The sequence below is a fragment of the Amycolatopsis sp. TRM77291 genome, assembly GCF_054166285.1.
In genome coordinates, this window is the sequence record NZ_JBSZHF010000001.1 from 8,676,213 (window position 1) to 8,790,794 (window position 114,582).

The 114,582-nt window shown below is 65.2% G+C and carries 104 protein-coding genes and 1 tRNA gene (2 of these 105 running past the window's edge); 48 read left to right on the forward strand and 57 right to left on the reverse strand.

The annotated features are described in order from the left end of the window. The 3 genes in view from ACXIZN_RS40815 to ACXIZN_RS40825 are tightly spaced (each overlapping or abutting the next) and all read right to left on the reverse strand, a layout consistent with a single transcriptional unit that may run on beyond the window. Positions 1 to 6 carry the 5' portion of a hypothetical protein gene (locus ACXIZN_RS40815; RefSeq protein ID WP_457960070.1) on the reverse strand. Its footprint begins 1,185 nt before the window's first position, so the window shows 6 of its 1,191 coding nt (coding positions 1-6); the start codon lies at positions 4 to 6; its stop codon lies beyond the left edge, outside the window. After that, positions 3 to 1,103 (reverse strand): hypothetical protein, encoded by a 1,101-nt coding sequence (locus ACXIZN_RS40820; protein WP_457960071.1) that lies wholly within the window; start codon positions 1,101 to 1,103, stop codon positions 3 to 5. Before ACXIZN_RS40820 ends, ACXIZN_RS40815 begins: the two co-directional genes overlap by 4 nt. Next, positions 1,081 to 2,523: an FAD-dependent oxidoreductase gene (locus ACXIZN_RS40825; protein ID WP_457960072.1), complete on the reverse strand. Its 1,443-nt coding sequence runs from the start codon at positions 2,521 to 2,523 to the stop codon at positions 1,081 to 1,083. Before ACXIZN_RS40825 ends, ACXIZN_RS40820 begins: the two co-directional genes overlap by 23 nt. Positions 2,524 to 3,077: 554 nt before the next feature. Here ACXIZN_RS40825 and ACXIZN_RS40830 point away from each other — a divergent pair. From ACXIZN_RS40830 to ACXIZN_RS40865, 8 genes are all read left to right on the forward strand, one after another. Continuing rightward, a complete protein-coding gene (locus tag ACXIZN_RS40830; protein ID WP_457960073.1) occupies positions 3,078 to 4,079 on the forward strand; it encodes a helix-turn-helix domain-containing protein in 1,002 nt (333 codons plus the stop codon). A gap of 347 nt (positions 4,080 to 4,426) precedes the next feature. Further along, complete coding sequence (locus ACXIZN_RS40835; protein WP_457960074.1) at positions 4,427 to 5,167, forward strand: class I SAM-dependent methyltransferase; 741 nt, start codon at positions 4,427 to 4,429, stop codon at positions 5,165 to 5,167. Continuing rightward, positions 5,148 to 6,242: a FecCD family ABC transporter permease gene (locus ACXIZN_RS40840; RefSeq protein ID WP_457960075.1), complete on the forward strand. Its 1,095-nt coding sequence runs from the start codon at positions 5,148 to 5,150 to the stop codon at positions 6,240 to 6,242. Before ACXIZN_RS40835 ends, ACXIZN_RS40840 begins: the two co-directional genes overlap by 20 nt. Further along, positions 6,242 to 7,030 (forward strand): ABC transporter ATP-binding protein, encoded by a 789-nt coding sequence (locus ACXIZN_RS40845; RefSeq protein ID WP_457960076.1) that lies wholly within the window; start codon positions 6,242 to 6,244, stop codon positions 7,028 to 7,030. The genes ACXIZN_RS40840 and ACXIZN_RS40845 overlap by 1 nt, the downstream gene beginning before the upstream one ends. Next, entirely contained in the window at positions 7,027 to 8,010 is a 984-nt protein-coding gene (locus ACXIZN_RS40850) for an ABC transporter substrate-binding protein (RefSeq protein ID WP_457960077.1), read from the forward strand. Before ACXIZN_RS40845 ends, ACXIZN_RS40850 begins: the two co-directional genes overlap by 4 nt. Then, entirely contained in the window at positions 8,007 to 9,062 is a 1,056-nt protein-coding gene (locus ACXIZN_RS40855; RefSeq protein WP_457960078.1) for a cysteine synthase family protein, read from the forward strand. The genes ACXIZN_RS40850 and ACXIZN_RS40855 overlap by 4 nt, the downstream gene beginning before the upstream one ends. Then, a complete protein-coding gene (locus tag ACXIZN_RS40860) occupies positions 9,059 to 10,249 on the forward strand; it encodes an ATP-grasp domain-containing protein (protein WP_457960079.1) in 1,191 nt (396 codons plus the stop codon). Before ACXIZN_RS40855 ends, ACXIZN_RS40860 begins: the two co-directional genes overlap by 4 nt. A 68-nt stretch (positions 10,250 to 10,317) precedes the next feature. Then, a complete protein-coding gene (locus tag ACXIZN_RS40865; protein ID WP_457960080.1) occupies positions 10,318 to 11,223 on the forward strand; it encodes an SDR family NAD(P)-dependent oxidoreductase in 906 nt (301 codons plus the stop codon). 181 nt (positions 11,224 to 11,404) lie between these two features. On the opposite strand, the gene ACXIZN_RS40870 is transcribed toward ACXIZN_RS40865, so the two are convergent. Then, a complete protein-coding gene (locus ACXIZN_RS40870) occupies positions 11,405 to 11,980 on the reverse strand; it encodes a hypothetical protein (protein WP_457960081.1) in 576 nt (191 codons plus the stop codon). A gap of 50 nt (positions 11,981 to 12,030) precedes the next feature. Further along, the gene (locus ACXIZN_RS40875; RefSeq protein ID WP_457960082.1) at positions 12,031 to 12,648 is read right to left on the reverse strand and encodes a TetR/AcrR family transcriptional regulator; all 618 of its coding nucleotides are present in this window, start codon (positions 12,646 to 12,648) and stop codon (positions 12,031 to 12,033) included. A gap of 81 nt (positions 12,649 to 12,729) precedes the next feature. On the opposite strand from ACXIZN_RS40875, the gene ACXIZN_RS40880 reads away from it, so the two are divergent. Beyond that, positions 12,730 to 13,434: an SDR family NAD(P)-dependent oxidoreductase gene (locus tag ACXIZN_RS40880; protein ID WP_457960083.1), complete on the forward strand. Its 705-nt coding sequence runs from the start codon at positions 12,730 to 12,732 to the stop codon at positions 13,432 to 13,434. Between the two features lie 389 nt (positions 13,435 to 13,823). Here ACXIZN_RS40880 and ACXIZN_RS40885 read toward each other — a convergent pair whose 3' ends face one another. The 9 genes from ACXIZN_RS40885 to ACXIZN_RS40925 all read right to left on the reverse strand — a co-directional run bounded on the left by ACXIZN_RS40885 (position 13,824) and on the right by ACXIZN_RS40925 (position 20,830). Further along, positions 13,824 to 14,201, reverse strand: a complete 378-nt coding sequence (locus tag ACXIZN_RS40885; protein ID WP_034309296.1) for a RidA family protein — start codon at positions 14,199 to 14,201, stop codon at positions 13,824 to 13,826. Between the two features lie 59 nt (positions 14,202 to 14,260). Further along, positions 14,261 to 15,502, reverse strand: coding sequence for a WXG100 family type VII secretion target (locus ACXIZN_RS40890; RefSeq protein WP_457960084.1), 1,242 nt, complete (start codon positions 15,500 to 15,502; stop codon positions 14,261 to 14,263). Then, positions 15,499 to 15,831 carry a type VII secretion target gene (locus ACXIZN_RS40895; protein WP_457960085.1) on the reverse strand — a complete coding sequence of 111 codons (333 nt, stop codon included), beginning with the start codon at positions 15,829 to 15,831 and terminating at the stop codon, positions 15,499 to 15,501. The genes ACXIZN_RS40890 and ACXIZN_RS40895 overlap by 4 nt, the downstream gene beginning before the upstream one ends. Continuing rightward, positions 15,828 to 16,400, reverse strand: coding sequence for a YbaB/EbfC family nucleoid-associated protein (locus ACXIZN_RS40900; protein ID WP_457960086.1), 573 nt, complete (start codon positions 16,398 to 16,400; stop codon positions 15,828 to 15,830). The genes ACXIZN_RS40895 and ACXIZN_RS40900 overlap by 4 nt, the downstream gene beginning before the upstream one ends. 224 nt (positions 16,401 to 16,624) lie before the next feature. Continuing rightward, a complete protein-coding gene (locus tag ACXIZN_RS40905; protein WP_457960087.1) occupies positions 16,625 to 17,221 on the reverse strand; it encodes an adenylate kinase in 597 nt (198 codons plus the stop codon). Positions 17,222 to 17,230: 9 nt separating this feature from the next. After that, positions 17,231 to 17,875: an SRPBCC family protein gene (locus ACXIZN_RS40910; protein WP_457960088.1), complete on the reverse strand. Its 645-nt coding sequence runs from the start codon at positions 17,873 to 17,875 to the stop codon at positions 17,231 to 17,233. A gap of 257 nt (positions 17,876 to 18,132) precedes the next feature. Next, positions 18,133 to 18,199: transfer RNA gene (locus ACXIZN_RS40915), tRNA-Ser, on the reverse strand. A 349-nt stretch (positions 18,200 to 18,548) separates the two neighbouring features. After that, positions 18,549 to 20,408, reverse strand: a complete 1,860-nt coding sequence (locus tag ACXIZN_RS40920; protein WP_457960089.1) for a tetratricopeptide repeat protein — start codon at positions 20,406 to 20,408, stop codon at positions 18,549 to 18,551. 11 nt (positions 20,409 to 20,419) lie between these two features. Beyond that, entirely contained in the window at positions 20,420 to 20,830 is a 411-nt protein-coding gene (locus ACXIZN_RS40925) for a hypothetical protein (protein ID WP_457960090.1), read from the reverse strand. A 416-nt stretch (positions 20,831 to 21,246) separates the two neighbouring features. On the opposite strand from ACXIZN_RS40925, the gene ACXIZN_RS40930 reads away from it, so the two are divergent. Further along, the gene (locus tag ACXIZN_RS40930) at positions 21,247 to 22,551 is read left to right on the forward strand and encodes a pentapeptide repeat-containing protein (protein ID WP_457960091.1); all 1,305 of its coding nucleotides are present in this window, start codon (positions 21,247 to 21,249) and stop codon (positions 22,549 to 22,551) included. Between the two features lie 284 nt (positions 22,552 to 22,835). On the opposite strand, the gene ACXIZN_RS40935 is transcribed toward ACXIZN_RS40930, so the two are convergent. The 6 genes from ACXIZN_RS40935 to ACXIZN_RS40960 form a co-directional block, all read right to left on the reverse strand. After that, positions 22,836 to 24,986, reverse strand: coding sequence for an AAA family ATPase (locus ACXIZN_RS40935; RefSeq protein ID WP_457960092.1), 2,151 nt, complete (start codon positions 24,984 to 24,986; stop codon positions 22,836 to 22,838). A 467-nt stretch (positions 24,987 to 25,453) separates the two neighbouring features. Beyond that, the gene (locus tag ACXIZN_RS40940; protein ID WP_457960093.1) at positions 25,454 to 27,313 is read right to left on the reverse strand and encodes a tetratricopeptide repeat protein; all 1,860 of its coding nucleotides are present in this window, start codon (positions 27,311 to 27,313) and stop codon (positions 25,454 to 25,456) included. A gap of 11 nt (positions 27,314 to 27,324) precedes the next feature. Next, positions 27,325 to 27,735, reverse strand: coding sequence for a hypothetical protein (locus ACXIZN_RS40945; protein WP_457960094.1), 411 nt, complete (start codon positions 27,733 to 27,735; stop codon positions 27,325 to 27,327). Between the two features lie 251 nt (positions 27,736 to 27,986). Then, positions 27,987 to 31,499: a hypothetical protein gene (locus ACXIZN_RS40950; protein WP_457960095.1), complete on the reverse strand. Its 3,513-nt coding sequence runs from the start codon at positions 31,497 to 31,499 to the stop codon at positions 27,987 to 27,989. 398 nt (positions 31,500 to 31,897) lie between these two features. Then, positions 31,898 to 32,248 carry a hypothetical protein gene (locus ACXIZN_RS40955; RefSeq protein ID WP_457960096.1) on the reverse strand — a complete coding sequence of 117 codons (351 nt, stop codon included), beginning with the start codon at positions 32,246 to 32,248 and terminating at the stop codon, positions 31,898 to 31,900. Positions 32,249 to 32,425: 177 nt separating this feature from the next. Continuing rightward, positions 32,426 to 33,034 carry a hypothetical protein gene (locus tag ACXIZN_RS40960; RefSeq protein WP_457960097.1) on the reverse strand — a complete coding sequence of 203 codons (609 nt, stop codon included), beginning with the start codon at positions 33,032 to 33,034 and terminating at the stop codon, positions 32,426 to 32,428. 477 nt (positions 33,035 to 33,511) lie between these two features. On the opposite strand from ACXIZN_RS40960, the gene ACXIZN_RS40965 reads away from it, so the two are divergent. After that, the gene (locus ACXIZN_RS40965) at positions 33,512 to 34,312 is read left to right on the forward strand and encodes a DUF4231 domain-containing protein (RefSeq protein WP_457960098.1); all 801 of its coding nucleotides are present in this window, start codon (positions 33,512 to 33,514) and stop codon (positions 34,310 to 34,312) included. A gap of 453 nt (positions 34,313 to 34,765) precedes the next feature. Here ACXIZN_RS40965 and ACXIZN_RS40970 read toward each other — a convergent pair whose 3' ends face one another. Next, positions 34,766 to 35,284 (reverse strand): hypothetical protein, encoded by a 519-nt coding sequence (locus ACXIZN_RS40970; protein WP_457960099.1) that lies wholly within the window; start codon positions 35,282 to 35,284, stop codon positions 34,766 to 34,768. 589 nt (positions 35,285 to 35,873) lie between these two features. Next, positions 35,874 to 36,536 (reverse strand): hypothetical protein, encoded by a 663-nt coding sequence (locus ACXIZN_RS40975; RefSeq protein WP_457960100.1) that lies wholly within the window; start codon positions 36,534 to 36,536, stop codon positions 35,874 to 35,876. Positions 36,537 to 37,186: 650 nt separating this feature from the next. Here ACXIZN_RS40975 and ACXIZN_RS40980 point away from each other — a divergent pair. The 5 genes from ACXIZN_RS40980 to ACXIZN_RS41000 are packed head-to-tail and all read left to right on the forward strand — an operon-like array spanning position 37,187 to position 39,702. Continuing rightward, positions 37,187 to 37,690, forward strand: coding sequence for a YbaB/EbfC family nucleoid-associated protein (locus ACXIZN_RS40980; RefSeq protein ID WP_457960101.1), 504 nt, complete (start codon positions 37,187 to 37,189; stop codon positions 37,688 to 37,690). Continuing rightward, positions 37,687 to 37,998: a hypothetical protein gene (locus ACXIZN_RS40985; protein WP_457960102.1), complete on the forward strand. Its 312-nt coding sequence runs from the start codon at positions 37,687 to 37,689 to the stop codon at positions 37,996 to 37,998. The genes ACXIZN_RS40980 and ACXIZN_RS40985 overlap by 4 nt, the downstream gene beginning before the upstream one ends. Continuing rightward, complete coding sequence (locus ACXIZN_RS40990) at positions 37,995 to 38,378, forward strand: hypothetical protein (protein ID WP_457960103.1); 384 nt, start codon at positions 37,995 to 37,997, stop codon at positions 38,376 to 38,378. Before ACXIZN_RS40985 ends, ACXIZN_RS40990 begins: the two co-directional genes overlap by 4 nt. Next, the gene (locus tag ACXIZN_RS40995) at positions 38,375 to 39,106 is read left to right on the forward strand and encodes a hypothetical protein (protein WP_457960104.1); all 732 of its coding nucleotides are present in this window, start codon (positions 38,375 to 38,377) and stop codon (positions 39,104 to 39,106) included. Before ACXIZN_RS40990 ends, ACXIZN_RS40995 begins: the two co-directional genes overlap by 4 nt. Further along, positions 39,103 to 39,702: a DUF3558 domain-containing protein gene (locus ACXIZN_RS41000; protein ID WP_457960105.1), complete on the forward strand. Its 600-nt coding sequence runs from the start codon at positions 39,103 to 39,105 to the stop codon at positions 39,700 to 39,702. Before ACXIZN_RS40995 ends, ACXIZN_RS41000 begins: the two co-directional genes overlap by 4 nt. A gap of 195 nt (positions 39,703 to 39,897) precedes the next feature. Here ACXIZN_RS41000 and ACXIZN_RS41005 read toward each other — a convergent pair whose 3' ends face one another. Both ACXIZN_RS41005 and ACXIZN_RS41010 read right to left on the reverse strand, forming a co-directional pair. Next, a complete protein-coding gene (locus ACXIZN_RS41005; RefSeq protein ID WP_457960106.1) occupies positions 39,898 to 40,374 on the reverse strand; it encodes a hypothetical protein in 477 nt (158 codons plus the stop codon). Between the two features lie 61 nt (positions 40,375 to 40,435). Beyond that, the gene (locus ACXIZN_RS41010) at positions 40,436 to 41,788 is read right to left on the reverse strand and encodes a hypothetical protein (RefSeq protein WP_457960107.1); all 1,353 of its coding nucleotides are present in this window, start codon (positions 41,786 to 41,788) and stop codon (positions 40,436 to 40,438) included. A 594-nt stretch (positions 41,789 to 42,382) separates the two neighbouring features. Here ACXIZN_RS41010 and ACXIZN_RS41015 point away from each other — a divergent pair. Next, positions 42,383 to 43,654: a hypothetical protein gene (locus tag ACXIZN_RS41015; RefSeq protein WP_457960108.1), complete on the forward strand. Its 1,272-nt coding sequence runs from the start codon at positions 42,383 to 42,385 to the stop codon at positions 43,652 to 43,654. 228 nt (positions 43,655 to 43,882) lie between these two features. Here the strand turns inward: ACXIZN_RS41015 and ACXIZN_RS41020 are convergent, their stop codons facing one another. The 4 genes from ACXIZN_RS41020 to ACXIZN_RS41035 all read right to left on the reverse strand — a co-directional run bounded on the left by ACXIZN_RS41020 (position 43,883) and on the right by ACXIZN_RS41035 (position 46,768). Next, entirely contained in the window at positions 43,883 to 44,302 is a 420-nt protein-coding gene (locus ACXIZN_RS41020) for a histone-like nucleoid-structuring protein Lsr2 (protein ID WP_457960109.1), read from the reverse strand. A gap of 221 nt (positions 44,303 to 44,523) precedes the next feature. Then, complete coding sequence (locus ACXIZN_RS41025; protein ID WP_457960110.1) at positions 44,524 to 44,814, reverse strand: hypothetical protein; 291 nt, start codon at positions 44,812 to 44,814, stop codon at positions 44,524 to 44,526. 89 nt (positions 44,815 to 44,903) lie between these two features. Beyond that, the gene (locus ACXIZN_RS41030) at positions 44,904 to 46,274 is read right to left on the reverse strand and encodes a hypothetical protein (RefSeq protein WP_457960111.1); all 1,371 of its coding nucleotides are present in this window, start codon (positions 46,272 to 46,274) and stop codon (positions 44,904 to 44,906) included. A 35-nt stretch (positions 46,275 to 46,309) separates the two neighbouring features. Next, on the reverse strand, positions 46,310 to 46,768 hold the full coding sequence (locus tag ACXIZN_RS41035) for a peptidase inhibitor family I36 protein (protein WP_457960112.1): 459 nt from the start codon (positions 46,766 to 46,768) through the stop codon (positions 46,310 to 46,312). A gap of 191 nt (positions 46,769 to 46,959) precedes the next feature. On the opposite strand from ACXIZN_RS41035, the gene ACXIZN_RS41040 reads away from it, so the two are divergent. Next, positions 46,960 to 47,451: a hypothetical protein gene (locus ACXIZN_RS41040; RefSeq protein ID WP_457960113.1), complete on the forward strand. Its 492-nt coding sequence runs from the start codon at positions 46,960 to 46,962 to the stop codon at positions 47,449 to 47,451. Between the two features lie 581 nt (positions 47,452 to 48,032). After that, positions 48,033 to 48,440, forward strand: a complete 408-nt coding sequence (locus ACXIZN_RS41045; protein ID WP_457960114.1) for a hypothetical protein — start codon at positions 48,033 to 48,035, stop codon at positions 48,438 to 48,440. A gap of 337 nt (positions 48,441 to 48,777) precedes the next feature. Here ACXIZN_RS41045 and ACXIZN_RS41050 read toward each other — a convergent pair whose 3' ends face one another. Then, the gene (locus tag ACXIZN_RS41050) at positions 48,778 to 49,335 is read right to left on the reverse strand and encodes a TetR/AcrR family transcriptional regulator (RefSeq protein ID WP_457960115.1); all 558 of its coding nucleotides are present in this window, start codon (positions 49,333 to 49,335) and stop codon (positions 48,778 to 48,780) included. A gap of 191 nt (positions 49,336 to 49,526) precedes the next feature. Between ACXIZN_RS41050 and ACXIZN_RS41055 the strand changes: the two genes are divergently transcribed. Both ACXIZN_RS41055 and ACXIZN_RS41060 read left to right on the forward strand, forming a co-directional pair. Continuing rightward, positions 49,527 to 50,516, forward strand: a complete 990-nt coding sequence (locus ACXIZN_RS41055; protein ID WP_457960116.1) for a helix-turn-helix domain-containing protein — start codon at positions 49,527 to 49,529, stop codon at positions 50,514 to 50,516. A gap of 716 nt (positions 50,517 to 51,232) precedes the next feature. Next, entirely contained in the window at positions 51,233 to 51,544 is a 312-nt protein-coding gene (locus ACXIZN_RS41060) for a hypothetical protein (protein WP_457960117.1), read from the forward strand. 110 nt (positions 51,545 to 51,654) lie between these two features. Here ACXIZN_RS41060 and ACXIZN_RS41065 read toward each other — a convergent pair whose 3' ends face one another. From ACXIZN_RS41065 to ACXIZN_RS41075, 3 genes are all read right to left on the reverse strand, one after another. Beyond that, complete coding sequence (locus ACXIZN_RS41065) at positions 51,655 to 52,062, reverse strand: hypothetical protein (RefSeq protein ID WP_457960118.1); 408 nt, start codon at positions 52,060 to 52,062, stop codon at positions 51,655 to 51,657. An 871-nt stretch (positions 52,063 to 52,933) separates the two neighbouring features. Continuing rightward, positions 52,934 to 53,548 carry an SMI1/KNR4 family protein gene (locus ACXIZN_RS41070; protein ID WP_457960119.1) on the reverse strand — a complete coding sequence of 205 codons (615 nt, stop codon included), beginning with the start codon at positions 53,546 to 53,548 and terminating at the stop codon, positions 52,934 to 52,936. A 105-nt stretch (positions 53,549 to 53,653) separates the two neighbouring features. Beyond that, on the reverse strand, positions 53,654 to 55,117 hold the full coding sequence (locus ACXIZN_RS41075; RefSeq protein ID WP_457960120.1) for a hypothetical protein: 1,464 nt from the start codon (positions 55,115 to 55,117) through the stop codon (positions 53,654 to 53,656). A 1,035-nt stretch (positions 55,118 to 56,152) separates the two neighbouring features. Between ACXIZN_RS41075 and ACXIZN_RS41080 the strand changes: the two genes are divergently transcribed. Then, positions 56,153 to 56,320: a hypothetical protein gene (locus ACXIZN_RS41080; RefSeq protein WP_457960121.1), complete on the forward strand. Its 168-nt coding sequence runs from the start codon at positions 56,153 to 56,155 to the stop codon at positions 56,318 to 56,320. Positions 56,321 to 56,406: 86 nt separating this feature from the next. Then, complete coding sequence (locus tag ACXIZN_RS41085; protein ID WP_457960122.1) at positions 56,407 to 56,739, forward strand: ankyrin repeat domain-containing protein; 333 nt, start codon at positions 56,407 to 56,409, stop codon at positions 56,737 to 56,739. Between the two features lie 367 nt (positions 56,740 to 57,106). On the opposite strand, the gene ACXIZN_RS41090 is transcribed toward ACXIZN_RS41085, so the two are convergent. The 6 genes from ACXIZN_RS41090 to ACXIZN_RS41115 form a co-directional block, all read right to left on the reverse strand. Beyond that, complete coding sequence (locus ACXIZN_RS41090; protein ID WP_457960123.1) at positions 57,107 to 58,297, reverse strand: McrC family protein; 1,191 nt, start codon at positions 58,295 to 58,297, stop codon at positions 57,107 to 57,109. Beyond that, positions 58,275 to 58,772, reverse strand: a complete 498-nt coding sequence (locus tag ACXIZN_RS41095) for a hypothetical protein (RefSeq protein ID WP_457960124.1) — start codon at positions 58,770 to 58,772, stop codon at positions 58,275 to 58,277. The genes ACXIZN_RS41090 and ACXIZN_RS41095 overlap by 23 nt, the downstream gene beginning before the upstream one ends. Beyond that, complete coding sequence (locus tag ACXIZN_RS41100; RefSeq protein WP_457960125.1) at positions 58,735 to 60,816, reverse strand: McrB family protein; 2,082 nt, start codon at positions 60,814 to 60,816, stop codon at positions 58,735 to 58,737. Before ACXIZN_RS41100 ends, ACXIZN_RS41095 begins: the two co-directional genes overlap by 38 nt. Positions 60,817 to 60,894: 78 nt before the next feature. Further along, a complete protein-coding gene (locus tag ACXIZN_RS41105) occupies positions 60,895 to 62,391 on the reverse strand; it encodes an EAL domain-containing protein (RefSeq protein ID WP_457960126.1) in 1,497 nt (498 codons plus the stop codon). Positions 62,392 to 62,417: 26 nt separating this feature from the next. Beyond that, positions 62,418 to 62,975 (reverse strand): RNA polymerase sigma factor, encoded by a 558-nt coding sequence (locus ACXIZN_RS41110; protein WP_457960127.1) that lies wholly within the window; start codon positions 62,973 to 62,975, stop codon positions 62,418 to 62,420. Continuing rightward, complete coding sequence (locus ACXIZN_RS41115; RefSeq protein ID WP_457960128.1) at positions 62,972 to 63,220, reverse strand: hypothetical protein; 249 nt, start codon at positions 63,218 to 63,220, stop codon at positions 62,972 to 62,974. The genes ACXIZN_RS41110 and ACXIZN_RS41115 overlap by 4 nt, the downstream gene beginning before the upstream one ends. Positions 63,221 to 63,727: 507 nt before the next feature. Here ACXIZN_RS41115 and ACXIZN_RS41120 point away from each other — a divergent pair. Both ACXIZN_RS41120 and ACXIZN_RS41125 read left to right on the forward strand, forming a co-directional pair. Next, positions 63,728 to 64,039 carry a DUF6355 family natural product biosynthesis protein gene (locus ACXIZN_RS41120; protein ID WP_457960129.1) on the forward strand — a complete coding sequence of 104 codons (312 nt, stop codon included), beginning with the start codon at positions 63,728 to 63,730 and terminating at the stop codon, positions 64,037 to 64,039. A 260-nt stretch (positions 64,040 to 64,299) separates the two neighbouring features. Continuing rightward, complete coding sequence (locus ACXIZN_RS41125) at positions 64,300 to 64,659, forward strand: DUF6355 family natural product biosynthesis protein (protein WP_457960130.1); 360 nt, start codon at positions 64,300 to 64,302, stop codon at positions 64,657 to 64,659. Between the two features lie 497 nt (positions 64,660 to 65,156). Here ACXIZN_RS41125 and ACXIZN_RS41130 read toward each other — a convergent pair whose 3' ends face one another. Beyond that, a complete protein-coding gene (locus ACXIZN_RS41130; protein WP_457960131.1) occupies positions 65,157 to 66,776 on the reverse strand; it encodes a helix-turn-helix domain-containing protein in 1,620 nt (539 codons plus the stop codon). 2 nt (positions 66,777 to 66,778) lie between these two features. Continuing rightward, positions 66,779 to 66,919 (reverse strand): hypothetical protein, encoded by a 141-nt coding sequence (locus ACXIZN_RS41135; protein ID WP_457960132.1) that lies wholly within the window; start codon positions 66,917 to 66,919, stop codon positions 66,779 to 66,781. A 93-nt stretch (positions 66,920 to 67,012) separates the two neighbouring features. Between ACXIZN_RS41135 and ACXIZN_RS41140 the strand changes: the two genes are divergently transcribed. The 6 genes from ACXIZN_RS41140 (at position 67,013) to ACXIZN_RS41165 (ending at position 73,609) form a co-directional block, all read left to right on the forward strand. Next, the gene (locus ACXIZN_RS41140) at positions 67,013 to 67,744 is read left to right on the forward strand and encodes an NUDIX hydrolase (protein WP_457960133.1); all 732 of its coding nucleotides are present in this window, start codon (positions 67,013 to 67,015) and stop codon (positions 67,742 to 67,744) included. Between the two features lie 3 nt (positions 67,745 to 67,747). Beyond that, on the forward strand, positions 67,748 to 68,524 hold the full coding sequence (locus ACXIZN_RS41145; protein WP_457960134.1) for a 5'-methylthioadenosine/S-adenosylhomocysteine nucleosidase: 777 nt from the start codon (positions 67,748 to 67,750) through the stop codon (positions 68,522 to 68,524). A 17-nt stretch (positions 68,525 to 68,541) separates the two neighbouring features. Next, positions 68,542 to 70,761: a phosphorylase family protein gene (locus ACXIZN_RS41150; protein WP_457960135.1), complete on the forward strand. Its 2,220-nt coding sequence runs from the start codon at positions 68,542 to 68,544 to the stop codon at positions 70,759 to 70,761. Positions 70,762 to 70,777: 16 nt separating this feature from the next. Further along, complete coding sequence (locus ACXIZN_RS41155; RefSeq protein ID WP_457960136.1) at positions 70,778 to 72,019, forward strand: hypothetical protein; 1,242 nt, start codon at positions 70,778 to 70,780, stop codon at positions 72,017 to 72,019. A gap of 793 nt (positions 72,020 to 72,812) precedes the next feature. After that, the gene (locus ACXIZN_RS41160) at positions 72,813 to 73,202 is read left to right on the forward strand and encodes a peptidase inhibitor family I36 protein (protein ID WP_457960137.1); all 390 of its coding nucleotides are present in this window, start codon (positions 72,813 to 72,815) and stop codon (positions 73,200 to 73,202) included. A 56-nt stretch (positions 73,203 to 73,258) separates the two neighbouring features. Next, entirely contained in the window at positions 73,259 to 73,609 is a 351-nt protein-coding gene (locus ACXIZN_RS41165) for a peptidase inhibitor family I36 protein (RefSeq protein WP_457960730.1), read from the forward strand. 918 nt (positions 73,610 to 74,527) lie between these two features. Here ACXIZN_RS41165 and ACXIZN_RS41170 read toward each other — a convergent pair. Further along, positions 74,528 to 75,817: a hypothetical protein gene (locus ACXIZN_RS41170; RefSeq protein ID WP_457960138.1), complete on the reverse strand. Its 1,290-nt coding sequence runs from the start codon at positions 75,815 to 75,817 to the stop codon at positions 74,528 to 74,530. Between the two features lie 95 nt (positions 75,818 to 75,912). Here ACXIZN_RS41170 and ACXIZN_RS41175 point away from each other — a divergent pair, with 95 nt between their 5' ends. The 3 genes from ACXIZN_RS41175 to ACXIZN_RS41185 all read left to right on the forward strand — a co-directional run bounded on the left by ACXIZN_RS41175 (position 75,913) and on the right by ACXIZN_RS41185 (position 79,227). After that, complete coding sequence (locus ACXIZN_RS41175) at positions 75,913 to 76,404, forward strand: hypothetical protein (protein WP_125689709.1); 492 nt, start codon at positions 75,913 to 75,915, stop codon at positions 76,402 to 76,404. Positions 76,405 to 77,438: 1,034 nt separating this feature from the next. Then, entirely contained in the window at positions 77,439 to 78,173 is a 735-nt protein-coding gene (locus ACXIZN_RS41180; protein WP_457960139.1) for a type IV toxin-antitoxin system AbiEi family antitoxin, read from the forward strand. 166 nt (positions 78,174 to 78,339) lie between these two features. Next, complete coding sequence (locus tag ACXIZN_RS41185; protein WP_457960140.1) at positions 78,340 to 79,227, forward strand: hypothetical protein; 888 nt, start codon at positions 78,340 to 78,342, stop codon at positions 79,225 to 79,227. A 164-nt stretch (positions 79,228 to 79,391) separates the two neighbouring features. On the opposite strand, the gene ACXIZN_RS41190 is transcribed toward ACXIZN_RS41185, so the two are convergent. After that, the gene (locus tag ACXIZN_RS41190; protein ID WP_457960141.1) at positions 79,392 to 79,586 is read right to left on the reverse strand and encodes a hypothetical protein; all 195 of its coding nucleotides are present in this window, start codon (positions 79,584 to 79,586) and stop codon (positions 79,392 to 79,394) included. Positions 79,587 to 79,755: 169 nt separating this feature from the next. Between ACXIZN_RS41190 and ACXIZN_RS41195 the strand changes: the two genes are divergently transcribed. Then, complete coding sequence (locus ACXIZN_RS41195; RefSeq protein WP_457960142.1) at positions 79,756 to 80,727, forward strand: hypothetical protein; 972 nt, start codon at positions 79,756 to 79,758, stop codon at positions 80,725 to 80,727. A 243-nt stretch (positions 80,728 to 80,970) separates the two neighbouring features. Here the strand turns inward: ACXIZN_RS41195 and ACXIZN_RS41200 are convergent, their stop codons facing one another. From ACXIZN_RS41200 to ACXIZN_RS41235, 8 genes are all read right to left on the reverse strand, one after another. Continuing rightward, positions 80,971 to 81,198, reverse strand: coding sequence for a helix-turn-helix domain-containing protein (locus tag ACXIZN_RS41200; protein ID WP_457960143.1), 228 nt, complete (start codon positions 81,196 to 81,198; stop codon positions 80,971 to 80,973). A 1,796-nt stretch (positions 81,199 to 82,994) separates the two neighbouring features. Beyond that, positions 82,995 to 83,981, reverse strand: coding sequence for a 3-oxoacyl-[acyl-carrier-protein] synthase III C-terminal domain-containing protein (locus ACXIZN_RS41205; protein ID WP_457960144.1), 987 nt, complete (start codon positions 83,979 to 83,981; stop codon positions 82,995 to 82,997). A 133-nt stretch (positions 83,982 to 84,114) separates the two neighbouring features. After that, a complete protein-coding gene (locus tag ACXIZN_RS41210) occupies positions 84,115 to 84,324 on the reverse strand; it encodes a hypothetical protein (protein ID WP_457960145.1) in 210 nt (69 codons plus the stop codon). A 35-nt stretch (positions 84,325 to 84,359) separates the two neighbouring features. Then, positions 84,360 to 84,848 (reverse strand): hypothetical protein, encoded by a 489-nt coding sequence (locus ACXIZN_RS41215; RefSeq protein WP_457960146.1) that lies wholly within the window; start codon positions 84,846 to 84,848, stop codon positions 84,360 to 84,362. Positions 84,849 to 84,870: 22 nt separating this feature from the next. Beyond that, positions 84,871 to 85,968, reverse strand: a complete 1,098-nt coding sequence (locus ACXIZN_RS41220; RefSeq protein WP_457960147.1) for a hypothetical protein — start codon at positions 85,966 to 85,968, stop codon at positions 84,871 to 84,873. A gap of 162 nt (positions 85,969 to 86,130) precedes the next feature. Then, complete coding sequence (locus tag ACXIZN_RS41225) at positions 86,131 to 86,820, reverse strand: hypothetical protein (protein ID WP_457960148.1); 690 nt, start codon at positions 86,818 to 86,820, stop codon at positions 86,131 to 86,133. A 70-nt stretch (positions 86,821 to 86,890) separates the two neighbouring features. Continuing rightward, complete coding sequence (locus ACXIZN_RS41230; RefSeq protein WP_457960149.1) at positions 86,891 to 87,796, reverse strand: L,D-transpeptidase family protein; 906 nt, start codon at positions 87,794 to 87,796, stop codon at positions 86,891 to 86,893. A 73-nt stretch (positions 87,797 to 87,869) separates the two neighbouring features. After that, complete coding sequence (locus ACXIZN_RS41235; protein WP_457960150.1) at positions 87,870 to 89,792, reverse strand: S53 family peptidase; 1,923 nt, start codon at positions 89,790 to 89,792, stop codon at positions 87,870 to 87,872. A gap of 569 nt (positions 89,793 to 90,361) precedes the next feature. Between ACXIZN_RS41235 and ACXIZN_RS41240 the strand changes: the two genes are divergently transcribed. Further along, a complete protein-coding gene (locus ACXIZN_RS41240; RefSeq protein WP_457960731.1) occupies positions 90,362 to 92,662 on the forward strand; it encodes an NB-ARC domain-containing protein in 2,301 nt (766 codons plus the stop codon). After that, a complete protein-coding gene (locus ACXIZN_RS41245) occupies positions 92,659 to 95,049 on the forward strand; it encodes an NB-ARC domain-containing protein (protein WP_457960151.1) in 2,391 nt (796 codons plus the stop codon). The genes ACXIZN_RS41240 and ACXIZN_RS41245 overlap by 4 nt, the downstream gene beginning before the upstream one ends. An 8-nt stretch (positions 95,050 to 95,057) precedes the next feature. On the opposite strand, the gene ACXIZN_RS41250 is transcribed toward ACXIZN_RS41245, so the two are convergent. Genes ACXIZN_RS41250 through ACXIZN_RS41275 form a run of 6 tightly spaced genes read right to left on the reverse strand, consistent with a single transcriptional unit; the run spans position 95,058 to position 102,061 of the window. Next, positions 95,058 to 96,416, reverse strand: a complete 1,359-nt coding sequence (locus ACXIZN_RS41250; RefSeq protein ID WP_457960152.1) for an NtaA/DmoA family FMN-dependent monooxygenase — start codon at positions 96,414 to 96,416, stop codon at positions 95,058 to 95,060. After that, complete coding sequence (locus ACXIZN_RS41255; RefSeq protein WP_457960153.1) at positions 96,409 to 97,548, reverse strand: acyl-CoA dehydrogenase family protein; 1,140 nt, start codon at positions 97,546 to 97,548, stop codon at positions 96,409 to 96,411. The genes ACXIZN_RS41250 and ACXIZN_RS41255 overlap by 8 nt, the downstream gene beginning before the upstream one ends. Further along, positions 97,545 to 98,465, reverse strand: coding sequence for an ABC transporter permease (locus ACXIZN_RS41260; RefSeq protein ID WP_457960154.1), 921 nt, complete (start codon positions 98,463 to 98,465; stop codon positions 97,545 to 97,547). The genes ACXIZN_RS41255 and ACXIZN_RS41260 overlap by 4 nt, the downstream gene beginning before the upstream one ends. Beyond that, a complete protein-coding gene (locus ACXIZN_RS41265) occupies positions 98,458 to 99,534 on the reverse strand; it encodes an ABC transporter permease (RefSeq protein ID WP_457960155.1) in 1,077 nt (358 codons plus the stop codon). Before ACXIZN_RS41265 ends, ACXIZN_RS41260 begins: the two co-directional genes overlap by 8 nt. Further along, complete coding sequence (locus ACXIZN_RS41270; RefSeq protein ID WP_457960156.1) at positions 99,531 to 101,036, reverse strand: ABC transporter ATP-binding protein; 1,506 nt, start codon at positions 101,034 to 101,036, stop codon at positions 99,531 to 99,533. The genes ACXIZN_RS41265 and ACXIZN_RS41270 overlap by 4 nt, the downstream gene beginning before the upstream one ends. Continuing rightward, a complete protein-coding gene (locus tag ACXIZN_RS41275) occupies positions 101,033 to 102,061 on the reverse strand; it encodes a BMP family ABC transporter substrate-binding protein (protein WP_457960157.1) in 1,029 nt (342 codons plus the stop codon). Before ACXIZN_RS41275 ends, ACXIZN_RS41270 begins: the two co-directional genes overlap by 4 nt. 381 nt (positions 102,062 to 102,442) lie before the next feature. On the opposite strand from ACXIZN_RS41275, the gene ACXIZN_RS41280 reads away from it, so the two are divergent. Beyond that, positions 102,443 to 102,835 (forward strand): ImmA/IrrE family metallo-endopeptidase, encoded by a 393-nt coding sequence (locus ACXIZN_RS41280; protein ID WP_457960158.1) that lies wholly within the window; start codon positions 102,443 to 102,445, stop codon positions 102,833 to 102,835. A 10-nt stretch (positions 102,836 to 102,845) separates the two neighbouring features. After that, positions 102,846 to 104,078: a DUF6545 domain-containing protein gene (locus ACXIZN_RS41285; protein ID WP_457960159.1), complete on the forward strand. Its 1,233-nt coding sequence runs from the start codon at positions 102,846 to 102,848 to the stop codon at positions 104,076 to 104,078. Here ACXIZN_RS41285 and ACXIZN_RS41290 read toward each other — a convergent pair. Further along, positions 104,046 to 104,696: a hypothetical protein gene (locus ACXIZN_RS41290; RefSeq protein ID WP_457960160.1), complete on the reverse strand. Its 651-nt coding sequence runs from the start codon at positions 104,694 to 104,696 to the stop codon at positions 104,046 to 104,048. The two genes, ACXIZN_RS41285 and ACXIZN_RS41290, sit on opposite strands and share 33 nt — an antisense overlap. A 425-nt stretch (positions 104,697 to 105,121) precedes the next feature. Between ACXIZN_RS41290 and ACXIZN_RS41295 the strand changes: the two genes are divergently transcribed. From ACXIZN_RS41295 to ACXIZN_RS41335, 9 genes are all read left to right on the forward strand, one after another. Continuing rightward, positions 105,122 to 106,150: a hypothetical protein gene (locus ACXIZN_RS41295; RefSeq protein ID WP_457960161.1), complete on the forward strand. Its 1,029-nt coding sequence runs from the start codon at positions 105,122 to 105,124 to the stop codon at positions 106,148 to 106,150. Beyond that, positions 106,092 to 106,412 (forward strand): hypothetical protein, encoded by a 321-nt coding sequence (locus ACXIZN_RS41300; protein WP_076153611.1) that lies wholly within the window; start codon positions 106,092 to 106,094, stop codon positions 106,410 to 106,412. Before ACXIZN_RS41295 ends, ACXIZN_RS41300 begins: the two co-directional genes overlap by 59 nt. 5 nt (positions 106,413 to 106,417) lie before the next feature. Further along, positions 106,418 to 107,269: a hypothetical protein gene (locus ACXIZN_RS41305; RefSeq protein WP_457960162.1), complete on the forward strand. Its 852-nt coding sequence runs from the start codon at positions 106,418 to 106,420 to the stop codon at positions 107,267 to 107,269. Continuing rightward, positions 107,266 to 108,633 (forward strand): hypothetical protein, encoded by a 1,368-nt coding sequence (locus ACXIZN_RS41310; RefSeq protein ID WP_457960163.1) that lies wholly within the window; start codon positions 107,266 to 107,268, stop codon positions 108,631 to 108,633. Before ACXIZN_RS41305 ends, ACXIZN_RS41310 begins: the two co-directional genes overlap by 4 nt. A 65-nt stretch (positions 108,634 to 108,698) precedes the next feature. Further along, positions 108,699 to 110,132, forward strand: coding sequence for an SCO6880 family protein (locus tag ACXIZN_RS41315; RefSeq protein ID WP_457960164.1), 1,434 nt, complete (start codon positions 108,699 to 108,701; stop codon positions 110,130 to 110,132). A gap of 188 nt (positions 110,133 to 110,320) precedes the next feature. Continuing rightward, positions 110,321 to 111,724 (forward strand): ATP-binding protein, encoded by a 1,404-nt coding sequence (locus ACXIZN_RS41320; protein WP_457960165.1) that lies wholly within the window; start codon positions 110,321 to 110,323, stop codon positions 111,722 to 111,724. An 11-nt stretch (positions 111,725 to 111,735) separates the two neighbouring features. After that, positions 111,736 to 112,494 (forward strand): hypothetical protein, encoded by a 759-nt coding sequence (locus ACXIZN_RS41325; protein ID WP_457960166.1) that lies wholly within the window; start codon positions 111,736 to 111,738, stop codon positions 112,492 to 112,494. After that, a complete protein-coding gene (locus ACXIZN_RS41330; RefSeq protein WP_457960167.1) occupies positions 112,494 to 113,756 on the forward strand; it encodes a C40 family peptidase in 1,263 nt (420 codons plus the stop codon). Before ACXIZN_RS41325 ends, ACXIZN_RS41330 begins: the two co-directional genes overlap by 1 nt. Next, positions 113,665 to 114,582, forward strand: partial view of a type IV secretory system conjugative DNA transfer family protein gene (locus ACXIZN_RS41335; protein ID WP_457960732.1) — the 5' portion only. The gene runs 912 nt beyond the window's last position; only the first 918 of its 1,830 coding nucleotides appear in the window; it begins with the start codon at positions 113,665 to 113,667; its stop codon lies off the right edge, out of view. Before ACXIZN_RS41330 ends, ACXIZN_RS41335 begins: the two co-directional genes overlap by 92 nt.

The window sequence follows — 114,582 nt, forward strand, 5'->3', positions numbered from 1 at the left end:
CGTCATGCTTCGCTCCCAATCCGTGCGAACTTCTCGTTTTCCGTTGTCTGCGGGAAGATTCCGGTGTACATCGCCGAACCCAGGGCGGCGAGGAACCGGTGCTCGGCGGGGCGGACCACCGTGGTGCCCTCGTCGAGGTGCTGCAAAAGGTCCAGCTGGGTCAGAAGTGCCTCCTTGAAATGGTTGACGGCGATGCGGAAATGGCGCGCCGGAGCGGCGTTGTCCCTGATGTGGACGGTGTGGACGTTCTTGTGGTCGGGATCCGCGCCGAAGAACGGTTCGAAGACCAAGGTGACATGCTTCCCGGAGCGGAGCTCGACATCCGCGAACCGGTACCGGAACTCGGACCCGTACGGGATCACAGACGGGGCGATGAACTCCCTCGAAACCCCTTCCGGGAAAGCGAATCCGGCCAGCTCGGGGAAGGCGATGACGCCGTTCGACGACGTGTAGAGCTCGACGTCCGGCAAACCGGGAACCGTGGTCCGCACCCGCATCTCCGGCGTCACCGAAGACGGCACCGTGCGCAGATACGTCCGGTACTCCGCGGGCGGGAGGATCGCGCGCAGGATGCTCAGCATGTGGAAGCCCTCGTAACCTGCTTCGCCGTACTGGGTGTCGACGAACCTGCCGTTCGCGACGTCGAGCTCGCGGTTCTTGGTGAATTCGACGGTGATCTTCCTGATCGGATCGGAACCGGCGGATTCCCGCACCGACGCCGCGAAGCGCTGCACGGCTTCGCTGTGCGAATACACGTCGTTGACGATGATCCGGGCACGGGGATGGCGCCGGACCGTGCGGCCGAGATCGGCCAGGTCGTCCGGGTAGCAGGCCGGTTTCTCCAGCAGCACACGGGCATCGGGCCGACGCCGCAGGATCTCGCCGACGATCGCGAGATGGGACGCCGTCGGGGTGGCGACCACCCAGGCGTCGACCGCCGCGGGATCCGGCACCTGCGCCACCCGCTCCCAGTCGGCGCCGTGACCGATGTCCACGGTGCGGATCAGGTGGCCCGCCTGCCCGTAACACGCGGCGTACAGCGAGCCGATCTTGCCGAGCCCGACGATCACGATCGTCTTCTCAGCCAGCGCTGGTGCCGACACGGGCTTCCCCTCCCCGCGACCGGATCGCGTGCCGGGCGGCGGACGTTCCCGCCGCCCGTCCCAGCACGGCGCCCGCCATCAGGCCGGTGCCGCCCGGATAGCCCTGGTCGTAAAGGCCGCCGACGATCACACCCGCCGCGTACAGGCCGCTGATCGGCTCGCCGCCGCCGCGCACCTCGGCGTCCGGGGTCACGGACAGCCCGCCGTAGGTGAAGGTCAGGCCGCAGACCACCGGGACGAACAGGAACGGAGGTGTGTCGAGGCGTTTCCCCGCCTGGCCGGAGTGCAGCCGCTGGACTTCGGCGGCCAGGTTCGCCGCGTCGATGCCGAGCCGCCGGGCGCCTTCTTCGAGCGAGGAGACGGACACCGACGCCGGGTCGCCGACGTAGCCCTTCGGGAGCGCGCCCGCCGAGATGACCTTGTCGTCGAAGATCTGGAAGGCGATCCTTCCGGGCTGTTCCTGGATCTTCTGGCCCAGCGTGACGTAGGTGAGGTTGCTGTAGCCGCCGGATTCGTCGAAGAACCGGCGCCCCTCCCGGTTGACCACGACGCCCAGCGGATAGGCGTAGCGGGCGAGGCCATGCGATTTGTGCATCTGCCCCGGCAGCATGTGGTCGGGCAGGTTGATGCCCTGCGGCGTCGTGTGGCACTTTTCCCAGTTGCCAGCCGTGTCGGCGCCGAGGTCGACGGCCGCCGCCAGCGGGGCGCCTTCGTTGAACGGAACGCCGCGCAGCTTCACGTCCCGCCACTCCTCGCCGAGGTGGCGTTCGCGCAGCCGGTCGTTCGCCTCGAAACCGGCCGAGGCCAGCACGAGCGCGTCGGCGAGCATCGGGAACGCGGGGCCGGAACCGTGGAGCAGATACCGGTCGCCGGCCGTCCTCTCGAATCCGGTGACCGCGCTGCCGTAGAAGACCGTTCCACCGAGCTGTTCGAACCGGGCGAAGTTCCGGTCCTGCAGGCTCTGGCCGCCCCCGTCGAGGACGATCGGCACGTCACCGGGCAGCGGGGTCGGTCGTGGGGCCCAGCGCTGACCGAAGTCGCGCATCCAGGTGATCGTTTCCGTCGAACGGCCGATGATCGATTCGATGAGGGCGACGTCCACCTGATCGCCGGACACCGCCAGCCAATCGCCGAGGTACTGCTCGTCGGTGTATCCCGGCCTGCCCGCCAGGATCTCGTCGACCCGGCCTTTGTCCGCCTCCCGCAACAGGGAAGCGATGAATGAGCTTCCCTGCCACGAGAAACGCATGGTCCTGGTCAGGGAACTGTTCCCGCCGCGTAATTGTTTCGGCGCGGTTTCCAGGACGCTAACATTTTTCGCGCCGGCCTGTAGTGCGGCTATCCCCGCGCAGAGACCCGCATTGCCGGCGCCTACGACGACTACCTGCCTTTCGGCGACGGCATTTTTCCCGTTATCCATCAACAACGCTCCACAAATCCGATGTTCGCCATTCAGGGACGACCGAGTTCGAACGAGACCGAGGCATACCGCCGGAAGGCATGAAGAAGGCTTATGCCCTCGAACGGGTGTCGAATAGTCGGTTCACTGCGGAAATCGCAGCGTTCACTCCTCGTGTGTGCTCAGATGTGCGGCGCACGAGGGTTTTTCCTCGGAATCAGCGCATCGGCCGCCCCATACGGGCGATGCCGGCGTCATCCGGTCTTCAGGGCAGAGGTTTCAGTGGACGCCTTCCGAGATGAACCAGGAGTTTCCGCCGGGTTCACCGTCGCCCTTGACGATGATCATGCGGGAGTCTCTGGTTTGCTCATTTTCTTCGGCCCGGCTTTCCCGAGCCTCCCCAGGTTCGGTCGGCGGTGAGGCCGACTGGGATCAGCCTGACTTCCTGACCAGCGCAGGGGCAACCTTCGGCTAGTTCGGCCTTGTTCGAAATCGTTCGAGTAGCCCGAACGGCGGTTTTCGACGCCACTGAATGGCGGTATCGCGGCTGAGATCGGCTCAGTCAATCTAGAGCGATGATCGTTGATGAGGGGGGCGACGACGGGGAGTCGCCGGCGACGGTTCACCCGCCGGACTCGACGGCTTCACCGGCTGAGTTCACAGCAGCACTGCGTGTATTGAGAACGTGGTCCGGATTGACTTATCGGCAATTGGCCGGGCGGGCGAAAGAACTCGGGGGAACACTTCCGGCGAGCACGGTCGCGACCACTCTCGGCCGCACCACACTGCCTCGCGAATCGTTCGTCGAGACGTTCACGCGCGCGTGCGGGCTGAACGACGAAGAGGTACGGCGGTGGCTCGACTCCCGGACCCGGATCGCGATGGGGGCACCGCCGCGACCCCCCGACGAGACGAAGGGCGAAACCGTCCCGCCGCCGGAGCCCGAGCCGGAACCGCGACCCCGTCGGCGCTGGCGCGCGCCGATGATCGTCGCCGCGATCGTGAGCCTCGTCCTCGTCGGGACCTTGGGATATCTGACGCGGTCGTTCGGCGCGTCCTCGAAGGCCAAGGAGACCGCGGCCGTGGTGCCGGGGCTGGACGTGCGGGAAGTGGGCAGCTGGGCGCAGATCCGCCCGGCCCGGTCGCCCCAGTTCTGTCTCGCCGAAGGGCAGGACCGGACCCGGCTGTATTCCGGTGCCGTCGTCGCGCAGCAGCCCTGCGGCGGTGAGGCGGCGCCGCGCCTGTTCATCGATCCCGTGGGCGAAGAGAACGCCGTGCAGTTCCAGTGGCACCATCCGGAGACCGGGGTCGGCTGCCTCACGGTGGTGAACGAAGGGCTCGGGCACGACCTGATCGAGTCACGCGACGACTGCGACGACGATGGTATGGACCAGTTGTTCACCATCGGCTCGGCGGGTCCGGACGAGCCGGGACGGTTCGTCATCCGGCCCGTCGGCACCAGCCAGTGCCTCGGCCTGCGCGACCTGGACACCGTCGCGGGGACGGAGGTCGTGCGGGAGCGTTGTTCCGGAGCGCCCGACCAGACGTTCCTCGTCGATCTGATCCCGCCGCCGTGAGCGCTTGGCCGGGGGGCAGGTAGGCCTTCACCACCTCAGGATCGGGTGCTCTCGTCCCTGGTGCACCGGCTGCCACAGGAGGCACAGCGGCCGCGCGTGAAGGACCCCCCTCGGCTCAGCCGAGGAAACTCGACCTTCACGCCTTGCCCGGTACATGAAGGCCCCTTCCTTGCGCCAGGCGCAAGGAAGGGGGCCTTCATGTACTTCGGGCTGGCTCGGGCGCCCGTGACTGTTCCGAACACGCCATCCCGTGATCACTCCACGAGAAAGGTGACGGAGCCGGGAACCGAAGACGACCTTTCGGCGACTTGTGGGGCTGAATCGTGCGGCCCGGCGAGCGGAGAGAGATGCACTGGTACGAGGACGACGACCTGTGGGTCGGCTTCGCGGACGTCATGTTCCCGCCCAGCCGGGCCGAAGAGGCCGAACGCCTGACGGCCACGTCACCGCTGCTCGCGGTCGCCGAAGGCACGAAGGTGCTGGACCTGGCGTGCGGCCCGGCGATCCACGTCGTGCCGCTGGCGAAGCGGGGCGCCGACGTGACCGGCGTCGATCTCAGCCCGGCGATGCTCGAACGCGCGCGCGAAGCCTGCGAAAACGCGGGAGTCGCCGCGAAGCTGATCCAGGCCGACATGCTCGAGTACACCGAACCCGCCGCGTACGACCTGATCATCAACATGTACACGTCGTTCGGCTACTTCACCGAACCCGGCGACAACCTCGCGGTGCTGCGAAACGCCTGCACCAGTCTCGCGCCCGGCGGCAGGCTGCTCATCGACGTCCTCGGCAAGGAGGTGCTGGCCGGCTGGGTCGGCCGCCCGAAGGCGGTCGACGTCGACGGCGGGACGGTGTTCATGCGCGACACCATCCTCGACGACTGGACCCGGCTCAGGACCGAGTGGACCCTGGTGCGCGACGGCGAGGCGAAGCAGGCGTCGATCCTGTCCTTCCTCTACAGCGCCGCGGAACTGAAGGCGCTGTTCGAGACGGCGGGCTTCACCGGTGTGGAGTGCTTCGGTGACTTCGACGGTTCGCCGTACGACAACCACGCGCGCCGCCTGATCGTGCGTGGTGAACGTGCCGGCTGAATCTCTCCGCCTCTTCGCGGAACCGGATGACGAGACGGCGCGTCCGCTGCGGCTCACCGGCCCGGTGATCCTGCTGTCGGTCGCGCTCCTGATCTCGCTGATCGCGGGCATCGCGCTCGGCCCGTCCACCGTCGCGCTCACGGATGTCCTGCGCTACCTGGGAAAGGCGATCACCGGCGGCACCATCACCGGCGACGAGGTCACCGGCTACTCGATCGTCTGGCAGGTCCGCGCCCCGCGGGTGCTGCTGGCGGCCGTGGTCGGCGCGGGGCTCGCGGTGGTCGGTGTCGCGGTGCAGGCCCTGGTCCGCAACGCCCTCGCCGATCCGTTCGTGCTCGGGATCTCGTCGGGCGCCTCGGTCGGCGCCGCCGCCGTCGTGGTGTTCGGCCTGTTCGCCGGGCTCGGTGTGCTGGCGTTGTCGACGGCCGCCTTCCTCGGCGCGCTCGGCGCGACCGCGATCGTCTATCTCGCCGCCCGCAGCAAATTCGGTCTGACGCCGTTGCGTCTGGTGCTCACCGGGGTCGCGCTCACGTATGCCTTCCAGGCGGTGATGAGCGTGCTCGTCTATCTGTCGCCGAACGGCCAGGCCGCGCAGACCGTGCTGTTCTGGCTGCTCGGCAGCCTCGGCGCGGCGACGTGGGCGTCCCTGCCGCTGGCCGCGCTCGGGGTGGCCGTCGCGGTCGTGGTCCTGCTGCGGTACGGCACCGCGCTCGACGTCCTGTCCATGGGCGACGAGACCGCGATGAGCCTCGGTACCGACGCGGCCGCGTTGCGCCGGTGGCTCTTCCTGCTCACCGCGGTCGTCACCGGCCTGCTGGTGGCGGTCAGCGGCTCGATCGGGTTCGTCGGGCTGGTCCTGCCGCATGTGGTGCGGATGATCGCCGGTTCGGGGCATCGCCGGGTGCTGGCACTCGCACCTTTGGTGGGCGCGGTCTTCCTGGTGTGGGTCGATCTGCTCGCCCGCACGCTCGTCGCGCCCGAGGAACTGCCGCTCGGCGTGATCACCGCGCTGATCGGCGTTCCGGTGTTCCTCGTCGTGATGCGGCGCCGCGGCTACGCGTTCGGAGGCCGCTGATGCTGTCACTGCGCGAACTTTCCGTCGAGGTGGCCGGAACGGCACTGATCCGCGAGCTGTGCTTGGACGTCGGCGAGGGCGAGGTCGTCGGCCTGCTCGGCCCCAACGGCAGCGGCAAGTCGACGGCGTTGCGCTGTGTCTACCGGGCGCTGTCGCCGTCCGGCGGCGCGGTCCTGCTCGACGGGACCGACCTCGCCGGGCAGGGGCTGCGCGACACCGCCCGCCGGATCGCCGCGCTCACCCAGGACAGCCGGGCCGATCTGGACTTCACGGTCGAGGAGGTCGTCGCGCTCGGGCGGTCGCCGCATCAGCGCGGCAATCTCCGGCTGTCGGCCCGCGAACGCGCGCTGTGCAGGGAAGCGTTGCGGCGGATGGACATCACCCATCTCGCCCAGCGCAGCGTCCTGACGCTCTCGGGTGGCGAACGGCAGCGGGTGCTGATGGCGAGGGCGCTCGTCCAGGAGCCGGAGGTGCTGGTCCTCGACGAGCCGACGAACCATCTCGACGTCCGCCACCAGGTGGAACTGCTGAAGTTCCTGCGCGACTGCGGGCTCACCGTGCTCGTCGCGCTGCACGACCTCAACCTCGCCGCCGCCGTCTGTCACCGGATCGCGTTGCTGCGCGCCGGATCGCTCGCCGCCTGCGGCACCCCGGCCGAAGTGCTCACGCCGGAAACGGTCCGCGCCGTGTTCGGCGTCGAGGTCACCCAGGTGACCCATCCCGTGACCGGGGCGCTCCAACTGCTCTACGACCTTCCCGCCGATGAAACCGAGGGGATCACACGATGAAGCCGTCCAGGGTGACCGCGCTCTTCGCCGCGGCACTGCTCCTGAGCGCCTGCGGTGCCCAGGTCGAGGCCGGGCCGACCGCGCCGGCACAGGCCACGGTGACCAATTGCGGCGCCCAGGTCACCTTCCCCGCGCCGCAACGTCCCGTCGCCTACGACGTTTCGGGGGCCGAGAAGATGTTCGCGCTCGGGCTCGCCGGCCGGATGCGCGGCTACGTGATGAATTCGCTCGGCGACCCGTCGATCGCCGGTTCGCCGTGGAAGGACGACTACGCCAAGGTCGAACGGCTCGGCACCTCGCGGGTCACGCGCGAAATCCTGGTCAACGCCAAGGCGGACTGGGTGATCGCGGGCTGGAACTCCGGGTTCAGCGAGGAACGGGGGATCACGCCGAAACTGCTGGAGCAGGTCGGCATCCGGAGCTATCTGCACACCGAGACCTGCTGGGAGTATCCCACCGCGAAGCAGGAAGTGACGCCGCTCGAAGCGCTCTACACCGACCTGCGCAATCTCGGCGACATCTTCGGCGTGCGCCAGCGGGCCGACGAGCTGGTCACGGAACTCAAGGGGCGCTTCGACAAGGTCCGCGCCGGAGCGCCGAAGACACCGCCCGCCAAGGTGTTCGTCTACGACTCAGGCACCGACCAGCCGTTCACGTCCGGGAAACACGCCGCTCCCAACGAGATCATCGACGCCGCCGGCGGGACGAACGTCTTCCGCGATCTGCAGGACGGCTGGGGGAGTGTGGGCTGGGAAGCCGTGGTCAAGACCGAACCCGAGGTGATCGTCGTGGTGGACTACGCCGATCAGCCGGCGCAGGAGAAGATCGCGTTCATCAAATCAGCGCCACAGCTCAAGAACACGCCGGCCGTGCGCGACAACCGGTTCCACGTCATCTCCTACGGGGACCTCGTGAGCGGCCCGCGCAACGCGGCGGGCGCCGAGTCGCTGGCCGCGTATCTGCGTTCGATCGGCCGGTGACCGCGATGTCCGCGCTGGTCCACGACCATGTCACCGACGCGATCAAGACGCCGGCGCTGATCCGGCTGGAACCGAACATCGTGCTGATCCGCTTCGAGACCTTGAAGGTCTACGCGGCACTCGGCGCGGTGCGGTCGCTGCTCGCCGACGGAACCGTCCGAAAAGGACAGACGCTGATCGACAGCTCCAGCGGGATCTACGCGCTCGCGCTGGCGATGGCCTGTCACCGCTACGGCCTGCGCTGCCATATCGTCGCGTCCACCACCGTCGACCTCACCATGCGCTCGCAGCTGGAGATCCTTGGCGCGACGGTGGACCAGATGCCGCCGTCGGACGACCTCCGCCTCGACCAGCGGCGCCGGGTCGCCCGCGTGCACGAACTGCTGGAACGTCATCCGGACATGCACTGGATGCGCCAGTACCACGACCCCGTGCATTACGTGGGATACGCCGAGGTCGCCGATCTCGTCGCCCGCGCGCTGCCGTCCGGGCCGCTCACCGTCGTCGGCAGTGTGGGCACCGGCGCGTCGACCGGCGGGATCGCACGCTCGCTGCGCGAACGCGATCCCGATGTCCGCCTGACCGGGGTCCAGCCGTTCGGCAGTGTCACCTTCGGCAGTGAACGGTTCACCGATCCGGACGCGATCATCGCGGGGATCGGCTCCGCCATCCCGTTCGGCAACGTGGATCACGAACTGTACGACCGGATCCACTGGCTGGACTTCGTGCACGCCATGGCCGCGACCGTCGGCCTGATGCGTGACCATGCCGTGTTCGCCGGGCTTTCCACCGGCGCGGCGTACCTCGTCGCGGGCTGGGAGGCGGCGCGGAATCCGGACCGGACCCACGTCGTGATCGGCGCGGACACCGGGCACCGTTACACCGCAAGGGTTTTCGCCCGGCACCGGGAAGCCGTCGACCCGGCGGGCCTCGCGCCCCGCGAGATCGCTTCACTGGACGAACTCGCCCTGCCGTGGGCGGCGATGGACTGGCGGCGCCGCCGGTTCGGGATACCCGTGCAGCCGTCGTACCGGAAGGAGCGGGTGTCGTGACCGTCGTCCTGCTGGAAGCGCTCACCTTCGGCCTGGGCAGGATCGCCGACGCGGCGGCGGAGGCCGGGCGGAAGCTGGTGCTGTTCACCGGAAACCGCGACATCTACCGCTACGAACTCGGCACGCTCGGGCCGGACCGGGTCGAGGTCGTCGACATCGACACCACCGATATCGCGGCCTGCGAAACCGCGTTGCGCGCCATCCCGGACCTCGCCGGGATCATCAACTCGACCGACACGTGGGCGCTGCCCGGCGCGGAACTCACCGCCCGGCTCGGCCTGCCCGGCCCGGACGCGGCCGCCGTGCGGGTGCTGCGGGACAAGGGCGCGGTGCGCGACCGGCTGTACGAACACGGGCTCACCCGCGGCAGGCCGGTGCCGGTCATGGTCGCCGAAGAACTCGGGTTTCCCTTGGTGGTGAAGGATTCTTCGGGAACGTCGTCGCGGGGCGTGTGGCTCGTCCGCGATCAGGCCGAACTCGAGCGAGCCAGGCTGGAGGCGAAGACGACGCCGCTGAAGGGGCATCTGATCGCCGAACCGTATTTCGCCGGCCCGCTCTACAGCGCGGAAACCGTGACCTGGCAGGGAAGGACCCGGCTGCTCGGGATCCTCTCCCGCCAGTTGTCGCCCGAGCCGGTGCGGCGCGAGGAGGCCGCCGCGTTCCCGGTGGCCTTCCCCGCGGCCGAGTACGCGGGCTTGGCGGACTGGATCGGCCGGGTGCTCAAGGCCGCCGGACACGAGCAGGGCTTCGCGCACACCGAATTCGTGCTCACCGCCGACGGCCCCGAGGTCGTCGAGATCAACATCCGGATCGGCGGGGCGATGCTCGGCGAGGCGTTGTGCCGGTCGTTGGGCGCCAACGTCTATTCCGCGATGATCGCCATGGCGCTGGGCGAGGAACCCGCCTTGCTCACCCAGGAGGTGGGTGGGGGCCCGGGTGTCGCGTTCGTCCTGGCGTACCCGGCCACGGAAGGGGTGCTGAGGGGCTGGTCGGGGCTCGACAGGCTGCCCGGCCTGCCCGGCTCGCCGGAGTGGTATCCGACGGCGGGCCCCGGCGACGAGATCCGGCATCTCGCGGACCAGCGGTCGTGCACGGGCATCGTCCTGGCCGAAGGGCCGACGGCGGAGCTGGCGCTGCATCGCGCGCTGGCCGCGGCGGGCGGGATCACGCCGGAGATCGATTCTTGAGAGTTCCCTCAGATGGATAGCCCTACTGTCTGTTTCGGGAAGCAGGGTTATCCATCTGGAGGGAAATCATGGGCGGGACAGTGGGCAGGCGCGCGGCGCTCGGGGGCGCGATGGCGGCCGGTGTCACGATGATGGCGGCGAACCCGGCCACGGCCGGGGAAGACCGGCGACGGTTCGCGGGCAAGGTCGTCATCGTCACGGGGGCGACGTCGGGGATCGGCCGCGCGGCGGCCATCGCCTTCGCCGCGGCCGGCGCGAAGGTCGGATTCTGTGGCAGGCGGGAAGAACTCGGGCGCGAGGTCGAGCGGGAGATCCGCCGCGCGGGCGGGGAAGCGACCTATCTCCGGGCGGACGTCCGGGTGCCCGAGCAGGTCCAGTCCTTTGTGGATGGTGTCGTCCGCCGGTACGGCAGGCTCGACATCGCGTTCAACAACGCCGGGATCCACCTCGGCAAGCCGCTGCACGAGATCTCCCTGGACGAATGGGAGGACGTGCAGCGCACCAACGCGCGCGGCGTGTTCCTCTCGATCAAGTACGAGGTACCGCATCTGCTGAAGGCGGGCGGCGGGGTGATCGTCTGCACCGCGTCGGCGCAGGCCGACCAGACCAGGCCGGGGCACGCCGCCTACACCTCGAGCAAACGCGCCGTGCAGGGCCTCGTGCGCGCGGCCGCGCTGGATTACGGCGCGAAGGGGATCCGGGTGTTTTCGATCGATCCGGGGACGATCGATACCAAGCTGGTCCGCCCGCCGGGTATCCCGGACGACCTGTGGGCGCGCTTCAAGGCCGCTTGGGGGCCGCTGAACGTCCACGGCCTGCCGAGGATGGGGGAGGCCGCGGAGATCGCTTCGGCCGTCCTCGGTCTGGCGTCACCGGATTTCGCTTACCTGACCGGGACTTCCGTTCTCGTCGACGGCGGTTTGAACACCGGGCGGCCGATGGTCATGCCGCCCGGTTTCACGCCGCCGGCCTGAGCCCTGGCCCGTGTTCTCTCGGGCCTTGTGCGCACGTCGCGAAAGCCACTTTCGGGACATCAGAGGTCGCGAAAGTGGCTTTCGCGACCTCTCCCGGCATCACCGGACCCGCGTCGCGATCTACTCCTGCGGGCGCGTTGCGAAAGTGGCTTTCGCAACACGCCGCCTCACCGCGCGCGAGTCAAGCGGGCACGCACTTCTTGGCCGCTGCGGCGGCGGCCATCAGCTCCGGCGTCTCGATTTTGAGGGCGGGCAGGAGATCGGGAGTCCCCGTGATCGGCTTCTGCGTGGCGTCCATCGCCTTGATGGCCGCGTCCATGGCGGCTTCGTTCCCGGACTTCTCCAACCGCTGCTTGCCCGCGGTCGCCGCGTCCCTCGCGGCGGTGTACTGGTCCACAAGGGACTTCCGCACCGTGTCGCCGCCGGGAATCGGCGACGGCGGCAGCGCGGCAAGGTCGTCGACGGCCTTGCCCGCGAATCCCGCGCGGATCCCGAGTTCCTCCTTCAGCGCGCCGCGGGTCACCTCGGTTCCCGATCGCTGCTTGGTCGCGTAATCGCTGGAAGCCTTCATGAAGCCGTACACCGCGCCGCACAGCCCGTCGAGCCAGGCGACGGTCTTGGCGTCCGGTCCGGCGGGTGGCTTCGGCACCGAGGACGACGGGGTGACGGTGACCGTCGCGGGGGCAGCTGGTGGCTCTCCGGAACAGGCCGTCGTCGCGAACAGCGTCAGAGCGATGAGCAGAAGTTTCGTTTTCATGGGATCCCCTCTCCGGGGTGGACACGCACCGGAGGGGCCGAGGGTTGCCCTCAGCCGCAACCGCCCATGATCCGGGCCAGTTCCCCAGGCGCCAGCGGGGGCTCCGGCAACGGATTCGCGGCGGGCGCCCGCATCCCGTCGAACAGCAGCGCGAGATGGCGGCGCCATGCCTCCGGCCGGACGGGCGCGGTCGCCTCCACGGTGCGCGCGATCCCCCAGGTCACGAAGGCCATGTCCTCGAGGGTGAAGTCCGCGCGCAGGGCGCCGCTCTCCTTGGCGCGGTCGACGATCCGGGTCATGAGCTCGTAACCGCGTTCGAGGTCTTCGGCCTGCGGTGGCCGGGTCGAGGCGAGTTCGTTGTAGCCGCGGTCGGCGGCCTGCAATTCGCAGACCCGTTCGACGAAAGAGGTCAAGCCGATCCACGCGTCGTCGAGGGAGAGCGCGTGCTCGGCCAGTTTCGCGACGGTCTCGGTCCGGTCGGCGAACACGGCGTCCACCAGGTCCGCGCGCTGAGGGAAGTGGTTGTACAGCGTGCCGATGCTGACGCCCGCGGTCTTGGCGATCTCTTCGAGCGCGACGTCGAGGCCGCGTTCCGCGTAGAGCCCCCTGGCGGCCTCGACCAGCAGGTCGCGGTTGCGCCGGGCGTCCTTCCGCAGGGGTTTGGTCATGACGCCATCGTAGTCAAGTTGAAGGTTGCCTCAAGTTATGGGTATAAGTTGAGGGGGACCTCAACTTAATCTGGAGGACGCATGACCAAGACACTCGCCATCTTCGGCGCCGGACCGGTGCTGGGACTTTCGCTCGCGCGCCGCTTCGGCCGCGAGGGCTTCCGGATCGCCCTCGTCGCGCGCACCACCCAGAACCTCGACGCGCTCGTCGCCGAACTCGACCGCGACGGAATCGAAGCGAACGGTTTCGTCGCCGACGTCTACGAGCCGGCGCGGATCGCGTCCGCCGTCAGCGCGATCGGCCGGATCGACGCGGTCGCGTTCAACCCCGGCGGCGGGACCATGGGAGAGGGCATCGTGCCGGTGCTCGACGTGGATCCGGAGAACCTGCGGCTCATCCTGGACCGCTTCCTGGTGTCCGCAGTGGCGCTGGTGCGGGCCGTCCTGCCGGAGATGGCCGAGCGCGGCGACGGCGCGATCCTGTTCACCGCCGGGCAATCCGGCCTGTACCCGGCGCCCTTCCTCGGCAACGTCGGCATGGCGCAGGCCGCGCTGCGGAACTACTTCCACAATCTGAACGCCGTGCTCGCGGAGAAGGGGATCTATGCCGGAGCCGTCAACGTCGGCGCGCTGATCGAGGGCAGCGTGCCCCATCGGGCGCTCACCGCGAGCCCCATGGACTTCGAGCCCGAGGTGATCCACCCGGACGTCTTCGCCGACGCCTTCTGGAAGCTCTATGAGACCCGCGAAGCACCGGAGGCGCTGGTCGGTTCCTTCGGGAGGTGACCGTAACCAGGCGGACGTGTGCCGTCGTGGTGGGGACGCGCCGTTCGGCACCGCGGGACAGCGGCTCGCCGCGTGGAGCATGGAGGATCCGGGCGCCGCCGACGAGGCGGCGGCGCCCGGGGGATGTTCGAGAACACCGGCGCGTTCGTCACCGGCGTCGAAACGGCGCTCCGGCAGGCGAGGGAAACGGCGGCCGGGCGTGGCCAGGCACTGTCCGGTANAGCGGGGCGCCGCCGCCGCGGCGGCGGCGCCCGGGTGATGTTCGAGAACACCGGCGCGTTCGTCACCGGCGTCGAAACGGCGCTCCGGCAGGCGAGGGAAACGGCGGCCGGGCGTGGCCAGGCACTGTCCGGTAAGTCTGTTCGCGGGCCACGACCACGGCGGTCGAGCTACTTCTCGACGGCGTAGGCCTCGATCTCGACCTTCATCTTCGGGTCGAGCAACGCCGAGACCTCGACCATGGTGGCCGCGGGCAGCACGTCGGCGAAGGCTTCGCGGTGCGCCCGCGCCACCAGATCGGCGTCCTTGATGTCGGTCACGTAGGTGACTGTGCGCACCACGGCGGACAGGCTGGACCCGGCCTCGCGCAACGCGGTCTCGATGAGCGAAAGCACGGCCGAGGCCTGCTCGTACGCGTCACCCGAGCGGGCGGGTTCCCGCGCCGTGGTCCCGGAAACGTGGATGTGCTCGCCGACGCGCACCGCCCGGCTGTAGCCGAACACCGGCTCGTAGTCGCCGCCGGAGGAGATGTTCACCCGTTCAGTCATGACCCGAACGAAAGCACAGGCGGCCCCTCACCGGAACACCGGTACGGGGCCGTCTGTCCTCACTGCTCTTCCTTGTCCTCCGGCGGTTTCTCGTTCGCGGCGGGCGGGATGGCCTTCGTCAGCTCGACGATGGTCTTCCCGGCCATGCCCGACGCGCCGTAGGTCGGGTCGCTGAGGATCTTGGTCGTCTTCTCGATCGCGTCCGCCACCTTGGGGAACCGCTTGTGCAGGTCGCCGATCGGGAAGCTGTTCCAGTAGTCGAACCGCTTCAGGATGTCCGCCGCCCCGTCCACCCCTTCCAGTTCCTTCGCGAGCTTCTCGCGCACGATCCGGAGGGGCATGTCGCTGAGCTTTTCGCGAGGGGGTTTGGGTGGAGTGTCCGGAGTGGTGTCGCCCGGCTTCGGCGGCGGGCCCTCGATCGGCTTCTTGCCGCCAGGCATCGGTGTCCCGCCACCGGGTTTGGGCTTGGGCAGGGTGATCTTGCCGCCGTTGAGGGTCAGCTTGACGACCTCGTCGGCCGCGCCGCGCGTCTTGGCCAGGATCTTGATCATCTCGGCGAGCTTCTTGGCGACGTCGGCGATCTGCTTGGCGATCTTGGCGATCGCCACGGCCACCGTGGTCATGATGGAGCCGATCGCCGCGATGATCGAACCGCCGAAGGTGACCGGCGCCAGCGCCACCGCCACGATCGCGGCCTTGAGGATGCCCGCCAGCGTCATGGCGATGATGTCGCGGACGATGCCGCGGACAGCGCCGATGACCGCGCCGGCGATCCCCATCTGCTTGCCCGCGAACTCGATGTACCCGGCGAGCGCCTCGATCTGGGCGGCGACGCCCTCCATGTCGGCCCGGAAGGCGTCGGCGGCCTCGCCCTCCCACTTCTCCATGAACTTCTTGGTCGCGGCGGCGTGGTCATTCGCCCACTCCCGCACCTCCGCGCCCTCTTTGTAGATCGCCGTCTTGGCCTCCTCGATGCCCTTCGGGTCGCCCAGCAGGAAGTCCAACGGCCAGCGGAAGATGACGATGTGCTCGATCAGCCAGCCGATCCCGGCGGTCAGCAGCGACCCGATCGGGTCGACGACCATACCGAGGATCTCGATCGCCATCCCCGCCGAGGCCAGCCCGATGCTGAGGCTGTCCCCGTCGTCGACGGCCTTCTTCAGCGAGAACGCGGAATCGAAGAAACCCGCGCCCGCGGTGTCCCCGCTGCCCGCGAGGAAGCTGCGGTTCTCGTCCTTGAAGTCGTCGGCCTTGGTGCCGGTGGCGTTCCCGAAATCGTTGCGGTGGTACTCGTCGCTCACTTGACCTTCACCTCGTCGATACCCTTGCCGGCGTCGGTGATCAGCTTCTCGGTCTCCTGCTCGTTGGCGTTGTACGTCTTCGCGGCCTCGCGCAGCCTGTCCGAGAACTCCTGCACGTTCTCCGAGTACTTGTTGAGGTGGTCCCGCGCCTTCCCGCAGTGCATGCTCGCGCCGGCGCCGTAGATCTGGCCGCCGAAAACGCCGAAGATGCCGGGATCCGCCACGCAACTGCCCACCATGTCCGCGCTCTTCCGCAGCGCGTCCTCGAGTCTGTCGAGGTGACCGGCGAACTCGGTCATGGCTTCCGTCTTGACACCGAATCCGGTCACCAGGGGCTCATCTCGTCGTCGTCGGGGGAGGCCGGTCGCCGGGGTCGCGGCGCCGGGGGGTTCGGCTGCCGCACGGGGCGGCCGGGCTGCGGCGGCATCGGGGGACCGGCCTGCGGTGGCGGCGGCCGGTATCCCGCCTGAGGACGCGGCGGCTCGTTGTGCGCCTCCGGCGCCCACTTGTCCTGTTCCGGGTCGCCCGGCGCGGTCTCCTCGTCCTCCACCTTCGGCAGGAAGGTGCGGACCAGCTGGGCGGCCTCGTCTTCGCCGTTGATCTCGGTGTAGGACTCCGTGACCTTCTCGACGGTCCTGCGCTGGGCCGTGCGCACCGTCTGCATGACCAGGGAGGAGAGCCGGGCCGGTCCCAGCGAGGTGGCCCGGTTGCCGAACTCGATGGCGCTCAGTGAGCCGTTGGCCTCGACCGTCACCGTCACCGAGCCGTCGGGAGAGGTCACCGTGGACGCCGAGGCGGTGAACGCGGCCGTCAGGGCTTGGGCTTTTTCCTCGAGTTTCTTGGCCTCTCGCTCCAAAAGGAGTGCGAAGTCCTCACCTGCGTCGAAATTGGGTTGCATGCGTCGCCTTGGCCTGGTTGGGATGGGATCACGATCGGCGGAAATACAGGTCGACGAGGCGGAACACCCCTGGCTTCCCAGCGCGGAGGGTGGACCGGCCGTCCCGGCCCGCCCGTATCGTTACCACCGGGCACGTACCGGGACAACCCCGGCGATCAAGGACTGCCCGAAAGGTCCGCGGGGGTGGCGGACCGGGGCAGCCGCCCGGTGTCCTCATCGGACAGTCATCCGCCGTCGCCGTAGCGGAGGTTGCGGGCGAACGGCCCGTCGAGCCAGCGATCGACCTGGCGCTGACCACGCAGCCGGACGACGACGAGGTCCGGATACCGGTTCTCGGCGATGACCTTGCGCACGCGGGCCCGGATCATCGGGTGGTAGCGCCAGGCGAGTTTGACGATGTGATCGCGATCGGTGAAGAACGTGTGCAGCGGGCCCTCGACGTTGCCGCCGGCGATCTTCGAGCCACGCCCCACGCGGCGCTTCAGTGTCCGCACGACCGTGCGCGCCACGGTCATGACACGCGGATGATCGAGCCAGACCAGGACGTCCAGCCGCGCGGTCATCCGTTCCCGGACCTCTTCGCCCTGCCATTCGATGGCCCATTCGTCGCCGGCCACGAATTCCAGGACGTCGGCCTGCCAGGTCTCCCGCACCGTCCAGCCCGGCGCGTGGAAGAAGGACTCGAATTCGACGAACGGGATCCCCATGCGTTCACACAGGGTTCGCGCCAGCGTCGATTTGCCGGATCCCGCGGGGCCCGCCACCGCGACCCGCCGGATCCGGTGTCCGGGAAGCGCGTCGGCGGGCCCGATGATCTCCATACGACGAGCTTATTGGTCCCGGCTTTCGGCGGCCTTTTTCAGGTCCTTCAGCCAGATTTCGAGGCCCTGCCCGAGCATCGCGGTGGAGCCGGGCACGTCCTTGTCGACCTGCGGGCCGGTGTGGCTCTCCTCGGTGCGGACGACGACGCCGCCGGGGACCTTGACGAAGTTCCAGACGTGGACGCCGTCGATGTGCATGCCGCCGGGACCGTCGAGGGGCCCGGTCCAGCGGATGCATTTGCCGGGCTGGAGTTGCCGGACGGTGGAAACGATGGTCACGTCACCGGGCGGGTAGGGCATGCCGGGCGGGACGGGAATGGTCCACTGGAAGCGGGAATGCTTGCGCAGCGGGCCGTCGTCCAGACGTTTCATGGTGACGGGGATGGCGGGGTTCTGCCAGGACGGCCATGCCTCCACGTCGGTCTGCAGGTTCCAGATGGTGCGCATCGGTGCCTTGATGAAGGCCTCGGTCCGGTAGTGCACCTTGGCGGACCGGTCGATGCCTTTTCCTTGGCAGGTAAGCGAAGCCGGCTTGGTGTGGTGGACGGGAGCCGCCTGGGCGGGCGCCGTGGCGCCGAGGACTCCGGCGAGGGCCAGCGGGACCGTGAGCAGGGCGGCGCGGGTGGTGATCCGGCGGCGTGCGGTGCGGAACATGACTCTTCCCCTTCGATGTCTTAGCGCTTATCGCTATAGTTAGAACCTATAACGATCGCGCAGTGAACGTCAAGAGGAAAAGTGAGAGGCTCTAACGAGCTTGGCCTGCCTGAAGAAAGCCGCGCCCGATTCCGGGCGTCGGATGAGGGATTGACGTGCCCGAACAAGGAACACACGTGATCGAAGACGGCGCTGCGTCTTCCGGAATGGTCGGCGCGGCCGACCTCGAAGAGGCGCTGAAAGGCCTCGGACTTGTGTGCCCTCGGCAGGATTCGAACCTGCGACACCTGCCTCCGGAGGGCCGTTAAGTACTTTAACTACGGCCTCTACCAGCGACTATAGCATCACGCAGGGCCGCAGAGACCTCAGAAATCCCACCAGATCACTCTGGTTCATGTCACGAACCATGTCATGAAAACTCGGCTGGCCTAGCTCGCGGGAATCACTCAAGCGGGGGAGACGTCGGGCTTCACTTGGCAGCCGGACGCTCAGCTGTTTCGGAAGTTGGTGGCATGGCGCTGCCTGGAGGTAAACCCCGCGTTGGACAGTCGGACGTGCGGCCATCCGGCTAACTCCCTGTCTGGTGGCGACTATCGGTCACGCGCTCTCGTGCCGATGAGCGGACGTTCGGTGTCGAGGTCCGCCGGGTTTGTGACGGCCGCACGGTGGCGGTTCAGGTCGTTCGCGCTCTGTCGAGGTTTGAGCGGATGATCAAGGTCGTAGGGTGGTTAAGCCCCAGGAGCCGCTCGCTGTCGGTGAGGGCGGTCTCGTACAGCGGGATCGCTCGGCCCAGATCACCCGCAGCCTCGTAGGCGTAGGCCAGGTTGTTGCGTGAGTTCAGTGTGTCGGGATGGCCGGGTCCTAGTACCCGCTTCCGGTCGGCGAGAGTTGCCTCGTGCAGCGGGATCGCCCGGCCGAGGTCGCCCACCGACTCATAGGCGAGGGCCAGGTTGTTGCGCGAGGTCAGTGTGTCGGGGTGGTCGGGTCCTAGTACCCGCTTCCGATCGGCGAGAGTTGCCTCGTGCAGCGGGATCGCCCGGCCGAGGTCGCCCACCGACTCATAGGCGAGGGCCAGGTTGTTGCGCGAGGTCAGCGTGTAGGGGTGGTCGGGTCCGTTGAGGCGTTGGTAGCTGTCGCGGGCGCGTGTGTAGTAGCTAATGGCGGTGCCGACGTCGCCCTGTCCTTTGAGGTAGCGGCCCAGCTCGTTGAGCAGGAGGCTGGTCTGCGTGGTGTCGGTGTCGGGGCTGGCGTGTTCCAGCAGAGTCCGCGCATGGGGCAGGGCCTTCCGATAGACAGGCCAGCCCGCGGGAGTCAGTGGGTCCAGCGTGGAGAGAGCGGTCGCCAGAATGGTCGCGGTGCTGTTGCGGGCAGTGGCGATGTCGGCGGGCTGCCGGTGCGGGTCGGCCAGGTCGGGGGTGCGGGTGACCGCTTGAACCAGGCGGTGCACGGCGACGGTGTTTCCGGTGAGGGTGATCATGCTGTAGGCGGCCAGGCGGCCCAGCGCCTCGGACAGCTCCGGTTCCCCCACTGCACCGGCCAGCAGGTCGCGGGGGATTCCGTCTGGGGCGTACCAGGCCAGCTGCCTCAGTACCTGGCCCGCGGCCGGGGTGCCGGCCAGGTGGTCGAGGGTGACGTGCCAGACCCTGGCCATTGTCCGTTGTGCGTCACCGCTCTCCGCCGTCGCGGTGAACGCCCGCGCCGGAAACCGTGCCAGCAACTCGAGATAGGCGGTAGGGCTGGTGCGGGTCTGCGCGAGATAGGCGCCTGCCTGCTCGACCGCGAGCGGCAGCCACCCCAGCTCCCTGCACAACCGGTCCGCGCCGGTCAGGTCCGCGTCGTGCCAGTCCGAGCGCACGATCCGGGTCAGCAACCGCTCTGCCTCGTCGTCGGCGAGCACGTCCAGTGGCACCGTCTCCGCCGCCCGCCACCCCGAACGCTGACGACTGGTGATCACCACCGTGCCCGTCCGCACCCTCCCCAGCAACCCCGCCACATCCCGTGGACTGGTCACATTGTCCAGTACCAGCAGCCAGTCGTCATGCGTCGCCAGCCACCGCACCCCCAGCGCACTGCGCTGCTCCACGGGAAGCTCTCCGGTGGCAGGCTGGAGGGCTTCGGCAAGCTCAGCGAGACCGGTGTCGATCGCGGCCGGAGATTCCGCGGTGATCCACCACCGGAACCCGAACCGGCCTGCGTACAGGTGTGCGAATCGGGCCGCGAGCGTGCTTTTGCCCACCCCGCCCAGACCGTGCACCGCGACCACCGTCGCCCGCCCGGACTCGCTCAGCACCTCGTCGAGCCGGTCCAGCTCATCAGTACGGCCCACGAACAATGCCGTGTCGAAAGGAATCCGGGACAGCCCCGGCACCGCAAGCACCGACTCGATCGCGGGCAACGGAGCCTGCGTAACGGTGTAGATGTGCTGGGTGTTGTTGTCGCCGACCTGCACACCCCGGCTGTTGTTCACCGCGTGCACGGGCGGCGCCACGCCGACGGGGTCGGGAGGATCCGGGGACGGCGGGCTTGTGGGCATCGGGAGCCGTGTCAGTGGAAGGTGTTGGTTTGGGTGTTGTGGTCACCCACCTGCACGCCCTTGTTGCCATGCAACAGGACCCGGTACTTGCCCGCCTGGGCCCCCTCAGGGTCGGTCAGCTCCAGCACCTTCAGCGCCGCGGCCACCAGTTCTTGGTCGTCCCCGGCGCCGACTGCGGTCAGCGCAGCGGTGAGCTCACGCCGCCCCACGGTGTCGCTTTCGTTCTCGGTCAGCGTGACCGCATCGGCTTCCACCAGTTCCATAACCTCGGCCGGCGCTGCCTTCGTGCGGCGCAGCGCGCGTGCAGCCAGTGTCTTCAACCCGGTGTAGGCATCCTTGACTGCCGAGGACGCCGTCTCACCCGCACCCGCCGCAGCACCAGCCGCCAGCGCAGCCACCACCAGCTCCACCGACTCGATCACACAAACCCCCTCGTCTAGCCCGGACTGTCAGCTACCAGTATCGACCGAACCGACAAAACCGCTACAAACACAACCGGACCACCCGCATCCCTAACGTCCGCTCATGCCGCTGTGAGGACCCTTCAGGTAGGCGGCTGGACCGGCCACGCTGCCCGGTAGCCACAGCCGCCAGGCTCACCACATCAGCCGAGGAGCGCTCTAGCGGTCACGATCGCCACAGCCAATAACTGACACCCACCCTCGGGATTCGGCTCAGATGCCGCTATGTCGGCGCCTGGGTAGGCAAGATGCCATCTATGATTACTAGCAACCCGGGCGTCCCGGAGCAATCGGCGGCGTCTTCGCCGCAGGGGCCGATACCCATGCCGTCTTCGCCTCGGCCACCGTTGCGGCCGGTGCCGGGCAGAGTGATTGCGGTGGTCGCGATCGGTGTCGGCATCGCCACTGTAGGTACCGTGATCGGCCTGTGGTGGGCAGGCACCGCTGGCCTGATTGGACCAGAATTGGTTACTGCTCGGTTCGACGCGCTCCGCACGGGTTTGAGCATCGGTTTGGGCGGAGGTGGGCTCTTCGCTCTCTACCTGGCCTGGCGTCGTCAAAACGCCACCGAAGTCGCTCTCGTGCAAAAAGAGCGCGACCAAGCCGACGTGGCTCGCGCGTATGAACTCCAGCAGCATGTACTCGACCACACCCGCTTCGACGCAGAGGCACGCCGCGTGACCGACTTGTACTCGGTGTCCGTCGAACAACTCGGCTCCGACAAGGCACCGGTACGGCTCGGCGGCCTCTACGCGCTCGAACGGCTAGCCCACGACAACGCACGTCATCGCCAGACCGTGGTCAACGTTCTGTGCGCGTACCTGCGGATGCCCTATACCCCGTCCAGCGTCTCGACCTCGTCAGGTGCTGGCGACACGCGCCGAGACCAAGAGCAGGAACGCGAAGTACGACTCACCGCGCAGACCATCCTGGCCAATCACCTCGACCCCGACGGACTTGACGACGACCCGACCGGGTCCTTCTGGGGAAGGATCGACCTCAACCTGGCAGGCGCGGCGCTAATCAATTTCGTTCTACAAAACGCCGAGGTGCGCTCCGCAACGTTCCGCAACGCGACCTTCTACGGCAAGGCATCCTTCAGAGAGACTACATTCAAGCTATCCACCGTGTTCACCGGTGCCCGGTTCACCGACGGCGTGTTGTTTGAGGCAGCTTTGTTCACTCACGTCGCCCTCTTCCGCGGCGTCATCTTCGAACACGAGGCGCTCTTTACGTACGCTGATTTCGAGAGCGGCGCAGTATTCACCGGAGCCGTGTTCAGTCAGCTAGCCGACTTCTCCTCTGCCTCCTTCAAGCAAGCCGCCGGCTTCGCCGAAGCCGATCGCAGCAAGGAACTGTGGTCTGAAACTGTTTACACGACCGAGGGAGGTGCGACGTTCATGGGCGAGGCGAGGTTCGGCAGAGCGCGTTTTGCCAGCGTTTGGTTCGGTCGCTCGACCTTCGCAGGGGCGGCGGATTTCACCGGCGCACGGTTTTCCGGGCCAGCCGAGTTCGCTTACGCCGATTTCGCTGCTGACGTGTCGTTGAGCGCAGCTCACGTCCTCGACCATCCCGACTCGCGGGACGCCTGGCCCCCAGGATGGGAGCGATCATCGGAGGTCTACTCCCAACCGAACCTGGACGGGAAATGGCACCTTCTCGAGCTTGCTACGCCATCGTGATGCAGCACCAGACGTCTCCTGGGGAAGCGCGTTGAGTCTTTCCAGGGTGACAGCCTTTAGCTAATGCCGGAGTCTCTGTCGGTGACCGGCACTTTCCCGATCTCGCTGGCCTGGTGAAGCCATTCACGATGAGCCTTCGCAACAGCCCTAGTGGCCTATGCATGTCGAGGCCGGATTGCGCCCGATGACATCGGCTGACGAGCGTTGTGTCAGGGTGCTCGCAGTTTTGGTGATGGTTTTCAGTTCCCGTTTTTAGCTGACGCCTGGCTTAGACTTGTTTACGTTCACAGCTGGACCGCGCCGCATTTGCAGGTGCCTTTTTTCGGCAGCCACCCACATGACGCGCACCGAATGTGGTCAACGAGGTCGAGCACGGCCCTGGCGAAGGCCCGTGCATCCGCCTTCGTTAGATCCCACGACCGCGGGTCAGGGTGCACGGTGAGGTTGCGCAGGAGCTTGTGAGCCGCCACTCGCTGCACCGCTGGCTCGGCCGCGGTGTCAGCCAGCCGCGTGCGCACCACCGCCCAGAGGTCGGCAAGTGTGTACTTCTCCTGCCTTGGGATCTCCAGTCGCATGCTGAGAGTGAGGCGGTCGCAGCTGAGCTCTAAAAGCTGTCCAGCCGCAGCGGCGATCGACCGAGGCTCGCCCGCATCGATCATAAGTAGAAGGTCCTTCTTTAACCGGTCCGCCGCGGGTGGATCAAACACTGGACCGGTGTCGAATTCCCAGTCGCGAATTTCGAGTCCAAGCACCGCGTGATCATGGGCGCCGAACAGATCCCGCAACTGATCGCGCCAGAGACGGTCGTGCGCGGTAATGATGAGCTGCCAGTCAGCGAAAAATTCGAGCACGTAGGTCATGAACGCATGGCGCACAGCGGCATCGACGCTCTGCAAGACATCATCCAAAATGAGAATCTTGGCTTGACCGCGCTCGGCAGCTTTCTTGTCGACCGAGGTGAAAAACAGCAAGGCGATGAGATCCTTATATGCCTCTGAGAACAGCTGCTGAGGGAAGCAGTTGCGCCCGTTGTGCAGCCGCACAACAACGTCGAGCGATAGCGGCCCCGACTCGGCAAACACGACGTCGACCCGTTCGACTGGGTATCCCTGCGCGATCCGGTTAAACGCCTGAGACAGGTCGGAGCCGATGCCCGCCAGAATCGGTCGCAGGATCCGTGTCTGTCTCTCGTGGGCGACCGGGTTCAATACGTTACCTGCGGCCTCTATGCGCTTCTTGATGGCCGTAAGTTCGTTGTAGATCCCAGCAAGTTCCTGCGCGGCCGCTTTGGTGGCCGGATCAACTTCGTCCCATCCCTGTTGCTCTTCGAAAGCTTTCCAGGTCATGCCTCCCATAAGGGTATTACGAACGGTTCTGAGGAAGCTGTTGCGGTCCGCGAGATCGAGCGGGCCGCAGCCCAGAATCTCGGCCAGCCTGCTCGCTCCGCTCGTACGACGGATGCGCAGTTCGGCTTGGTCGGCGGTCAGTCGATGGATCTCGTCTTGAGGTCGGCTAGCTAACTTGCCAGCCTCGCTCGGGAAGTAGTCCAGCAGCAATGAACCGCGTTCCATTGCGTCGGTGTCGAGGAATCGCAGGATGTCGTGACGGTTTAGGGTTATCGGCGCCAGTCGAAACCCAGTTGAGACAGTCTTCGGCTCGGCGACAAGATACCCGGCCGATGCCCTAGTGACCCGCCGAACTATCTGTCTCCCGTCGGACAGCGCAGCGATCACCTGGGGGCTGCTGTCCTTGGCGAATGATGTGACCGACGAGCTCACAGGCGACTCAAAGTTCGATGACCTGCCGATTCTGCCCTGTAAAGCAAACTCGATGCCATCAACGATGGTCGACTTCCCCACTCCGTTCTCGCCGAAGAGGATTGCGGACGTGACAGTTCCACCTTGCTCGAACTTGACCTCCACTCGTCTCGGAGAACCTCGGAAACCACTTAGATCGACCGAGCGCAGCCGCAGGGTGCTCTCGCTCAGGTCGTACTCGGGAGCTTCGTCGCCGGATTCGACAGCGTCGGAGACTTGCCGGTTTGCGGCCTCGGCAAGCAGGTCTGCGGCCGACCGGGGATCTTCCCAAGTCTGCGGTGGTAGCTCAATGTCGTAAAGGCCGCGCGCAACTGTGTGGACAAGACCCTGTATGCGTTCAGGTGTTGCGTTCGCCAGTACGCCGTGGAAGTCGGGTCGCACCCGACGATCCTCCTGCTCGGTCAGGAAGTCCCGAGCTGAGTTGCGGAGGCTCGGCGGGCACCGGACCCGACGCGACACCTCTACCGCCACGAACGCTGCTGCCATTCGCTGGCCCGCTGTCAGCTGACCGGACAGCATGATCATGGTCGCGCCGAAAAACACCTGCTGCAGAGCAATTCGTAGCGGCTTGTGGTCGAGGGTCTCCGAAGCGTCGTCGGCCAGGCGCCGTACCGCCAAGAAGTACGCCCGGATCCGGTCAGCGCGCGGGAGTGACCTGCCACGTGCCTTCTGAATGAGCGAACTCGTCGAGCGATCCTCCCATTTTGCGGCGAACCTGGTGAAGTTCCGGTCTGCCCGTTCCCTCGCTGTGCAGAGCAGCCGAAGAGCATCTGCCGCGTTTGTCAGGTGCGCAGTGAGCTCTGCTGGTGGTTTCGAAGTATTTCTCAACTAGCTTGGCCTTCTGTGGCGGTGCGCGGGGGCACTGTCCTGTGGGGTCGTGATCCGAGCGACCACGACCCCGGTCCGTCTGCGGCAGGACATACCAACATAGTCGATTAGACGCGCTTAGTCGTCACAGCGGCCCCTTATGCGACCTGCACAGTTACTCCGTACATGCTGCCAATCGTGCGGCCACGACATCCTCTGCCGATGAGCGGACGGCGCCACCCGTCCGGCGGTTCCGTGGCGCGGGCACAAAGGCATATTCATGGCGTTCGCGCTCTGTGTAGGTTCGAACGGGTGATCTGGGTTGTGGGGTGGTCAGGTCCTAGCACTCGCTCGCTGTCGGCGAGGGTCACCTCGTAGAGCGGGATCGCCCTGTTCAGGTCACCCACGGACTCGTAGGCGTAGGCCAACTCGTAGCGCGAGAGCAGGGTGTCGGGGTGGTTGGGGCCTAGCACCCACTTCCGATCGGTGAGGTTGGCCTCGAACAGCGGGATCGCCCTGCTCAGATCACCCACTGATCGGTAGGCGGTCGCCAGGTTGTTGCGCGAGAGCAGGGTGTCGGGGTGGTCGGGGCCCAGTACCCACTCTCGGTCGGTGAGGTTGGCCTCGAACAGCGGGATCGCCCTGCTCAGATCACCCGCCGACCAGTAGGCGGAGGCGAGGTTGTTGCGCGAGTTCAGCGTGTGGGGGTGGTCGGGGCCGTTGAGGCGTTGGTAACTGTCGCAGGCGCGGGTGTAGTAGCTAATAGCGGTACTGACATCGCCCTGCCCAGCGAGGCAACTGCCTAGCTGGTTGAGCAAGTGGCTGGTCTGCGTGGTGTCAGTGTCGTGAGTGGTGTGTTTCAGCAGCGCTCGCGCATGGGGCAGGACAATTCGATAGGCAGGCCAGTCCATGGGACTGCGCGCATCCAGATCGGTGAGGGCGTTCGCCAGAGTGGTCGTGGTGCTGTCGCGGGCGGTGGCGATGTCGGCGGGTTGTCGGTGCGGGTCGTTCGGATCGGATGTGCGCGTGACTGCCTGTACCAGGCGGTGCACGGCGACGGTGTCCCCAGTGAGGGTGATCATGCTATAGGCGGCTAGGCGGCCCAACGCCTCAGACAGCTCCGGTTCCCCAACGCCACCAGCCAGCAGGGCCCGCGGAATCCTGTCCGGCGCATACCAGGCCAGTTGCCGCAGCACCAGCCCCGCGGCCGGGGTGTCGGCCAGGCGGTCGAGGGTGACGTGCCAAACCCGCGCCATGGTCCGTTGCGCGTCACCGCCCTCCGCCGTGGCGGTGAACATCCGGACCGGAAACTGTGCCAGCAATTCTAGGTATGCGGCCGGGCTGGTGCGGGTCTGGGCCAGGTAGGCCCCGGCTTGCTCGACGGCCAGCGGCAGCCATCCCAGCTCGCCGCACAACCGTTCCGCGCCGGCCAGGTCCGCTTCGGGCCAGTCCGACTGCACGATCCGCGCCAGCAACCGCACGGCCTCGTTGTCGGTGAGCACGTCCAGCGGCACCGTCTCTATCGCCTGCCATCCCGATCGCTGACGACTGGTGATCACTATCGTGCCGGTCCGCACCCGCTCCAACATACCCGCCACATCCTGTGGAGTGGTTACGTTGTCCAGCACCAGTAGCCAGTTCTCGTGGGTCGCCAGCCACCGCACCCCCAGGGCACTGCGCTGCTCCACGGAGAGTTCTCGGGTGGCGGGCTGGAGGGTTTCGGCGAGTTCGGCGAGGCCGGTGTCGAGAGCCGTGGGGGAGTCTGCGGTGATCCACCACCGGAATCCGAATCGGTCGGCGTGCAGCTGTGCGAACCGGGCCGCCAGCGTGCTCTTGCCCACCCCGCCCAGGCCATGCACCGCGATCACCGTTGCTCGCCTTGACTTGTTCAGCACCTTGTCGAGCTGGTCCAGCTCATCGGAGCGGCCGAGGAACAGCGCTGTGTCGAGAGGGATCCGGGACAGGTCCGGCACCGCATGTACCGACTCGATTGCGGGCAGCGGGGCCTGCGTGACGGTGTAGTTGTGTTGGGTGTTGTTGTCGCCGGCCTGCACGCCGCGGCTGTTGTTCACCGCAAGCACAGGCGGCGCCGACCCGACGGGGTCGGGAGGTTCCGGGGGCGGCGGGTTGGTGGTCATCGAGGGCCGGTTCAGTGGAAGGTGTTGGTCTGGGTGTTGTGATCGCCTACCTGCACGCCCTTGTTGCCGTTCAGCAGGACCCGGTACTTGCCCGCGTGGGTCCCGTCGGGGTCGGTCAGCTCCAGCACCTTCAGCGCCGCGGCTATCAGCTCTTCGTCTGCTCCGACGTCGGCTGCGGTCAACGCGGCGGTGAGCTCACGGTGTCCCGCGGTCCTGGGCTCGTCCTCGGTCAGCGTGACCGCGTCGGCTTCCACCAGTTCCACAACCTCGGCCGACACGGCCTTCGTGCGACGCAGTGCACGCGCAACCAGTGTCTTCACCCCGGTATAGGTGTTTTTGACTCCCGTGGACGCTGTCTCACCCGTACCTGCCGCAGCACCAGCCGCGAGCGCGGCCACCACCAGCTCCACCGACTCGATCACGCAAACCCTCTCGTCTGGACCCGGATCGTCAGTTACCAGTATCGACCGAATCGACTAAACCGCTACAAGCCACACCGAACCACCCGTATCGCCAACGTCCACTCGGCAGCCTAAGGCGTTGTGCGCCAAGCGGCTGGTTGGTGTCTCGTCCGTCATCGGTCCCTCCATAGCAGTCAAAGGGGTGATCTCAGCAGCGTGTGATTGGGTCTTCTCGCGGAGTGTGAGGCCCAATGTGTTTGACCACGGCGACGTCAACGCTCATGCTGTATGGCCTCTGGCAGTCCGTATGCTCCGACATCAGCCAGCTGGTCTATGACATCGAGACATCTCTCGCGCATCGGTTCGTCACCTTGCCGATAGAGTCGGAGTACTACCGTGACGATGTCCCGACTGGTTGCGGCACTGGCTTTGCTGAGGTCGCCGAGGTCGCCGCCAGCGTGTTCGACGGCGCGTTCGCAGGCGTCGATTGTTGTCGAGGGCAGCAGTTTGTTGCTGCATTCGAGTGCGTGGAAGAGTTCGCCGTAGGTGTCTGGGAAGGCTTGGCTGAATGTGTATGCGGCCACGAGGCGTTCACGGATCATTGCCGAGTCCGGCTCGTCCAGGGCTCGGATCGCTGCTGCCGCGGCCTTGCGGGCCTCTGCGTCCTCGTCATCGAGGAGTTTGATGAGTACGTCGAGGGCGAGATGTGGCGCTCTGGCGAGAGTTTGTGCGGCCCCTTGCCGGGCAGGGGAAGGCAAGTCGATGACGTCGGTCGGGCATGCCTCGGGCAGCAGATTTGTCAGCCATAGCTGTGCCCAGATGCGGCCCGCGCGCACTGCAATGTGGTGATCTGCTTCTAGCGCGCGATTGAGGTGCCGAGCGAAGCGGGTACCTGCATCACGGAGTGCGTACTTCAGCAGTCTGTTGGCGGCTTTTGAGTGGTGGATCTCGATGGCGCTGGTGGCGAACAGGCTGTCGGCGATGTCGAGTGCTTGCTCCAGGTGGCTATTGAATAGTGCCAGCAGTGGGCGGGTGGCTTCTGCGCGTACTGACAGGATCGGGTCTTGCGTGAGATCCGTCACGACCGGGAGTAGCCGCAGTGCGTGCGCGTCGTTCGCGAAGAGAATCTGACCGATCGCGGTAGCGGCTACTCCTCGGGTGGAGTTCATCCCTTGCGTTGCTAGGTCGAGTTCGCCGTCAGCTCGGCGGAAGGAGAGTTCAGCCGCAGGGTCGGCTGCTCGAGAGTAGTGCTCGAGCAAGCCCACCATCGCGTCTGTGGCTTCGTCAGCGGAGTTCGCGATCGCCCGGCATATGGTCTGCCCGGCTGCTTCCCCTGCGACTCGCTGCGCGTGTTCACACAGTTCCGTCAGTTTTGTGGTGGAAACCTTGCCGGTCACAGCGTTGATGACAGCGATGAAGTTGGATGCCGGTGTCTGTTCGTCAAAGGTCAAGGCGAGTTCAGTGAAGCGTTGTGGCTCGATCGCGGCGCGCCGACCGAGCACTTCAGCAAGTTCCCGCGAACCGCCAATCTCAAATTTTGGGCGGGGTTTCTCTTCGTCTGTCCCGTATTTGGTGATGGCCCGGGACCAGTCCTGGTTGGTCATGTGTTCGCCAGCTTCTTCGGGCACAGGTGAGCCGACGGTGTGACATTCCATGGGCTCAGGTGGCTGCGGGGTTACGTTGGGAAATTTGCGTTCGAGTTCGCCGAGCCTTCGTTTGACGGCGGGCGACAGGCGGCTGCCGGGTAGAGCCGACAGGAGTGCGTTCTGGCTGTACCCCCGGTCTTCGCCTCGATTGGGCTTTCTTTCCCACGCGGGGTAGTACGCGAGTAGGTAGGTGCACAGAGCATCGAATTGGTCGTCACTACAGTGTCGTGTCGTTGCTTCGATAAGCTCGCGTGATGCCCAGGCTCGACTGCCTTGCCAGCCGAGCTTCAGGTTTCGGTAGTCCGATAGCAGCCAGTCGATGGCTTCGTCTGCCGCTTGGTCGGCTAGGGCAGCATAAGTTCGGCATGCGAGGAATCGCGCGACCTCGTAGTCGCTGTTGCACAGTTCGTTGATGACGGTGCTCGGCCCGTTCCAGAGTTCGGATGCGGTCGCGCGCAGGGCGATATCGACGCCGTCGAGGACGGCGTCATCGACTTGCTGCGAGCCGTAGATCCGGTATGCCCACGGGCCGCCATCTTTCAGCTGGTCGTCGTCGTCGTCGCCGGTGGCGGTGTCGGCCAGTACTGCGATGACGAAGGGCAGTACGTGGTCCAGGTACTGTCGGGGCGCTGCCTCGGCGATCTCGATGATCGTCGTTCCGCCACCAGCACCTCCGGACTCGTCGATGTAGCCCTGGAACGGGTCGTTGGTGCCGTCTGCCTGTGCTCGGTCTCGAGCTCGGTTGAGGTAGGCGCCGACGACTCTGGCCGCTCCGGCGGGGTCTTCGGTTTTCAATCCGCCGACGATCGACCAGAAATTGCTGTTGACTGCGATGGGGCCGCGAGCGCCGTCGAGTAGGCCGCGGTGGAGAAGGTCGACTGTGAGGTCGACCAGCCCGGGAGACAGGCACCACTCGATCATGGATCGAAGACGCCAGTTCCACTCGTCGGAGCTGCCAACGAAGGGTTGGACCAGCTCAGTAATTCGTTCCCCGCGTTCCCTGCCGGCTCTGATCAGTACGTTGGCGGTTGGGTTGGCCGTCACTGGGTCTGTCAGCAGCGGCTCCCACCGGCTGGCCGAGTCAGCAGCGTCGAACCACACAGGCGTCGCCAGCAAACCAAGTAGACGCCCGCTACGCCGCGATCCTCCGAACGCGAGTGATTCAACTGCTCGCCAGTCATCTGCGGATGCTGGCAGGGTGCTGAGCACACCGATCACGACGTCGAGAAGGTTCGACCGCACTGAGTCACTGGCCAAAAGCCGGATCGCGTCCGCCCGGAACCGTCGTCGATCCACCCCGATGAGGTGCTCGAGGATCTGCCGTAGCTGAGCTCGACGGAACAGTTGCTGGCCGGAACGTAGTACAAAGTCGAGCAGATCTAGGCCGTCGGCGACGAACTCTTTCGCGAACAAATAGTCGAAGTACGTCTCGTGAAAGAACTGAACTGTGGCGCCGTCGTCACGAACGATCCCCGCGGAAACCAGTGATTGGTGTGCGCGTCCCGGAAGACGCTCGAGGAGGGTGCACGGTGCGTGCAAGGTTTCGTGTTCGCTCATATAGGTCACGAGGGGTGCGATCGCCCCGTGCCAGCCGGCGGACCCGAGGTCGTCCTCGACCTGTCGGCGGAGCTGCTGTGTGAACTGCTGATAGAGGTCAGGGAGTGTCCGATACGACAGCTCGCGTGACTCGGGCGCTAAGTGGAAAAACACCGCCAGGTGCAGAGGGACCCGCAACAAGTTCAGCGTGTCCGGCGTCAGCGAGGCCGGTTCGACACCGAAACCGTCGAGAGCGTCATGCACGGCCGCCGCGTCGAGGTCACCGAGTTCGATCTGCTCGACGTCGTCCTTATTGGCGAGCAATGACCGCATCCGCGGGTCGGCCGACAGATCGACTGTACGCACGACCAGGATGATCTTCATTCGCGCGTGTATGCCGGCTTGCTCGACCACTTCGGTGACAGCCTCGTAACTGTCGGGCATGCGGCCGCTATAGGTGCTTACGGCATCGAGCTGGTCAACGAGCAGAACCGTTTGCTGGCCGTCGGCAGCCGACGCCAGTGCATTGACCGGGGACGAGCTCAGTTCCGCTGCGTGTCCTAATGCGGTGGCACTCCGGCACACCTTGTCGATCGCGTCCATGCGCACGACCGCGGCAGTCCATCCAGCTTGGACCAGCTGCTGCACAGCTTCGGCTGCGACCGTGCTCTTGCCCGAGCCCGCACGACCGTGCATCACCACGACTCGGCGGCCGTCAGCGGCGGTTAGTCGATCTATAAGACGCGGTACTCCAGGATGCGCGGCCATGACAGGCGGCCGGGCCGTCCGGTTCCGACGATCGTTCCGTGTCACCGTGTCACTGATTGCGTCGCTATCCGATACATGCGGGTCGACGGTCGGGGTGCCGGATTGGACTGATATGGAGTAGACGTTGGTTTGGGTGTTGTTGCTACCAACCTGCACGCCTTGGCTGTGGCTGAGGTCGACAGGCCGCGCCCGCTCGGGCGGCTTCGGACTGCAGTCTTGTGAGCCCATTGTCGCTACTGATCGAAGTTGTTGGTCTGCGTGTTGTGATCGCCGATCTGGACACCGCGGCTATCTCGAACTTCCACCACAGACTTTCCCGCTGTGCTGGCTATATGCTGCGTCGTCGATGCATCCGCAGGCTGCGGGTTACTCTGTCGCTGACCCAGTGAGATCTTCAGGGCGGCTGCCGTGAACACCAAGCCCACGATGCCAGCCACCCAGCTCAAAGCTTCAACCACTGGCCGTACTGGGTGGGTTTCGACCCACAGCCAGTTCAACGCGCCAACTCGCCACAACGCCCAGAATGCCAAGCCTGCACCCGCAATGCCGGCAAACCACCAGAAACGACGACTAAGCCTGCCCATGCGTCCTCCCCTTCGGATGCCGTAGTGCAGATACTAGTTCTTGCAGTAATCGCTCGTGTCGGGCAAAGCCTGCGATGCCAAGGCTTGCGCTGAGCGGGTACAAGGCGCTGTGGTAGTGGAACGGCCACGTCGACGTCGTGTACATCGGTCCGCCGGGTTCCCAGGCGGGATCGGCGGTCAGTACTTCCATTCCCAGCCGCCTCCGGCGTTGGTCAGTCCGCCGGGGATCAGCGCGAGTACACCGTTCTTGGCTGTGACCTGGAGTTCCAGCTGGCCGGTGTACTTCGAGTTCGACGCCCAGTTGTTAGGCAGGGCCTTCAGGCTGCTGCTCTTGCACATGCCGAGCTCGGCCGGGGTCGTGACGCCGTCCGGTGTGACGACTTGGAAAGCGAAGGGGTTGATCGTCCCGCCCAGCTGGATCGCGTCCTCAGGGGAGAGTTGGTTCGTCGCGACGCGGATGTCCAGCAGTAGCGTGTGCTTTCCTGCCTCGGGCTTCATATACGGGTCGCACTTCGGGTCGACGGTGATCTTGTCGATCGTGAAGGTGACGACCTTTGTTGTGCCGTCCTGGCTCGTGAACCCCGCGGCCTCGCCTAACTGCTTCGGCACTCTGCCTTGAGCGTTGGCCCCGGCGGGGGCGTTGTCGGTCGGCACCGCGGCCTGGGGCGACGCACTGGGGAGTGCGGCGGCGTCCGGAGTTGTCGGCGCGGGCTGGGTTCCGCACGCACCCGTTGTGGCGAGTACGGCGACGGTGCCGGCGAGGGCGATGAGTCGAGTGGTGCGCACTGTGGAGCTCCTTGATCAGGCAGAGGTGCCTGGAAAGGTCGCTCGACATGGCGCGGGTGTTACGTGGGTAGATCGAGTCGGGATCAGGCTGTGTTCTAGCCGATGCCGAATGAAGGGGGATCTTTAGGCGCGGCGGCGCGGTACTTGAACGGCCAGACCTCACCCACTCGGAGAGGCGCACCCGTCGCCGCATGGCGGACACCGCAGCTGATCGGCAGAGCCGCCGGGCTGGAGTAGACCCAAGATGGTTCGGCGTGGTGCGTCGGGGCTGTACTCGAGTTGCGGCGTCGAGTTGCCGTGGGGCGCCGAGACTCTCCAACGGAGCAATGATGATCACGGAGTGTGGTAGCCCCATCCTCGGACCTGCCGTCTGGTAGTCCATTCGGGCTGTCCTGTCGAATCCTCTGGCACGGCCCCCTCGCCGCAAATAGGGTATCGACCCGATTGCGCTGTGTTTACTGTTCGAGGGGAATTCGGGTGACGGAGCATCCAATGTCGGAAACAAGCAACGATGACAGAGAACGCGTGGCAGCGCATAAAGTCTCGCAACAGCAAAGCGTGCTGCGGGAAGCGAAAGTCAGGCAGCGGCTTCGCTATGTCTGGCTCCTTGGTAGTCTGATCGTTACCATTGGACTTGGTGGGGCCACCGCTTACGGATTCTGGATCACCAACCGGACGCCGTTTAGCTACGTAGGCCTGATCGCGGGTGCGGCGTCGACGACTGCGGCCGCATGGTTGATCCTGCGGAACCGGCCGGACATCGCTGATGAGGCTTATCGGCTGTCCGAGCATGAGCACAAACATATGTTGCTGGTTTCTGCTATTTCTCGTGAAGCCAAGAAGTCGCTGCGAGTGTACAGGGCGCTATCCGCCCGTGACATCGACGTCTACCGGCGCAAGGCCACCAGAAACCGCCGAGTCCACAACCTGTTCCAAGGAATCATCATCGTGGGTTCGATCGTGGTGACCAGCCTGACCAGCGCGGGCCTCACCGAACCGATACTGCGCTGGGGTGGTGCCAGCGTCGCGGCCTTGGTGAGTGTCTCCGCCGGGTTTACCGGCTATTTCAAGTTCCGTGAACGCGGGTTCAACCAGCAGCAGACCGCCGACGCGATTGAAAAAGAATACAACGCCGTCGACCTCCGCGTTGGCGACTACGATACCGACGAGGACAAGGCTCTCAAGATCTACGCGCTGAAGGTCGAGGCGCTAAAGGAAGAGCAACGTAAACGCGAACTGCAGTTGGAACAAAGCTCCTCGCCCGAGGAGAAACAGTAGTCGATCCTGCCGTGCCCGCGACTCGCGGTTCACATTGTACAGGCGGAGCAGGTGCCACACGGTGGGAACTGTGCGGGCGCGGCAGGTCGAGTTCGTTGTCGGCGAGGTGTAAACCTCCGTCTCGTGAGCGGCAGTGCGCCGAGACAGGTCCCCGCGCAGGCTCGCGTCGTCTGCGCCTTCGAGCGCTCACGGGAGCGAAGTACGGCGGCTACGATCCCAGGCCGACATATGTCCAAAACTGGTGATCGGTGACCGTGCACCATCCTCGCATGAGTGAGAACGGTGTTGAGCATTCGCAGGGGCTGCACCTGGTGCACGACGGTCCACGCATGCACCGCCGCCGTTGCTCATCCAATGCTCGCCAGTGGCCTCCAGGGCGCGGGAGTTCACTGGTCGGCGGACTGCCTCTATCCGCCCTGGAGATGCGGGCAGATAGAGGCAGTCCAAGCGTATTTAGGCGTGTGCCTTGGTCAGTCCGACGTTGTTGTCCCAACCGCCCAGGTAAGCGCCTTCGGCTCCGAAGTCGATGTTGAAGTCATGTGCCGAGTTCAGAGCGCGGTTGGTGACGTGCGCGTATCTGCAGTTGTTGTCGCCGAGAATCGACGACATGTTCGCCTTCCAGTACGAGTCGGGTTCGACGCGGTAACCCGCCGAGTCGCACGGCCCTGCGTTCCCGTAGATCGTGGTCATGCTGCCCGCGGCGTTGCGGTTGTAGTTCCCGTTCGAGTACCAGTACATCAGGGGAGTGGCCTCGGTGATCGCCGAAATGGCGTGCCCGTCACCCTGGGACACGAGTCCGGCCGCGGCCGCGGCCGGCGATACCTCGGAGCACGACTTCGCCAGGACGGGCGACACGTCGCCGTTCTCGGCCGGCCCGACCACCCAGGCGCAGTAACGTCCCGCCGATTCCTCGCTCGCGGTGGCCGCCGACGCGGAGGTGCCGCATAGCGCTGCGAGCGCAAGCGTCGCCACACCAACGGTAAACATCTTCGATACGCGCTTCATTTCAACCCTCTCGACATACCTCAATTGGATGCAACCCTCGAAATTGACCGCACAGCGCACCCCTGAAAAATTTCCGTGGTCCGCTGCAAGCGCAGGGAACATGGTGAACGAAAGAAAGTCGGGGCAGTGGTGGTTCAAGAGCTAAAGAGAAGACTGCCGTAATAGCGCCAGCTCAAACAGGTTCAGCTTCGTTGTCGACAGATGGCCCTGGTGTGAGCTGCGGTGCGACTAGAGCGCAGGTGTACCTTGCATTGGAAGTCCTCCCCAGTTGAACCGCTTCGCGCTAAGAATTGCGATCAATTAACCCTGCCACTAGATCAACATGTCCGAACACCACCGAACGAGTGTGACCGGGGTCACTTGAGGCTATTTGTCATATTCTTATGATTAATGAGTGCATGTAGCTGATTCGCTACGAATTGCCCTAATTTAGACTCGTTGGACGGAGGTTTCTCGGCGGCGTTGGGTTCCACTGTGGCGAATCGGGACGAGAGGTTGGCTTTCGCGCGGACCGGGCTTGACGGGTCTGCGGCGAGGCATCCTGATGCGGTAAGAGCTAGTGCTCGAGTCTGATCAGGAGTTCCTCGATGATGTCCGGCGCCGACACGACAATGAAGCCGAGAGCTCCCAGGGGGATTGCGTAGGCTGCAACCTGGATGCCTTGGCGCACCGAGCGAATCCCTCGATAACCCACGAAGCCGATCGCGACTACCGTTGCGAGCAGCAGGACCTCGATACCTGAGCGGCCGGACTGCCGGACGATGTCAGCGGCCAGCAGTCCGACTACCGCGGCGGTCGCCACGGTGCCGCGGGTATCGGTTCGCCCGATCGCGCTCAGCAGAAATCCAGCGAGCAAGCCGCCGGCGACCGCCAGCGCGCACCACAGCACCGTTGTCGACACATCGACCTGGTACGGCATGCCCGCATATTTGATGCCGTAGACCAGCGCCTTGCCCCAGTAGAAGGCAAGAACGGCCGCGATCAGCGCTCCGACCGCCCGGATTGCCGCGCGTCGACGAGGTGCGCCTGCTGTTACCGCGACGACCAGTACGATCCAGATGGTGAAGCTGTGCGCCAGAGGCCTCAGCACGTCGCTGTAGTAGGCGTAAGCGCCTACGGCGCCAGATGCCACACCCGCCAGGATCGTGCCGAGATCAGCGGCGCGAAAATAGTCCGACCGGGGGGTTCGTGTTGCGTCGTCCTCAGTCTCAACCGGCACATTGACCCCCAGTTAGCGCATGTAGCGATGGCCTGCAGTCTCCTGCGAGGAGCGACGAGTCGGACACCATCCGTAGTCGCCTCTCGGGAAGCATACCGGCATGATCAAAAACTGGACGTGACGCGGGCGGTCGCACGACCTCGTGTCGGCAAGCTGCGCCAATGTCAACGGGGGAGCTGCTGTGCAGCCTTCCGCCGCCTGCCTCAAAACAGGTGGCGAGTCCGCGCGGCACGCCTGCTCTCGCTTGTCAGCCGCGGGGGCGTCCGCCGGATTCGGTGGCGGTCCCGGTCACCGGTGAGGCGCGTCGCCACCGCGCCGCGCGGAGGTTTCGCGTCGTCGGTCATGGTGCCGACCTGTGGGTTGTCGGCCGTGTGCGGGGAATGACGAGACACAGGAGTGAGGTTCGACTACGCTGACCGCTCGGCCGATTACGCTCGTGTAGTAATCGCGTGCGGTGGGGCCGTGGGGGCGGCTGGTAGGCGATGTCGGGCGAGGGGGAGGGCGAAGCCGGCGTGTCGTTGAATGTGGCCAGGTTGCGGCAGCAGGCTGGTGAGCTTGATGCTGAGCTGGAGCAGGCCCGGTTTACCGGGCGGTCGGCTGACGGTGNTAGTAATCGCGTGCGGTGGGGCCGTGGGGGCGGCTGGTAGGCGATGTCGGGCGAGGGGGAGGGCGAAGCCGGCGTGTCGTTGAATGTGGCCAGGTTGCGGCAGCAGGCTGGTGAGCTTGATGCTGAGCTGGAGCAGGCCCGGTTTACCGGGCGGTCGGCTGACGGTGTCGCGTCGGCGGTGGTGACCGGTCAGGGCAAGCTGGTGGATCTGACGATCGCGGATCATGTGATCCGGAGTACGCATCCGCAGCGGCTGGGGCCCGCGGTGCTGGAGGCGGTGTCGGCGGCCCGGCGTGCGGCCGCCCAGGTCGGTGCCGCCAAGGTCCGCGCGGTGGTGGACAAAGATCAGGAGTGGATGCCCGAGCCCGCTCATGGGCCTGTGGCAACCCAGGGGAACGACGTCGCGCCATCACCTGCTCCCCGAGCCGCGACAGCGGCTGAGCCGCGTAAAGCGCGTCCCGATGCCGGAGAGGTCGAGGAGGAGAGTTTCGATCAGCTCGATTTCTTGGACGTTGATCTCGAGGATGAGGGGCGGGATCGCTGGTGAGCTACCAGGACGAGCTGTATCACCTGGCGCGGGAGATCGATGCGACGGTGGCCGCGGTCGAGCAGGCCGCGACGGGTGCGGCGCGGGATCGTGTCACGTGGACGTTGCCGGGGGAGCTGGGGTCGGTGACGGTGACCGGGGGCGGTGAATTGGTCGATGTGTCGGTGGACGTGGCCGCGATGAAGGCCTACAACGCGGCGAGCCTGTCGCGGCAGCTGCTGCTGGGAATCCAGCGGGCCGAGGAGACCGCGGCCCACCGGTATGCGGCGGCGATCGCGGCCGTTCGGGATGAGGAGCGGCTGGTATGAGTCTTCCGGATCCGTTCGACCCCGGGCCTGGTCAGGGCTATCACGTCTACCCGGAGAAGCTGCGGGCCGCGGCCGACACGATCGCCGAGGCGGCGGGACTGCTGCAGAACTTCGCGATCGTGGACTTGGCGGACGTCGCGCTCGGCCCCTACGACCTCGGTTTGCCGGGGACGGCGACGAACCTGATGCCCGGGCTCGACGGCCTGGGGACGGTGGACCGGTACAACGCGGCCATCAACACGATTCAGCGGATCACGGCCGAGAACTCGACCCAGCTCGCAGTGCTGAGTGCGGCGTTGGGCAAGGCCGCGAACCATTACGGGCAGCTGGATCAGGAAGCGTATGAGCGGATGAAGAAGCTGGAGGGTGAGATCAAGTGACCACCCCCGATCCCGGGCAGGCCGCCGCGGAACTCACCACGATGACCTATCCGGAGGCCGCGGATGCGAAGATCCGGGAGTACGCGGACCTCATCGGCGCACACGGGATCATCGGGCTGCTCGACAAGCTCCGGGTGTTCGTCGCCGGTGACCTGCAGAAGACGCTGGATCTCGCGGATGTGTTCGCCAGGCAGAGCAAGCTGAAGGACGCGGCCGAAAAGGTCAATGACGCCAAGCTGTCGCTCCATGCCGCGTGGCATGGCGATGCGTTCGACCAGTACTCGATGTATTCCGGAATGGTCGTCGACAGTCTGAACAAGGGCCAGGCATCCGTCACGAGCCTGACCAAAACGGTGAGCACAGTCGCGATCACGGTGATCGACACGTACAAGAACCTGCTGCTCGCACTCGGGAACTGCGCGGCCAACCTCGCGCAGCTGAGCGGGAAGTTCGCAATCGTTCTCGGGTCCTTGGTCGTCCCGCCGTTGGCGGTGCTGTCGGCAAAGGACTTCGTGGACGCGATCAACTCGGCCTTCGAGAAGTTCTGGCGTGACTGCAACACGCTCCTCGCCAGCATGATCACCAACATCGGAGCGCTGGTCGGAAGCGGTCTCGAGCTGACGGCCATCGAAACCACCTTCCCCAAGATCCCGGATGTCGGCACGAGTGCCGAGGTGGTCGGGGAACCCCGCCGCTGGCGGATCAAACCGGGAGCCGATCCTTCGTGAAACCACCTCTGTCCCACAGGCTCGCCATGCTGATCGCCGGCGGGCTGGTGGTGCTGGCAGGCTGCGGCACGAACCCGCCACCGACACCGCCGGAACCGTCGGTGTCGGTCCCGCCGATCCCCGCACAGCTGAACGGCGCCAAGTTCAAGGCGGATCCGTGCACGGCGATCACCGTGGAACAGTTGCAGAGCATCGGCTTCAGTGACAACGGCACCCAGCAACGCGGCAGGGACGGGGAATGCGTCATCGCGCTCGGCCGGTCGGTCGAGGTGACCGCATCGTGGCATCCGGTGCTCGAGGCCAACATCCGCACGCTCTACCGCGATCACGCGAGTGGCCGCCACAACCCGAAAAACTGGGAAGAAGTCACCATCAACGGCTACCCCGCAGTGATCACAGAGATCGAGGAGAACATCCCGACCAAGAAGGACGAGGGACCGCTGGCGTGCAGGCTGGCTCTCGGAGTCGACGACACCACACTGGTCTACGTCGGCGCCAACACCCGCGGCCGCGAGGAAGCCGGCCCCTGGCGGAACGACCCCTGCGGCGCGGCCAAGAAGATCTCCGAATTCGTCCTCGACAACCTCCGCAGCTAGGTGCGGAGGTCTGGCCCGCGATACAGCAAGCGGAAGCCAGCGTCAGACGTGACGCAAGGCGTCGAAGCTCTCGCAACCGCTCGTTGATTCCGCACTGTGCCTGACCCGCCAGCACCAGCGTGCAGTCCCATTGGGGATGTCCGGCCATCGTGACAACACGGGCAGGTAGCGCGCAGGAGTGCATGCCACGGACGTTTACGTCGATGACGTTTCTGCGCTAGATGGCCAGGTCTGGAGCAGCCATCGCTCACGTCGATAGTCGAGATCCGGGAAGTCGGCGTTCACAGTGGGAGTGCTGGTGCGGAACGCGCGCAGCTCGAAGGGGCCGGGGACGGGAAGGTCGATGATGACGTCCGCCGGCGAGCCGGTGACAGAGCCGAGGACGATGCGCCCGGTGTCCACGGTGAAAGCCCCGTCGAACCGATCTTCGAACGGAGACGTGGGCTGGGCGGGTTCTGCTGTCCAGAGTTCGAAGTCCACCACAATGTCCGTCATCTCACCTAAGGTGAAGAACTTGCCTCCTCCGTGGCCGCTGACAGCGATGGTCCCGTCTGTCTGCGATGGCAGGTGTGACGCCCGGGCCTCGGTGGACTCGACGTCGAACAGCAAGAACTGGTGGTAGTCGACCCAGGGGCTTCCGGTCTCGCGAAGAAGGAGGACGGGTTCGGTCATGGTGGTCCTTGCTGTGCGTGGGTGATGGTGAGGATATCCACCAGCACCCACGCGAACAAACCTACTTGTAGGCCTCGACGAAGACGCTGTCACCGTCGAGGATGTGGTCCTCGGCGAGGAACAATCCCCATCGCGCCCCGGTTTCTTGGTTGTGTTCCTTCAGCACGGGGCGAACCGCCACGGTCCGCAGCATGTCCGGGGTGATCGTGAACGAGCCTTCGTATGTTGTTTTGAACGGGAACTCGTCACATTCGTTGACCTTGCCGTCGGGGCGGACCTTGTAGCCCGTCCCCCACTTGTCCTTACAGAACTTCACCGACGTGTTGTAGTTGTTGGTCTGCAGCAGCTTGTCGTAGAAGTTCCTGCGAATCGGCTCGGTTCTATTCGCCCACGCGGGCACGCCGATGTTGCCGGGCACATACTTCCCCTGCCCGCCACCGGGGTAGGTCTTGCCGAAATCCTGATGGGCGTCGTAGTACAGCTGCGCGGACTCCGCGATCGCCGGATCGTTGACGTTGAACCTCAGCCAGCCGGTCGCGCCGTGGAACACGCAGTCGCTGCTCTTGGCGTAGTTCGGGTTGGTGCTGCGCGCGACGTCGCAGCGCAATGGCCAGGACACCGGCTGAGTCTGGCCGATGTTGTCCCACGGCCCGGGCCCTCCGTAGCCGTAGGCGTAGCTGGAGATGCTGTACAGCGTGCGCTTCTCGGGCTTGATCTGGTCGGGTTCCTGTGGGTTGGGGGGATCCTCACCCTCGAACTGGAACGTGTAGTCGGCCTGGGTGATGGCCTGCCAGCCGGTGATCGACTCCGAGTGACCCCAAGACGGCGTCTGGCAGCGAGCGCCGCTGCTGGGCAGGGCCTTGTTGCAGGCCACCTCGACACCGACGATCTGGCTCTTGTTCACGTCACCGACGAACCCCCAGTTCGCGATCCGTGTGGTGACCAACGCTTGCCGGGCGTTCCACGACATGTTGACTGTCAAGGCCCACTCTGCGTGAGCCCGGCCGATCGGGAGCGTGCTGTTCCTCTTGTAGTAGTTCACGACAAGATGCTCGGCGTGGCAGGAGGCGAACCGACTCTTCAACCAGATGCGGTCCGGCGGCGTCTCATGGTTCAGGAAGTAGTCGACGCATTCCTGAGGCAGCACAGGATCGCCAGGGTTCGCCATAGCCTTGCTTCCCGAAGCGTATCGCGACGAGTCGACTGAATAGACATGCTTGTCGGGGTTAAGAGCTTGCCTTGTCTGCTCAGGCGTCGGTTCGCCCTGCTTGCGCTCTACCCCTGCCGCGCGGGTCTGCCCAGTGTTGGCGGGAGGTGGTACGTCGAGTGGGTTGACCCCGCGTCCCATGGGAACGGTTTGAATTATCGCGTACACATCGTCTGCGGAATCGGCGACCGCCGAAGTGGCGAACACCGTGCTAGCGAAAATGACAGATATGCCAGCCACTGCCAACAGGCTGGATCTGAGTTTGCTTCTTTTATGCAGCAAAAGATCCCCTAGTGAGCTCGATGCTGACCGCACCCCTCAGTGCGAACTTCACCAACGTATTACACGATCAGTTGACGGTTCACTAGAACGATGTGGTGATCACTACCGTATGTGCTGGTCGCTGTGGGTAGTACCTGGAGAATTTTCCCGGCGCGTTACACGAGATTGCTGCGCCATCCGGGTGGCCTCACGCGATCTGTCGTCTTTAGTGTGAAGTCCACCGCAACGACGCAATGTCCTCCGCACCACCCGCCCGTGGTCGGGCGGGTTAGCCACAGTCACGCCGTGCGCCGTCTGCCGAATACCAGGCCACGTAACCTGTCTCCACGAGTAAGGGCTGAGGTCCGGCCTAGTGAACGACCTGATCGTTCGGAACCCAATGGCGCCTCCCGGGGGAATCCGGTGTCCAGCTGCGCTCGCTCACGGCGCCGATAGCCGGTCACGCTGCTGCGCAAGACCCGCTGCTCCAGCACACTGGCCGGACGCGCCGTGTCGGCAGAACCAGGAGTGGGAACCTCAATGAACCGCTTCACGAACATGTGGTCCACGCTGACCGATTCTCTCCGGCGGACTGGGAACACCGTGGCGCTCGCGTTCCACCTGCCGCGAGACGGGTGGCGCCGCACCTACCGGTGGTATCGGCGCCAGTGGCCGGCATGGGCCCATGCGTCCGAGAACACACAAGACGACGCCACCAAGATCAACAGATCGCTGTACAACCGGGCAGTAGGACTAGGTGCCCTGCAGGCCTGGCGTGAGAATCAGACCGACGCGCGCATCAAGCTCGGTGTGATGGTCATCGGCCTGGTGGCAGGCGGGAGCGGCTGGATATGGCTGGCTGCCGCCGCGCAGGCAAGCGGCATCACCTTCGCGGCCGTGTCGATGGTCATGTTCGTGCTCAATGCCCTGATCGTCGCGCCAGCTGCAGCGCACACGGCAAATCCCTGGCGACGGCTCAGCCAACTGGCCGTCGTCTGGGCCGCGATCTCAATCGTTCTCCTCGGCTGCGCGCAGTGGCCACCTCTGGCGAGTTGGTCCCAACGTCCGCCATCCACCTTGCAAGTCCTGTCGTTCGCTACCGGCACGGTCGCGGTGTTCTGTCTCGTCGGTGCGCTCCTTGCCAGGATCGCCTTCTTCGTCGTCGACTTGACCATCGCGCGGCGGCGGGTGCGTGAGCTCCCGGAGGTTACCGCGCTCATGGCAGCCATTGACGTGTTCGCGCAGGCTGACAAGGGCCTCGGGATCGGCGATGTCTGGCGGCGCCGCTGGATGATCCGAAAACTCGACCTCATCGGCCAATGCGTGGAGCGAGGAATCCCGTCCCTTCTGGCGATGCCCGACAGCAGCGCCCGCGACGTGGCCCGCGACCGCTTCCAGCAAGCAGCGTCGGTGATCCGCGGCTACCAGACCTGGATAGCTCTCCCCAAGCCAGAAACCGGCGAGGAACTACGTTCCCGCCTCGCTGAACTGGCGATGACGTTGCTCACCGGCCACTACGACAGGCTCCCCACCAACGCCGACACAACGGGAAGCACTCCTGGCTCGACCTCCCGCAAGATCGCCAGACACGTCAGCGGCGTGATGGTCGCCGCTCTGCCTCTCGCGGTTGTTCTCGGCTGGTCCGCATTCGGACCAGTGCTGCCGGAGTACTTGAAGCAGTGGTTGACAGGATTTGCCATCGTATGGTTCATCGCGAGGTTCCTCCAGCTACTGGACCCGGCCTCCAGAAAGACCTGGGAGCAGGTTCACACCGTGCTGGGCTCGCCTCAATCGCCGTCGAGCAAATCGTGATCGACCCTGTTCGCGAGGTCGCGGCACGCGAGAGCTCGACCAACGACGGTGCTTTGGATACGGGCCGACTACCGACGCAGGAGTATGCCGTGCGCGCCATGTCCAAGAATGAGCCGAATGTATCCGACGCCCTATGTGAGGTGTGTCGATTTCTGCAACGGTTTGTGCGCCCTTGAGACTTTGTCCGAGTGGATCGGGGAAGGGACGTCAAGGGCGCGACCGCGTCGTTCAGGACTTCTTGCGAGGCGCACGCTTGCGCTTGACGGGGGCCTCTTCGGCGACGGGGGCGGCTGGGGTCGACTCCGCGCTGTCGAACGCTTCGTAGATCTCTTTGGGGATGCGGCCGCGTTCGGCGATCGCGTAGCCGTTGGCCGATGCCCAGGCGCGGACTTGCTGGTTGCGCTCACGGTCGGTGGGCGTCGCAGTACCACTGGCCACGGTGGACTGTCCAGTTGCGACCTTCACCTTGCGTCCGCCGACTCGCCTGCTGGCGTCGATGAAGCGCTCAAGCTCTTCGCGCAGGGCGCCGGCGTTGTCATCGGAGAGATCGATCTCGTAGGTGACGCCGTCGAGCGCGAAGGGCACGGTCTGGGTGGCTTCGCCACCGTCGATGTCGTCGATGATCTGGACGGATACCTTTTGTGCCATCGAAAGCGCCTTCCGCTAGGTCATGCCGCGCCACCTCGGATTGGCGCCGTGTCAATAAGTCTAGGCGTACGAAGTGTCGACCATGGAGGCGGCATCGGTAGTCACGGCCGTTGCGCGGGCGCGATAGTGCTGGGCGTGTTGGGTGCGGTAGAGGTATGCCACGGAGGTCAGTCCCACTCGATGGCGTCGCATTCCGCATGCGGCCAGCTGGAAAGTGGCGTTCAGATGAGCTTGGTGCGCAGCGCCAGCTGGTCGTTGTCGCGGTCGCGTCGTAGCCGGCCTCGCCAGTCGGCGGCCAGGTCGGATGGCTTGATCACCATGAGGCGCAGGCCGTGAGCGGGGATTAGTTCGTCGCGACGCTGGTCGTACAAGGCGCGTTGTCGGCCGCGGTGGACACCGCTGACGGTGAGCCGGTCGGGTTTGTCGAAATGAGCAATGGGCTGGTCGTGCTGGATCTCCCGGTATTCGATTACGAGCCGGTGTTCGGGCCAGTAGCTGTCGCCTCGAGGCATCGCATGGTGGACGGGCCCGCCCTCAAGAGGGTGAGGCGGACCTTGGTGGTGCAACCCGGTCGCGCTGACCGGGATGCAGCCTGCCACGATTAGCGGGTGTAGAGCTGGAATTCGTTGCCATAGTCGGACTTTTCGTGGCCAAGGATGTAGCCGATGGGCCAATACCAGCTAGCGACCATCCCGACAGTCCAGGCAGGACCATCTCCGTCCTCGACGGGATGGCAACTCTCGTAGCCTTCCCTGGCTTTCGAGCCGTCGGAAAGGATGCCGAGTGCTGTCGCGGTGTTGTTTTTGCCTGCGATGTAGAGCGGGCCGCCACTGTCGCCGGGTGCGGTGCAGATGTTGGTCACCAGTACACGCTCGTCGTTATTCAGGACTTCGCCGCAGCGCTGGCCGGGTTTCCAGCCGCTTGGAGCACCGGTGCCCTTATCGCCTGCCTCGGCCGTGCCCTGTTGGCAGACGGCCGTACCTTCGGGAGGTCGGCTGTCCGTGCCGGTGATCTCGAGGCTGCTGTTGAGGCCGCAGACGTAGCCGTCGTCGGTCTTGTCTTTGCAATCGCCGTAGGCGGAGAGCAAGCCTGGGGTTCGTTCAGCAGTGCCACCGAACCAGAAGGATTCGTTTTGGACCGGGATCATCGCGTAGTCGGCGGTGAGCCAGGTTTTGTCGTTGTCTATGGGGAAGTTGTGGGGGTCGTTGGAGTTGTGGTCGGCGTGGCTGGAGTGCCCGTAGCTGCCGTCCGAAGTCCCTTCCTTTCCGACCTCGAGACCGTTATGCCAAACCCGCTCCTTTTTGGCGTTGTGCGGGCCATTCTTTCCGGTGACAGGGTCGGAGTAGCTGTAGTAACAGTGGCCAGCGGTGAGGAGGTATTTCCGGTCGCTACCTTTTTTGTGGACGGTATAGCCGAGGGTGCAACCTCCGAACGGGTAACGGTCCTCGCCGCGGTCCCGCTCTCCGTCCAGGCGCACGCCGGATCGCAAGGGAGTGGCGCAGTTGAGTGGGTTACACCGGTCTTGCCCGGGCGCTGGAGCATTGATCTTGGTGATGGGTGTCTCGGTGCCGGGTTTTTCGGGTTCGGTGACTTCGTCGAATTGCACCGTTCCGAACGTCAGATGTCCCGTGGTGGCGCGGGCCTTATCGAGTTGAGTGGTGCGCACGTGGACCACGCCCTTGGCCATGTCCAGTTTCATGCCCCCATAGGTTCCCTGCTGGGTGGTGCGCATCTTTCGGTTGAGTTGGAGGGCCTCGTCCTGCATTTCCAGGCGTTGGACAGCCTGCTCTTCGCTTAGACCGTACTTGGCGGTGAGATAACCGGCCGGGCCCCGCCAAGAATCAGGCACCACAGACACAACGGCAGCTTGTTTAGTGGGGGGTACCCCGGCGGCGTAGCAAACGGCCGGGATCATGGCGAGGGCCGCTGTCACGGCACTGGTGCGGACTAGGGTCATTGTTCTGTTGCGCATGTTCGCTTATCCTCCATCCCTTGTGTGTCAGCGATTCAGCAGTAGATGGGCGTCAGCCACGTGTTGGACCAGACCTGCCTGTCCCAGCCGTAGCCGGGGTAAGTGTCGGTACGTCCCTCTGACAGGCTGGGTAGCCCGTCGCGGCGGCACAGGACGAAGGTGCCGCCCTTGTAGTTGGGAAGTCGGCCCAGGAGAACCGCGTCCTTCTCTGGTTCCGCGTTGCCGTTGTTGTAGAGGGATCGGACGTTGCCGATGATGAACCTGTACTCGTTGGGGAAGGACTGCCAGTCTGATTCAGTGCCGTAGATCGCGATGCCCTTGCCCCTGTAGTTGGGTTCGGTCCAGGCACAGAGGTAACCTGCGGGGCAGTCTTTTCCTGGGTCACCGGTCTCGCCGACTCTCTTGAATCGATCGGCGGCCTCGGCTGACTCGCCGTCGATGGTGCTGGCGTGGGCCGCTATGCCGCCCAGCGCCGATGCGCCCGCGGTCAGCAAGGTTGCAACCCACAGTCTCCGGGGTGCCATGCGCACATCTCCTCGCTCGGTCTGAATTTGACGATCGCCACTCTGGAGAGCGCGTTGCGGCTGGTGGAAGTCTTTTCGGTCCTGACCGAAACACCTACCGCGTCGATCAGCCTCTACATAGCCTGCCGTGGTCACGACCATTAGCAATGGGGAGGATCACTGTGTGGATAGCACAGTTCAAACGCACCGCAGCGGCGGCTGTCCTTGTCTCCATCGGGGCTCTCGCAGTCACCATGCCGTCAGCTTCCGCCGCTACCGGCTCCAAGACCCTGGCTGAGGCGAAGTCTCAGGCCGAGGCCGAGAGCGGAAGGATGGACTGTTTCGTCGGCAACATCAACAACGGCGACAGTTGGACCGCCGAGGCTCAGACCGAGGTGCACCCCGGGTCCGCGACCTGGTACGAGCACGGTGACAAACTTAAGATCGTGGATTCCTTATCGGACGGCAACCGCACTATCGGAAGTATTCGCTGGTGCTCCGGTGGTGATTGGTCCACGTGGCGCGACTACGACTCCGGACCGGACGAGGGCAACATCGACGTCGAGTGGGTGGACTTCGACCTGACGGAAGGCCGCAAGGTCCAGATCCTCGCCTGCCGGGACAACGGCGCGGACGGCGACCGCTGCGGACGCACAGTCAGCGCCAACGCCTGACACGACGGGTTCCGGTCAGTCTGGTGACGACTATGGAAACGGGAGGAGCTTTCTTGATCAGGAAAAGCGGCTATCAGCCGTGGGCGCCCTGCTGACACTGGCATAGCTAACGAGTCTTGGGAAGTACGGCATCCGGAAGCCGGCGACTGTTCCCGCGGTGCGTCTGCGTGTGGGACATCGTTGACTTCTCTGGAAGCCGTATTGGAGTCCAAGGGCAATCTCTACAGCAAGAGCTTCTATCGAGGGTGTGCGACCTACAAGAACGGCATGCGGCACCCGGGCGCGGACCACATTCGCTACAGAGTCATGAGGGGCGAAGGCGCAACCGAGAAGGGCTGGCTGCACTACGCGCCGAAGTCCGAAATCTGTGTCAGGATCCCGGGCGCCCGCTCTGGAATATGGCAAGTGGAGGGTGAATGCCGATGTCCAATCCGCTTCAGCGTGCCGTCCGATGCGTCTACACAGTAAGCCTCCAGGCAGGCGTTTCGTTCATGGATTTATTAGGCCTTCGCGTGCTCGTTCTCGCGGAGCTTCACACTACCCTCCGGTGAAAAGCGGGGGTGTTCACAAAGGAGAAATAGATGACAGCAATTCCGAGGAAGCGGAGTGTCTTGCTCGGCGCCGCCACCTTGGCGTGTGCGGCGCTGCTCATGCCGCTGGCGGCCCCTGCCCACGCGGCCAACGACACCCCGGACGAGTACTCGTTCGGCATGAGCTTCGGGTACGCCATCTGGGACGACTACGACAGCAACGGCAACGACGTTGACGACTTCATTGTCGAAGACCGCTGGGGCGATGGGAAGTCCTTCCAGTTGAAGGTGTACTGGAAAGGCAAGACCTACTCGGCCCACGCCTATAACGGTGAGGAGATCCGCATCAAGATCCCCAACGTTCCCAATAACGAGAAGGTCTATTTCGAAGGCTGTACCTGGGACGACAATGTGAAGGAGCACTGCTCGGGCAGGTGGAGCTACTACTTCCGCGAGTAACTCCCTTGCTGCCCATCGGGGACGCTTCCTCTCTCATGGAGAAGCGCCCCCGATCCGGGCTACCGGTATGGGTCGTCCTGGCTAACGGTGCCCGCTAGCGACTCGGCTCGATCCGCCGCCGAGCTGCGGCAGGCGGTATCACTCCTAGCGTGTTGTGCGTTCGCTGCTGGACTGTGCGCGGTGATCCACCGAGATCATCACTCCGGGATGTCGATGTGTGGCGACGCTGATCACACGCGAGGCGACCTGGCGGACCGGTCGCAAGGAACTCGACCTCCGTCTGGCCCGAGATGCTCGTCGAGCAAGCCCGGCCCTGTGGTAGAGGGACAAGCCGAGATCAGGTCGCGGTATCGAGAACGGCCTGTGCCGCTTGGCGGGCGTGGAGCGCGGCGTTGGTATCGCCGGTGAATGTGGCTATGGCCATCGCCCCGTCGAACAGCACCGCCAACTGCGCTCCCGTCGCCTCGACGTCCCGTACGCCCGCATTCGCTGCCAGGTCGGTCAGCAGCTCGCGCAGGGCTCGCTTATGTGTTTGTACCGCGGTGACGACGATCGGTGATGCGGCACCCGCTTCCCCGAACGCGCCAGCGAAAACGCAGCCGTGGAAGTCCGGTTGGTGAAACCAGTCGTTCAGGAAGTCGAACGGACAGAGAGCCTTGGCCACAGGTTCCTTGATCGTATCGATTCGCTGCCGGATCGCCGCGCGGGCCGTCAGATCGCGGCGGGATAGACACGCTGCTAGCAGCGTGTCTTTGGACGGGAACATCTGATAGAGCCGCCTCAGCGGAACCCCCGCTGTGTCCCGGACGCGGTGCATCGTCACCGCGTGTACGCCATGTGTGTAGAACAACTCATCGGCGACCGCGACCACATGAGCACGCACCGCGTCAGGCATGGCCTGTCTTCCTCGTCCACCGCCCGTGTCGTGGAATCGACTGCGGCATCCGCCTCACCCTAGCTGACTTGAGAATCGCCGTTCTCGCCACTATAGTCCCCGGAGCAGGGACAGTAATGCCCCGGTTCGTCCGAACGGCTGGGGCACGCGTACGTCGCAGAAGCGCCGTGGCGGAATGTCGTAGCAGTGCCATGGCGGCCAAGTGGGGGGAAGCCATGCTGCGTATCCATTTCAGCGCCGGAGATCTGGCCCGTACCAGGATCGCCGAGGAACCGGACCCATTATGGGAAACCGTCTTGAGTCTGCACCAACTCCGTGAGAAGAGGCGGGAAGCGGTGCTCGACGACTGGCGACGCCGCAGGTGTCCGCGCGGAACCCGCGTGGTGCGGGTGCTGTCGCCTCTGATGCCGTCGCGGGGCTATTTCCCGGACTTCCTCACTCCTGCCGAGGCGTCGGGCGGGCTGGAGTGTGGGATCGACGCTGTGCTCGCCACCCCACGTCGCCAACTGCGGATTGAACTCGGGCTGCTGTCGACCCACAATCCATTGCCGCCCTGGGCCCGGCAACTGGCCGACGGCGAAGTGGGCATCCTGCACCGCTTAGGCCAGGCCCTGCGCGAGTACCACGCATCGGTCCTCGAACCCGCCTGGCGGGACATCGCCGGTCGCATCGAAGGCGACCGGCGGCACCGGACCGAAACCCAGTGCCGGCTCGGCACCGAAGAGATGCTGCGAACTTTCGCGCCCGTGCTGCGCTGGCAGTCTCCGGTCCTTTCCGCCGATTACCCGGTCGAACGAGACGTGCACTTGCAGGGGCGCGGGCTGCTGCTCGTGCCCTCGTACTTCTGCCGCGACACGCCGGTGGCTCTTCTGGACGAGGCCCTATGGCCGGTCTTGGTCTATCCGGCCCGCCCCCTCCGCTCCGAGGCGCCCGCTCCACCGGGCGCCAGGTTGGCGCCGCTGCTCGGCCACACCCGGGCGGCAGTCCTGCAGGCGCTCCAAGAGCCCCGTACCACCAGCGAGCTGGCACGCTGCGCAGGAGTGTCCCTGTCGTCCGCGAGCGAGCACGCCTCCGTGCTTCGCCGCGCCGGACTCATAGCCAGCACCAGGGAACGTCACCGGATGCACCACGCACTCACCCAACTCGGGAGCCACCTGCTCACGGGATCGATCGTGGCCTGAAGTTGGTGTAACACTCCGCCGACCACCGCTAAACCCGCGACCTCACCTCGTCTCGGCGGCCAGCCCCCGCCGGCACGCAAGCGAAACCGGGTGCTGCTACGACGCGGCGGACCGGCTTCTCGCCACTACCGGCTTCTCGCCACTACCGGCGTCAACGCCACCACTGGCATCAATTACGATTCCCACGGCAACACTGCCGCGTCCACCACCAGCGCGTCCACCACCAGCGCGTCCACCACCAGCGCGTCCACCACCAGCGCGTCCACCACCAGCGCGTCCACCGTTGCTGGACAGCCCTCTCGCGGGCGATGCAGTGGTTTTTGGCTTCTTTCCCGGCGCTGGTGAGGCGATGCACGAACAAGGCCGGGGGGCTGGCTGCTCAACCCACTGCTCGGCTTCGCCGACGGTCACCTGAGGCGGGGTGATGTCGAAGGAGGGGATGGCGGGGATACGTCGGCGAACACCAGGGAATGGGCACGTCAATGGTGTTCTGGGTCCCGCGGCGCAGCGGGCGTTCCTGGGCGGTGCGCGGAGAGAACACTCGGGCGAGTTTCCCTTGAATCGAAGCCGCTGGCGCCTGATCATCGCGAGCGTGGCAATCCCAGTGATACCACGCATGGTCACCGCGGGACATGGCGACGGTCAGTACATTCTCACCGGTATCAAGTCGTGCTCGGGATGGGTCGGAGTACCAGGCCCACGCACCAGATCTGAGCATGGCCTCGTCACCCGGGAGTGTCCTTCGCGGCCGCCCGGACACCCCGGCCTCGGACCGCCTCGCCGGAATTGGAGTCGCCGCCCAATGCGTCACCAGCTGGAGTTCCGACACCGAGCGCTCCCAGGCCGACCTGCTGGCCGTCCTCGACGACATCGTGTGGAAGCGGCGCACCGAAATTTGGGACGGCGTCGCCGGCCGCCGGACCGCGGCCCGGGGGAATCACCTCCGGCGGGGTAAAGGACTCCGGCGACCGCGTCGCCGACGCGATCTGGGTCTCGACGTGCGTGGTCTTGGCTGTCTGGCGGGGTGACCGGGAAGTTGATTGCGTCGGAGGCGACGAGGCGGCCGTCCCCGGTGTCTGCCTTCATGGTCGGGGCGACGAACGACTCGAAGGCTTCCGTTGCGTCGCCCCGACCATGATTACTTGAGCTTGATGAACGTGCCTTCGCGTTCGAACAGGTTCTCGTAGTTGCCGACACGAGCGTGAATCTGTTGGGTCTCGACTGGTCGGCCATCCCGCATCCGGTAGAGGCCGCGCGCGTGGATGGCGGCGGCCAGGTCGGCGGGGCGCATCATGCGGTTCGGTGCGTCGGTGAGGACCATCTGCATGGCTGCGTGCAAGGTCACGTGCCCCATCGCCACTTCAGCCGGTGGTCGAGCGGCGTCGGCGTCGAAGGCTAGGAGCGCCTCGAAGGTCTGAACTCGGCGGTCGGCCTTGGCAAGCTGCGCACGTAGACTCTCGGCGACTCGCTTGGCTGCGTTCAGGTCGGCTTCGAGCTCGTCTCGCCGAGTGGCCACCACGCTCGCCACTTCGTCCTCGTACCCCATCGCCGCTCCAAAAGTGTCAGCTTGTGCGATATGTTTGGAGAACAGTCGCACAATCTTGAAGTCTCGTCAATGACTCCTCGAGACCCTGCCAGGTGAGGCGGTGGCCGAACCGCCCCACGACCCGCGCCTGGCACTAGCCGACATGAGCAGGTGTTGGCGCGACTGGGGCACGCTGGCCTGCGGGGTGCCAGGAGTACGTGTGCGGATGGCTCGGCGGACCGTCACCGGCCGACGTGGAACGGTTGAGCGGGCTCGCGCGGAGCTGGAAGCGCTGGCGCGGCAACTGTTTAGGCCCCGATCTTGCCCAGCCGACCGGCCGTCAGGGCTTGCGCCATCCTCTACGTCCTCATGGTGATGTGCAACGCGCTCCTCTGCCGCTGAGCGAGCGGTTCGCACGCTGACGTAGTCAGGCAAGTTCTGCAGGGCTAAGCCGCCGAGCGAGGAAGCTCGGATTCACTCGAAGAACTCCGAATTCCGCGCTCGCTTGTGACGCCAATCGCCACCCACAGTGGCTAGCCACCGGATTAGGCCAAGTGTTTTCCTTGCCAACGCAAGGTGTGGTGCTCGGCCAGTGCACAGCGCGATTCTGTCCGCCAAGTCAGACCGATACAGGGGGGAAGATCATGAGAACAAAGCGCTCAGCCATGGCCGTTCCATCGCACCGAATCAGTTCGCCGAGAGGAAGCTTTTCGGTGGAGGTCCCCCGCCGCATGGCCGCGCGGGTTGGCTGTGCTGCCGGTCCGCGCGCGGCCTGGGGTGCGTATACGGACTCGTCGATGAGCAGATGGCACCGATTCCGGCGCGGGCGGGTGTGGAAGCTCTGTGAACCCGTTCGCGGCCCGCTGGCGATCCTTGAGACGGCTGGACGTCTCTAGGGCCAGTGGAGCATGCCCTCGGTGGTGACTGTCGGGTGTTTTTCGCCGTAGGGTAGTTCGGTTCCGCGGGCGTAGGAGTCGAGTCGTTCGGCGATCTCGGTGAGCATGTCGGTCACGCTGCCCCAGTGGGTCGCGCTGAAGCCGTCACCGGGTGCCATGATCATGATCATGCCGTGGTCGTCGCCGCTGCGCAGGTCAACGCAGAGGGCGGCTCCGGTGCCATCGGTGCTGATGGGGACCAGTGCTGAGCAGAAGGGACTGCCGTCGTCGCCTGCTTGGTTCTGGTGTGTTTGGTCTGGGCCGCAGCATGTCGGGTCTGTGGCGGTCGACTCTGAGAGTCGTTGGTATTCCTCGCGGGCGCGGGTCGCGGAGAGGGGGACGAACCGGTTCGGCACCAGAGTCCCGGCTCGTTGATCGTGTCGGTCGTCGAAGCCGGCCATGAGTGCCCACCAGTCGACGAGATCCGCCGGTAGGGACAGTCCGACGACGCGCTCGAGACCGCGGATCTCCTCCGCGGGGCCTGCGGGGCGGATCGCCCGCGCGGTTGCAGGGGCGTGTTCCTGGAGCAAGGTCGTTATCTGCTGCCATAGCTGGTTGACCGGTGCAGTCACAAATGCCCACCTTCTTGTCGTCGTGTATCCGAATGCGGTGCGGGCGGGGTGCGTCCGGCCGCACCGGGACGCACCCCGCCTTGTCAGTCAGGCGACCGTGGCATTCTAGGGGGTGATGGGAACCCAGAAGCGTTCTTGGTCGTTCGGGTCCAATTCCTGATTCCACGGTGGGATGAGGCGATCCACGTCGAGAATCCGGTGGGTTTGGTAGAAGGAGTTCAGCCGGTTGCCTGCCTCCTGATTGTGTGCTCTGTTCACGAGCCGTACGGCGAACTCGTCCCGGTACTTGTTCGGGTCGAAGACGCCTCCCGGGTCACGCCAGCCGGCGGCTCCTTCGTAGGTGGTGGCGTAGGAGTACTCGTCGCAGTCGACGTCCGGGCCTTCCTCGGGGAGCGCTGGGGGCATGTTCGGCCGTGTGTAGCAGACGTCGCGTGCCGTGGCGCGGTTTCGGTCGCGGATGATGTCGTGGCCTTTCGCGACGGCCACGCGGTGCAGGGAGTCGGCATGCAGTGGACTGCCGCCGAGCAGTCGCTTGCCTGCTTTGGGGGGCCAGGAGGCTCCGGGGTTGGCGCGTGCGTCGTCGACGAACACTGCGTGGCGTGCGACCTTGGGGTCGCTCTTCGAGTAGGCGATGCCTGGCACGGCACGGTCGAAGATGCTGCCTTGTTTGTCCCACAGGTAGTACGCGCTGTCGAAACGCAGTCCACCCTCGTAGGTCTTCTTGGTCGGGTCGGTGTTCACTCCGGGGAAGTCGAAGTCGTACTCGAAGTGGAACACGCCCTGGGCGAGTTGTTCGCCGTACTGCACGCTGGGGCTCTGTCCGTCGGAGAAGAGCTCGTAGTGGGCTTGGGGGTCGAGGCCCCATCCGATGAAGCTCTTGTCGTGGCGCTCCAGGGCACTGTTCGGGTAGCAGGCCCGATCGTTGTCGATGCCGATGTCGACCCGGTATTCGCCGGCGCATTTGACGGCGATCTCCATCTCACTGCGCGGGTCGAGGAAGATCCCGTTGGGTTCGAGGACCTGGGCGGTGAAGCGGAAGTCGGCGAAGCGCCGCGTGGGATTGCCGGGGTATGGGCCGATCTTGCCGTACCCGATGATCGTGTTCTGGATGGTCGCTGTGCTGGTCAGGCCGGTCGTGACATCGTAGTACGAGATCGGGAACAGGAACTTCTGGCAGTACGAGAACCTGTTCTTGATCCAGCCGATCGGCCGGGCGGCGTCGTCGTTCGCGCGGCAGTCGGGGTACTCGATGTACTGGTAGGGATTTTCGGGCTTGGCGCCACGATCGAATTGGGCACTGTCGACGCCGTAGCCGGGGTCCTCGGTCGCCGCTGTCCGCCGGGTTGATCTGTCGACGTTCTCGGGGTCGGGTCTCAACCCGAGAGCATCCAAGTTGCCATCTCGCTTGAGAACCTCAGTCACCTTAGCCGGGTTGTTCACCAGATCCGGATCGGTGATCATGTATGTCAGAAGCCTGGATTTTTCATCCTGCCCCTGAGTTGCGGTAGAGGCGTACGCTGGTGCCGAACCGGCAAGCAGCGCCACAACGGCCGTCGTGGCAAGCGCCACGCGCCGCCATCCATGCGTTCTCATCAAGCTCCTCTCACAGTGGAATTCGGATAGGTGGACGCGCAAATGGACAGTATCCAGCGCGAGGGTTCGCCTGACGATGAATACGGCCCAATAGGCATGCGCGAGAACGACAATCTTAATTGTTCGTGACAATGACCCTGCCTCAGCGGGAACGGTGGCATCGAGTGCGACTCGTGTGCCGCGTAGCGATACTCGCTATAGCGGGACGAATATAATCAGGAAACCCGATCCGCTTGCTGTTGGGTGGCGTGTCAGTAGTCTCGATGGTCTAGTGGTTCGAAACTTTTCGAGAATTTCTTGCTCAAGCTCGAGGTTGTGAACCCCTAGTCGTGTTCCTGGATCGCATCGACACGCTGTCGATCTTGACGTGCGCTTCTCGCGTAAGCATCGAAACGGAAAGTATCTCGCCCAGTTCCCCCTAGGTTGAGAGTCAACGACACCTGTCTACCAATCAGAAAGTCTCGCTGTCAATCCTCTGTATTCGCAGCAAAATCAGGCGCCGATGTCGGCTGCGGATTCCGTCAGCCTGAAACCATCGTGGACAGAAATCTGCACTTCAACAGCGCTCACGCTTGAGTCACTCGACTCTCGATCTCGGACTGAGCCGTGCGACTACTGCGGCCCTGCAAGCTCGGATGGCCGACGAGGTCCATATGGTCGATCAGGTCCCGGGCGCTGGTGGTTCAGCGTCTGCTGTGCCGTGGCCGTCGTCGGGAACCGCCGCCGTCGGAACCCGAGCGGGCAGGGAACGTGGTCCTGGACCACATCCGTTTACGCCACCTAGGGCCAGCGACTTCGACCGGACGCCGAATCGGGTGTGGCCAGCCGAGGCGTGGAAGGACGGTGCAGTCCTAACCCTTGCGGTCGACAGGATGTCATGGACGAGGGGCCTTCAGGAGACTGTGCCCGGCTGCAGCCGGTTGATCGATACGACTCTGGCCACCCTCGCCGAGCGCCGCGGGCTATGGCTCGGCGACGACCTCACCAGCATCACTCTGACCGCCATCCTGATTGAGCAGGCCGAACGATTCCGGCCGCAACTGGATGCACGACGCCCGAGCGAACGGCTGCACTTGGCGCGAGATCGGCCACGCCCTCGGCGCCAGCCCCGATGACGCGCACGTCCGCTTCGACCCCGGGACACCGATCGCGGACAGACGCTGGCCCTACGAACACTGATCGAGATCGCCGCATCCCGTCGAATTCCCAGCTGCCTCGGCCGATATCGTGCGACAGAACCAGCATCGATCTTGCAGAGGCACACCATGTCCTGGTCACCAACTCACCACGCCGTCGAACACGAAGACCTACCCCGGCTACGAGACCTCCTCGATGCCGGTCACGACATCGAGGACGACAACGGCGACGGCTGGACCCTTCTACGCCACGCCATCGACGTCGAACACGACGGTCACGTTCAGAATGGCGAGCCGCTGCATGCCGACACCACCGCGTTCCTGCTCGCTCGCGGAGCCGACCCACTCCGGCGCTGCAACGGCATCTCAGTTGTCGAGGAGGCAGAGATCCGCGGGCATTGGCTCGCCGCCGAAATCATGCGCAGCTGGATCAACCGAGGACACCCCACTGCCGTAGCCTAGCCCGCACCAATGGCGTAATAGCGGCGAGCAGAAAGCCCTTGAATGTCTGGGGTTCCGCCGGGAAGGGGTGATGCGCGGCAGGTCCTTCCAACACGGCGAGTATGTCGATGTGCTCGTCTACGGTCTGCTCGGCTCAGAGCATTGTCCCGGAACGCCATGAGCGCTCCTCCTAACCTGTTCAGGGTGAGGTTGGAAAGGCTCAATGGCTGACCTGGGTCGACGGAGCGTCCGCTGACCGACGTGCAGCAGGAGGAGACGCCTCGTGGCGGACTGGGCAGCTGGCCCGCGCCACAGTCGCGGTGGTGACGACGCCGTGCGATGCCGTGGGTGGAACACCGGGTGTCTCCCCGCGGTGGTGCGAATGCGCTCAGGGGTGAGTGGTGAGAGCGTTGATGTGGTGTGCGAGTGCGTCGATCTGGTCGAGTAGCTGGTCGAGTTCGATGTTCAGGTCCAGGTGCCGGACGTGGATGCGGATTCCGGCGGTGGGTAGGTGGTGGGTTGTGCCAATGGTTGGGCCGTCGGCGTAGATGAGGGTTGCGTCGTGCAGGTTGGCTGCGGTCGCGTAGGCCAGGGTCTGGTAGAGGTGTTGCGCGTCGCCGTTCCCGGTGTCGAGGCGGTATTTGAGTTCGCCGACGAAGCGGCAGTGGCCGTCGACCCAGCGGCTCAAGTCCGGCTGGACACGCAGTACTTGCCGGTGGTCGAGGTGCAGCGCCGCTGAGTCAGCGCCTGCAGGGTAGTCGTGTTCGTTCAGGCCGAGCGCCCGCCTCGTGCTTGTACGGACGAACTTCTCGAACACGTCGGTCATTCTGACGGCGAACCCGGGGGTCGTGGTTGTTCCTGGGCCGAGCTCGGGCTCGGTGTCGAGGAGAATGAGCCGGGCGAGCTCGACCGCGGGCCTGTAGTGCTCGTTGAGCCGGGTCCATCGGACCACCGGCAAAGAGTGCGGTCTGTGGGGGAACGGAGTCACGGACTCGAACATTCGCCGTAGCCGGGTTATCGATCGGCGGACGTCGTTCGAGTTGATCGGGACCTGCGTCAGCAGGTCGAGTGCTGTGCGCAGCAGCTGGTTCTCGGGGATGTCCTCGTCGTGTGATTGGTAGGTCACCGCGAGTGGGAGGTCACGTCCCGGGGACACCCGCAGTTGTTCGGCGAAGTCGATGCGGCCGCGTACGGTGTGGAGTCGCTCGTGATGGTCGCGGTATCCGCGGAGCAAGCCGGTGCGGACGGCTTGGTCGCACATGTGCGTGAAGACCGCCGCGATGGCGTCGGTCAAGGATTCGGCGGTGCCGAGCGAGGCCTCGTTCGTCCATGACGGATCCACGGCATGGGTGATCAGGAACAGCACGCGGGCGATGGGTAGCTTCGGGGCCACGACGATCGCGGTGTCGCCGACGATGACTGTGCCGACCCGGTCCTGGGCGCGGACGTTGTACTGTCCGTCGCCGTTGTCGGTTCGGGTGACGTGGCATTTGAACGTCGTGCGCAGGACGGTGACTTCGGCCGGCGTGAGCGGTACGTCGCGTCGCTCCCGGTACTCATGAAAGTGGAGTGTCCTCATCGGTGCCGCCTGTCACCTCCTTGCGTAGAGCCGGGAGTGAGAGTTCGTCCAGTTTGTGTGTCCGGCCGTGGAAGTGGTCGCGCAGGGTTGGGAGGACGGCGTGGTCCCAGATCAGTTCGAGCCAGGCGTCGTCGATCGGCGTGTCCCGGAAGAAGTGACTTGGGCCGATGGCCGCGTCGGGGTCGGCGATCTTTTCGTTGGCCTTCTCGACCGCGTCGGCGATCCACCGGTAGTCGTGCTGGTGCTTGTCCAGGTAGCGGCGCAGTACTCCGGCCACGGGTTCAGAGTGGGGAGCGAAGTCGACGAAGTAGAACCGGCGCCGCAGCGCGCTGTCGAGCAGGGCGATCGACCGGTCCGCGGTGTTCATCGTGGCGATCAGCAGCAGGTTGGGCGGCAGGGTGATGGGCTGCTGACGGTAGATCAAGTGGGCGGACTGGTCACGGTATTCCAGGAGGAAGTAGAGCTCGCCGAACACGCGGGCNCAGCGCGCTGTCGAGCAGGGCGATCGACCGGTCCGCGGTGTTCATCGTGGCGATCAGCAGCAGGTTGGGCGGCAGGGTGATGGGCTGCTGACGGTAGATCAAGTGGGCGGACTGGTCACGGTATTCCAGGAGGAAGTAGAGCTCGCCGAACACGCGGGCGACGTTGGCGCGGTTCAGTTCGTCGATGATCAGGACGTGGTCGTGGTCCGGGTTCTTGCGTGCCTGGTCGGCGATGGTGAGCAGTGGGCCGGGGGTGAGGGTGAAGCCGTTTCCGTCCTGGCGGGGGCGGTAGCCCTCGACGAAGTCCTCGTAGGAGTAGGTGGGGTGGAACTGCACGAGCCGCACCCGGTCCGCTGAGCCGGTGAGCCAATCGGCGAGCTTCCGGGCGACGTAAGTTTTTCCAGTGCCTGGGGTGCCTTGGAAGATCACCTGCTTCTTGTCCTTCAGCAGCGCTACGACCTTGTCGAGGAACGCTTCGTCCAGATGCATGCGCTCAGCGACTTCACTCAGCGGGCTGTCAGGCTCCTCGACGGAGACCTGCTCGGCTTCGTCATCGGTGTCCGGTATGGCAGGGTGTTGCGGCGGCATCGCGCCGGTGCCGCGGCGCCAGTCGCGGAACGCGGCGGTCTCCTCCTCTGTCCAGGCCTCGGGAGGGTCGTAGTTCGTCAGGGCCCAGATGATCGATTGTGCGTCAAGCCGGTCGGACAAGGGGCTGCCCTCGCGGCGGAACGCGTCCAGGACCTGATCGAGGAAGACCAGGAACGCCTCGTATCGTTCGCCATCGGTCGCGGTCGGCTCCGGTTTGGTATAGCCGGTGAGGCGATACGCGAGATCGACCGCCCGCGCCCGCCATGGCGGGTACTGGCTGACGTCGTCCGCCCCCAGTAGCACGGACGCCAGGCTGAGCCGTGCCCCGGCGCCGTCCGCAGCGGCTCGGGGAAGGTCGGCCAGGAAGCGGTCCACTGACTCGGGGCCGGCGTCAATCCAGAGGCCACCCAGGATGTCCCAGCCGTCCTCGGCTTCGTTGAGCCAGCGCAAGAAGCTGTCGACGGTACGCCAGTCGACCAGGTTGTGCCGCCGGAGAAACGTGAGGGCGGAGGTATCGCGGGATGCGCTGGCGGCCAGCACCGCCGATGCGCCGTCGATCTTGTAGTCGCGCTCTTGGCCCTCGAGGTCGATCGACCGTTGCATCCGCTGTCCCCACAGGACCAGGGCGCGCCAGCGGGCGTTGGGTTTGCCCCAGTCCCACACATAGGGCGACCGGTAAAAGTTGACGAACTCGTCAGTGCCCCAGCGCCCGTTCGGGCTCAGGCCGTGGGCTATGGACGCGATACGGAAGGACCCCGGGTCGGATGCCGGGCCGGCCAGGTGAGGCCAAGTTGTCTGGATCTTGTCCCGGTGCTCGCGGCTCACGACCGGGGCGAACACGTCCGGGAAGAGCAGATGCTCCAGGGAGAACCGCTGGATCGCCGCGCCATTGTCCTCGAGACCGTTTAAGAGCTCAACGAACGCACGAGGCTCTTCCAGCACGCGGCGACGGTCCGGGACAGACAGTCTCTTGAGTGCCGCGACCGCCTCGATCAGATACGCGAACTGGCGCCACCGGTAGTTGTTAAAACCCTGCCCGGGGTTGATCAGACCCGAGTCGAGCGTGCGGGCGAGATCCTCGGGAACATCGTGACCGCCATCGACGAAACCGAGTACACCGCGGACCAGTTCCAGCTTCTTCTGGCCGCCGATCGCGGAGCTACGCGCGATCAGCAAGTGCACGTACAACAGTTCCGCGGCCAGCCGCACAGCACCCGGTGGCGACGTCGCGAGCTGCCCCCGCAACTTGCCGAGGAACGTGCCCTCGCCCAAGTCCGGCTGGTTCACGTAGTCCCGGACCAGGACCTCCGCATTCTCCAGAGTGTAAACACGGTCGTCCTCGAAGAGACTGAGATCGTCGAGCAGGCATCGGTCTCGCCACAGCTGCGCCGCCGCGTAGACCGGTTGAGCGGAGGGGTAGGGAAGCCTCGTCCGGGTCATACCCGCCATGAGATCAGAGATGGCGTTCCTGTGCGACCTTGTCCGATTCCGTGCCTGATGTGGTTTCCCCGCGTGCCGCCCGTGCTGTCACCAGCCCCTTCTGCTGTTCCCGGCTCCTGTGGTGTCTCGTGGTTGGGGGAAGTGGTCGATGGTGTTGTGGCGGCTGGCTGATTCGGTGACGGTGAGAAGCTGTGCTGATGGTTGCGCCGTCCAGGTTGGTTCGTCGGCGATCTGGTGGGCGTCCTTGGGAGGGACGCGGCTGGTGGGGGTGAACATGGCGGTGCCGAGGATGATGCGTGTGTCGGCGAGGTCGGTTTCTTCGGCGAGGACCGGGATGTCGAGTTTGCGGGTGGCGTGCAGGAGAAGTTTGAGCGCGGTGTGGCTCGCGGTGTCGTAGTTGCGGGTACGGAGTAGCTCGAAGGCGGGCTTGGACAGCGTCACGAGAGACCACGCGGCGCGGGTCAGCGCGTCGGCGGGTGTGTCGTCAACGGCGCGGAGGCTCAGCGCGAGCCGGGCGCCGCTGTTGGCGAGCTGGGCGAGTCGTTTGTCGATGTCAGGGATCTGGTTGAGGGTGGCGGCCGGGATGCCGAGCAGGAGCAGACTCGCGATGCCGCTGTTGTCGATGAGGTCGTGCAGGCGGCTGCAGAATCGTTGACTGCGCAAGAGCGATGCAGGCAGGTCGACGTGCGCGAAAGGTGTGGTTGCGCGGAGTTGCGCGGCCCAGCTCGCCAGCGCGGTGCAGGTATCGGCCACCGCTTTCTCGATTATGACGTGCGCGAGCCCGGAGACGCTGGCGAGATCGCCCAAGTCGGTGAGGGTTCGGTAAACGCCATCGTCGTCTACCCAGCCTGGGACGGCTTGTACTCCGACGACGCCGGGGGAATCGGTTTGTGAGATGACCTGGTAGCTGACGTTGAGCCGGCCGTCGTCTGCGGCGTCCCAGGCGTGAGGCAGGAGCGTCAGCGGTGACGGCTTGCCGGGGTCGGGGGGCTGTTCGTCGATGGGAGTGCGGCGGAGGTGAACGCGATCGGGAAGCCCACGGCGGGCTTGCGCGATGAGCTGGGCGGGCGTGGAGACGGGATCTAGCGGTGTCACGCCGATGCCGGCCTCGAGTTCGATGAGCCACCCGGGAACCGGGATCGGTGCCGCAAGCTGCTCGGACAGACTGGTGAGCGTGGCGGCGAGGTCAGGGTTCGGGTGGCGAGGCAGCAGGACGGCGAGCAGGTCGGGGCCGTCAGAAGTGAGCGTGACATCCCAGAGGTCAGCGAGCGCGGTGGTCGCGCGGCGGGTGGTGGTCGCTGTGAGCGTGAGTTCAGGTTCTTCAGCGGCGTCGACCAGGTCGCCACGGTCGTGGAGCCGGATAGCGACCAGAGCTCCATGTGCTTCGCGTGAGGCGGCGAGTGAGGCGCCCATGGCCAGGCTGGCGAGGAAACGGGGCGTGAGGCCGCTGCCGATCGGGGGCGGGGCGGCCTGGTAGGCGAGGTAGTCGAGTTCCCTGGTGGCGGCCTGAACGGCGCGTATTTCGCGCGGGTTCGGTGGTGCGGTGAAGGCTTGGGTGAGAAGCAGTACAGGGTCGTTCCGCATACGCCGAGGTTGGTCGGTGGATGACATCAGGCCTCATTTCCCTGACCAGGAGACGGTGGTGTGGGGTGCGGGTAGCCACCCCAGGTCCGCATCCGTCGTTGTGCGCGAGCCCGGTACTTGCGGACAGTGTCGGCTTTGACTCCGAGCTGGGTCGCGATTGCGGTGGTGTCTTGCCCGGCTGCGGAGAGGACCAAGGCGATCTGCTCCTGCTTGGGCAGGCGGGGAAGCATCTCGAGTGCGCTGGCAAGATCGAGCCGTTGGTCGGCGGACGCCGGCACGGTCGACCATAGAGGTATGTCGTCGTCGTCAACTGTCGCGGCGTGCTCTCGTCGTCGTTGACGGCGCTGGGTTAGCGCCTTGTTTTTCGCCGCGGTGGTGACCCAGGCGACGCGATCGGCTGTGAGCGTTGGCCAGTACCGGAACAGGGAGAGAAGCGCGTCGCTGGCAGCGGATTCGTAGTCACCGTCCGGGATGATCGATCGGGCGAGCGCGACGAGACGCGCTCGATGTTCACGCACGATCGCGGTGTAGGCGATGACGTCGTCAGGGGAGTGGGGACGAGGCAGGAGGCCATCACTGCTCACGCCGGCGGAACCCTGTCCGACCGTCGCGTGCGGACCCGGATCTCGATATCAGCCGAACGGATGTGGTAATCCACGTCCTGGCCATCTGCCGTCTCGATGGCCTGGACGACCATGCGCAGGCAGAACAGCCGCGAGGCAGATCTCAGGCATGCACGGCCCAGTCCCGACAGAACGCCACGACCTCGGCTGCCCGACAGCGTCGATGCTGCCAGGGCCGCGGCGAACGCTGTGACCACGTAGTACACCGGATCGGCTCCCGATCTTGTTCATCCGCGGGCACCCGGCGTGCCCGTGTATTGACTTCACTCGGGGACCCCTTCAACCGGGACATCAGTTCACCTGATCGGGGAGGATCGGGTGCCTGCTGTACCGCGCGGTCCACTCCGGTCCGGTGCTTCAGGGAAGTGTGTCCAGCCAGACTCTTACTACCAGGACACCTGTGCGACCAACGGCCCGCCGGAGCCGCAGGCGGTGTGGATGGTCGCGCTGTACTCGCAGCTCAATCTGGGTGTCGAGCCCTTCGCTGGACGAAGCTGAACGGTTGTCCGGAGGTTGTTGTCCGGTGTTCATGCTCCGGCGCCGGACATCCCATCCGCGCTACACCAGATGTAGATCGCGGTCGGACGGAACGAGGACACCGGGTTCCGGAGAGGAACCGAACGCCCCGCCAGGGCATGAAGGCTACTTGCTGTCGGTGAGGGATAGGTCAATGGCTTTCCCGGCAGATCGACGAATCAAGTGATGGGACTGCCATGAAGCTCACTGGAACGCTGCGCCGGGTCGCAGGATCAGGCACAGCAATTGCGTTCATATCGGCGCTGTTGCTCTCGCCCGCCCCGGGGGCGGGCGGCGCGACCATCGCAGAACACGAGGCCGGGCCGTGTGGCTACTACACGGCCGGTGTCAACGCGTTCTTCAACAACTGTGGAACGACATCCATCGCGATGAAGATCGAGAAGAAGGCGCCCAAGCGGGACGAAATCCGGTGTCTACGCCCGGGGGACCACGATCTCGGGCCAGCGCAGGACATCGTCAGTCTGCTGTACCTCGGCTCGGGTTGCTAGCAGGATGCTGGACTGCGCTCGCGGGCGATGCGCCTGCATGTGTGGTCTGACGAAGTTCGACAGTCAGAGGAGCGCATGGCTGGTCGCTGTTAGACCGCCGCTATTCAAACGCCTGGGACGGGTTCGCCCGGCCAGTGGCGCTCAGGTCGAGTTGATCTTCACGAACAACTCGACCTGAGCGGCCTATGGACACGGCGGAGTTCACGAAATGCGGGCCTGTCGGAAGCGGCAGGCTCGGTCAGACGAGAGGAAGTATCTGTATGTGGTTCACGAAAACAGCGACGGGGATCGCCGTAGCCGGGCTGCTGCTCGCCTCGGGCGCCTCCACCTCGACAGCCGTGGCGACCGAGGACGCTGCTGCCTGGCAAGAGGCCGCAGCCCGATGTGGCTACTACGAATACTCGATCGGGGCATCACGGTTCGCCGCGTACAACCATTGCGGTACGACGACCGTGCGGATCCACATCGACAACCAGGGAGGCGGCTCCGGCAACGACAGGCACCTGTGTGTGGGCCCCGGCTACACTCCTCTGGGCGCAGCTGGCAACGTCCTGAACGCCTACTACATCGGCGGTGCAGGGTGCAGGGAGGACCAGACCGGGCCGCACGTCCCGCACTGAGACCCGACCATCTTCCTGCCCGCATGCCCTGCATTCTGCGCGTGCACGACATCGCGCGGCAGCGTAAACCGCCGATGGGATGCGGCATGGCAGCTTCGTGCGGACGGCCTCGATCGTGAGCAATAATTGCCCCGTATCGAGTAGTCATGTCCTGAAGCTGGTTCGGGCGTGATCCGTTCATAGTGTGCATGGCGCGGCGGTCGACGAGGGGGACCAGGAGAGAGCCCTCTGCGGCCGCCGCGCTTCCACGGTGAGACGAATCATCGACAGAGGTCTCGGAAATTAGTTCGCTGCTCTTCGACGGAGTGTCGCTGTCCGGCAGGCGCACAGGAAAGCTGCTTGGGCGTCGCGTATGGGTGGGGGCCGGCCGGGGCGAGTCGTGGCCTGGGTGGGTTCAGTGCGTCGGTCGGGGGCTCGCTCCAGTCCGTCGGGACCGTTAGATGCGCGCTCGGTTGGTCGAACGGTCGTCGGCGATACCGGAAGGGCGAAGGTGGCGACTACGAGGGCAACTGCCCTGCCGCAGTGGTGAGTGCTGCGGGCTCGATAGGGCACGCTGTCCCGCCAGGGTGGGCGAGTGCCGCAAGCGCGATGACAAGTGCGGCAGTGACTGCAGCGACGAGGTGCCGTTGTTGGCGGGTGGCTCGCCGGTGCGCGTCGTGTTCTCGTTTCTCGGCGGTTCGGCTGGCGGCGAGGAATGCCCGTTCCCGGGTATTCGGATACCAGCTGCAGTCGGCCCAGTCCTGGAGGACCGCGAGCCGGGTGCCACGAAGGAGCGTACTGGGGTCATGGTCGTGGCGTTCCCAGAGCGCTGTGGCGTCTGCGAGTTCACGATGGTGCCATCGCGTTTCTCGATCTTCTGCCATCCACGAGACCAGGCGTGGCCACGCGGTCGCGAGTGCGGTGTGCGCAAGTGTAAGGGTGTCCTTGTCTCGTACGAGTAGCCGGGCAGCGGTGAAGTGCTCGATAACGTCGGCGACGCCTGGCGCGTCGTTCAGGTCGTGAACTTTGACCGTGCGAGCGGTGGGTTGCGAGTCTGTCACAGGCTCGCTCATGCGCAGGAATACATAGCGCGTCATGCTTTGCCGTTGCTGATCGAGAGCCAGGAAGACCGCTTCTGCGGATTTCGCCAGCGCACCTTCGATCCCGCCCCAGGCTTCAAACGCCGGGAGCGTGAGCGTGATGCCTTTCCGGCGTTGCCAGGTAGCCAGTAGCGCCTGTGACAGCCAGGGCAGTGCGCCGGCCTGATTGTGAGTGGAGGCTACGAGGGTGGCGAGCAGCCCGCTCTCGACGGTGCATCGAACGTTGATTGCCGGGTAGGCGATCGCCCTGCGAAGCTCGTCCGGGCTCATCGGACCGACGTCGACTCGTCCCTCGTTGAGAGCGGCGGCCAGCTCAGGGATTCGGGCGCACTGTGACCAGGCGTCGGCGCGTAGTCCGAGCACTAGCCGGCAGCAGTTGCCCTCAGCCTCAACCGCGGCGATCAGCGCGGTGACGAACCGAGTTCGTTCCAGATCGTCCGAATTGGCTGTGAAGAGTCGCTCGAAGTGGTCGACGATGATCACGGTCGCGGGCAGGGCTCGCCGCACCTGATTCACGCACTCCTCCAACGGATGACCGTCAGGCGTGAGGAAAAGAACGGGGCCGGCCAACCTGGGGGCGAGGCCTGCTCGCAAGAGTGATGACTTGCCGGACCCGGACGACCCCACGACCGCTACCAGTTTGTGGGTCCCGACCCGCTGAAGAAGGTCCTCGATGAGCCGCTCCCTGCCGAAGAATCGCTCTGCATCCTCACTGTCGTGGGCACGTAGCCCGACGTAGGGCACGGTATCGGCGGCTGGGGCTGCCGAGTTGTTCAGTTCGCCGGCGAGGGCGCGCCACCGCCGCTCCCATACCTCGACGTCGGCTCCGCAGGCCCGAACGTAGGCGAGCGTGACCTCCAGGCTCGGCAGCCGGCGCCCGCCTGCCGCATCAGACAGGGTGGTGGACGAATAGTGCGCACGTCGCGCCAGTTCGCGATAGGGCGGACTTCCCGCCGCTGCCCGCAGCTTCCTGAGATCGGTGGCGAAGCGGGAAAGTGCCGAATCGTCGAACTCCAAAGGCCGCTCAGAGCGGGGCATGATCACCACCTCTTCGTCAGGCCGGTCGCGGTTTCGGCGGCCACCGGCCCGAGGCTGGCCAGGGACAGGCCGGCGATCAATCCGATCAGGAGTAGGGCCGCAGCCACCTTGAGAGCGAGTGAGACCGACAAGTGAACCCGCATCACAGTCTCTTTTCGTCAGGTTGACGTTAACTGATTTCAGGCTAGCCGTCTCGTCGCCTTGTCGTCAAGGTGACGAGAAGCTACGGTTGTGCCATGTCTCAAGATCTGCGACACCGCCCTCAGATCGCCTTGGCTGTCGACCTGGCGATTCTCACAGTGCGCGAAGACCGGTTTCAGATCCTGCTTGTGGAACGCGCTCAACCGCCCTACCGCGGCGAAATGGCGTTACCCGGGGGGTTTATCGATACCGACGATGAAGACATCGATGTCGCAGCTGCCCGCGAGCTGGCTGAGGAGACCGGGTTGACCGCCGATCGGTTGCATCTGGAACAGTTACGTACCTACGGCAGGCCGGACCGTGATCCTCGGGGGAGGGTGGTGACCGTGTGCTATTTGGCGTTGATGCCTGATCTGCCTCTGCCCGTCGCGGGTGGGGACGCCCGCGCGGCGCGCTGGACGCCGGTCGACGCGATTCTCGCCGGCGACGTGCACATGGCGTTCGACCACCAGGCGATCGTTATCGACGCGGTAGAACGCGCTCGCAGCAAGCTGGAGTACTCCACCCTTGGCGCGGCGTTCTGCGCCGCCGAGTTCACCATCAGTGAGCTCCGCCGTGTCTACGAGATCGTGTGGGGACAACAACTCGATCCCCGCAACTTTCACCGCAAGATCAGCGGAGTGAATGGCTTTCTTGTGCCAACCGGGGAGCGAACGACCCGGGACGGCGGCCGCCCCGCCTCCCTTTACCGACGCGGACCGGCGACGGTGATGCACCCGCCGATCTTGCGCGGGCCCAACCAGAACGACGCGGAAGATGACAGGTGACCTGTGACTAGAACACCCGAGCCCACCATCGTGGTGCTGACCGCACTCGACGTGGAATACGCCGCCGTTCGCGCCCTGCTGCGCGACCCTGAACTGAAGCCCCACCCAGCGGGGACACTGTTCGAAGTCGGCCGGACACCCGACGGCCAGGGCATGCTCGCCCTCGCCCGCACCGGGCAAGGAAACCAAGCGGGCGCCATCCTTACCGAACGCGCCATCGCCACATTCGCCCCACTGGCACTGCTGTTCGTTGGTGTCGCGGGGGCCCTGCACGACGACCTCGAACCTGGTGACGTCGTCGTAGCGACCAAGGTTTATGGGTATCACAGCGGTAAAGAAGAGGACGGCGGTTTTCTCGCCCGGCCGCAAGCTTGGGAAGCTTCCTACGGTCTCGAGGAACTTGCCCGCCACGTCGCGAGAGTCGGCTCCTGGCCCTCCCTAACGCCACACTCGCCTGACCGACTGTCGCCGCAGGTGCACTTCAAGCCGGTCGCCGCAGGCGAAGTCGTCCTCAACTCCCGCACCACCTCTCTCGCGGCACAACTGCACACCACCTACAACGACGCCGCCGCCATCGAAATGGAAAGCGCCGGCGTCGCCAAAGCCGGACACCTCAACCACAACATCCCTCTGCTCGCGATCCGCGGTATCAGCGACAAAGCCGACGGAAACAAAAACGCCGCCGACCAAGCCGGCGGGCAACCCATCGCCTCAGCCAATGCAGCAGCGTTCGCGCTCGCGCTGGTACCTGAAATCCTCAAGACGCGTCAGCACGTCTAGCCGCAAGGAATTAAACGGTGAGCACCCTGCATGCGCCGACGATCGTTGTGTTGACCGCGCAGGACGTGGAATACGTCGCGGTACGTGCGCTTCTGTCTAATCCTCAGGTCAAGAGACATCCCGCAGGAACGATCTTCGAGAAAGGGCAAATACCCAACGGCAACGGGTCGATCATCCTCGCTCAGGCCGGAATGGGCAATCAGGCCGCCGCTATCGTCACCGAGCGTGCCATCGCCGCGTTCGCCCCACACGCGCTACTGTTCGTCGGCATCGCTGGAGCACTTCACGATCATCTTCAACTCGGCGACGTCGTCGTCGCCACGAAGATCTATGGCTACCATGGCGGCAAAGAAGAGGGCAAGGGTTTACTTGCTCGTCCGCAGGCCTGGGAAACCTCTTACGCACTCACTCAACTTGCCCAGCATGTCTCCCGGCAAAACCGCTGGACCGCTCTTGTACAGCCCTCTCCCGAGCGATCGCCGCGCGTGCATTTCGAACCGATCGCCGCTGGAGAAGTGGTACTCAACTCCCGAGACACCGCGCTCGCCACGCAGTTGCATACGACCTACAACGATGCCGCAGCCATCGAAATGGAAAGCGCTGGCGTCGCCAAGGCGGGGCATCTCAACGACGATCTTCCAGTCCTTACCATCCGCAGCATCAGCAACTGGGCCGACGGCCACAAGCAGTCCGCGGACGATGCAGGCGGCCAACGGGCCGCCGCGACCCACGCTGCCGCCTTCGCGCTCACACTTGCTGCGTCTATCTCCGGCAAGCGGATGAACGGTGTTTCCGACGGGAAAGACGCCCGGGTGCCTGCCTATCTGGGGTGTGTGCTCGATGAGAACGGTGCGGCGGCAGGAACATGCTTCCAGGTCGCACCAGGCATTTTGGTAACCGCATGGCAGCTTCTCCACAACATCGGCGCAGGTACGCCTGACAGTGCGGTGCAAGTCGGCACGTTCTCGAGCGGGACACCGCCCCGGCGTGCAGTGGTGCGGCGGGTCGATCCAGAACGCGACCTTGCGATCCTCAGCGCCAACGAGCCGTTGCCGGGCACAGTGCCTGCACTGTCGCCTACCGATGCGGTCCGGCTGCAGACACCTATCGCGATAGGTGGGGTCAAGCTGATCGACGACCTCCGGATCGGATACGGGTTCCAGGATCCTTCCGGCCGATGGGATGGCAGCACGGCAAAGAATCACGAGGCGCCGCTTGGCAGGCTCACATCGAAGGCCGTAGCTCACGGTGCTGGCGGAGGACCCGTCCGCCGAATCGTCGACGACGTCGTCATTGGCGTCGTGTCGGCCCGCTACAACAGCGCCGGCGACTGGCCCCGAGATACTGTCTGGGTCGCGAGGGTCGAGGACGTGCTACCTCTGCTCGACGGTATCGCCGATGTCGAGGTAACTGGGCAGCCCAAGGTGCGCGCGGTCCGGCCAAGAACAGTGATCGTCACGCTGACCGTAACGATCATGCTGGCTGTTCTGGCAACCATCGGCTTGCAAAAGTTCGTTCTGTCATCGGGCGACTCCGCTACGGAATTGGCAGCACTGATATCAGTCGACCCAGTACAGGCAATGCAACGACAGGACGGGGATCCAAACTATGTACTCCCGTCGCGACTAGAGATGAGCACGGAGCAACTGGACCAGTTCAACAACGAAGTGGTGCCACACAGCGAGCGGTACTCGGCATGGATCACCGAGCACGGCGCGGTCCCGCTCGGCTTTGGCTGGACCAAAGTGACCGTGCGCAACAACGCCACCGAGACCGTGCGAATCACGGATCTCAAAGTACTCAAAGAATGCACCCCAGCGCTCAATGGCACTCTCTTCTCCGAGTACACCCAGGGAGGCCCCTCCGGTACGATTCCCCTCGGTTTCGACCTGGACGCGCAGAAGCCGATCGTCAAGGAGATGGCCAACACCCCTGGCAAGGGCGCCCACCCCGTCGGCAAGAACTACTTCACACTGAATTCGATCGACATCGACCCCGGTGGTGTTCAGGAGCTGACGATCGCCGCGCTGAGCGATCGGCTGTCCTGCTCGTTCCGGCTTCAGCTAGTTATCAGCACCTCCGCCGGGACAGTCACACGCGACGTTGACAACAACGGAAAGCCCTTTGTGGTCAGCGCACCCGCCTCGGGTAACACGCAGAACAACGCGCCAGTCGGCTACCAGGCCAGATACGTTCAAGGCGCTGACCAGAAGTTCCAGAAGGTCACCTCGCGCTGATTGAGGAGGACGATGAATGACGCTCAAGAAGCTCTCCTGGTTGCTGGTCGCGGCGTTCATGGTGACCGTTCTCGCCACTGCCGCAGTGCTCTGGTCTGACTCCTTGTTCGCCGGAACCGCGGCGGACGATGCGAGAGGTGGCACGCCCGGGCAGCAGGTCATTGGGAATGTCGAGTATCTGTACACCACCGGTGAAGAACTCGTGCTGATGCACGGTTCGGACGTCGTGACTCGGGTATCGCGGGTGTTCGACCCACTGGACACTGACCGCCGCAACACCGTGGTGTGGACGCACGACGGAAATTACGTAGCCTTGCTGTCGGACACTCATTACCGTGGGAAGGATTCTGAAAGCACCGAACTCATCTCGATCCACACCGCAACCGGCACACAGCAACGTATACCGTGCCCAAGATGTCGGGACATCGTGGCTTTCGACCATGGCAGCGTGCTCGTGACCGGGACGCTTGCCAAGGGCTGGAAGGCGGACGTGACCTTCAAGGTCGACCTCGCCACCGGCGGGCCTGTCACCCCGTTCAACCTCGCGGCACCCGCCGACTGGGGCCCGTCCCCTTCTCTTCGATACTTTGTGGCGAGTGGGCATGGCCAGGTGATCACCGGGGAAGATATGGGGGCAGCCAACTGGCACAGGGTCCACCTGGTGCTACACCAGCCCGCGGCGACAGAGTGGTCCAAGACATGGATAGAGCTCGGGCGCCTCGACTCGAACAACCAAATCCGCGCAGCGGTGGCGCGACCGTCCGATCCTCGGATCGCTATCGCCACCTCGAATTACGCTGACTGCGGGAAGACGCCCATGTCATACTTGATTGACCCGATGCAGTATGGCGTTCGGCGAACCGACATATCGGCAGCCTATCCTCCGGGCTCCGCTCCCGGAAAGACAAGCGGCGCCGCCGTGCACGACCTGTGGTGGAGCAAGAACGGTGAGCTGCGAGCAACGATCTCCTCGTGGCTCTGTGGCCCAAAAAAAGATCTGGAAACTCCCCGGACGCTGTTTTCTCCACCCTCCGTGTGGCAACTGAACAACATGAAATGGGAAAGAACCGATCTCGGCCCAGCCACTATGGTCCGAGAAATTGCTCACGACACAAAAGTCATCCTCGATGCCACACACTGCCTTGAAGAGACCCGACTTCACGAACAGTGTGGCCTGGGAAAGCTGACCTTGGACAGCAAGGGTGAACGAACCGCGATCGCGGAAGGCGTTATATCCATAGCTTCGCGCCCAGCGTAGATGGCAGCGACGCGCGGGTCGCTGCGGATCACTGGCATCCCAGCATGAACGGTCGAAATTGCGAGGTTTCTGTCCCTTGACGTCGAGCATGAGTTGCCATCAGGTCGCGCGACATCGCTTGTGTGCTAGGCATACCGACTTTCCAGCGGGATTCGTGCCTCGGTCATCCATTGCTTCACGCTGGGGCCTCGTCAACGCGCGTTAGCGGGCAACTGAGACTATTTTCGTAATACTAGGCTGTCCGTAGTACATCGCCCGATGACACCGAGATGCGCTGGCTCCCCAGTACCGAGCAGGGTCCTGCAGTACCTCTCTACGGCGCGGCCCCTCCCATCTCACCGTGCCTATGTCTGCCATCAATGTCGACACGGCCAGGACGAGGAAGCCGCGGCGGTTGTCGGCGACGTCTACGCGGTGACCGCGCGTCACAGTCGGGGCCGTCTGTGAACATCGCCTGCACGCCCGTATCTACGCCGCTGTCACCGCCAGACTCGACAATCGGCTTTCACCCGCCGAGCCGGATCACGTCCGCGACGATTAGTGCACAGCGGAGACATCTCCAGTTACGTCTAAGAACTGCCTCCGTCTCAGACCCACAACGGCCGCCTAGGACGCGGCATTCCCAACACGGCTTCCAAGGTTCGTGACTGGTTGTCCGGAGGTTGATGTCCGGTGTCCGGCCTCCGGCGCCGGACATTCCGTCCGCGCTACACAAAGACGGTGGCTCGCTTCCGTGAGCCCAGTCATGGCCCCGAACAACTTCGCTACGAAAGACATCACGAAAGGTGAACTCATGCGTTCGTTCAAGCTACTGCCCGCGGCACTCGGGCTCGTCGCTCTGGCCACGGTCGCCCCGGCGACAGCTGCCCAGGCCAGTCCCGCGCCGCAGAAGGGCGGTGCGTCGATCACCGCGTACTCCGACTGCCCGTCCGGCTGGTTCTGCGCGTGGGAGCACGCCGACGGCCAGGGCCGGATGGCGCGCTTCCAGGTCGGCTCCGCGGACCTGCGGGGACAGAACCTCAACGATCAGATCTCTTCCGTCTGGAACCGCACGAACAGGATCTGGTGCACGTACATCGACATCAACTACGGCGGCGCGGGTTGGCGCGTCGCTGTCAACTGGCGCGGGAACACCGGTCCGTACAACCGCAATGACAACATCAGCTCTCTGCGGGCTTGCTGAGAGCGGGTGCCGACGTCATGCAATTACGCCACATCCTGAGCGCGGCGGTCGGAATCATGACCCTGGTTGCCGGCCTGCCGGGCGCACCGGCTCACGCGGCCGCGGCAACTCATGCGGACGGCGTGTCGGCAGCTGCGTATGGCAGCTGTCCGGCAGGCTGGTTCTGTGCATGGGATGGACCGGGCGAAACCGGCAGATTCCTTATGACCCAGGTCAGCATCCCCGACCTCAGTGCTGTCGGTATGGACAATCGGATCTCGAGCGTCTGGAACCGAACCGCCGTCGCGTGGTGTGCCTACGATGACCCCCACGAGGTCGGCCCCTTGCTACGGGTAGGAAGTAACTGGAGAGGCTCTCTCCCAGGGGGCAGCGACAACATGATCAGCTCGCTCCGCAGGGGCTGCTAGCCAAACACGCATGGGCACTGCCGGCCTCGGGTGCCTACCCGCACTCGGGGCCGGTGGTGCGCTACTTCACGGATGACTAGCGTGCTGGGCGGACCGGTAGCCTCATCGCCCGCTGCTCTACCTGCCCGAACCCGGGCCCCATCGCGATATCTCCACGTCCCGGCTTCGGTCACGACCTGAGCCTCTGCGTCGTCGGACGCTGGCTGTCACCACTTTGACGGCGGTTCGGGTGGTCAGCGAAGGAGTTCTTCGTGAAGGGTCATTCGGAGCTCTTCCCTGGGCTTAGCTGGCATGGCCCCAGGAAGGCCCAGTCGGGTCCTCGTGTCGCGGTGTATGTGGGGCAGGGCGGCTGGTCAGGTCTGTCGCAGCCGATCTCGGCCCATACGGTTTTGCCGCCTACCCAGGGCGGGCATGTCGCATACGCCCCAGCGGTGAGCGAGCTCCTCGACCAGGAACATGCCTCGCCCACCAACCGTGCTAGTGCCCCGGATGGCAGACGGTGGGGTGGTGGGGTTGCCGTCGTCGATCTCGATTCGCGTCCGGCACTGGTCGACAGTGTGGCTCAGCCGCAGCTGACGGGTCCGTGTCCGTGCAGATAAGTGTTGCTGATCAACTCTGCCGCTACGAGCAGCACGTCGGCGAGATGATCTTCGGTCACGGCGCCCAGCTTGGCTGTGGCCCAGCGGCGGACTTGAGCCAGGGTCCGGTGGGCTGCTGTCACGCAGATCGAGTGTCCACGGCGCCGGGCCGGCTAGGTCGTGTTCGACCTCGGGCATGACGTCCGCCACTGCCCGAACCGGTGTCCCGCCCTCGCTGCTGAAGTCGCGCACAGAGAACGTGTTGCCCGCGGACTAGGCATCGAAACGCGGGACGGCATGTAACCGGGGCGTGGGGCTGTCGATTCTGAATCCCGCTGTGTTATGGCTGGCGTTCGATGATTTCCGCCCAGTGCTTGGTGGCGTCCTCGTCACCGAGTGTGCTGGCTGCGCGATGCGCGAGGTGGGCGATTTCGTGTTGCGTGTCAACGGTTTCACGGAGCTTCAGCCCGTGCGGTCCAGGGCGCCACAGTGAGGCTCGTTTCCCTTCTCCCAGCGGCCACGCCGCGGTGACCATGTCGAGGCAGGCTTTGAGGTCGCCGAGGAGCATTTTGCACAGAGCGCGGTTGTAGAGGTTGATGGCTCCGTGTTCGTAGTTTCGTCGCGCGGCTTCCTCGAGTTTGTGCAATGCGTTGCGCGGGTCGTCGGGGATCAGACAGAAGCCCAGGTTGTTGAGAAGTTCGGCGTCGTCGGGTGATCCGTGCAAGGCGAAGGCGAACAAGGCCGCTGCTTCGCTGGTGCGACCGATGCGAAGCAGGTCGAGGGCGCTCATGCCGAGCTTGGCGAGCATGGTGCGGTTGAGCCCCGTGGGACCGCCGGCCGGCTCTCGTGACAATTCGACGTTCACGGCACGCCGCGCGATCTCTGCGTTGAGTTCGTGATCGATGACCTCGCGGTCGTTCATCAGCGCTTCCGGGCAGGGAGCAGGGCAGTTTCCCGAGCGCCACCTGTGCTCGCGATGCAGGGAGGTGGTGCTCCAGTCGCTGAGATGGGTCTCGGCGAACCGGTTGATGATCCATCGGTACTGCTCGAGCACCACTGTCTCGGGGCGCGGTTCCAGCCGGGCGGCCTGCAACTGTTCGATGGACGGTGGTTTGAGAGCGAGCAGGTCGTCGAGCGGAGCTGACAGCGCCCACGGATATACCGCGTTCATGATGGCGCCGACGACCTTCTCGATATTTGCCTGAGAAACGTCGAGGTTGGGTGCCAGGCCATTCTCCGCCTCAAGCAGCGGGCCCAGCACATCTTCCCATGTCTGTGGGTGGGGCCACGGCGGCGCGGGTTCTGGATCAGGATCGTGCTCGCTGGCTGGTCCGGGCAGTACTCGGAGCGTTGGCAGCCAGTACGGCATGGCCTGAGCGACGACCGCCGCAGCCAGCTCCGGCCCCAGGCCGTAGCGGACGAGGGTAGCTCCATCCATTCCGCGGTTGGTGAGCTCGTGAGTGATCTGCCGAAGGTAGGTGGCCTGATCATGAGCCTCGGCACTGGTGGACACCCCTTCACGCAGCAATGCGACGCGTAGCGCGGTGATAAGGCTGACGGTCCGCCGGTTCGCGAGGGGGTGCTCACGGTCACTGAACATGACCTTACGTGCATCGAACGGGTCGTCCACCAGCACCTCCGAGTACGTCTTGTTACAATCATACCCAAGATCCTGGCTTGTCGATAGCTACGATGATGAGTACGATAATTTCAGGTGATGCGACTATGACTGGACCCGATGAGATCTTCCAGGCCAGCGACCTGGCCAATAAACGATTGCTTGTGCTGGAAGCTGCTCGCGCTGGCGGTGCGCGAGTGCGTGACAAAGATGGCACCGGGCTGGTCATGCTCCCGGAAGGTGATCTGGACGTACTGAAAGAACTCTCCCGCTGGAGTTCCGCTCATCTGCGACTGGAGTCTCTGCTCAGACGCAGTGATCGCCCTACAGTTGCCGAGCTGGGCGACCTGGCGTGGCTGCGAGTGTTCGATCGCGACGACCTCGACGAGTTTCTTGTCGAACTGCATGAGGTCCTGATCGCCGCACACGCTGACGGTTCAGTGAACGCGCTGAAGGAATGTATTCATGCCTGGCGCGTCACCGCCTCCCAGCTAGAGGACCCGCTGCGTCGCGAGGTGCTTCTCCGCGGTCGGCTCGAGGCGCGCGACCTGGTGGAGGCTGAGAAGCCGGCAGAGGTGGCATCGCCGGATGCCCCCTGACAGTGCTTACCAGCCGTTAGAACCAGCCCGGCGGCCTGGTGGCAAACCTAAGCAGGCACCGCTATACCGGGTTCTCGTGCACCGCAGATACCGCGACCACTGGAACGAGATGGTGGACAGGGTCGGCCTGCAACAAGCCGAGCAACTCTGGGACCACTTGGCCCACAGTCCCGGGCGGCCTCCGGCGATTGGGTCGACCTGCTTCTTGCGAGGGAGGGCAGGCAAGCCACAAGGTGACGGGTGGTCGCGAACGGTTCACTATGAACTGAGCTCGATGGCACGAGTGGACTTCCAGTTCCATGACAAGTTCGACCAGGGCGCAGACGGCGATGAACACCCTGTCGTCGCGATCCTGACCATCAACTACAGCAGTCACTGAGCTGTCACTCAGTCTGTCGAGTGATGACTCTGCGGCGAGTGTCGTTGTACATTGAGTGAGCTCTCCCTGGGGATTGAGAGGATCACATGTACGTTGAATCGATTGTCGAGCTGGCATCCCAGTTTGGGGCTGGTCAGCTGTCGGGCGATGAGTACCTGCGCCGTGTGGACCTTGAATGCACTGACAGCTTGCCGCCTGAGGCGGCCTTCCCTGTCTAGGATCAGCTGCGAGCCGCCTGGGGCGCGGCGGTGATATTTGTGATGTGCGCCGGCTGAAGTCATAGCTGAAGCAGTCATGGCTTCCTGCGGGTTGCTGCTGAGGCCGAGGGCATAGCTGGCTCATGTCGGCGTGTTGCTGTGTGCTGCCACTGCCAATGCTGTGTCGTCCTGTGTCGTGCGAGGCTGCCGGGTTGGGCTGGATGCAATACGGCCTTTCAGAGTTGCGGGTCTGAGCTTGTCTCTGGTGATTCAGAGGGCAGCTTGGGCATTTGGCCTGTCTGTCGAGGTTGCTGCGACAGTTGCTGCCTGGGGTTGTGCAATGCCTGGACCGGAGCCACATGCTGCGGTTCTCTCGGCTTGTGGTCCATGCGGCACACCTGGGCTGGGCTCTGCGGCTTGGCTAGCACTAGGGTAGCGACTGCGCTAGTCTTGTGTATGTGAGCGAGGTCAGCGTGGCGATGGCTGCTGAACGGCTGGGAGTGAATACCAGCCGTGTTCGCAGCTTGCTCAGCTCGGGCCGGCTGGCGGGGCGCCGTGTTGGATCGGTGTGGCTGGTCGATAGTTCTGATGTGGAGCGTCGTCGCGTTGCGACGAAGGGCGTGAAAGGGCGGCCTTTGTCTGCGCGGGTGACGTGGACATCCGCAGCACTCTTCGACGGCCTGGACACTGACTGGTTGTCCTCGGCTGAGCGTTCACGCCTGAGCGCGCGATGGCGCACCAGTGGTGATGCTCAGGTGTGCCGGTGGTGGATGCAGTCCCGAGCGGTGGTGACCAGGTACAAGATCGCGCCGGATGACATTGCTGAGCTGTTGAAGTTCGAGGGTGTGGTGGCTGGCGGGATCAGTGCTGCCAGCGACTACGGGACCGGGCTGGGGCACGGTGCCGAGGCGGAAATCTATGCCAGTACGGCGACGGTCAAACGCCTGGTCGACGAGTTCTTCCTGCTGGCCGCCCCCCATGGCAATCTGACCGTGCATGAGGTCACCGCGGACACGCACTGGCACTGCAGGACAGCCAGGATCGTCGAGGGTATGCAGGTCGCTCCGCGACTGATAGTCGCAGCTGACCTGCTGGACAGCGATGACACCCGCAGCCGCAGCGCGGGCGCAGCGCTCCTGACGGACGTCCTGTCCAGCCATCGAGAGCGGCGAGGGCAGCTGGTTGCCAGCTGAATCACCGCACAAGCTGCTTGCGGCCGCGCTGGCAGCGTATGCCGGTCGCACAATCTCAGAGATAGCGCATCTTCACGAGGAAGCGATGGCGCCCTCGGCTGTTGTCGCTTCCTCGAGGGAGTGTGATGGCCCGGAAGCTATCGACACTGTGGTGCGGCGACTGCGCATGGCACCGATGGACCCCTCGGCCAAGGAACCACATCTCACCGCGCTGAGTGTCCTGCTGGCTGCTGCGCCGTCGATGCCCACGGCTGAAGCCACTGCCTGGCAAACGGTCGCGCGCAGCCTGATGCCGGTCATACAGACCCTCGACGTGCCTCCGGTTCAGATGCCGGACATGCCTGAACCGCAGGTGATGGCATGGCACGCCGTTCTCGACCTGGACGAGCACCTGGGCACCCCGTGGGTCCTGGTCGGTGGGCAGATGGTCGCTCTCTGGTGTGCCCAGGCCGCGGTCGATGTGTTCCGGCCAACCGAAGACGCCGACGTGGTACTCGACGTCTGGGTTCAACGCAGCGCCCTCAGGGACGCCTCTCGATTGCTCAGTGAGCGTGGCTTCAGCGAAGCTGACACAGGGGATGGCTACGGATACCGCTATCAGCGAGACGACGCCTGCGTCGACCTCATGATTCCGGATCATATGGACCGGCAGGCTAAGCAGCCGGCCACCGCCACGGGTCGTTTAGGGGTCCAGGCTGCCGGTGGCAATCAGGCACTGATCAGGGCTGAACGGATACCTGTGCGGGTCGATGGCAGGGACAGCCACGTACGTCGGCCGAACCTACTGGGCGCGCTCGTCGCCAAGGCCGCCGCCGCAGTGGCGGACACCCGCGAACGTGACAGGCACCGAGACGACATCGCCGTCTTGGCGCAAATCGCCCTGGCCACATCCGCTCACCGGGCCATGAGAGCAACATGCAACCCGAAAGATCGCAAGCGTCTGCGCCTTGCCTTGGACGCGATGCCGCCAACTCACCCCGCCTGGCAGAGGATCACTGATGCAGACCTTGCTCAAGCGGCGTTGCACAGGCTTGCACAAGATCGCAGCGGTTGACCGACGCATTGTCGTCGTTCTGTCGAAGTCCGCCGCCGTCCAGCGCGCTAGCGGTGCACCTCGTCTAGCGTCGACCTCTGACGTCCTCGACGGGACGGGTGCCTGCTGGCGGGTTTGACGGTAATGGCCCTCGTTCGACGCCTCGTCCGCGGCGCTGGACGCGATCAGGTCTCCGCTTGGCTCCAGCGCCAGGCTGTACGAAGTGCAGCGATCAGCACTTCATCTTCGGCGAAGGTGACATCTTGGTCTCCGACCGGCACCCAGATCTCGTCGGCGAGTTCAGCGCCACGATAGACGAAAGCGAGCCCGGAGCAGGCCAGCAGCTCCGCCTGCTCCGGATCGGCGTCGACGAGCAGCACTGTCCGAGGAGCCCATCTCAACAGCACAGTTCGATCGGCGCTCATCTGGTCAGCCTCCGCCCACGGGTCCGTCGTGGTTAAGTCGCGTCGCTCTCCGCGCATGTAACAGACTGGATTCACGATCCAGATGCCATGTAGCAAAGTCAGGCTGCCGGCCGACACCCACGAGGTGACAGGCAAAGATTGGCAGCAGGAAGATCAGCGATCTCACGCGACGGAGGTCGCTGTCACTGATTCCGTCGGAGTACAGGTCGGATCCCACAACCTGTTGCAAGTCTTCACCGATCCACGGAAGCGCAAGTGGCTGATCGCCATCACGGTGGTCGTCGTGCTCACTCTTGCTGGCGTGTTCGTGCTGCTCTACAGAACGGTCCCTCGTCCAGACTTGGAGGTCTCCGACTTCTCGATTCAACCGCCGTCGAAGGTCGCCGCCAAACAGCATGCGGTGTACTACATCGACAGCCGGACCGAAGAAGAGGTGCGTGGGAACGATCCGATCGATGCTACGGCCATCGATGTGACGCTGAAGAACAACGGAACCGTTCCGGCGGTGCTGCTCGGCTCCGACGTCACTGTCCTGTTCGCCGAGCAGCTCGATGACTGCAACGAGCGCGGCGGCGACGTCAAGGTAGCCGCCGAGTACTCCGTTAAGCTTCCTGAGGACATGCCAGCTCGCCCGTTCCCGATCCCCAGAGATATCCGATTCGAAGTCAGGGGCGGCACTACCGATCGATTCACGCTGTCGATCGGCCCCCAGGAGCAAACCGGGTCGTCCACCGCACCTTGGCTCATCGTCGCCGAGGTCAACCTGCGTCAGGACGACGGCACGACCGCGCGCGCAGGCACGGCTGCGTTGGTCACCTTTCCCGGCCAGGGCCTCGAAAACCTTGAGGTTGCTCCACTGGCGAACCGGGACTGCATACGCAAGAACGGCGACAAGGTCGCAAAAGCCTTGTCTCTGCAGGCAGAAGCTCAAGCTGACGAGCTTAAGGAACTAGGCCGCCGCTACGACATACTGCAGCGCAACGTCGGAAGTCCGGCAAGACCAACGTGTGCCACCGGCGCTGTAGGTGAGATCGAGCCGTCGGGTGGAACGGGAGGGACTCCGAAGCAACTGGAAGCCGTCGCGTGCGAGCGGTAGGAGGACCTACTTCCGGCCAGGAGGAGTCAATCGATCTTGTTGATCGGCTGATGGCGGCCGACCTCCCCTCGGCCGGCCGTGGCCACCGCGCCGATGATTCGCCTCATGGCTCGGTTCGGGCAGTCGAATTTGTCGCGTAGGTAATCGCGCGATCGCTGCGTTCGACTATCCCTGCGGCTCAACCTCATCGCGGGCATGTGCGTAGTGCTCGACGATTAGAAGACGACTTGAGTAACTCTGCTATCAACTGAATTCGGCGGCGTCGACTGCCTCATCGCGGAACAGAGCTGCGTTCTCCATTTTGTCAATTGCGCGCGCTGGCACGACTAGTCGACCTCTAATTCGAATGGCTGGAAACGAGCCAGAGTCGATTGCGCGATATAGTGTCATCGGTGACATGCGAAGGATTGTGGCGGCCTCGGTGACACTGTAGAAGCGCGGCTTCTCGGGTTGATCGTCTAAGTTTCTCATTGCTGCCTCGATCGAATGAACTTGCAAATCTTGCTGGCAAGGTGTGCGAATGATGTATTCCTGGAATGATATTAGGGACCGCGTATTTGTCTGGAGTAGTTTTGCTCTAGTTTAATGTTGACTATCGATAAGACTTGCGTTCCCGATATGACGCTGTCGACCGTTTCTGTCGGCGCATTAGACTTGAGGGGTATGTGTCGGTGCTCGAAAGGTGGACGCGTGGTGGTCGATGGCGTATGTCCATTAGTGGAGGCGCTGCGTTCTGTACGCGATACCCAGAGTAAACGCCACTGGTTCTGTTCGTGTAGGTGGGTGCGTTTCAGGCGGTCGTAGTTTGCTGCCCCAAAGCTGGGCATGTGGGGGGTGTACAGAATAGTGGGGGATTGGCCTCGGAGACCCGATAATAGGTCGTTAAGGGACTTTGTGAGTTGCCAGCTGTCGCAGTCGCTGGGCCCGCCGCGGTAACGATGGGCGCGTTGGATGAGGCCGAACTGTTCAGCCGTGTCGCGCGCTCGGCGCACTGATTTCGGGTCAAGAAGGGATCTTTCGGCCCAAGAGCGAATCGAGAGTGAGCCGGACCGGGTGACGATGGCGACCGCGAGGGCATCGAGCGCGGCATATAGTGTGGAACTTTTTATGGAGACTCGCGTGATGGGCGAACGCTGCAGATGCAGTGACGCTGTGATGCGGAGGAGTCGGCGTGTTAGGGCGATCTGACTCCCATGGTCGTTCCCAGCGGGCGCCGTCTGGGGATGCTGTTGAGTGAGAGTAGTGCGGCGGCGGCGAGGCCGGTGGGTACGTGCCTCGTCGATCGCGGGCAGCCAGCGTTCCGTGAGCCACCGCGAGCGCCCCAAGTGCCGAGCTTGTACGGGGGAAGCTTGTATGAACTGCTGCCATGCGGTGTCTTCCGGGAGATGCTGCTCGGCATCGACGATTGTGCGTGCCGGTGCCCAGATCCAGCGTTGCCAGGCTTGCTTGCCGATGTCAGCTGCCTTGGTTCCGGTGCGGTTCGCGGCGAGCCATGCCTGATCGGTGGACCAGCCAGCCCGTGCCCGTGCGAGAGCGTCGCCGTATTCGCTTTCGGAGCGGCTTGCGGTGTGCGGTGATCCTGCACGGAAACGACGAGGGCGAGACCGATGGGCAGGCCGATGTCGGTTTTGGGCTGGCGCGGGTAGGTCGCGTGCTTCCAGGGTGCCGTCGATGATCGGACAGGGGAGACCGAGGCGGTGCGGTGCTGTGATGAGACGCAGTGTGGTGCGGACCGTCGCTGAGATCGCATGGTGCCGGGCGAGCTGGGCGCAAAGTATGCGCAGGTCGTGTCTTAGCTGCGCCGGGACAAGGGAGATGAGGTGAAGGTGGCCGGGGCGGCCGGAGGAGCGGCGTAGCCAGGGAAGGCCGAGGCGTTCGAACCAGGACACAAGGGCGTCGCCGAAGGCGTGTCCGGCTTCGGCGGGGGCCCCGGTGTCGCCGGGGTCAACGTCGATTCCGCAGGCAGCTGGGTGGAGGGTGCCGACTGTGGTGACAGCGTTCGGGGGCCAATCGCTGATCAGGGCGGGGCGTTCGTGAACCGCAGCGACGGCGGTGTTGTCGGCGGCGACGTAGATGTACGGCGGGCCGAACAGCGCGGTGTCGAGGTCGGCGTTGGCGAGGCCCCGAGACGGCTGGTCGACGGCGCTGTGGTCGGGCTGCTCGTTGCGGAGGTCGTTCATTCGGATCACCAGTGCTGCGGTTGGGAGGTCTGGACGCCGGCGAGTTCGAGCACCGTGCGGGGATCACGCGCACCAGCAGGTTCGGCGCTAGTGGCGAGAACCCTGGACGTCGTTGCTTGTGTGGAGCGGCGGGGTCCGGGTTGTCCAGGGGTGCAGTGTCGGTAGCTGGTAGTCCCGCATCTCTTTGGGGACGGCGGTGATGCGCAGGACGCTGGCGGTCCAGGTCATGCCGATTCCGATGCCGATGAGCGCAACGTGGTCGCCTGGTTCTACTGCGTGCCGGGTGAGGAGGTGGGTTAGGCCGATGAGCTGGTCGTTGGGCCCGACGTGGCCCCATTGGTCGCCGGCGTGGATCAGGCTGCGCTCCGGGGACAGCCTGAGTGGTTGCAGGCACTGGCTGTGCAGGAGACGGTGTCCGTAGTGCGGAAGGAGGACCCATCTCAGGTCGGCGGCGTCGAGCTGAGCGTGGCTGAGTGCTTCCGCTACGACGTAGGTCAGTCCGGTCGTGTTGCGCTGATGAATGGATGCGGCGCCGACCGCGTCGGTGTAGTGCGCTTTGCGTTCGCGGATGGCCTCGATCCCGACTTCGGTGGTTCCGGGCGGCTGGAATCGTGTCGCGCCGCGGTGGAGCTGTTCCAAGGTGGGGTCGTTCCAGGAACTGGTCGCGAGGACTTCGGCCAGGCCGGGCTCGCGGCCGATGATGAGTGCGGAGCCGCCGTCGCCGTAGGCGATGTCGCGGTCGGCGGTGAGGTGGTCGAAGGCAGGCGGTCCAAAGGTTTCGCCGCCGGTGAGCATGACGGTTCCGGCGTCCTTACTGCCCGCGAGGATGCGTGCGGAGAGGTCGAGGCCGCCGATCAAGGAGTTGCTCATGGCGTTGATTTCGGTGGCGATGCCGGGGCCGGCGGGAAGGCCGAGTCGGGAGCGCACGTAGGCGGCCCGGGACCAGAAGTCGAGTCCGCGGGACCCTCGCCAGATGGCGGCGTGGAAGTGGAGGTCGGGCACGGCCAGGGGGCCGTCTGTGGTCATGGCGAGGCTCGCGAGCGCGTTGCGGCCTGCTTGGACTGCGAGGTCCATGCCGGTCCGGCCGCGGGCGAGAGAGATGGACCGCTGTCCGGTCGGAGAGTCGGTACGGTGTGCCGAGGCTGTGGTGAGTTCGTGAACCGGCACGAGGTCGCCGAGTTCGGCTCCGACGCCACGGATGTGGATGTCAGTCCAGCGCATGTGTGCTCCTGGTGCCGGTCGAGTGGTAGTGCAGGTCGCGGACGATCGCGTCGGGCGAGGTGTAGTAGGCGCGTAGGTGATGTCGGGAAAGACCCGAACAGGCCGCGACCTCGTCCAGGGAGAGAGGCGACCCGTCTCTATCATCGAGATGCTGGGTCAGCAGGTCCTGTGCTGTAGCCAGGATGGTTGTGCGCATCGGAGTCTCCGGAAGACGTCGTGGAGCGTGAGGAGTCAGCGGACGCGGCGGACATGACCAGTGCGGCGGCTCATAAGCCGGTGCATGTGGTCGCTCCGGAGCTTGTCCACTTGCCGGAGTACCCGAGGCCTCAGATCGGGAAGGTGCTCGATGTCCGCGTTGAATCCTGGATCGCCTCGAAAACAGGTGATGAGCACGGAGGCGTTGAGGCTCAGATTCACTACGCAGTACGGAGTATCCGGCGGGATGTAGATCATGTCGCCGGGGCGTGGGAGAGCTGTCTCTAGGTGGTGTCCGGACAGGATCGCGGAGTATCCGCTGATGATGGTGATTATTGCCTCGGTGGTTCGGTGACGCTGGGGCGTGGTGGTTTTACCGCCGGGGATGTGCATGCGTCCGGCGGAGACGGCGCGGACGGGCACGGCTGGCGCGTAGATGACCGCGGTGTCGGCGCTGCCGTCGTCATGGACGTGGGTGTCGGCTCCGGTCGGCGGCCGGTGAACCGCCCTGCTGGTACTCGTCATGACTTGCTCCTGGTGATGTGAGTTAGTGGAGGATGGGTGTGCGGGCGAGCTTTCGGGCGAGTCGTATGTTGGCGACGGCCGCCTCGGGGGTACGCCGGCCGAGTCCGCAGGCCGCGGCAATCGTCCTGATCGGACGGTCGAGTTCGTCCTCGGCGAGCTGAAGTGCGATGCGGGAGGCAGCGGGGTGGTTTTCGTCGACGAGTCCCGCGATCATGTCGATGTTGCCGCGGAGATGCCCTAGCGCACGGTAGAAGGCGCGGTCAGTCGGAGGCGCGCTAGTTCCAGTGCACAGCGGAATGTGCGCGGTCGGTATGGGGTAGCCGGCCTTGGTCAAGCGGCGTTCGAGGGCGTTGAGGTAGAGGACTGCGGCGACCAGGTCGGTGGGTTCGAACATCGGCCGATGGGCGAGGTCGCCGTAGCAGAGATGGATGATCCAGTTGATCTCCGGCGGTGCGGCTGTGATCAGTTCGGCTGTCTGCTTCGCGAGTCCAAGTGCGAGCATTTTCCACAAAGGCCGCGGGGTGCCTTCGAGCAGGGTGAGCACGGCGGGAGTCTCGAGTTGAAAGGTAGCTTCGGTGTCCCAGCGGTTGTGGATTTCGAAGACGTCCTGGATCAACGCTTCTCGGAAGATTGGAAGTGCTGCGAGGGCGGGTCGGGGAGCGCCGAAGCAGAAGTAGCTGAGGTCCAACGCGTTGGGGAGCGATACCTGGTGCGGTGGCAAGTCTCTCGGCGTGCGCAGGCGTGGGCGCGTCGCCATCGCGACGGTGACATCACGTACTCGGCGTAACGAGACGTCTTCGGGGGCGAGGAACCGGCCCGGCGCGAGGCGGTAGGTCGGCATGTCGTCGTATCCGGTTGAGTCGCCAGCTCGGCGTGGTCGCAGTGCGGGGACGCTCGCGAGGTTGTTGAGCCAGTCGATGATCCAGCGGGGGTCGCGGTCGCTGGGCAGCGTAAGGAGGTTCGTGTCGCCGGCATGGTCGAGGAACCACTGCATGGCTTGTAGGTCGGTCTTGGACACCGCGGGCGGTAGTGATCCGACGAGGTGGACGGATCGTTCGGAGACCTCGCCCGAGTAGGCGTCGGTGCGAGGGGTGCTCTGGGAATGGATGGTCGTTGACATACTTTCTCCCCGTCGTGGGTTTGAAATGTCGGTCGGTCCCGGGGGTGTGCAGGCGGCGCGGGGAGTTTCGCCGCGGTTCTGAGTTCGGCGGGTCTGCCGGTGCACGTGACCCGTCCTCGTGTGGAGGCGAGGACGGGTCACGGCGTCGCCAGGTGGCTAGGGCTAACCGGTGACCGGAAGGGATCCGGGCTTCGGTTGCGGTTTGGGGGCCGGCCGGGCCTCAGGGGCGTCGTGAGGTGTACCGCGGTCCCCGGGGCGGTTCGGCTGCGTGGTCTTGGGCGGCTCGCCAGGCTTGGTGGGTGCCGGGGTGCCTGGCGGATTAGTGCCGGGTGGCGTGCCGGTGCCGCAGGAGACCGTCGCGACGGTGATGGTGAGCGCTGTGTTCTTGCGGGGTTCGCCCGTGGGCGTGGTCGTGGTGTTGCCGGAACCGGCTGCGGAGACGGTGATGACGGCGGCGGTCGCCTTGCCCTGTCCAGATGTGCCGGGACGAACGGTGAGATTTCCCTTACTGCCGCCAGATCCGCTGACGGTGGTCTTGCCGTTGCGGCAGGTGGCCGAGAACGGGCCGACCGTGGTTGCGCCCACTCGGATGCTGGCGACTTTCGCCTCGGCAAGTCCGGCGCCGGCCTTGACGCTGATCCCGGTGGCGACGACGGCGCCGGACTTGGTGGAGACCGATCCGCCGCCGGTCTTGACCGTGCCGCCGCTCGACACACTGGGCTGTGGCGCGAGGGATTCGGCACCGCTGACGGAAATACCGCTCGCGGAAGAGAGGGCTTCGGCGTGAGCCGGGGTGACGCAGGACGCCGCTCCGGCGGCGAGGAGTGCGCCGATGCTCAGGCCAGTGAGCATCACACGCGTGTGGGTGCAATGGAATGCGGATGTGGTCATGATGGTCGCTTTCTGTCGCTGTGGTTTGACATCAGTTGATGAGGACAGGAGTGCCTAGGGGCACTTCGGTGCTCAGCACCCGGAGCGCGTCCGCGGGCACGCGGATGCATCCGTCGCTGGACGGCTTGCCGAAGACGTTGGGGTTGGGCCAGCCGTGGATACCGGTGGTGCCTGGGCCGCCGCCGAAGGTCTCCAGGCTGGTGGAGTGCGTGCCGAGCGGAAGGATCACGGGACTGAACCGTTGTGTCGGGTCGATCAGGGAGGCCAGCACGAACGTTCGCCCTGGCGGGGTCTCCGCGTTTGCTTTCCCGATGCCGACTGTCCATCGCCCAACCAGACGGTCCTCATGGTGAAGGGACAGCTGAAAGGAGCTCCGCTCGACTGTGATGAGATAAGGGCTAGTCGCGTGTTCCAGTGAATCGTCCTGAGTGGACAACCACCCGGTCGCGCCGTTGGGGCGAACCGGCAGGAGTACTTGCACCCAGCCTGATTCCTCGACGATTACGGGCACCCATGTGTCGGAGGTGATCTGTTTGGATGGCAAGGCGGCGATGGCGTCCTTACCGGGAGCGGAAAACACAGGAACCGTCCTTTTGGGATGAACGACATGCCCGGTAGGAGTGTTGCCGCGTTGGAGATCACGAGGCGCTTCGTTGATGACGTCAAACGTCGTGGCCCTAGGCAAGCCCGCAAGATCCAATACTGCTGGCGGCGTTACCGGCGGGTGTCCTGCTGTCGTCGCAGGGCTGGACCTGAGCGGCGTGCCCGGACCGTCGAAGAGCTTGGCTGCGAACAAGAGCAGGAGCACGCATGTCAGTAGCGCAAACCCGGTGTATGAGAAGAATCGCTCGAAGCTGATTGTGTCCGACACGTAGTGCGGCTTCTGGCGGCACACTTTCGTTCGGTGTACGTCCTCGCGGAGGGGTTCTTCGGTCACGACGGTCTCCGGATTCGTTCGGGTGGCGGCCTTCGCCGTGCCCGCCTCCGACGAACGGGCACGGCGAAGCGAGCTAGCGGGCAAGGAACGAAACGAACCCGGGGCCCGGCGTTCCTACACCTGTGACGGGGTCCCAACCGCGGCCGCTGGCAAGGTTTTGCGGCCGGGCGTCGAAGTCGACAAGGTAGCTACCTGCCGCGCCGGGAACTTTGGCGCCGGGCAGAGCGTGCATCCGCGGGGTCCATACGCCTGCCTTCTGTGGCACGACGTCGACGAGCACGGAAGGGTTGTTCTGCACGGCATAGAGAGCCGGATTCAGCAGCCCCCCGCGCTGCGCCCCACCGCGGGCCTGCTGCGCGTTAGCAGCGAGGCCTGCCATGAGCGGCGCGGCCAGCGATGTACCGCCGGAGACACTGAGGCCATATCGGCCCGAGGTGTCGGTGTAGCCGATCAGCAGTCCGGTGTAGGAATCTGCGAGTGCGGAAACGTCCGGGATTGCTCGCCGACCGTTGGAGACGCCGACGGGGACGATTCCCTGCTGCCACTCGGGTGCGTCGTAGAGCGCGGATGGCCCACCACCGGCTCCACCTGCGAATGGACCGTCCGCATCGGACTGCGGAACCCAGCTCTGCCCGCTCAGCGTGTTACCGCTGTTCTCCCATCCGGTGAGGACTTTGGGCTTGTTGTCTTGTCCGAGCCCCACTGTAGTGCCGCCGACGGCGGTGACGTACGGGCTGGTGGCGGGGAAGCTCGCCGTGGGTGTCCCGACCGCACCGCTGTTGTTTCCAGCGTCGCCGCTAGACACCATGATCGACTGTCCTTGGATGGAGGCCTGCAACGCCATCTGGTTGAACAGATCCCTTGTGGCGGGCGGCATGCGCCGCTCGCCGTCGGCGTTCCCCCAGGATGCGCTGATCACATCGACGATGTTGTCTCCGACCGCCTTGTTGAATGCCTCGTACAGCCCGCCGATGCAGGACCTGGCGGCGTAGTAACGCAGTTTCGCCGCCGGTGCGATCGTGTGCGCGGCCTGTACATCGAGTGTCTGCTCGACGTTCCAGCTGCCGGAGTCACATTCCTTCTCGTCGGTGAAGCCGCCGTCGGGAAGAACCTTGCTGTACTGGCCGGCCGCGAGCCCCGGGGTCCTGGTGTCTGCCGCTGCCCGGTTGATATCGGCGCCCAGAGTTGTCGAGTCGTAGGCGCCGACGATACCGATCGTTGTTCCCGCACCGGACTGGCCAGGGGCCAGGCCGTACATCGCGCGGACCGACGGGCCGGTGTAGCCGCACAGGAAGTTCGATTGGGCTCCGGCAGGGTACTTCTGTGGCACGTCGCGGTTGTTCTGTTCGCCCCACCAGCGTGCACAGGTCTGGGCCTGGGCGTTCGCATGTGGAACGGTGTGCTGGGGCCGGATGGTCTTTTCGCTGTCGTCGAGACCGAGGACGGCGGTGATGGAGGTCCGGAGTGCCGTCGGCACGCTGATCGGTGCCTCCGGGGCGACTAGCGTGGCGATCCGGCCGGCGACCCTGTCTCGGTAGATGGCCAGTTGTGTGCCGAACGCCTTCTCCAGGACCGAGGTCGGGGCGTGGGCTTTGATCATGAAGCGGTTGTCGCTGACTTCTTCGACCGAGACCCCCTGTCCGGTTAACCAGTCGCGCACGGCGTTCACCGTGGTTTCGGTGGGAGCGAAGCGGTCGAGGAACTGCCGCGAGGTGAGAAAGTCGCCTCGCTTGGGGTTGTTCGGCGATGCCAGGCGTGTGGCAAGTGCGTGTGCGGAAGCCGGGTCGCGCAGGGATAGGGCGACCTGGATGTGACGGACGGCCTGATCGTCCGCCTCACCCGCGCGTGATTGCGGTGTTGCCCACGACGGCACTGTCCCTGCGACGGTGGCACGGGCGTCGATATCGGACGGCTGGGCAGAGGCCGGTGCGACAGTGGCTAACGTCGCGGCGGCCAAGCCTGCGACGGCAGCGCCCAGCCAGGCGGTTTTCGGCATGGAAGTCCCCTCATGCGTAATCACGAAATGAAAAGCAAAGTGATGTGGGCGCGAATGTGCCCGAAACAAATCCCTCAGAATCCGCCCGTCCTTGGAGGCTGTTCGGGCGTGATGATCTGCCGGATGGCCGGCGTTATCGGTGAGGTGGCGCTGTGCAGTGGAGGCCGCACGGCACGCCGCGCCTGCGGCGGTCCCCGGGCGCGGTTTCCGTCCTCGGCAGTGGCTCCCGGACTGTCCATTGAAGCCTCAATCTATCGCGCCTTAGTTCGAAATACTGGACGATCTGAGATCAAGGTAGGTCAAAGTGGCCAAAGCGTCAACTTTCTAAGACGATTGAAGCGCGTCGGTGGATGTCGATGGGCTGGGTGGCCGCACCCTTGCGTTCCGCAGCGGATGGCCAGGTGGGCTTACCTGAGTGAGGGTGAGTAGATCCACTCAACCGAACGGTCGACCGGCGCGGATACACCTGAATGGACTAGTCCTCATGTCGGGAACGCGGTGGGACACCACGTCACCGTGTGGCACGATCCAATGTCGGGGAGTGAGGGGAGATCGATCGAGTGACCGAAATGCGAGAGGTGGCGAGCCCGCTAACCGGCGCTCGACCATATCTGACGCTGGCCGAGAGGTTTCGCGCTGAGGTGATGTCGCTCTGCGACGAGCGCGGCTGGACATTGCGCGAACTCTCCCGGCGGGCCTTCCTTGACGTCGGTTTCCTCAGCAAGCTGATCCGAGGTCTGGTTCCTGCCACTGTCGACGTCGCGAGAGCTCTGGATACTGCCTTCGGTACCGAGGCCTGGCTGCAGAACCTGGTCATCCGGATTCGATCCGACCTTCACCCGCAGCTCCCAGTGGGCAGGGAGTTCGTCGGCAGGGAGATCCAACACGCACGGCTCGACGGCCTCGTGGCCCAGATGACGACAAACTCCCCCGCCTCAGCGGCGGTCCTCGCGGGCCCGGCTGGGGCAGGAAAGACCTCCCTCGCCGTTCACTGGGCCAACTCACAGAAATCGGCGTTCGACCTGATCTTGTGGGCTGATCTCTACGGATTCACCGGCGACCAAAGCCAACGGGCAGAACAGGGCGACATCCTCGGCGAGCTGCTGAAGGGCCTGAATGTCTCAGCCGGTCGCATCCCGGTCACCGAGACCGAACGGCTGCAACTACTTCGCGGCATCCTCAACGGTCGCGCCGCGCGTGTGCTCATCGTGCTCGACAACGCGGCCGATCTAGCCCAAGTGAAGCCGATACTTCCTGGGACACCGGGAACGCTGGTGCTCATCACCAGCCGCAGGCGAATTCGAGGACTAGCCCAGGTCGCGCGCACGGTCCACGTCCCTGTGCCACCGATGACCGAAAGCGACAGCGTCGACCTCCTCAGCTCGCTGATCGGGGCCGACCGTGCCGCGCGGGAGCCCGAGGCAGTCGCACGTGTCGCCGACCTGTGCGCGTCCCTGCCGCTGGCGCTTTCCATCGCCGGAAATCTGATCTCCGCCGATACAAGGACCAGTGTGTCCCAACACGCTGAGGCACTTGCAGATCGCGGCCGACTACGCATGCTCGACGGCGACCACGCTGGTATCGGTGTGCGCGCGGCGATCAGCTGGAGCGTCGCGTCCGCCCAACCAGAAGAAGCTCGCTTGTTCCGCCTCCTCGGCATACACCCGGGACCGAGGTTCACCGCAAGCGCCGCCGCTGCCCTGGCTGGATTGACCGAACCCGAGACGCTTCCACTGTTGGATCGGCTCGTTGACGCACACCTGATCCAGCAACACCAACAACGCCAAGGCAGCTACCGGTTTCATGACCTCCTCCGCGACTACGCCACCGAAGAAATCCGAGACCCGCGCTGGGAAAGCGAACGCCGCGACGCGACGGAACGCCTAATCCGGTGGTACGTCCACAGCTGCCATGCCGCTGACCTAGCTCTGACACCGCTGCGCGATCACCATGAACCACTCGATGCGCCGCCACGGGGCATCTATCCCGCGACGTTCGACGCGGCGAGCGCCGCATTCGCCTGGTGCACAACAGAACTTCCCAACATCACGCCAGTCGCGCAGCTGGCGCTTGATCATCGGATGTGGTGGGAAGCCTGGCGAATACCGACCGTGCTCATCGATTACCACATCTTCGCTCGACCGTTCCACGTCTGGACGAGCAGCATGCAGATCGCGCTGACCGCGGCCGAGAACGCCGGCAACGACCTCTGGCTGGCTGAAGTCGCCGACAAACTCGCGGCAGCCTACTCGCGCATGCGGGACTACGACCGTGCGGACGACCTGAGCCTCCGGGCGATCGCACTGACCAAAGACCTCGTTCCCGTCTATCCGCGGCTGGGCTGGTCCTACATGTGCCTCGGTATCAGCGCGCACGTTCGTGGTGACATCGCAACGGCTGTTGACCTGATCGGCCAAGGTGTGGACGCGTTCGTCGCTGGGGGCTCACGCATCGGTGAGCTTGCCGCACGTATCGAGTGGGGTACCGCACTTCGTGACGCCGGTGACCGCGATCGTGCGCTGAAGCAAGGCCGTATGGCGTTGGCAGCGTTTCGGGCAGACGGTGATTCCCACGGGCGCGCGTCCGCGCTGGCTCCGCTCGCGCGCACGTGCAGAACCTTCGGAGAACTCGACGAAGCACTGGCGTGTAGCGAGGAAGCCGCCGAATGCTTCCACTCGGTCGGCGACGCTTGGGGCGAGGCCGACGCGCTCGAGATCAAGGGCCTTGTGCTCGCGGATCTTGGTCGCCGTGCTGACGCGGTCGAGGCGCTGGCATCAGCGCTGCGACTGGTGGAGGGGCTGGATGAGGTCAAGGCCGAGCAGCTGCGCCGAGAAATCCGGACGCACCAGCTTGCCATCGGCCCGACATGACTGACCGCAACCAGGATCCGCTCACCAATCCGGACGAGGCAGATCCCGTCATGCCGACGTCCTACCCGTCTGCTGCGCAGCAGTACGGTCAGCGGCTCTTCCAGCTCCGTACCCGCCACGGCCTCAACGTCCGGGACCTCGAAGACCGGACACGTGAAATCGTCGCCGCCCGCGTCGCCGAACTGCGCAAGCACCCCGAGAACGCCAACCTGACAGCCCCAGAGCTAGAAGATCTCGCTGGGAAGCCGGTCAGCAAGAGCGCGATTTCCCGAATCGAGAAGGGGAAGCCCCCCAGCGTCGACGCGGGTAAGCTTCTCGACGAAGCCCTCAACGCGCAGGGCACACTGGAGATCCTCGCAGGCCCGGCACGGGCAGAACCCTCCGGTCATCTGCCCGTCACTCCGCCCTATTTCGTCGGCAGGCAATCAGAATTGGAGCAGCTGACCAGACTAACCTCACATCCGCCCGAGCACGAAACGCCGACCGTGATAGTCATCGGCGGATTGCCAGGCGTCGGCAAGAGCGCCCTCGCCCTGCAGTGGGCACATGGCATGTATGCCCGTTTCGACCTGGTGCTCTACGCGGCCCTGGGCGGATACACCTCGGGAAGCCCAGCGACCCACACGGAAATCCTCGCGGACCTGCTCCGCGGCCTCAGTGTCGAGCGGGATCACGTACCAGCAACTGAGCAGCAGAGGGAAACCCTCCTGCGCGACCATCTCCGTCGCCGTAAACAACAGGTTCTGGTGCTGTTGGACAATGCGCGCGATTCTCAGCAGGTCAAGCCGCTGTTGACCAGCCTGGCGGGCACGACCGTCGTGGTCACCAGTCGACAGGAGCTCTCTGGGTTGGTCATCGATCACAATGCCCGCACTGTCCGGCTCGACACCCTGACCGATCGCGAAGCCTGTGTGCTCGCGGCTGACATCATCGCCGACGACCGCGTCGAGGCCGAGCCCGACGCGGTGGCACAGCTCGTGGACCTGTGTGCGTCACTTCCTCTGGCAATCCTGGTCGCCGCAGAGCGCATCGCCGCCGACCCTGACACGAGTATCGGGGAGCACGTCGCGGCACTGGCCGACGTCGAGCGGCGCCTGCAACTTCTCGACATCGACGAAGCCGGCGGCGTACGAGCCGCGTTCGAATGGTCCTACCGAACACTGCGACCCGACACGGCACGTATGTTCCGGCTACTCAGCCTGTATCCGCGACCTCGTGTCACGACTCAAGCGGCGTGTGCGCTCGCTGGCGTGACCATCGACAAAGGCCTTCGGCTGCTCGATGACCTGGCCCAGGCACACCTGCTGCACCAGGTCACTATCGACAGCTTCCACTTCCACGACCTCCTTCGCGTCTACGCTGCCGAACAAGCCGACCAACAACCGGAGGACGAGCGACACGACGCCATCGTCCGACTGGTCACCTGGTTCCACCACACCGTGAACGCGGCTGCCTGGGCATTGACGCCAATGCGTGACCACCACGTCCACCTTTCTCCGACGCCGCACCAGGTGACCCCCTTGGCGTTCGGGGACTTCACCAGCGCATTTGCTTGGTGCTCGACGGAACTGTCCAGCCTGCCGGCCGTCGCACGTCTCGGTATCGATCACGGCCTCTACTTCGAGACGTGGCGGATGGCGATCGATCTGTTCGAGTACCTGGTCCACAGCCGCACGACCGAGCTGTGGATCACGCTGATGGAACTCGCTGTCGAAGCTGCGGAAAAGGACGGTCACACGTCCCGTCTTGCCGAGGCCCAAGAGAAACTGGCGGAGGGATACCGGCGAGGCGGACGCCTCGACGACGCACGCGAATTCGATGACCGCGCGGCACGCACCGCCAGCGCGCGCGGACCGAGCCGCACACTCGGTTTCGCCCTGCTGGGTTTAGGAAAGGCAGCCCATACTGCAGGCGACCTGACGGAAGCCTTCGTGCTCACGCGACGCGCTCTCGACGTGGCCGTTGCGGCCGGAACGCGAATCGGCGAGGCCATGGGACACATCGCGCTCGGCAGCGTATACCGCGACCTCACGACGCGCGACTTGGCGATCGAACACGGCGAGAAGGCTGTCACGATGTTCGCATCCGTCGATGACCAACACGGTGTTGCTGTCGCCCTCCTGCCGCTTGCCCGGACGTATCTGGCGTTCGGGCTATTCGGCCAGGCTCTCCGTGCGTGCGCGCGGGCTCAAGAAGCCTACGCCGCGACCGCGGACCGTTGGGGGCGGGCGGACGCACTCGGCGTCAACGCCGAGGTACTCGACCGTCTCGGCGATCACCAGACGGCGGCGAAATGCTTACGTGAGGCCTTACCGTTGCTGCGAGGGCATGACGACGGGATGGCGGGCCGCTTCGCCGACCACCTTGCTAGCCTCGAGAACCGCTAGCCGGGTCGCTAATGTCCCGCGCCGAGTCGGCGCGCTGGGTGCTCTTTGGGCAGGCGCGGGCCGTTGCCGAAGAACTTGTCGCGCAGTGTTCCGGGAGCGTATTCGCGTTGCATGAGCCCGCGACGCTGCAAGATCGGGACGACGTGCTCGATGAACTCCTCGAACGACCCCGGTGAGGTGACGTATTCGAGGTTGATGCCGTCGACGCCGGCGTTGTGCCAACGCTCGATGTTGTCGGCGATCTGCTCGGGTGTGCCGATGACCCTCCGGTTCCCCCAGCGGAGAAGGAGCTCGCCGAGTGTCCAGTCCTCACGACTGGACCAGTCGAGCAGCTTCTGGACCGGAGTGGACACCTCGCGTTGCCGGAGGTCCGCGACTTTCGCGGTGAGGTCCTCGGATCCCCAATCGTGATAGAGAAACACACTCATCCTCGCGGCATTCCCCTCGATGGTCTGCCGTTCGAGAAGTTCTGTGTCGCGACGGCGGGCCTCCTGTTCGCTGCTGGCGAGCAAATAGGACTGCGGAACGAAGATCTTGACATTGCTCGCTTCGCGTCCCGCGTTGATGGCTGCTTGCCGTACATCGGCCACGACGGGCGCGGCGGCACCGGGGTCGAGAGCGCTGATGAACAGTGCCTCGGCGTGTCGTCCCGCGAAGGCCCTTCCGGTGGACGACATCCCGGCCTGGAATAATAACGGGGTCCGTTGCGGGGACGGTTCGCACAGGTGAGGACCGTCGAGGTCGTAGAACTCGCCGTGGTGTCTGACGGCGTGAACTTTCGCCGGGTCAGCAAAGGTGCGCGTAGTCCTGTCGCGCACGGCAGCGCCGTCTTCCCAGCTGTGCTCCCAAAGTTTGTATACGGCCGCGGTGTATTCCTCGGCGCGACGGTAGCGATCGGCATGCTCGGGCAAGCCGCCGAACCCGAGATTTCTCCCCGCGCCGGGGAGAAACGACGTGACGATGTTCCAGCCGACGCGGCCGTCGGTGAGATGGTCCAATGTGGACATACGTCGAGCGAACTCGTAAGGGTGGGCCTGGAGGACGTTGGACGTGAAGACGAACCCGAGGTGCTGGGTGTGGTAGGCCAGCAGCGGGATCAGGACGGAGGGGTCTCCGGTTGGAAACTGCATCCCCTCGGCGACGGTCGCGTCCCGGCTGCCGCGGAAAACCTCATATGGCGCCAAAACATCGGCGAAGAACACTGTGTCGAAGAACCCCTGTTCGAGTAGCACGGCGAGGTCGATCCACGGCTGAGGTTGGTGATAGTCCAGCTGGCGGCTGTCAGACTCGAACGCTAGCCCAGGCGCATGGTGGGATGGCGTGACCATGGTGAATGCGTTGAACGACATGTGCGGGCGCTTAGCCATGGTGACCGTCCTGCGGAGTGGGGGAGAGGAGGCTCGTGCCGATAGTGTCTTGGCAGATTTCACCGGAGTAGGCCATGAGCCATCCGGCCTGGGCATCCCGGAAGATCCGCTCGGTGTCTCCGCGGATGTAGCCGGAGCCGCCGCCAATGCGGAGACCAAGGTCTGCGACGTCCCGGGCGATGGAGTTGGCCAGCAGCTTGGCGTGCATCGTCGCCGACAAGAAGCCGGGATCGTTCTGGTCGGCGAGCCAGGTCATGTGCTGGGCATACATCGCGGCGGCTTCCAGCCGGGAGGCGACGTCCCCCACGGCGAGACGCACCCATTGCATGCCCGCCAGCGGATCGCCGGTGGTCGGGATCGTTCGGGTTCGCGCGTGGACGGTGAGCGCGGCGACCGCTGCGTCCGCGATACCGAGCGACAGAAACGCGAGACCGGCGCCGATGTGGTTGGGCCGCGGCCCGGTCGAAGGCGGGCAGCGCCGATCTTCGGGGAGGAACGTGTCGGCGAAGGTGATGAGCTGGGAACGGCTCGCGCGCAGGCCCATGGTGTCCCAGATCGGAACGAAGGTCATTGTGGGATCGGCGTCAAGGCCGAAAAACGCGGGCTTGTCGTCGACGAGTGCGTTGATCAGGAAGTGGTCGGCGACCTCGCATCCTGAGGAGAAGCGTTTCGCGCCGGACAGCCGATAGCCGCCGTCGGCGGGTTCGGCGTGCTGGAGAGGCTGCAAGAACAAGTTCCCGCTGCTCGGTTCGGACAGCGCGTTGGCGAACCGTGCGCCACCGAGAAGTTCGTCGGCCCAGAATTTCGCGTTGTCTGGGGTGGACATTTCGACGAGGCCGACCGCTGCACCGATGTGCATGACCCAGATACACGCGGTTGATGGGCACGCGGCGCTTACTGCGCGGACGATCGCACCGTAGCTGCGGTAGCTGAGTCCTTCCCCGCCGAGGGCGGTGGGGATGAGGGCGGCGTCGATGCCGGCCTCGTGCAGAGCACGCAGGTTCTCGATTGGCAGGTCACAGGTCCGGTCGCGGTCGGCGGCCGTCTTTGCGAAGTCCGCCGCGAGTTCCGTGGCGGCGGTAACCCAGTGCTGTTCGTGCGCCGGGGGCGCGAACGGATGGGAGGCTGTCACGTCGGCTCCTTCTGTTGTGGGAGGTGGTGGGCGCGTCGGGCTCTGCGGCGTCCGTCGATGATGAGCAGCGCGATCGCCGCGATCCACGGCAGCAGCTGATAGGCCTCGACGGGCATCCCTAGCGATCGGGTTTGCGCGAGCAGCGCGAGGCTGTCGAAGACACCGATCAGCAACGCCGTCGCGGCGACCCCGAGCGGATGGCGGCGCGCGAGGATAACGACGGCGAGCACAATGAAGCCGCGTCCCGCAGACATCATCGGCGCGAAACTGCCGATGGACGAGAGTGACAGCACGGCGCCCGCCAGACCGCCGAACCCGCCGGCGATCAGCGCCGCCGTGGTGCGATGCCTACGCACCGAGATCCCGAGGACGGCCGCCGAGCCGGGATCATCACCGACTGCGCGCAGCCGCAATCCCAGCCTGCTGGAACGCAACATCCACCACACGACCACGGTCGCTACGATCGCGAGATAGGCCGAAACGCTCGTGGCGGTGAACAGCTGCCCGAGCACCGGGAGCTCGGCCAGGCCCGGCAGAGTGACGGTCGGCAGTGTCGGCACGCTCAGCGCGGTCTGTCCGGCGGGGTCGGCGACCTGGGACACGAAGGTGCTGAGGCCGGTACCGAACAGGGCCAGCGCGATCCCGACCAGGACTCCGTCCGCGCCGCACGCCAGCCCCGCCGCGTACAAGCCGCCGAACGCGAGACCACTGAGGACACCCGCGCCGAGTCCTGCCCAGGGACCGGCCACGGCGGAACCGAGTACGCCAGCGAGCGCTCCGCACACGATCATCCCTTCCAGACCGAGGCCGATTCCTGCTCCGGCGCGCTCCAGTACCGCCTCGCCGAGCCCCGCCAGGATCAACGGTGTCGCTGAGCTGATGGCACCGATCATCACCAGGACCACGAATTCAGCCATCGTGACCACCGCGCACGGCGACAGCATGGTCGGACGCGTTCCGGCGGGTTGCCGCGCGCCGGATTAGGGCGATCGCTAGCACCGTCGCGCCGAGCAGGACCGCTTGTGCGACGGTGCCGATCGCCGACGGGATCCCAGTACGTACCTGGACGCCGCCCGCTCCGGTGGCGATGGCCGCGTAGACGATGCCGGCCACGACAATCGGGATCGGGCGGCACCCGCCTAGGACCGCCACGATCAGGCCTCCGAACCCGACGCCGCCCGCCACCGCGGGTGTGAGTCGTTCGTCGACGGAGGCGAGCTGGATCCAGCCCGCCAGCCCGGCCGCCGCGCCGGACACGGCGGTCGTCGCCAGCAGCGCCCGCGCCGACGTGACGCCTGCGCGTTCGGCGAGCCAACGACGCTCGCCGAAGATCTCGAGCAGGGCGGCACCGCGGCCGCCATGCCACCAAATCGCCACGACGAGCAGCACGAGGACGCAGAACAGCGCGGTGCTGACCCTGCCGGGCACCGGCAGCCACGGAATGAGCGCGGCCTCGGGAAGATTGGCGCTACGCGCGGTCGCGGAACCGGCGGGATCGCGCAGGTGAGTCCGCAGCAGATACGCCAGCACCTGCACGGCGATGAACGTGGCTAGCAGCGCTGTCAGGATCTCCGATACCTGCCAGCGCAGCAGCGCGACGCCGGGCAACAGCGACCAGGCCGCGCCTCCGCCCGCGCCAGCCACCGCGCCGAGCGACAACGCCATCCATGACGGCACTGATCCGCCCAGGGGCAACAGCACCGCCGCCGCGGTGATCGCCCCGACGATCATTTGCCCCTCAGCGCCGACCACGATGACACCAGTCCGGAGCGGAACCGCAGCGCCGAGTGCGATCACGATGAGCGGAATGGCGGAGGTGATGGTTTGCGACAGGTTGTAGGGCAGCCCGAACGCGCCGTCGAACCAGCCGACAAGGGCGTCCACAGGATCACCGCCGGAGGCGAGGACGAGAACGACCACCAGGGCAAAGCCCAGGACGGCGACCGCGGCCCCGATCAGATACTCGCGTCGCAGCAGGGCTTTCACTCGGCATCGTCCTCGGCGACGCTGCCCGGAGCGGCATCAGCGGCGGGCAGCCCGGAGGTCAGGCGCCACGCCACCGTGTCGTCGAGCTCGCTGGCGGGGACATCGGCGAGGACCCGGCCTTTGGACAGCACGACGACCCGATCCGCGAGCTGGCGGGCCTCGTCCAGGTCCGCGGAGATCACCAGGACGGCCACTCCAGCATCGGCCGCTCGGCGGATCTCGGAATGGATCGCCCGGGTCGCCACCAGGTCCAGGCCTTGTGTCGGCCCGTGCAGGACCGCGACATCCGGATCGCTATCGAGTTCGCGACCGACAATTAGTTTCTGCTGGTTCCCGCCCGACAGCGCCGTTACGGCGACTCGCGAGTCCCGCGGGCGCACGTCGTGTCGATCAAGTAACGCACCAGCGGCGTGCACGAGAGCGGCAGTGTCGAGCGTGCCGCGGCGGGTAAACGCGGGCTCGCGCAGACGCGTCACCATCGCCGACCACCACGTGGCACGCCCCGGCAGCAGCGCGTCGAGCCGGACCTCGGGCACATAGGCCACTCGGCGCCCGCCGGACACCGTGCCGGACGCAAGGGTGATCCGTCCTGCGGCGACCTCGGCCAGTGCGCGCTGGCCGTTGCCGGCGACGCCCACCGCACAGACGACTTCGCCCGCGCGGACCCGGAGGCTGATGTCCCGGACGGGGACAGGGTCGCCGCATGTCGCGGTGACGCCAGACAGCACCAGGACGTCCTCACCGGGTTCACGAGCCCGGAATGGAGGAGGCGGGGGTGGTGCTTGGCTATCGCCGATGATGGCGCGGGCCAAGGTCTCGTCGTCGACGGCGGCGACCGGTCCTGTGTGGACGACCCGGCCGTGCGCGAGCACGGTCGCGGTGTCCGCGATGCGGCGTACATCCGCGAGGTGGTGGCTGATGAGCAGGACCGCCACGCCCGTATCAGCGACCGCGCGTAGGCGGTCGAACAAGGTGTCGACCTCGCGCGGGCCGAGGGCGGATGTAGGTTCGTCGAGCAGCAGGACACGAGCGTCTTGTGCCAGCGCGATGACCAGTTCTCCGAGTTGGCGTTCACCCCGGCTGAGATGCCGCGCAGGGGTGTCCAGAGCGATCGGAACGTCGGCCTGCGAGGCGGCGGATCGCAGCTTCGTCGTGAGCGTGCGACGGCGCACGACGCGGTGGGGCTGGCTCAGGGCCAGGGTCTCCACGAGAGTGAGGTCGTCGATGAGACTGTCGGCCTGCGGGATGATTCCGATCCCGTGCTGGATCGCGTCACCGCGCCCGCCGAACCAGACCGGTGAACCGGCGATCTCGACATGGCCTTCGTCGGGCGCGTCCAGCCCGGCCAGGATCTTTCCCGCTGTGCTCTTTCCCGCGCCGTTCTGGCCGAGCAAGGCGTGAATCTGCCCACGGTGCACGGCCAGGTCGACGGTGTCGAGCGCCTGGACTGCGGAATACCTTTTGGACACCGAGCGCAGCGCCAGCAACGGCGCCGCGCTCATCGGCCCGGCTGCCAGGGTGTGATGGTCACCGCGCCCGCTCGCAGACGCTCCGCCAAATCGGCGATCCGTTTGTCCAGATCTGCGGGCATCCCGGGCGCGGCCGGGACCTTCCTGACGTCCGCTGCCACGAGCGACTTGTTCGCGATGGTCGAGGTTGTGCCCTTGCCGCCGAATGTGCCGTCCCTGAGCCTCGCGATCCACTGGGACAGGATTGGCAGCATGTCGGTCTTTACCTGGCCGATGTTCACCGACGCCGCGGCGGCGCTGGTCGACGCCGACAAGCCGATGGTCGCGACACCGGCGGTCTGTGCCGCGGACGCGACGCCCACGCTGTACCCCTCCGCGTTGGTCGCGATGAGCTTCGCGCCGCCCGCGATCTGCGCGGTGGTGGCCGCCGACGCCCGTGCGGCGTCTTCGAAAGAACCGGTGTAGACCGGCGGAAGCTGCCGCGCGCCCGGATTGGCGGCCGCGAGCCCTTGGCCGAAGCCGAACCACTGAGCCTGGAGGAACGGCACCTGCTCGCCGTCGACGACGGCAACCGGCGACAATTGCGTCGATCCAGCGATGTAGCCCATCAGGTAGCCGAGTTGCAGCGCGTCGTAGGTCCACGTCTCGACAGACTCGGTTGCCCGCTCCAGGATGTCGACCCCGCCGGTGGCGACCATGCGCGCGTTGGGCACTTGTTTAGCCACCCTGAAAACAGTGTCAGAGAATCCCAGGCCCCAGCCAATGACGAGGTCAAAGCCCGAGGCCGCGTACTGCCGCAGCGTGGTCTCGGCCTCGGCGGCAGCGACGTTCTCCGAGATCTGAACGCTGATCTCACCGCGCCGCTGAAGTTCGTATGCGGCATCGGCCGCGGACTGATTGAAGCCGCGGTCCTGGGCGTTGCCGCCTAAGACGACCGCGACCTTCGGAACCGCGCCGACCGAAGCCGGTTTGTCGCTACCTGCACTACAGGCCGATAGCTGCACCGCCACCACCGCCGCCACCACGGCGACGACCCCACGCAGTTTCGTGCCTTTCACCCGTGTTTTCCTCCCAAGATCCTCGGGCTGACCCTGCCAGACTCGACGCTGTCCCACAGAAAGAGGCAACACTGCCCGTGAGCGAAATGGATCATTTGCGCAGGTCAGCGTTGTCCCGGCATGATCGGCAACGACTCGCCCTATCCAGCTCCGTTGGTTTTCAACAGACTGACAATCAACTAAGCAGACTGTCCATGCCGCCATAGTGGCGCCAGAGCCGGCGCAGGCATGTGGCTCAGATCTGCCCGGTACCGAACACGCGCGGTCTACCAGGCGTAGCGAGGGAGAGGGGACGCCATGGCTTTCGGGGGCAGCCGGAGAGAACTCAGGCGGCGTTGCGACGATCTGATCGAGACGCTGCCTATCCGGCCCGGGTTCGAAGTGACGACGTTTCTCGAGGAATTGAGCGCGCAGCGGAAGACACCGTTGACGCTGTGGCGGATGAACGCCACGGCGGCGACGCCCAGCGGCATGCTCGTGACCACCGAGGCGATGGACTACGTGTTCGTGGTGCGGGGGACCCCATTGGCGCACGTCGTGCACATCCTGGCGCACGAGATCGGCCACCTGCTCTTGGGGCACCAGTGCTCGCGCAGCCCTGAATCCCATGACGGTCGCTGTCAGCCTGAGGAAGAGCTGGAGGCAGAAGAGTTCGCCTACCGCTTCGCCGCACGGGTCAGGCTGGTGGAACGGCGGCACCGGATGCGCGGGTCCTACCGCGAGGTGCTCGCGGCATTCGGATCACGAAGCCACCGGTACCAGTACGGTGTCTGACCTTCCCAGCATGGCGGCCTACGTTGCCGCGCTGGCCGCCTTCAGCGAATGCGCCCGCAGGCTGGCCGTGGATCGGCATCTGCCTTCCGCGCTGAGCCGCGACTACCTCACCCTCGGGCTGTTGCTCGCCAGTGCTTCCCTGGTGGCGGGGGCGCCGGCCACGATGCGCTGGAGTGACCAGCACGCGGGAGCACTGCACGTCGCCTACCTGATCCACTGCATCTTGACCATGCTCGCGATGGTCTGTATGGCAGGCTTCCTGCGTACGGTGACGGCGACGACAGTCCGGATGCGGGCAACTGTTGCGTTATTCGCCGGATGCGTTGGAGTGCTCACTGTCTTGTACGTGCTGTTCGGCACGGCGGATCCGCAATTCGGTGCCACCGGTCGACACCCGGCGTCGCTGGTGTTCACGCTGATCTATCTCGGGTTCATGATCGTGTGGATCGTGGCGTTTATCCGTGGAGCTTGGCGGATTTCTCGCGGCGCCGACTCGGAGGTGCGCGTCGGGATCTTCCTCGCTGCCCTGGGAATGAGTGTCGGGCTAGCCGGCTTGGTGTGGAAGGCGCTGATACTGCTACAAACCCTCGTCCTCCCCGACGTGCCGATCAGGAATTCCACCTTCACGCTCCTCGCCGAAGCCCTCGGCGCTGTCCTCTTCGCTGCGGGATCGGGTTTCGCGGCTGCAGCACGCCGGGTCGACGAATCTAAAGATCAAGCACGTGCCGAAGCGATCAAACTTCTATGGATGCGCCTTCGACCGGTCTGGTCACGGTCCGGGTTGTACGAAGGGGAGGACGAACCGGATTTCCGCAGGCAAGTCGTCCAGGTCTTCGACGCCTGCCTGACGCTGCGACGCTATGCCGATCCCACGCTGGAACCCACGATCAACATGGTCATCACACAGCGGCGGCTGGGCGCCAGGCGCGGGGCGCGCGTGACCGCGGCCGCTGAACTGAGAATCGCCCTCGCCGCCTTCGAGAAGGGCTCACACGCCGCGACGTCAGGGCAGCACGCCGACCCCGCGCCGCAGCCCACCAAGCTGACGGCCGACGAACAGCGAGAACTGGACTGGATCGCCGAGGTGGCGCACGCATGGACCGACGAGGCGGTGATCGACATCATCCAGCGCGTCGGTGCCAGCATGGACTCTGGCCGGTGTCACCGGCCACCTCGCCGGCCGGCTACTGCTTCCCTGCGGTGGCACCCGTCACGAAGATGGCGGTTGTTCGGTGTCCGGTGACGACCGGCTGCGGTCGATCGCTTGCAGAACCTCCAGAAATGCCATCCGCTGAACGACATCGTCCTGACCCAGCGACTGCACTTCCCGGGGGCGAACCCCTGTGAACCCAATCCGGGTCATCAACTCGTAGGTCCGCCGATCCAGATCGTTGAGCCCTTCGGGATCATCCAAGAGGTCTTCGAGCTGACTGGACGGAACAGAAGGGTCCAGCAGGCGGGCATCGATGCGCCAGAAGTCCGCCAGGGCGAGCGCGACCGGTGCCCGGAGGTTGCGTGTCTTGCCGGCGGCATAGGAGTAGATCATCGCGCGGCTGAGGCTCTTCGCGCCTGCCCTGCGCTCGACCCATGACGCGATCTTCGGCGGGTACACCCTCTTTTGCTTCAAGCCGCGTGGCTTCTCGGCGATCACCTCGGGGTCGAGCACCGGTTCGCCGCGCCACGTGTAACAGAAGGACTCGTGGTCGATCAGGTAGGACAAGCGTTCCGCCAGGGTCGGCAGCGACAGCAGCGTGGTCGTCAGCTGGATCTGCGCTGCCGGTGCACGCAGCGGCACCGGCGATTCGGCAGGTCCCTTGTCGCTGCTGTCCTCGGCCGCTGTCGTGTCCGCGTCGTCGACCATCGGCATCCCCCTTTCAACTTCACCGCACACCGTACTCAGGCGGGCTGCCTGACTGAGCACCTAGTCGCCTGAATGCTCACTTTAGTTGACATTATCGCTTGATCGCCTAGTGTTGACGGCAGATAGTCAACAAAGTGAGACGATCTGACCCCGGTTGGTGTGCGTCGTTCCGCCGTCGACCAGGGCTTCGTGTGGCTGGCTCCCGTACCAGCGGCATGCGTCAGATCGCGAAATTACCCCGCATGGGCGATCGCTCACGCGGGTCCGGCCACTCTCCGCCGGATCTTGTTGCCGACAACTGACCGGGTTGTCGGTAGATCCCCCTGGAGAGGAGGCGGAACGTGAATCGACGAGAACCGCCGTCCAGGCCACCCGCAGTTCGACCTGGCGAAATGGCGTTGAGCCGTCCCGATCTCCACGCCGCTGTGGACGCCGAGATCCTGGCCCGTGGCATCGAGGCAGTACGCAGCAGCACGGATACGTCCCCGTCAGCTCACGACGTAGACCGGAGCGCCTCGGTCGCCGCGGCAACCGCCCGTGCGGTCGCCGCGTGCGTCTGGCAGGCCGGGCAACCTACTGGTCGCCCCGCCGACTGGGCGGGCTTCGGGCACGTGGTCCCGGTCCTCGCCGCATCCCCAGGCGCAGGAGCCAGCGTCACCACCGCAACCGTCGCCGACGCGCTGCAGATTGCCGGCCGGTCCGTGCTGATAGTCGACACCGCCGACCCGAGCCGGTCCGGCCTGAGCCGCGCCTCCGCGGTTGACGGCCCCCAGGTGCCAGGGCCTCATCCGGCGATCCGGATCCGGTTCTCCTGGCGCGCCCAGGCCCTGCTGGCTCGCGCGGAAACGACGCTCCCGGTCCTCGCGCCGGGAATGCTGCCCCCACCAGCGTTCTGGCGCCCTGGCCCACGCAAGATCGATGTCACGGTAGTCGACATCGGACACGACCCGTGGCGCGTCGGCGCACACCCGCTCCTCGGGGCAGGAGCGTGGCTGCGCGGCGGTAACCCGGCCCCGATACCGATTCTCACCGTGCGGCCGAGCACGCCCTCACTGGCCCACGCCGAACAGATTCTCGCGAGGTTCGAAACCTGGAACCGCCTTGATGCCGTCACACTGCCGGTGCAACTCGTGGTGGTCGGGGCACGACGATGGCCCGCCACCGTCACAGCCACCGCCGGAATCCGCGTACAAAAGCTGATCGACAGCGCCATCTTCCTGCGGCCTGATCCCGAGCTGGCCGCTCACGGTGTGACCGCTGGCGTCACACCGTCCCGCGTTCGCTCGGCCGTGCTCCCGATGCTACGGCGACTCGAATTGCTATCCACCGACAAGCCCTCCCGGCTCCGTACGCCCGGTCCGAAGGACCAGGCCCGTGAAAAGGGAGGGCGCAGTCATGATCGCCCACACCATCGTGGAATGGCTGACCCAACAACCGGCGCCTCCACCGCCTAGCCCGGCACCTCTACCGAACCCTATTCCTGTAGAGCCGCCGGGCGGCAAAGCGATCCTCGGCCTCCTCAACAACGTCAAGTGGGCCGCGGGGATCGCCTTGATAGCGGCGTTCTTCATCGGCCTCACGGTCTGGGCCGGCGGTCGCTGGGTCGACCACCATCGCGCGGGGAAGGTCGGCCTGGTCATGATGCTCTGTGCCGTCGGCGGAGCAATCCTGTACGGGATCGGCTACTCGCTGATCGACGGATTCTCCAAGGGATGAGCGGCATGTTCACTCCCGACGCCGATCGTCGCCCCCGCCGTGCCCGGATGACGATTCTCGCTCTGGTGCTCGTCACATTGGCAGCAGTTGGCCTTGCTGCTGCGCTGGCCATCGCGAATTACCGACCAACGACCACAGCGCCGCCAGCAGGAACAGGGCTTAGCCACACGGCTGTGCCCGGGAAAGTCACCACACTCGAGCCTGAGCCAACCCCGGAACCCGGCTGGGACGTTTTAGCACAGAAGAAACTCGCACTGCGCCCGATGCTTCGCCTGCCTGCGGAGGCCGCGCAGCCTCACGAGCTGAGCCCACAGGCGGGGCCCGTGCTGCAAATTCCGGAACCGAGTCATGCCGCTGGCGTGTGGATCCACGGCGGATTCCCGGGAACACCCGAAGGAGCGCTTGCCCAGCTGAAGGCAGCCGATGAAGCGGGCCTGCGAGGCGGAGACCCGACCGTCTACGACCGGGCCTACGCCGATATCGCATTACCCGGTGCGCCCGCGGTCGACCGCACGGGACTGCACACCCTGCTCTCCACCTTCCGCATGCGTGCCGGAATCGCGGCCGGAGAGTTGAAGCCCGGCTTGACGGTCACCTACGACGTGACCCACGGGCAAATCAAGGGAACCACCGACCAAGGCCGATACGCGGTGGTCTGCGTACTCGGCATCCTCACCTTTGACTACAAAGGACAGTCGACGTCCATGGGGGTCGGTGACTGCCAGGCGATGCGCTGGACCGGAAGCGCGTGGCGGATCAGCACAGGAAACCAGGCCGCGATGGCAGCGAGCGCATGGCCAGGTAGCAAGGAATCCGTACAGGCCGGGTATCGCAGCCTGGGAGGTATCCCGCGATGACACCGGAGGACATCTTCGTCTGGTTGGGACGGACCGCCGGCGGCATGGTCGCCGGCCTGGCATCGACTGCCTTCGAAGTAGCGATGGAGGCGATCTGGATCTCGGGGCTGTGGTTGCTGCGCGAAGCATTCACGCTGGTCGACTCGCTCTCAACATTCACGGTATCGAAAACGGACGGACCTGTCGGGACGTTGTGGCCGACCATGCTGTGGCTCGGCGGCGTCATCGCGCTCGGGCTGTTCTTCTGGCAGATCACTGTGTCGGTCTTGCGTGGCGGTCGCGGGTTCACCCGCACGATGTCCGGCCCATTTCAGTATGGGGCCGCTCTCGCGGTCACTGTCGGGGCGATCGCCGGCTTCCTCGCCGCGGCCGACGGAGCCACGACCGGGATCCTGGACGTCCTGCATGTCGGAAACTTCAGTGATGCCCTGAAGGCGATGGGGCTGGTCGACGCCGGCACCGACTCGGTGAAGGCCGTAGTGCTCGGGCTGACCGCGATTTTCGGTCTCATTCCCGCGGTGGTGGGCTTTGCCATGGAGATGGTTTTCCGCGAAGCCGCCACCTATCTGCTGACGGCCACTGTCCCGATCATCGCAGCCGGTCTCATCTCGAACACGACCGCAGTCTGGTTCTGGCGCGGTATGCGCTGGGTACTAGCGATCATCTTTATCAAGCCGGGAATCGCCCTAGTGCTGGTGATCGGCGTCGGAGCGACCGGCGAGGCGCAGGGACTTTCCGGGTTGCTCGCGGGGGTCGCCATCCTTTGGATGGCCGTCTGGGTGCCTCTCGTATTATTCAAGCTGTTCGCCTTCATCGATCCCAATACCGAAGCGGGCGCGGCCGTTCGAGGAGCGTTCTCCGATGCCGGGATGGATTCCTACGGCCCGGACAGTCCGGGAGGAAAAGCAGGTAAGTCGGCGTTCAACGCGGCCAAGAACAAATTGTTCGGTGGTTCTGACGACGTTGAGGAAACCGGCACCGCGGACGACTCCGAGGTAGCGAACACTGACCGTTTCGACTCGGCCACGGACGACGCCGAACCGGCCGCTCCTGACGATGAACTTAGCGACTCCATGCCAGAGGCGAGGGACAGCGATAGCGGCCGACGTGGACCTGACGAAGGTGCCATCGCTACAGGGGACAGCGACTCGCCGTCGCCGCCTGATTCGGTCCGCGAAGTCGGCGAGGGCACCGAAACCGGAGACGGGTCAGCGGCCGGAGATGAATTCTCGGAGTCCGAGGCAGCCGACGCGGCGTCTGGGGTCCTCCCGGAGGCAGCTGCCGCGTCCGCCGTCGAGGCCGCGGTTGAGGACGACAGCGATGACGAGGGCGACGATCCGAACGCGGGGAAGGTGCTCGAATGAGTAGCCGCGTGTATCGAGGGCTCTCGCGACGTGAGCACGACGGCTGGATCCTTGGGCTGACACCGGTGCAGGCGCTGACGTGCGTCGCGCTCGCCGTGCCGGTGGTGATCACCCTGTCTGCAGGGGAGATCGCCAAGGCGCTAGTGATCGCGTGCGTCAGCTGCCCGCTCGCGGCGCTGGTGGCTGTGCCTGTCCGCGGGCGGACCGCCGCGCGCTGGCTCGGTCATCTGCTGCTGTTCCAGGTCGGCGCTGCCTTCGGCTGGACGCGCTGGCAAACCCGTGCCGTCACCGGGCAAGTCGACCCCGACGAGCCCGACTTGCCCGGCGCGCTGGCCCGGGTGCGATTCCCTGACGGGCCACCGCTGCGTGACCAGGGACGGATCTGCCTGATCCACGACACCGGCGAAGGACGGTGGGGTGCGACCGCACGTCTGTCCCACTCCGGAGTGGGAATGCTGTCAGACAACGAATGCGAGCTGCTCGCAGCGCGACTGGGGAACCTGCTCGAAGCCCTTGGCCAGCGTGAGGTCATCGACCGGATGTCACTTCTGGTGCGGACTGTTCCCGATGACGGCGCCGACTACCGTGCATGGCGGGCCCGCAACGAAGTCGCCCCGGCGCCACCGCTGGCAGCTGAGACAACCAGGGAACTCGACCGCACCATTGGCCTGCCCTCGGTCCGCCATGAGATCTTCGTGACGATCAGCGGACGGGAAGACACCCTCCGGCGCCCAGCCATCGCCGCCGGAGGTGGCGCCAACGGCCGCGCGATCGTGCTCTACCGCGTCCTGGACAGCCTCGACGAACGGTTCCGTGCTCTCGGCGCCCACAGTGTTCGCTGGCTGTCGGGTGGGCACCTAGCCGAAGCGATCCGCACCGGGTTCAACCCGGCTACGGCGGCCATCTTAAACGCGAGTCATAACCAGGGAAAGCCCGCGTCAACCGGACTTCCGTGGGCGGCGGCCGGACCGACTCATGCTCCGGCCCCGTCTGCGCGGGCCTACCACCATGACGGCTTCTCCACCGTGTCGTATGCGGTGCTGATGCCACACCGCGGCACGGTGTTCGGTTCCCTCAGCTCTCTTCTGGCTGTGAAGACACCGGGCGAACGCCGCAGCCTCGCCGTGCACTACGAGATCATGCCTGCCAATCGCGCGCACCGAGCCGTACGCGGCAACCGGTTCCGGACCCGCGTCATCCGGGATTGGAAGGCGACCAAAGGGTTCGCCGCCAGTGCCGAGGACCGCCACGAAGCCCGACGCGCCAGCATCCAGGAGGACGCGATCGCGTCCGGCCACGGCATGGTCAGATTCGCCGTCGCGACCGCGGTCACAGTGCCCTCGACCTGGCCGGTCGAAGACCACGCGGCCCGCCTGGAAAGTGCCATCGCGGGACGATTCCGCTTGCTGCGCATGGAACTGGCACAAGACGCCGGGTTCGTCGCCACCGTGCTCCCGCTCGGCATCGGCCTCCCCCGACTGCGTGGAGGTGGATGGTGACCCGCGACCACACAACCCCCGAACGGTCCATGCAAGACCTGCTGTCCACATTCGGCACACCGCCAGCAGTGAGAAAACCCGAGCAGCCGCGGACTCGACGTCGTGAGCCGGTCAACCGGGCGATCGCGCCCCGCCGTGGCCGCCGCCGCCCAGGGCACGGGTGGTCACCAGTGCCGCCGCCTCTCGCGGTGTATCAGGCCAGCACGCACGAAGTCGGTGGCGTCTTCCCGCTCCTGGCATCCAGTCCGATGCCAGCGGTCGGGGCGAGGATCGGCTATGACGTCACTGCCGGGGGAGCTTTCTACTTTCACCCCGTCGAGGCCGTGCTCACCGGTGCCTGCACGAATCCGAACGTTGTCTTTTTCGGCGAGCCGGGAACAGGGAAAAGCTCCACCGTCGTCGCCTTCACGACGCGCATGATGCCGTTCGGCGTGAAGACCTTGATCAGCGGCGACGTCAAGGGCGAGTACACGCCAATTCTGAAGGCGCTGGGAGCAACACCGATCGTGCTCGGCCCCGGCAGCCCGGCCCGCGTGAACGCCCTCGACCTCGGCCCGCTCACTGCGCGCTGGGAGACCTGGACCGCGCGGCGGCAACGCAATGAACTCACCTGGGTACTCGGCCGCTGGGTACAACTGCTCACCGCGCTCGCCGAAGCCCAAGGGTATGCCGCCACTGTGACAGACGAAGCCGTCCTTTCCGCCGTTCTGCACCGCGCCGTGGGCGCAGCGGACGCCAACACCCGGCTTCGCCCGATCACCATCCCTGACGTACATCGCGCCCTTGCCGATCCGCCCGACGAACTCTGGCAGGAGAGTAGGTTCGCCGACCGGCGCCAGTTCCTCGACCACCTGCGCCCCATCACCGACGCGCTGAACAACCTGGTTTCCGGGCCGCTCGCCGGCATGTTCGACGCGCCGACCAATGTGGAACTCGACTGGGACGCCCCCGCGCAATCGATGGACCTGTCCCGGCTGGACAACCGGGGGGACAAGGCAGTCGCAGTCGCCTTGACGTGCCTCGGGTCATGGTCTGCCATCGCCACCGACCTCCAAGACGATGGCGAGATCCGCATCGTCGTCCGCGACGAAGTGTGGCGCCAAATGCGGCTCGGAGTCCGCGCGCTGATGTCCTTCGACAGCGAACTGCGCCTCTCACGCAAGCACAAGATCATCCAGGTCGCGCTCGTTCATAAACCCGCGGATTTCCTGACCGTCGGCGACGCCGGATCGCAGGCAGCGTCGATCGCCCGCGACATGCTCAGCCTGTTTAGTACCCGAGTCCTTTTCGGACAGACAACCAGAGTCGCGTCCGAGCTCGGCGACGCGCTCTCGCTGGCGGAAAAAGAACAACAAGCGATCTCCGGCTGGGCCAACCACCGCCGCGGACGCGCCCTATGGAAGACGGAAAACCAGACCGGACGCAAAGTGCAGACCGTGCTCAGCGCCGTCGAACGACGTCACTTCGACACCAACGTCCAACTGCGAAGCACCCACCGAAGTATTCAGTCCGTGTCCGCCCAGAAGTCCGATGGCGGCGAAGACGATGACGAACGAATCGTCGACCGTGACAGTCAATCTCTTGAGGTGTAAGGAACGGGCTGATGGGTGACGCACGGATTCAGCTACAGCCCCTTCCGAACCTGCATGCAGCCAGAGAGGTTCACGTCGGATGGGACCAGGCGCTCCAGACCTACTATGCGCACGTGTATAACGGCGTCGACGCAACTGGACGCGAAAATTTCGCTCTGAGAATTGGAACCACATTCGAGGAGATCTCTGACCCTCTGGTGGTAGTTGAAGCAGTCAGCGCCTACGCGGACGTGCCCGCTGAACTCGATCACCTCCTTGACGTCGGGCGAAGGCTCCCTAACGCAACGATGACTGACCTGCGTGAAGACTCCCGGGCCTATAAGAACGAACAACGTTACAACGACAAGATGAACGAGCTTTATCGACCAGGAGGATTCGCCACGCAACTGTCGCATGAACAGGTGAATCCCATCCTGGCTGAGCACGGCTGGGCCATGAGCGAAGTCAGTCTGATCAACGGCGGGCATTCGGAAACATACATCAGAGACGGACACGAGCTTACGATCTCGTGGGGATGGCCGGATTCGCGCCACGGCGAAGAGCAGTTGCTGAGCCCAGTCATCGCCGACAGCCAGAGGTATGGCGTGTCGACCCCTGAAGCGCTAGCAAAGACTCTTGCCCATGTCCGAAACACTCCAGTTCCTGATCCCCGCGATCTCCAGGGGGAACACGAAGCTGTAGATGAAAACGATCTGATGGAGCGCGACATTGGGCTGCGGGAAGAGCCACCCGACGATGATCTCAGCTTCGGTACCGGATTGGGGTACTGATGAGCCACGAGAAGCCCGCAGGATGGGGAGCCGTCGTCTTCCTTGCCGTGGTGGTGCAAATCGTGGCACCGATCGCGACACTCGGCCTCGTGCTCATCGCCGCCGGCGGCGGCCCCGGACCGATTTGCGAGCCGCCGGAAACCGGAATCGGCAGGATCGTCAAAGACCCCACTCCCGCACCGTCCGCCGAACAACTGGACATCGCCCGCACGATCGTCACCGTCGTCCGGCAACGCGGCCTGCCTCGCAGAGCAGCGGTCCTGGCCATCTCGACCGGTCTCGTGGAATCCAAACTGGCCAACTTGAATTACGGAGACCGCGACTCCCTCGGCGTCTACCAGCAGCGTCCCTCCCAGGGCTGGGGCACACCGGCGCAGATCCTCAACCCGGTCTTCGCCACAAACGCGTTCCTCGACCGGTTGGTCGCCATCCCCGGCTGGGACACCCTGCCGCCCGGACAGGCCCAGCAGCGGGTCCAGCGCTCCGGCTTCCCGGATCGATACGCGCCGCGCGAATCCGAAGCAGCACGAATCACCAACGCGTTATGGAATGACACCGCGCCGCCGGCGGCGCCCGTCCGGCAACCTACCGAGACCGCGGACCTGCCCGCGGGTTGCGTCGACGACGGCGGCTCGGATATCCCGATCAGCCCGAACGAGGTCGACCGCACCAAACTGCCCGCCGGCTACCAATACCCAGCCGACCCTCGACAACGCGCAGCGGTCACCTACGCCCTCGCGCAACTGGGGAAGCCCTATGTATGGGGCGGGAAAGGCCCGAACGGATTCGACTGTTCCGGGCTCATGCTCGCCGCATGGGCCGCCGCAGGCGTAGGGATTCCAGCCGGAACTGTCAGCCAAGTCCATGCCGGACACGCGGTCCCCGGCCTGAACCAGCTTATGCCCGGCGACCTGCTCTTCATTCCCGGATCCCTTGGAACACCAGCTAATCCGCGCCATGTCGGCATGTACGCGGGGCACGGCCTGATCGTCAACGCCTACGACTCCAGCACCGGTGTGATCCTCGAACCGCTGTCCGCGTGGAGCGGAAAGATCGTGATGATCCGCCGCGTCGCAGACCCCAGCACGCCCTCCCCGAACTCGGGAGGGAGACCGCCAGATGGGCAACAACCCGGCCCGCGTCAGCGGCATGGACCGCGACGCAGCCCTCATGGGCCTGATCATCGCCGCGCTCATACTGATCCTCGCCCTCGCGGCAGCGATCAACGCTGCCGCGGCCGTGACATGCGGTGTCACCGGTAGCGGCTGGTCCTGGCCGCCCTTCCCTGCTTGGTTACCGAACGCGGGGCGCATCATCGTGGCCCCCGCCAGCCCCGGCGCGCACCTGCGCGAGCCGTGGGCATCGGCCCTCGACGACCACTCCACCGTGTTCTGGGCGGTCACCGCCGTCCTAGTGGCACTGATCGCAACAGCCGTCGTCACGCTCGCCATCGTCGGGCGACGGCGTTGGCGGCCGGTGAAACCCGGACACGCCACCCGCCGGGACATGCGCAAGACCTTGTCGCCGCGCCGCGCCCGCGTCACAGCCGCCTGGACCCGTGGCGACCTCACCAAGCAGGAACGCAAGGCCGCCGACCTCACGGAAGTCGCCGTCCCGCTGCACCGAGGACCGAATCACCAACTGCTCGTAACTTCGCTGGAGAACCCGACAGGGGTGATCGCGCCGACCCGCTCGGGTAAGAGCCGCACCGACCTCATCCATAAGGTGCTCGCCGCACCGGGCGCCCTGTACGCCTCCACCACGAAGCCCGACCTCGCCGAATGGGCGATGCTTGCGCGCACACGACGGCCCAACGCCGGACCGGTCCTGCTGTGTGACGCCACCGGCACCGTCCACTGGCCCGCCCGGGTGCGCTGGTCACCGATCACCGGCTGCCACGACCCGTCCGTCGCGCTGCGCCGCGCCGAAACCCTCATCGAAGCATCATCGCTAGGCCTCCGCGAGACCGGCGGCAACGACAAAGTCTTCCGCGGTCGTGCCTCGATCGTTCTCCAGGCCTATCTGCTCGCCGCCGCGGACCATCAGCGGACTGTGACCGATCTCGTCAGCTGGGCGATCACGAAACCC

Excerpts from the sequence above, each read along its gene's own strand:
- ACXIZN_RS40825 (WP_457960072.1), bottom strand. The coding sequence starts at position 2,523 with ATGGATAACGGGAAAAATGCCGTCGCCGAAAGGCAGGTAGTCGTCGTA.
- ACXIZN_RS40830 (WP_457960073.1), top strand. The coding sequence starts at position 3,078 with ATGATCGTTGATGAGGGGGGCGACGACGGGGAGTCGCCGGCGACGGTT.
- ACXIZN_RS40835 (WP_457960074.1), top strand. The coding sequence starts at position 4,427 with ATGCACTGGTACGAGGACGACGACCTGTGGGTCGGCTTCGCGGACGTC.
- ACXIZN_RS40845 (WP_457960076.1), top strand. The coding sequence starts at position 6,242 with ATGCTGTCACTGCGCGAACTTTCCGTCGAGGTGGCCGGAACGGCACTG.
- ACXIZN_RS40850 (WP_457960077.1), top strand. The coding sequence starts at position 7,027 with ATGAAGCCGTCCAGGGTGACCGCGCTCTTCGCCGCGGCACTGCTCCTG.
- ACXIZN_RS40865 (WP_457960080.1), top strand. The coding sequence starts at position 10,318 with ATGGGCGGGACAGTGGGCAGGCGCGCGGCGCTCGGGGGCGCGATGGCG.
- ACXIZN_RS40870 (WP_457960081.1), bottom strand. The coding sequence starts at position 11,980 with ATGAAAACGAAACTTCTGCTCATCGCTCTGACGCTGTTCGCGACGACG.
- ACXIZN_RS40875 (WP_457960082.1), bottom strand. The coding sequence starts at position 12,648 with ATGACCAAACCCCTGCGGAAGGACGCCCGGCGCAACCGCGACCTGCTG.
- ACXIZN_RS40880 (WP_457960083.1), top strand. The coding sequence starts at position 12,730 with ATGACCAAGACACTCGCCATCTTCGGCGCCGGACCGGTGCTGGGACTT.
- ACXIZN_RS40885 (WP_034309296.1), bottom strand. The coding sequence starts at position 14,201 with ATGACTGAACGGGTGAACATCTCCTCCGGCGGCGACTACGAGCCGGTG.
- ACXIZN_RS40900 (WP_457960086.1), bottom strand. The coding sequence starts at position 16,400 with ATGCAACCCAATTTCGACGCAGGTGAGGACTTCGCACTCCTTTTGGAG.
- ACXIZN_RS40905 (WP_457960087.1), bottom strand. The coding sequence starts at position 17,221 with ATGGAGATCATCGGGCCCGCCGACGCGCTTCCCGGACACCGGATCCGG.
- ACXIZN_RS40910 (WP_457960088.1), bottom strand. The coding sequence starts at position 17,875 with ATGTTCCGCACCGCACGCCGCCGGATCACCACCCGCGCCGCCCTGCTC.
- ACXIZN_RS40920 (WP_457960089.1), bottom strand. The coding sequence starts at position 20,408 with ATGCCCACAAGCCCGCCGTCCCCGGATCCTCCCGACCCCGTCGGCGTG.
- ACXIZN_RS40940 (WP_457960093.1), bottom strand. The coding sequence starts at position 27,313 with ATGACCACCAACCCGCCGCCCCCGGAACCTCCCGACCCCGTCGGGTCG.
- ACXIZN_RS40950 (WP_457960095.1), bottom strand. The coding sequence starts at position 31,499 with ATGGACGCGATCGACAAGGTGTGCCGGAGTGCCACCGCATTAGGACAC.
- ACXIZN_RS40955 (WP_457960096.1), bottom strand. The coding sequence starts at position 32,248 with ATGGGCAGGCTTAGTCGTCGTTTCTGGTGGTTTGCCGGCATTGCGGGT.
- ACXIZN_RS40980 (WP_457960101.1), top strand. The coding sequence starts at position 37,187 with ATGTCGGGCGAGGGGGAGGGCGAAGCCGGCGTGTCGTTGAATGTGGCC.
- ACXIZN_RS40990 (WP_457960103.1), top strand. The coding sequence starts at position 37,995 with ATGAGTCTTCCGGATCCGTTCGACCCCGGGCCTGGTCAGGGCTATCAC.
- ACXIZN_RS41005 (WP_457960106.1), bottom strand. The coding sequence starts at position 40,374 with ATGACCGAACCCGTCCTCCTTCTTCGCGAGACCGGAAGCCCCTGGGTC.
- ACXIZN_RS41015 (WP_457960108.1), top strand. The coding sequence starts at position 42,383 with ATGAACCGCTTCACGAACATGTGGTCCACGCTGACCGATTCTCTCCGG.
- ACXIZN_RS41020 (WP_457960109.1), bottom strand. The coding sequence starts at position 44,302 with ATGGCACAAAAGGTATCCGTCCAGATCATCGACGACATCGACGGTGGC.
- ACXIZN_RS41025 (WP_457960110.1), bottom strand. The coding sequence starts at position 44,814 with ATGCCTCGAGGCGACAGCTACTGGCCCGAACACCGGCTCGTAATCGAA.
- ACXIZN_RS41030 (WP_457960111.1), bottom strand. The coding sequence starts at position 46,274 with ATGCGCAACAGAACAATGACCCTAGTCCGCACCAGTGCCGTGACAGCG.
- ACXIZN_RS41045 (WP_457960114.1), top strand. The coding sequence starts at position 48,033 with ATGACAGCAATTCCGAGGAAGCGGAGTGTCTTGCTCGGCGCCGCCACC.
- ACXIZN_RS41050 (WP_457960115.1), bottom strand. The coding sequence starts at position 49,335 with ATGCCTGACGCGGTGCGTGCTCATGTGGTCGCGGTCGCCGATGAGTTG.
- ACXIZN_RS41055 (WP_457960116.1), top strand. The coding sequence starts at position 49,527 with ATGGCGGCCAAGTGGGGGGAAGCCATGCTGCGTATCCATTTCAGCGCC.
- ACXIZN_RS41060 (WP_457960117.1), top strand. The coding sequence starts at position 51,233 with ATGGCCTCGTCACCCGGGAGTGTCCTTCGCGGCCGCCCGGACACCCCG.
- ACXIZN_RS41065 (WP_457960118.1), bottom strand. The coding sequence starts at position 52,062 with ATGGGGTACGAGGACGAAGTGGCGAGCGTGGTGGCCACTCGGCGAGAC.
- ACXIZN_RS41085 (WP_457960122.1), top strand. The coding sequence starts at position 56,407 with ATGTCCTGGTCACCAACTCACCACGCCGTCGAACACGAAGACCTACCC.
- ACXIZN_RS41090 (WP_457960123.1), bottom strand. The coding sequence starts at position 58,297 with ATGAGGACACTCCACTTTCATGAGTACCGGGAGCGACGCGACGTACCG.
- ACXIZN_RS41105 (WP_457960126.1), bottom strand. The coding sequence starts at position 62,391 with ATGCGGAACGACCCTGTACTGCTTCTCACCCAAGCCTTCACCGCACCA.
- ACXIZN_RS41120 (WP_457960129.1), top strand. The coding sequence starts at position 63,728 with ATGAAGCTCACTGGAACGCTGCGCCGGGTCGCAGGATCAGGCACAGCA.
- ACXIZN_RS41125 (WP_457960130.1), top strand. The coding sequence starts at position 64,300 with ATGTGGTTCACGAAAACAGCGACGGGGATCGCCGTAGCCGGGCTGCTG.
- ACXIZN_RS41130 (WP_457960131.1), bottom strand. The coding sequence starts at position 66,776 with ATGCCCCGCTCTGAGCGGCCTTTGGAGTTCGACGATTCGGCACTTTCC.
- ACXIZN_RS41135 (WP_457960132.1), bottom strand. The coding sequence starts at position 66,919 with ATGCGGGTTCACTTGTCGGTCTCACTCGCTCTCAAGGTGGCTGCGGCC.
- ACXIZN_RS41140 (WP_457960133.1), top strand. The coding sequence starts at position 67,013 with ATGTCTCAAGATCTGCGACACCGCCCTCAGATCGCCTTGGCTGTCGAC.
- ACXIZN_RS41155 (WP_457960136.1), top strand. The coding sequence starts at position 70,778 with ATGACGCTCAAGAAGCTCTCCTGGTTGCTGGTCGCGGCGTTCATGGTG.
- ACXIZN_RS41160 (WP_457960137.1), top strand. The coding sequence starts at position 72,813 with ATGCGTTCGTTCAAGCTACTGCCCGCGGCACTCGGGCTCGTCGCTCTG.
- ACXIZN_RS41165 (WP_457960730.1), top strand. The coding sequence starts at position 73,259 with ATGACCCTGGTTGCCGGCCTGCCGGGCGCACCGGCTCACGCGGCCGCG.
- ACXIZN_RS41175 (WP_125689709.1), top strand. The coding sequence starts at position 75,913 with ATGACTGGACCCGATGAGATCTTCCAGGCCAGCGACCTGGCCAATAAA.
- ACXIZN_RS41185 (WP_457960140.1), top strand. The coding sequence starts at position 78,340 with ATGGCACCGATGGACCCCTCGGCCAAGGAACCACATCTCACCGCGCTG.
- ACXIZN_RS41200 (WP_457960143.1), bottom strand. The coding sequence starts at position 81,198 with ATGAGAAACTTAGACGATCAACCCGAGAAGCCGCGCTTCTACAGTGTC.
- ACXIZN_RS41205 (WP_457960144.1), bottom strand. The coding sequence starts at position 83,981 with ATGGACCTCGCAGTCCAAGCAGGCCGCAACGCGCTCGCGAGCCTCGCC.
- ACXIZN_RS41210 (WP_457960145.1), bottom strand. The coding sequence starts at position 84,324 with ATGCGCACAACCATCCTGGCTACAGCACAGGACCTGCTGACCCAGCAT.
- ACXIZN_RS41215 (WP_457960146.1), bottom strand. The coding sequence starts at position 84,848 with ATGACGAGTACCAGCAGGGCGGTTCACCGGCCGCCGACCGGAGCCGAC.
- ACXIZN_RS41220 (WP_457960147.1), bottom strand. The coding sequence starts at position 85,968 with ATGTCAACGACCATCCATTCCCAGAGCACCCCTCGCACCGACGCCTAC.
- ACXIZN_RS41225 (WP_457960148.1), bottom strand. The coding sequence starts at position 86,820 with ATGCTCACTGGCCTGAGCATCGGCGCACTCCTCGCCGCCGGAGCGGCG.
- ACXIZN_RS41235 (WP_457960150.1), bottom strand. The coding sequence starts at position 89,792 with ATGCCGAAAACCGCCTGGCTGGGCGCTGCCGTCGCAGGCTTGGCCGCC.
- ACXIZN_RS41240 (WP_457960731.1), top strand. The coding sequence starts at position 90,362 with ATGCGAGAGGTGGCGAGCCCGCTAACCGGCGCTCGACCATATCTGACG.
- ACXIZN_RS41245 (WP_457960151.1), top strand. The coding sequence starts at position 92,659 with ATGACTGACCGCAACCAGGATCCGCTCACCAATCCGGACGAGGCAGAT.
- ACXIZN_RS41250 (WP_457960152.1), bottom strand. The coding sequence starts at position 96,416 with ATGGCTAAGCGCCCGCACATGTCGTTCAACGCATTCACCATGGTCACG.
- ACXIZN_RS41260 (WP_457960154.1), bottom strand. The coding sequence starts at position 98,465 with ATGGCTGAATTCGTGGTCCTGGTGATGATCGGTGCCATCAGCTCAGCG.
- ACXIZN_RS41270 (WP_457960156.1), bottom strand. The coding sequence starts at position 101,036 with ATGAGCGCGGCGCCGTTGCTGGCGCTGCGCTCGGTGTCCAAAAGGTAT.
- ACXIZN_RS41285 (WP_457960159.1), top strand. The coding sequence starts at position 102,846 with ATGGCGGCCTACGTTGCCGCGCTGGCCGCCTTCAGCGAATGCGCCCGC.
- ACXIZN_RS41290 (WP_457960160.1), bottom strand. The coding sequence starts at position 104,696 with ATGGTCGACGACGCGGACACGACAGCGGCCGAGGACAGCAGCGACAAG.
- ACXIZN_RS41300 (WP_076153611.1), top strand. The coding sequence starts at position 106,092 with ATGATCGCCCACACCATCGTGGAATGGCTGACCCAACAACCGGCGCCT.
- ACXIZN_RS41305 (WP_457960162.1), top strand. The coding sequence starts at position 106,418 with ATGTTCACTCCCGACGCCGATCGTCGCCCCCGCCGTGCCCGGATGACG.
- ACXIZN_RS41310 (WP_457960163.1), top strand. The coding sequence starts at position 107,266 with ATGACACCGGAGGACATCTTCGTCTGGTTGGGACGGACCGCCGGCGGC.
- ACXIZN_RS41325 (WP_457960166.1), top strand. The coding sequence starts at position 111,736 with ATGGGTGACGCACGGATTCAGCTACAGCCCCTTCCGAACCTGCATGCA.
- ACXIZN_RS41330 (WP_457960167.1), top strand. The coding sequence starts at position 112,494 with ATGAGCCACGAGAAGCCCGCAGGATGGGGAGCCGTCGTCTTCCTTGCC.